The organism is Sphaerisporangium dianthi (assembly GCF_042654065.1).
In the GTDB taxonomy this organism is placed as follows: Bacteria; Actinomycetota; Actinomycetes; order Streptosporangiales; family Streptosporangiaceae; genus Sphaerisporangium; species Sphaerisporangium dianthi.
Map to the genome: position 1 here is coordinate 287,892 of NZ_JBHSFP010000003.1, position 115,343 is coordinate 403,234.

The window sequence follows — 115,343 nt, forward strand, 5'->3', positions numbered from 1 at the left end:
AGCTCGCCCTCACCCTGGGCCTGGCCAAACGCCCCGAACTGCTGATCCTGGACGAGCCCGTGGCCTCGCTCGACCCGCTCGCCCGCCGCGAGTTCCTGCAGGGACTGATGGAGGCCACGGTCGAGCACCAGTTCAGCGTCGTGCTCTCCTCCCACCTGGTCTCCGACCTGGAACGGGTCTGCGACTTCCTGGTCGTGCTCGTCGACTCGCGCGTGCAGGTGGCGGGAGAGGTCGACAAGCTGCTGGCCACCCATCACCGGCTGACCGGCCCGCGCCGCGATCCCGATCGGCTGCCCGCCGACCAGCACGTGATCTCGGCACGCCACACCGACCGGCAGAGCACGTACGTGATCCGTACCGAGGCTCCGATCCACGACCCCGCCTGGACGGTGACCCAGCTCAACCTGGAGGACCTCGTCCTGGCCTACATGGAGAAGCACGTCGCCGAGGACCGGCGAGTCGCCCTGGAGGTGCAGCGATGATCTGGCTGACCTGGCGCCAGCTGCGCGGCTCGGCCGCGATGATCGCCGCCCTGCTCGTCGTCCTCGCCGCCATCTTGGCCCTGACCGGCCCGAACCTGGCCTCTGACTACTCCGCCGGGATCGCCGGCTGTGTCCAGGACGACACCTGCGGCCGTTTCTACAACCGGTTCTTCCAGACGTATGAGCTCCCCTTCATCGCTGTCAGCCTCATCGTGCTGCTCCTGCCCGCTCTCGTCGGGCTCTTCTGGGGAGCGCCGTTGATCACCCGTGAGCTGGAGACGGGCACGCATCTGCTGGTGTGGAACCAGAGCGTCACCCGCGGCCGCTGGCTGCTGGTCAAGCTCGGGCTCACCGGCCTGGTCGCCATGGCCGCCGCCGGCCTGTGCGGCCTCGCGGTGACCTGGTGGTCCGATCCTCTGGACAAGTCGGCCCCCGGGGGCCTGGCCCTGATGGCCCCCCTGGTGTTCGGCGCGCGCGGCATCGCCCCGATGGGGTACGCGGCCTTCGCCTTCGTCCTCGGCGTGACCGTGGGCCTGATGGTGCGCCGCACACTGCCCGCCATGGCCCTCACCCTGGCCGTCTTCGTCGCGATCCAGATCGCCATGCCGCTGCTGGTCCGTCCCCACCTGATGACCCCGGTCACCTCGAGGTTCGAGCTCAGTGAGGTGAACGTGGACCAGTTCGGCATATCACGGGACGAAGGCGGAACCGTGCGCATCATGCTGGACTCGGCGGTCCCCGGCCACGCCGGCGCCTGGGTCATGTCCAGCGACCTGGTCGACTCGTCCGGGCGCATGGTCACCACAGGCGAGGGGGGAGCCGCCGTTCCGGTCTCCACCACGTCGGGGCCCTGCTCACCGACGGGAGCACAGGGCATGGACCTGTGCTCGGCCGAGATCAACCGGCTCGGTTATCGGCAGCAGGCGACCTTCCAGCCCCTTGAGCGCTTCTGGCCCTTCCAGTGGATCGAGACCGCGATCTACGCTGTTCTCACCCTCGGCCTCACGTGGTTCTGCTTCTGGTGGATCCGGCGGCGCCTGTCGTGACCGCCGTCAGGACCATGACCGCCGGGCTCGCCCTCCTCCTGGCGGCCGCCTGCACGGCGCCGGCGCCGCCGCGCAGCGAGGCGAACACGGAAGGATCGTCGGTATGCGCGCGGCCCCGGGGCGTCCCCGAGGCGGAGACGGCCACCACGATCGACGTCATCGAGCAGGCGTACTTCTGCATCCTCGGCAACTACTACAGCGGCGAAACGCTGGACGCCCGCGCGCTGCTGACGGCCGGATTCGCCGCCCTCACACAGGAGCTCGACCGCGACGGGCGCGACCTGCCCGAGGCGACCATGCCCGCGCTGACCGGCGACCGCGAAGCCGACTGGGCCGCGTTCGAGACCGCCTACCGCAGGGCCACCGACCAGGTCCCCGGCCTCCGCGATCGGCTGGCCGTCGTCACCCTCGAGGCCATCGTGGCCGCCCTCGGCGACGACCACGCCCGCTGGACGCACGACGTCGAGCGGCCGCCCGGCTACTACGACGGCGACGGCTACGGCCTCGGTCTCCTGGCGAACGTCAACGGCCCGCAGGTGAACGGCAACCCCGGCGTCGCCCTGCCGCCGCTGTTCGTCACCGCCGTGCAGGGTGGCGCGGCGCGGGCCGCCGCACTGCGCCCGGGAGACATCATCGAATCGATCAACGGATCGGCGCCGTTCATCGACGGCAAGGCCACTCCCGCGATCGCCGCCCTCTACCCGCAGTACCCGGAAGCCGGCCCGGTCCGGCTGCGGATCCTGCGGCAGACCACCGGCCGCCGCTGGACCGTCACGCTCAAGCCCGGCCTCCATCAGCGGGACCTGGCCGCCCTGCAGGTGGTGCAGTCGAAGCTGCTGGACGACGACGTCGCCTATGTGCTGTTGCGCGGGTTCGCTCCCGACTCCGCCGACAGGGTTCTCAAGGCGATCTCCAGGCTGCGCACCGGCCGGACGCTGTCCGGCGTCGTGCTGGACCTGCGCGGCAACGGCGGCGGCAGCCCCACGGAGGCGATCCGGCTGGTGAGCGCGTTCGTCCACGGCAAGGTCACCGCCTACCAGTGCACCGTGGAGGGCACGTGCGCGGCTTCGTGGACCGACGACACCGTCCAGTTGCTCGACCTGCCGCTGACGGTGCTCACCGACCGCGGCTGTGCCTCGGCCTGCGAGCATTTCAGCTCCGCGGTCAAGGACCTTCACGCCGGCCGGCTGGTCGGCGCCAGAACGGCCGGGGTCATCTCCGGCCCGGCTCAGCCGTACCTGCTCAACAACAACACCTCGCTGAGCTTTCCCGCAAGGCACCACCTGGGGCCCGATCGTGAGGTGATCGACCGGATCGGCGTGCCGCCCGACCACTACGTGCCCCTGACCCCGAAGGACGCGGCCGCAGGACGCGACCCCGCTCTGGCCAAGGCCCTGACCTTGCTGCACAGATGAGGACGGACCTCTTCATGAGACAGATCCTGGCAGTCGCCGCGGGACTGGCCGTCCTCGCCGTGTCCGCCTGCTCCGCGCCCACGCCGCCCCGCTCCGCCGCCGGCCCGTCGGCCACGCCCACCGGCCCCGCCGCCCTGCCCGTCCCCACCGGCGCCCACCGGGTCGGCACCACCGCCCTGCATCTGAAAGACGCCTCCCGCCCCGACCCTTGGAACCTCGACGCCGGCGCCAGAGAGCTCAAGGTCACCCTGTGGTATCCGACCGAGCAGCGGGACGGGCGGCGGGCGCCGTACATGACGCCCAAGGAGTCGGAGCTGCTGATCAAGGGCTTGCGGATCGCCCGCGTGCCGTACGACACGCTGAGCAAGACGCGCACGAACGCCATCGAGGACGCCGAACCGGCGGGGCGCGGGCTTCCGCTGGTGGTGCTGTCCCCGGGCTTCACCAAGCCGGTGAGCACGCTCACGTCCCTGGCCGAGGATCTGGCCAGCCGCGGGTACGTCGTGGCCGGGATCGACCACACCTACGAGAGCTACGCCACGACCTTGGCCGACGGGCGGGTCGCCGAATGCCTGGCGTGCGACAGCGACAGCGACCCGGGCTTCGGCACGGGAGTGGTCCAGGGACGGGCGGCGGACGTCTCCTTCGTGCTGGACCAGCTGACGTCGAAGTGGGACGGCTCCGGCCGGATCGACCGCTCCAGGATCGCGATGGCAGGCCAGTCGATCGGCGGGGCCGGCGCCGTGGCGGCCATGGTGAGGGACCCTCGGATCCGCGCCGGGATCGACATGGACGGCACGACCTACGCCCGGATCCCCAAAAGCGGGTTCTCCCGGCCGTTCATGTTCATGGGGTCGCCGTCGCACATCACCGGCGGGCGCGACAATTCGTGGGACCGCGACTGGAAGCTGCTGACCGGCTGGAAACGCTGGCTCGTGCTGACGGGCGCGGAACACCAGTCGTTCACCGACGGCCCGCTGATGGCGGGCGCGCTCGGCGTCAAGCCCGTCGACGGTGTCCTGCCCGCGGCGCGCTCCGCCGAGCTCACCCGCACGTACGTGGCCGCCTTCCTCGATCAGCATCTGAAGTCGAAGCGGCGGCCCATCCTGGACAAGCCGTCATCACGCTACCCCGAGGTCAGGTTCTGCCCCGGGACCTGTGGTCAATCCTGAGGCCCTGCGACCCCGAAGCCGTCGCGGACGCCGGAGACCGTCCGATCCCGCGAGGTGGGAGCGGACGGCCGTGCCCAGGCCGGGGGCGGGTGAGGAGCGGAGAGCCGTCCTCAGGAGAATCTGCGGCCCTCGTCGCGGCGGTAGGCCCAGACGGCCAGGCCGCCCGCGACGGCCGTCCACACCGCCATCATCACCAGCGCGAGGGGCTGCGGCGTGAAGTCCCCGGTCGCGGCCCACACCAGTTCGACCGCGCCGCGCGCCGGCAGATAGGGGGCGATGACCTCGATGAAGCCCGGCGCCTGCTCCGGGCCGGTGAGCAGCCCGCTGCCGAAAGCCATCGGCAGGAACACGACCTGCGCGACGGCGATCGCCGCCTTCGACGGCAGCGCATACCCGATCAGCAGGCCCAGCATGGTGAACGGGACGGCGGCGACGGCCAGCGCCCCAAGGCCCAGCAGCGCGCCGAGGGGCGTCACCGTCGCCTCGGTGAGCAGCGCGGCGATCAGGGCCACCGGCAGCAGTGCGAGTGCCAGGAACGCCAGGCCGGTGAGCAGCCGGCCCGCGAACCTCGGCCAGGCGCCGGCGGGCAGGGTGCGAATGTAGGGGTCCCAGGGCTGCGCGCGGTCCTCGGAGACGCCGACCCCGTAGGTGAACAGGCAGGTCCCCATCACCGCGAACGTCATCATCGAGCCGGTCGCGTAGGTCGCGGCCACGGGATCGCCGCCCGCGAACGGGACGACGAAGAACAGCATCGAGGCGGAGGGGAAGAACGTGTTGCCGATCACCGCGATGGGGATGCGGATCGTCTCCAGGAACTGGTATTTCACGTGCGTCATCACGAGTGACATGGGGGGCTCTTTCTGAAGGGGCTCGGCCGGAAACGGGGGGCGGTCAGACGGCGGCCGGTTCGGCCTCTCCGGCGGTGATCGCCAGGAAGGCCTCCTCCAGGGTGGTCGCCCGGATCTCCAGGTCGGAGAAGGGGACCTCGGACCTGACCAGCTCGCGGACCAGCAGGTCGGCGTCGGCCGTGACCAGGTGCGTCCGGCCGTCCTCGGTCGCGGAGCTGAGCACGCCCGGCAGTTCGGGCAGGTGGCCCGCGGTCAGGCTGACCCGGCGCACCCCGACCATGCCGCGCACCGACGCGAGGGTGCCGTCGGCGAGCACCCGTCCCTTGCCGAGGACGACGACCCGCTGGGCCAGTGCCTCGATCTCCTCCAGGTAGTGGCTGGTCAGCAGCACGGTGCCGCCGTCGGCGTGGAAGTCGCGGATCGCGTCCCACAGCGCGCGGCGCGCCTCGACGTCCAGCCCCGTGGTCGGCTCGTCGAGCAGGACGAGCCGCGGCCGCCCGGCGAAGGCCAGGGCGACCGCGATCCGCCTCTTCTGCCCGCCCGACAGGCCCCCGATCTGCCGGTCGCGCACCTCGGTGAGCCCGAAGCGTTCGAGAAGCTCGTCGCGGTCGGCCCGCGAAGAAAAGTGGGCGGCGACGAAGTCGACGCACTCGCGCACGCGCAGCGTCGGCGGAAGCCCCGTCTCCTGGGGGGTCATGCCGAGCTCGCGGCGGCGGGCCGGATCGGCGGGCGGGCCCCCGAACAGCGTGACCGAGCCCGACGAGGGCCGCCGCAGCCCCGCCAGCAGGTTGACCAGGGTCGACTTGCCGGCGCCGTTCGGGCCGAGCAGGCCGATGAGCTCTCCGGCCCGGATGTCCAGTGACGTCGGGTTCAGCGCCACCACCTCGCCGTAGCGGCGGCTCACCTCGACCGCGCTGGCCAGCGTCTCCGTCATGCTTTCTGCCCCGTCTCTTCCGGATCTGTGCCGGATGTAGGTGGAACTGCCGCGCCGCCGTCGGCGGTCGTGGGGGAACCCGGCGCGTGCGCCCGTGCCGGTTGGGCGCCGGCCATGTCGAGCAGCGCGCGGATGGCGGCCGTGTAGTCGTCGAAGGCGAGCCGGCCTCTGCGGGTGAGCGCCACGAACGTCACCGGGGTGCGTCCCCGGTGGGTCTTGCCGATCTCGACGTATCCCGCGTTCTCGAGTTTGCTGAGGTGGACCGAGAGGTTGCCCGCCGTCATGCCGAGGATGTCCTTCAGACCGGGGAAGCTGATCTGGTCCCCCTCGGCCAGGGTGGACAGCGCGGTGACGACGCGCAGGCGCGCCTGGGCGTGGATGACCGGATCGAGCTCGGGCAGCCCCGCTGACGGGGTCATGCCCTGCCCGGCCGGAGACGCGTGCTCAGGTGGACCATCGCGCCCGCGGCGACGAAGGCGCCGCCCACCCCCACGGCGGAGAACAGCGCGTGCAGCCCCGGCCCGGCCATCACGCCCGCGACGTTCACGACGGCGATCCAGCCGCCGATGTAGAACATCGGGCGCACGTTCCACACGGCCGCCCCCGCCATGAACAGCAGGCTGACGACCATCATGGAGGCGCAGCACCACAGGAGAGTGCGCTCGGCCTCCGGCAGGAGCGTGCCGAAGTGGCCGCACACGGCCCCTACCAGCATGTAGCCGAAGAACCACGTCAGGCCGTACATCGTGCCGCGCGCCTGGGACGTGCCGCGGACCTGGCTGCCCTGCTTCCACCCGAGGTATCCGCTGATGGCGAGGGCCACGCCGATGGTGCCGAACAGGATCGCCAGCGCCGCGCCGAGCGAGATGGGCCCGTCCGGCCGCCCTGACAGCCCGTAGCGGACGAAGAAGGCGCCGTACCCGAGGAACCACACCAGCCCCCAGACGACGTAGAAGATCGGCAGAGGGCTCGCGAAGTGCCGCGCGGCCGCGGCCCGCTGCGCCTCGATGATGCCGAGCATCTCCTGCGGGCCGAGCGCCCGCTCACCCTCGGCGTCCTCGGCCTCGTCCGATCGCATGACCCCTCCTCCGAACCCACCCGCAAACTGGTTTGAACTATAAACCCAACCAGTTTGCGATGTAAACCACCCTGCGCGGCAAATCAGAAAGGGCACGCTCAGGGCGTTCGAACCCCGCCGAGAAGGACGGCCTGATGGGCGGCTCCTCGGCGGGGAGGAGGGTGCGGGCCGGCCGGCCGGCGGGGCGGGGTGAGGACCCGCCGAGCGGGAGGCCGGGCCGGGGACCGGGAGGAGCGGGCGTCGGGCGCTCTGACCTCGTCAGGGGGTGACGGCGGTGAGGGCCTCGGACTCCCACAGGTCGCGGTAGTAGCCGGGGACGGCCGCCAGCTCGTCGTGGCGGCCGCGCTGGATGACGCGCCCGGCCTCCAGCACGACGATCTCGTCGACGCCTTCCAGGCCGTGCAGGCGGTGGGTGACCAGCAGCGTCGTGCGGCCGTGGGTGGCGTCGAGCAGGTCGGCCATCAGAGCGTCGGCCGTGGCCCCGTCGAGGGACTCCGCGGGCTCGTCGAGCAGCAGGATCTCCGGATCGTGCAGCAGGGCGCGGGCCAGGGCGAGCCGCTGGAGCTGGCCGCCGGAGACGGTGCGCCCGTCCTCGCCCAGCGTCACGTCCCAGCCGGTGCGCTCGACCCAGGCGTCCAGCCGCGCCCGGCGCACGGCCCCGGCCAGCTCGTCGTCGTCCGCCTCCGGCCCCGCCAGCCGCAGGTTGTCGCGCAGCGTGGCGCGGAACACGTACGGGTCCTGCGTCAGGCCGGTGATCTGGGACCGGACGTCGTCGGAGGAGAGCTCGCGGACGTCGACGCCGCCGACGCGGACGGTTCCGGCCTCGAAGCCGGCCGTGCGCATGAGGGCGGACAGCAGCGTGCTCTTGCCCGCGCCGCTCGGCCCGACCACGGCGACGCGCTTGCCCGGGGTCAGGGTCAGGGACACCCCGTCCAGAGCCGGCGCCCTGCCGGGGGCGTGGCGGACCACCAGGTCCTCCACCTCGACGGTCAGCGGCCCGGCCGGCATGGGAACGGGCGCGGCCGGCTCCGGCACGGCGGCGGGGGTGGCCTGGACCTCCCTCAGCCTGCGCAGCGCCGCGGTCACCCCGGCGAACCGCTCGCCCGCGGCGGCCAGCGGCAGGACCGGCTCGAACGAGACCAGGGCCGTCAGCGCCAGCACGGCCGTGGGCACCGTCCCGAGCCCCGCCCGCTGGGCGACCAGCACGATCGCGGCCACGGTGAGGCCCTGCACCAGGGTGCCGAGCATGAGAGCGGCGGCGTTCGCCCTGCTCTGACGCCGCTCGAGGGCCGCGAGCCTCGCGCCGGCCTCCGCGGCGGCGGCGAGCGCCCGATCGCCCGCCCCATAGGCGGCGAGGTCGGCGGCGCCGTGCACCAGGTCGGCGACCCGCGCAGCCAGGACGGCTCTCGCGGGGGCAAGGCGCGCCGACCAGCGCCGGGCCGCGGTCGCCGTGCCCGCGGGCAGCAGCACCCCCGCGACCAGCAGGCCCGCCAGCAGGACCAGCGCGGCCGCGGGCAGCAGGAAGGCCCCCAGCGTCACGGCGGCGACGGCGGTCACCAGGGCGGCCAGGGCGGGCAGCAGGCAGCGGACCAGCAGGTCCTGCACGGCGTCGGTGTCGTCCACCATGCGGCTCAGCAGGTCGGCGCCCCGGTCGCCGGGCGGCCTGGACGGGATGAGCGCCTGGTACAGCCGTTCGCGCGTGGTGGCCTGGGCGCGCAGGGCCACGTCGTGACCGGCCAGGCGCTCGGCGTACCGGAACACGCCCCGGCTCGTCGCGAACGCCCGCACCCCCACGATGGCCACGCTGAGGGCGGCCAGCGGCGGCTGCTCGGCCGCACGGGTGATCAGCCAGGCCGCCGAGCCGATGAGCGCCAGCGAGGCCAGCTCGGCGGCGGCGCCCGCCGCGACGGCGGTCAGCGTGCGGCCGCCCATGCCGGACAGCAGCCGCCCGGCGGCCGGAGCGCCTCCGGTGGCCGGAGTGCGGGGCAGGGTGCCGGTGGTCATCGCGAGCCTCCCCACGCCGCTCCGCCCCGCGCCTCCGGCGACGGGACCGGCGGCGGGTCGCCGTTCGTGCCGTCCGGGGATCGGACGGGACGGGGGTCGTCGTTCGTGCCGTCCGGGGGCCGGGCGGGTCGCTTGTCGTCGTTCTCGCCGTCCAGAGATCGGACGGGTCGCGGGTCGCCGTTCTCGCCGTCCGGGAATCGGGCGGGTCGCGGGTCGTCGTTCGTGCCGTCCAAGGGCCGGACGGGGTGTGGGGGGCCGACTGGGGCGCCAGGTCGCGCGGGTGCGGCGCCGGCCGGCGGGCGGGTCACCCTGTGGTCGGAGACGATCTTCCCGGCGTCCACCCGGACGACGCGGTCGGCGAGGTCGATCATGGCGGGCCGGTGCGCGACGATGACGGCGGTACGGCCCTCGGCCAGCGTACGGGTGGCCTCGACGATCGCGGCCTCGCTCCTTCCGTCCAGGCGCGCGGTCGGCTCGTCCAGCAGCAGCACCTGGGCGCCGGGGCGGCAGAAGGCGCGCGCCAGGGCGACGCGCTGCCGCTGGCCCGCCGACAGGTCGGCCCCGCGCTCGCCGACCACGGTCGCGTACCCCTCGGGAAGCGCCTCCGCGAACTCGTCCGCCCGCGCGGCGGCCGCCGCGGCGCGGACCTCCTCGCCGGAGGCGTCGGAGCCCAGCCGGATGTTCTCGGCGACGGAGGCGGCGAACAGGTGGGGGCGCTGCGGCACGAACGCCAGGCGGCGCCGCCACTGGTCGGCGTCCAGGGCCGAAAGGTCCACGCCGCCGACCAGCACGCGCCCCTCTGCGGGGGTGACGAAGCCGAGCAGCAGGTGGAGCAGAGTGCTCTTGCCGGCGCCGCTCTCGCCGACCAGCGCCAGGCGCTCGCCGGGGGCGACGGTCAGCGACACGCCGTCGAGCGCGGCGTCCCCGCGGCCCGGGTATCGGACCGTGACGTTCTCCAGCCGGATCTCCGGCACGCCCGGAGGCGGCGGAGACGTCCCGTCCGCGGCGGTGACCGGTTCGGGCGAGCTCTCGCCTCGCACCGCCTGCTCGGTGGTGGCCGAGGCGGTTCCGCGAGCGTCCGCCGTGTCCGGGGCGCCGTCCGCGAGGACGGCGAAGGCGTCGTCGGCGGCGGCGACGCCCTCCATGGCGGCGTGGAACCTCGTGCCCATCATGCGCAGCGGGATGTAGGCCTCGGGGGCGAGCAGCAGGACCAGCAGGGCCGTGCGCAGGTCGAGCGACCCCGACAGCAGCCGCAGGCCGACCGGGACGGCGACGAGCGCGAGGGAGAGCGAGGCGACCAGTTCGAGCACCAGCGAGGACAGGAAGGCCACGCGGAGCGTGCGCATGGTGGCCGAACGGTGGGCGTCCGCGACCTGGCGGATCACCGTGGCCTGGTAGTGCGCCCGCCCGAACGCGCGCAGCGTCGGCAGGCCGCGGACCACGTCCAGGAAGTGGCCGCCGAGGCGCGACAGCGCCCGCCACTGCCGCTCGGTGACCGCCTTGGTCTGCCACCCGACCAGCGCCCCGAAGACCGGGATCAGCGGCAGTGTGAGCAGGACGATGACGGCGGTGCCGAGGTCGGCGGCGAACAGCCGGACCAGCACGGCGACCGGCACCACCCCGGCCACGGCGACCGCGGGGAGGTAACCGGTGAGGTAGGGGTCGAGCGCGTCCAGCCCCCGTCCGGCGAGCGTGACCAGTTCGCCGGACCGGTGCGCGGTGAGCCGGGCCGGCCCGAGGCCGCGCAGCCGTGACAGCAGCCTGCCACGCAGCACCGATTTCAGCGCCGTCGCCGTGCGGCCGGCCGCGACGCCCTGGAGGCCGCCGAGCAGCGCCCGCGCCACCACCACGGCCGCCAGCGGCAGCAGGGCGGCCGTGGTGAACGCGCCGGACAGCACGCCCGACAGCAGCTCGGCCTGCGCCAGCACCAGCAGCCCGGCCACGACGGCCGCCGTCAGGCACACCGTGAGGTGGAGGCGGACCGCCGGCTCGGTGCGCGCCAGGCGCAGCAGATCCTTGTGCATCGGCTCCTCAGAAGAAGGAAGGGATGGCCGCCGCGGCGCCGGCGGACCTGGTCGGGCCGAACGTGCGCCATACCCATACTTGCGCCGCCACCAGGATGGGTGTGACGGGCAGGACGATGAGATTGAGCACACCGAGCGTCGCGGCGGAGGCGGTGTGATCGAGCAGCGCCGGGGCCAGCGCCGCCAGCGGCGCCGCCACGGGCAGGGCGGCGACGGCGGCCGAGCGCCGCAGTCGCCGGCCGGTGCGGCCCGACTCGCTCGGGCCCGACAGGCGCCACTCGGTGAAGGCGCGGCCGTGGAAGGCGAACGCGGCGGCCACGGCGGCGCCGTAGAGCAGCCCGATCAGGTCGAACGGCTGGTCCGGCAGCCCGCGTATCAGGGATGCCAGCGCGAATCCCCAGCTCAGGGCCAGGCCCCATGAACCGGCGCACAAGACGGCGTCCCAGAAGGCCCGCCAGGTGGCGCCGTCGAGCCTGCGCCGGAACCACAGTCCGGCGTCGCGCAGGATCCAGGACACCAGCAGCGTGACCACGACGGGGTACAGGCCGGTGATGACCTTGCCCTCCAGTGAGGGGAACGCGCCGAACAGGGTGCCCACGGCGGCGACCAGCCAGATCTCGTTGGCCAGGACGAATGGGGCGATGGCCGACACCAGGCGGTCGCGGTGCCGTTGCCGGGAGCCCGGCTCTCCGGCCCGCTCGCGCGCCCGGCTCAGCACGGGGAGCATCATGCCCACGCCGATGTCGAAGCCTTCCAGCGCGAAATAGCCGATCAGGAGCACGGCGAGGATCGCCGGCCAGATGATCTCCATAGGGGAACTCCTCGGTGGGGGAGGGTCCGTGGGCCGCGCGGGTCCGCGGACCCGAGGGCACAGGGGGACGAGAGGGACGGGGGCGTCCTACAGAGGGACGAGTGGGACGAGAGGGGCGGGGGTGCCGCGGGTCGGTCGGGAGGTCACAGGGCGAGGGCCGGGGCGGGGGAGGGTTCGGCGGGCTCGGCCACGCCGAGGTCGGCTCGTTCGGGACCCCGCCGGACGACGCGGGCGATCAGCAGGTAGTCGATGACGGCCAGCAGCGTCAGCACGCCGGCGAAGGCGGTGAAGGAGAAGGTCACCATCTGCTGGGTGAGGCCGGGCGACATGGCGTCGGCCACGGTGAGCTTTCCGTACACCAGCCAGGGCTGGCGGCCGACCTCGCGGGTGAGCCAGCCGAGGATCGCCGCGATGAACGGCAGGGGCGTCATGATCATGAGCACCGGGTGCAGCCACCGGGCGCGGGCGAGCAGGTTGCGGAACAGCAGGGGCAGCAGGACGAACATCACGATCGTGTGCACGAGCTGCCCGATGAGGAGCATGTTCTCGAGCGCCATCCTGGGGATCGCGCCGTTGAACTTGTCAGGCTGGATGTCGCCGACGAAGGCGAACTGCGCGTACCCGAACCCGACGGCGATGTTCGAGCCGATGAACGCCCACACCACCCCCGTGCGCAGCGACCGGCGGAAGAACTCCTGCTCGGGGGTGCGCCGGAACAGGTGGTAGGCGCTGGCCCCGATGATCAGGAAGCTGCCGGCGAACAGCCCGGCGCCGATGACGTGCGGGAAGGCCATCACCAGGCTCGGATTGGTCAGCAGCGCGCCGAAGTCGGTGAGGGCGAGGTGGTCGCCGCTCTGCCGGACGCCGACCGGATGCTGGAGGAAGGAGTTCGCCACCATGATCCAGAAGGCGCTGGCGTAGGCGGTGAGCACGACCAGCCAGATGCAGGCCAGGTGCAGCTTCTTGGGCAGGCGGTTCCAGCCGAAGATCCACAGGCCGAGGAAGGTGGACTCCAGGAAGAACGCCACGAGCGTCTCGATCGCCAGCGGTGCGCCGAACACGGCCCCCGCGTAGTGCGTCAGCCCGCTCCAGCTGAGCCCGAACTGGAACTCCATCACCAGCCCGGTGAACACGCCGAGCGCGTAGTTGATCACGTAGATCTGGCCCCAGAAGCGGGTCATGCGCTCGAAGACCGGCTTGCCGCTGATGGCATGGCGGGTCTGCATTATCGCGACAAGGGGGGCCAGGCCCAGCGTCAGCACGACGAACAGGAAGTGCAGGCTCCCCGTCACGGCGAACTGGAGCCGGGCCAGGTCGGTCACGTCCATGGCTCCTCTTTCATGTTGTGTCTGGCTACATATAGAGAGCCTACCTATAGACTGGGGCCATGACGCATCTGGATAGGCTTTAGCGGTGAATCCCGACGCGCTCCGCGGTCACATGGACGCCTTGCTGCTCTCCGTGCTGGAGGCCGGGCCCCTGCACGGTTACGCGATCATCGAAGCGTTGCAGGAGCGCAGCGGAGGCGCGCTCAGCGTCCCGACCGGCACGGTCTATCCCGCGCTGCGCAGGCTCGAGCGCGTGGGCCACCTCACGAGCGAGTGGGCGACGGTGGCCGGCCGCAAGCGCCGCACCTACCGGCTGACCTCCAGCGGGAGCGCGGCGCTGGCAGGCGAAAGGTCGTCGTGGCGGCAGTTCACCGATGTCATCGGCAGCGTCCTCGCCCCGCGCCTCCAGGACTGACGGCCGCCGGCCACCCGGTGGGAACGCCGCGTCGGCGCGGACGCCTCAGTTCAGGGCGCCGGGCCGGTACGCGGGGGAGGCCGGCGCGGGCTGGGTGGGGCGTGAGGCGATCAGGCAGCGCGCGGCGCTCCACAGCAGGGTCCCGCACATCAGATAGCTGAGCACGCTCGCCACCGTCCCGGGCGTGTAGTCGGTGAAGCCGCTGAACGACCGCCCGGCCCCCGCGGCCAGCGCCAGACCGATGAAGAAGACCACCGGGACCTGGATCCACACGAGGATGCCCAGTGCCCGCGTGAGGACACCCGGCCGCTTCAGCCGGCCGCGTCCCCGCCCGAAGGCGAACAGGGCGAAGGCGCCGAGAACGCCCATGCCGAACTGGAAGAAGTCGAGGAAGCGCGCGAGCGGCGTGAACCAGGCGGGCTTGCCCGCGATGAGGGTCGCCGCGGGCTCGGGGTACACGATCCAGATGCCGCTCCAGATGAGCGTCATGAGCGGCACGGTCAGGAACAGCACCGCCGCGGTCCTGCGGCCCTGCTGCGCGGCGAGTTCCTCCTGGTAGCCGGGGGCTATCTCGCCGACGGGCCCGAACTCGGCGACCGCCATGCGCTCTGCCTCGTCGCGGCCGACCCCCTCGGCGAGGTGGGCCTCGGTGGCGTCGGCGAGGCTGTCGCGCGCCTCGGTCACCAGGTCGCGCCGGACCCGCGCGGGGCCGCGCAGCGTGCGATCGAGTGTGGTCACGTAGTCGTCGATGACACTCGCGCTCGCCATGCTCTCCCCAGGTTCACCGCCCGCCGTGGGCCTTTGGTCTCCATTGTCTCCTGCGAGGCGGCAGATGGTAATCCGGGTAACCCCCGAGTTCTCCCTGAAAGAGCCCGGACCAGGGAGCCGGTCCGACCTGCGACGATCCGCCGGGCCGGCGGGGTCAGCCGATGCCGGTGGCGGTGGCGTGGACGGCCGGGGCCGGGCTGGGGGAGCGATGGCCGACCGGGCGCCGGCCCGGGTGGGCGCCGGCCGTCCACACCAGGGCCCCGGCGGCGACCGCCGCCGCCACGGCCAGCCAGCCGAGCGCCCGCCCCATGCGCAGGCCGTATCCGCAGGCCAGCCAGTAGGCCGCCAGGGCCATCCGCGCGTGCCGCCGACGAGTAGAAAGGCGGCGCATCTCCATGGCGCCGAACGCGAAGTCCGCCGAGGTCTCCTTGTCGTCCACGGCCCGCCGCACGCGCTCGTACAGGGCGGCCAGCCGGTCCGGGGCGAGCGGCTGCTCGGCGCGCGTGGACCAGCCGCGCCAGGCGTGCTCGTCGGCGAGGACGCGGCGGCTGCTCCACCACAGCACCGGCGGCCAGCGCAGGCCGACCCGCACGCCCTCGGGCGTGGCGGCGAAGTGGCAGCCCGACAGCCGCAGCGCCTCGGGCCGCCGCACCTGGGCCAGCCGGCAGCCGCTCAGGTCGGCGCCGCGCAGCGTCAGCGCGCAGGCGTCCAGCCGGTCCAGCGACAGCACCCGCAGCCTTCCCGCGTGCCCGGACACGGCCGCCGGGGCGCTGAGGATCGCCTCGCGCAGTTCGAGGTCGACGTCCGACAGTCGCGCGGTGAACCTGGCGGACACCCGGGCCGCCCGCAGGTCGACCGGGCACCCGGAGGCCTCCAGCTCCAGCGGCGCCGAGGCGTGGATGCCCGAGAGCACCAGGCGGCGGCCGGCGCGCAGCCCGGTGAGGAACGCGCCGCCATGGAAGCCGGCCCCCTCGAACCCGGCCGTGCCGCCGAAGACCGCCTTCCGAAACGACACCGCCCTGCGAAAGCGCGCCCCGCGGAACAGGGCGTCGTCATCGAACACGGCGCCGTCGAAGGCCGCGAACCCGTGGAACTCGGCTCCGCGGAACGAGGCGTCCCTGCCGAACCGGGTGTCGCCGAACAGCGCGTCGCTGCCGACGCGCACGCGGTCGAAGGTCCCGTGCCCGCGCAGGCGAGCACCGTGCATGGAGAACTCGCGGGAGAAGCGCGCCTCGCGGAATGAGGCGTTGCGGGTGAAGCGCGTGCCGAAGAACGAGGCCAGGTGGTCGAAGCGCGCGTGGTCGAAGGTCGCGTCCCCGGCGAAGACCACCTCGCCGAACCGGGCCGGCCCGGTGAACACGGCGCGGTCGAACCTGGCCCTGCCGAGGTGGCGCCCGGCGGCGGTCAGCACCCGGGTGAGCAGCTCCTCGTCCAGGGTGGTGCCGCGCAGGTCGACGCCGCCGCCCGGGGCCAGGCGGCCCAGGAACCGCCCCTGCTCGGCGGGCGTCAGGTGTGCCAGGCAGCGATCGTAGGGCCGGCACGCGATCCCGGCGCACCCGGCCGGCGCGTCGCAGGTCTGCCAGCCGACGTCGAGCGAGCGTGTCTTCAGCGGGGGCGTCATGCCCAAGACATACCCAATGTCAGGTAACGGGTCGCTAAATCGTGACGGAAAGCTGACAGAGTGTATCCGCGGCGTCGGGTTCTCCCGGCTCGCTACGTCTACAGCCGCCAAGGCTGCCGGGGGCTGCTCGACAGCAAGTGTCAAGCTTCGGTTATTTCACCTTCTATCTAGTTCTAGTACGAGATAGAAGGCTTTCCCGGGCCTACGCTCCCGGTCATGCGTGCTCTATCCCGGGCGCTCGCCGCCCTCACGGCCGCCGGCATGACCGTCGCCGGTCTCGCCGCCCTCACTTCGTCCCCGGCCTCGGCCGAGCCGGGGACGGTCGTGATCAGCCAGGTGTACGGCGGTGGCGGCAACACCGGAGCCCCGTTCACCAACGACTTCGTGGAACTGTTCAACCGGGGCGGCGCCGAGGTCTCCCTGGACGGGTGGTCCCTGCAGTACGCCAGCGCGACCGGCACCGGCAACTTCGCCGCCAACAAGGTCGACCTGTCCGGCACCGTCGCCCCGGGGCGCTACCACCTGGTCCAGCTCGCCGCCGGCGCGACGCCCAGCGCGCCCCTGCCCGCCCCCGACGCCACCGGCGGGCTCACCCTGAGCGGCACCGCCGGCAAGGTCGCCCTGGTCCGGTCGGCCGAGGGCCTGGCCTGCAACGGCGGATCCACGCCCTGCGCGGCCGAGCAGCTGGCGCTGCTGGGCGACCTGGTGGGATACGGCACGGCCAACTTCTCCGAGGGCGCGGCCGCCCCCGCCCTGACCAACGCCACCGCGGCCGTCCGCGGTGACCACGGCTGCGCCGACACCGACGCCAACGCGGCCGACTTCACCGCCGGGCCTCCCGCGCCCCGCAACTCGGCGACGCCGCCCGCCCCCTGCGGCACGGACGCGACCCCGACCCCCACCCCGACCGGCACCGCGGACCCGACCCCGACGCCGGACCCCACCGGCACCCCGACGCCCACGCCCACCCCCACGGAGACGCCGACGGCGAGCCCCACGCCGACCCGCACCGCGGAGCCGTGCACGCTCCCGGCGACCCACCAGATCGCCGAGGTGCAGGGCGGCGGCGAGACCAGCCCGCTCGCCGGGCAGAGCGTGCGCGTCGAGGGCGTCGTCACGGGCGATTACCAGGGGACCGGCTCGCTTGGCGGCCTCTACGTCCAAGACCCCACCCCGGACGCCGACCCCGCCACCTCCGACGCGGTGTTCGTCTTCACCGCACAGCCCGCGGCCGCGGGTGACCGCGTGCTGGTCAGCGGCACCGTCACCGAGTTCAACGGCCTGACCGAGCTGTCCCCGGTCACCTCCGTCGAGGTCTGCGGCACCGGCACGGTCAAGGCCGCGAAGGTCAAGCTCCCCTCGGCCGAGGGCACGAGCCTGGAGCCGCTCGAGAGCGTGCTCGTCACCTTTCCGCAGAAGCTGACCGTCTCGGAGGTCTACAACCTCGGCCGCTACGGCGAGATCACCCTCTCCGCCCACGGCAGGCTCTTCCAGCCGACCGACCGCGACAAGGTCGACCCGGCGCTCGACGCCCGGCGCCGGATCCTGCTCGACGACGCCTCCAACGTCCAGAACCCGCCCACGCTGCCGTACCACACGACCGGCGCCGACACCGTGCGCCTGGGCGACGGCACCACGGGGCTGACCGGAGTGCTGACCTACGGATTCGGCGTCTACCGGCTGGAGCCGACGCTGCCGGTCGCCTTCACGCCCGACAACCCGCGCCCGGCCGCGCCCGCCAAGGTCGGCGGCGACGTCAGGGTCGCCGGCCTCAACACCCTCAACTGGTTCACCACGCTCGGCTCGCGCGGCGCCAACACCGCGGAGGAGCGCGACCGCCAGCTCGCCAAGCTGGTCTCGACGCTGAAGGGCCTCAACCCCGACGTGGCAGGCCTGATGGAGGTCGAGAACAACGGCGCCACCGCCCTGAACACCCTGGTCGACGCGCTCAACGCCGCCGTCGGCGCGGGCACCTACAAGGGCGTGACCTCGCCGATCCCGGGCACCGACGCGATCCAGGTCGCGCTCATCTACAAGCCGGCGGCGGTCAAGCCGGTGGGCGCCCCCCGGTCCTCCGGCGACCCGGTCTTCCGCCGGCCGCCGCTCATCCAGGAGTTCCAGCGCGCCAAGGGCGGCGACGGCACCACGTTCACGATGATCGTCAACCACTTCAAGTCCAAGGGCTGCGACGGCGCCACCGGCGCCGACCTCGACCAGGGCGACGGGCAGAGCTGCTTCAACGCCGAGCGCGTCCGGCAGGCCGAGGCCGTCCTCGGGCTGATCGGCACTCTGCGCCTGCCCAACCCGGTCGTGCTCGGCGACCTCAACGCCTACGGCGAGGAGGACCCGATCCACGTCCTTGAGGCCGGCAAGCTGGTGAGCGTCAGCAAGAAGTTCATCGACAGGAAGGACCGCTACAGCTACGTCTTCGACAGCCTGTCCGGCGAGCTGGACCACATCCTGGTCGGCAAGCGGCTGCTCCAGCGGGTGACCGGGGCGACCATCTGGCACATCAACGCCGACGAGGGCCGGTTCATGGACTACAACACCGAGTTCAACCCGCCCTACCTGTACTCGCCGGGCGCCTTCCGCTCCTCCGACCACGACCCCCTGCTCTTCGGCCTGCGCCTGCGCCGCTGAGGCGACGGCGATCCACCCCGGCCACCCCTGCTCTTCCAGGGGTGGCCGGCCCCGTTTCCACCGGCCCCAGGCTCGCGAGGAGGCCGCCCCAGCACGCGATCCTGTGAGGAATTAGAGGAACGGGTAGATGGTTATGCCGATCGAAAACGACGAGACACGAGACGAGGAAACACTGTGGCGACCATCGCGGTGACCGAGAAGAACTTCAACGACATCGCCGACGAGGGCATCGTCCTCCTCGACTTCTGGGCGGCGTGGTGCGGGCCCTGCCGCACGTTCGGGCCCATCTTCGAGAAGGCTTCGAAGAAGCACGAGGACATCAAGTTCGGCAAGATCGACACCGAGGCCGAGCGCGGTCTGGCGGAAGGCTTCGAGATCACCTCCATCCCCACCGTCATGGCCATCCGCGACGGCATCGTCGTGTTCGCCCAGCCCGGCGCGCTGCCCGAGCCCGCCCTCGAAGACCTGATCAGGCAGGTGCGCGCGCTCGACATGGAGGCGATCCGCAAGGAGATCGCCTCCGACATCGACTCCGGCGCGGCCGAGGGTCCCGCCGACGGCACCCGTCCCTGAGCGCCGGGACGGCGCTCTGACCGGGCGACAGGGCGCCTCAGACGGTGAGAGCCGGTTCCGCCACCCCATGTGAGGGGCGGCCGAACCGGCTCTCGTCGTGTGCGGGGCCGCTCAGCTGGAGCGGTAGAGCTCGGCGAGCTGGAAGGCCAGGTCGAGCGACTGGCTGCGGTTGAGGCGCGGGTCGCAGGCCGTCTCGTAGCGCAGCGCCAGGTCCTCCTCGACGATCGGGTGGCCGCCGCCGACGCACTCGGTGACGTCGTCGCCGGTGAACTCGATGTGGATGCCGCCCGGGTGGGTGCCGAGCGCGTGGTGCACCTCGAAGAAGCCGGTGACCTCCTGGAGCACGTCGTCGAGCCTGCGGGTCTTGTGGCCGCTCGGCGCCTCGAAGGTGTTGCCGTGCATCGGGTCGCAGATCCACGCGACCTGCGCGCCGCTCGCGTGGACCTTCTCCACCAGCGTGGGCAGCGCGTCGCGGACCTTGGAAGCGCCCATACGGGTGATGAACGTCAGCCGGCCCGGCTCGTTGGCGGGGTTGAGCTTGTCGATGAGCGCGAGGGCGTCCTCGGGCGACGTCGTCGGCCCGAGCTTGACGCCGATCGGGTTGCGGATGCGGCTGAAGAACTCGACGTGGGCGCCGTCGAGCTGGCGGGTGCGCTCGCCGATCCAGACCATGTGGGCCGACACGTCGTAGGGCAGCCCGGTGCGCGAGTCGACGCGGGTCAGCGCGCGGTCGTAGTCGAGGATCAGCGCCTCGTGCGAGGAGTAGTACTCGACGGTGTGGAACTCTTCGGGGTCGGCGCGGCAGGCGCGCATGAACGCGAGCGCGTGGTCGATCTCGCGGGCGAGCTGCTCGTAACGGCGGCCCGCCGGCGACTCGGCCACGAAGTCCTGGTTCCAGGCGTGCACCTGCCGCAGGTCGGCGTAGCCGCCCTTGGTGAAGGCGCGGGCCAGGTTGAGGGTCACGGCCGAGGAGTGGTAGGCCCGCAGCAGCCGCGCGGGGTCGGGCGTGCGGGACTCGGGGGTGAAGTCGAAGCCGTTGACCATGTCGCCGCGGTAGGCGGGCAGCTCGACCCCGCCCCGCGTCTCGGTCCCCTTGGAGCGGGGCTTGGCGAACTGCCCGGCCAGCCGGCCGATCTTGACGACGGGCACGCGGCCGGCATAGGTGAGCACGATGGCCATCTGCAGCAGCGTCTTGAGCTTGTTGCGCACGTTGTCGGCCGTCGCGCCGGCGAAGGTCTCGGCGCAGTCGCCACCTTGCAGCACGAACGCCTCACCGCGCACCACCGCGGCGAGCCGGTCCTTCAGCTCGTCGCACTCGCCGGCGAACACCAGCGGCGGCAGCCCCTGAAGCTCGGTGACGGTGCGCTCCAGCGCGGCGGGATCGGGCCACTCGGGCTGCTGCGCGGCGGGCAACTGCCGCCAGGAATCCAGATTGATCGGTTCGGCGCTCACGCTAAAAGGCTATTGCACCTTCGCCCGTGCAACAGAGCCCATGTCCACAAGGTGAGAAACCTTTCTCCATATCGGGAAGGATCGGGCGAATCACAGCGTCCGCTTCCTGGCCGTTCCGCGCCTATCGCGCCCTGTCGCCCGTTTCACGCGATCATGAGCCGCCCGCGTGCGGGGCCTCCGGCGAGCGGACGTGCTCGGGGAGGACGCCAAGGCCGATGAAGCGGCGCGCGATGGCGCCGACGACCGGCAGGCGCGACAGGTCGCGCGGCAGCGGCGCCGGTCGGGACGAGCCGCGCAGCGCCGGCCCGACGACGCGGGCCTGCACCACGCGCTGCGCCAGCTGGGTGATCAACGTGGGCACGAGGCGGCGGCGCTGCAGCCGGCGCAGCAGCGTCTCGGGGACGGCTCCGGCGCGCAGCGGCCCGGCCAGCAGGTTGGCGGCGGCCACCGCGTCCTGCACGGCCAGGTTGATGCCGACGCCGAACACCGGCGACATGGCGTGCGCGGCATCCCCGATGAGCAGCAGCCCCGGGCGGTGCCAGCGGCGCAGGCGGTTCACGGCCACCCGCAGGACGCTGACCTCGTCCATGCTCGTCAGTTTGCCCGTGCGGCCGGCCAGGAAGGGCACCAGCTCGCCGACGGACGCGCGCAGCGCCTCGACGCCCTCGGCCTTGACCTGCTCGAACCGGCCCTTGGGGATCAGGTAGGCGAGCTGCCAGTAGGTCTGGCGGTTGATCGCGACCATCATGCGCCCGGCCGAGACGCGAAGGAAGGCGTCCTCGAGGTCGTCCGGCTCGCGAGGCAGCCGGAACCATACGACGTCCATGGGCGCGCCGTGCTCGACGGGGACCAGGCCCGCGGCGCGGCGCACGTCGGAGTGGCGCCCGTCGGCTCCCACGGTGAGGGTCGCGCGCAGTTCGTGCTCCCCGTCCCGGTCGCGGTAGCGAAGGCCTCGCACCGCGCCGCCTTCCCGGATCAGGCCCACCACCTCGGCCTCCATGATCAGACGGAAGGATGGGTAGCGCCGCGCCGCCGCCGTGACCAGGTTGAGGAAGTCCCACTGCGGCACGAACGCGATGTAGGGGAACCTGCTCTTCAGGCCCCGCAGGGAGGCCGCCTCGACGATGCGCTCGTCGGTCCACACCAGCACCTTGTCGGTCTTGCGGTGCGGCAGGGCGAGGAACTCCTCGGAGAGCCCGAGCTCGTCGAGCACCTGCAGGGTCGAGGGATGGATCGTGTCCCCGCGGAAGTCGCGCAGGAAGTCGGCGTGCTTCTCCAGCAACGTCACCTCCACCCCGGCGCGGGCGAGGAGCAGGGCCAGCACGGCCCCGGCGGGACCGCCTCCGGCGATCGCACATGTGGTCCGCATTTTCATCACCTGTTGAGATCATCGCACATCTCCCTCATCCGATGAAGCCCCGCCGCGGCACGCGCCGCACGGGCGCCCGCACGCCGTCCTGGCCGTCGCCGGCGAAGGGGCCGCGATCATCTCCGTGCGAGGGCTTTCGCCGCGTTCCCCGCCGCCTGCGGGGTCGCGGACACGGCGGAGGTCAGGAGGAGGAATAAACGAAGGTCTCAAGGGCAGTCGGGGGGTGCCCACGTAAGGGGCGACACAGAGGCGACTTGGAGTTGAGGTCACATGATAGTGCTCGGCCTGCTCTTGATCGTGCTCGCTGGCGCGGCCCTGGTCGCGGTGGCGAACGACGAGACCGGCAGCATCGCGGCATCCGTCACGGTGCTCGACCGGACGTTCCAGCTCAGCAAATTGGAACTCTTCCTCGCAGGGGCGGCCACCGCGGCCGTCTTCCTGATCGGCCTGATCGTCCTGACGGCCGGGATGCGCCACTCCGGCGCCAAGCGCAGGAAGCTGCGCGAGGCCCGGGTGGAGACGCGCGACCGCGTCGCCCGGCTCGAGGAGGAGAAGCGCCGCCTGGAGCGCCGCCTGGAGACGGAGGCCGCCGCTCCGGTCGCCGCCGACGGGTCCACGCCTCCGGGGCGGCACGCGCAGGTGCCCGACAGCGACGGTGACGGTGTCGACGACCGGGTGGAGGTTCCCGCGGCCCGGCCCTCCGACCGGCTCGCCTACGCGGGCGGCGACCGCGCCGACACCGGCACCCAGCCGACGCGCGCCCGGGACGTCCACGCGAGCGACCAGCTGGTCGCCGGCCCCCGGAGCAACCGGGACGCGGGCGCCTGACATGCGCGCGGACATCGTCGAGAACCGGCCGGCCGTCCGGGGACCCGGTCCCTGGGCGGCGCTGCCGATGCGCCGCCGCCTGTCGCGGCCGGTGGAGCACCGCTGCTCGGTCCGGCGCCCGCGCCTGCGGCGTCCGGGGCGGGTCCGCCCGCGCTGCCCACGGCCGGTGACGGTTACCCGGGGACCCGGGGGAACGGAACTTCAGCGCTGCCTGAGGAAGGCCAGGCAACTGGTCACACCCGCGGTCGCCGGCTCGCGGATGCGGGCGTAGTCCTCAGGCGGGTACTGGCGGGGGCCGTCCTCCACCAGCAGGATGAGATTGAGGTACAGCCGGTACAGCGCCTCGCGGACGCGGGCCTGCGGGGTCAGGTCGAGCCTGCCGCCCGCCTGCCGGTAGCCCGCCAGCATCGGGTCGTCCGCACTCAGCGTCCCGAAGATCGTCGGCGTGATGAAGTCGGCCAGCGGATCGCCCCAGAAGGCCCGCTCGTGGTCGATCAGCGCCTGGACGCGCGGCTGCCCTCCGGGCGCGGAGGTCACGAACACGTTGCCCGGCCAGATGTCGAAGTGGACCAGCGCGGGCACCGTCACCTCGTCCAGCGCGTGGGCGTTGGAGTGGATCGCCCCGGCGATCTCCACCAGGGAGCACGGCAGCGGCGTGGCATAGCGCACCGCGTCGTCCATGAGGGCGCCCATCATCACCACGAAGGCGTCGCGCCACGTCGTGCCGGTGAGCCCGGCGTACGGGTAGCCATAGACGCCCTGGCCCGGGATCGCGTGCAGCTTCGCCAGAAGACCCCCCACCTCATGCCGCAGCGCGCGGTGGTCGGCGTCGGTGAGAGACGAGGCCTGGCTCCAGGGGACGCCGTCCAGCGCGGCGAAGACCAGGTAGTCGCCGCCGAGCCCGGGGTCGTCGAAGCCTGAGTGCAGCAGCCGGGGGAGTGGCAGGCCCGTGGGTGCGGCCAGGTGGTGCACCAGCGCCTCGGTGCGCAGGAGGTGGCGCTCGTAGCTCAGCTGCCGCAGCTCGGGGGGCGGCGCGACCTTCACGACGACCTGGCGGCCGTCCTCGAGGGTGACCCGCCACACCGCGTTGGCGAAGCCGTCGGTGAGCTCTTCGGTGGACAGCGCCCCCGTTCCGAGTGCTCCGCGGATCAGCGCGTCCAACTGGGCGGCCGACAGCCGGCGCTTGGTCCTGCTCTCCATCGGTCACATCACTTCGACTGGTCGAGACGGTCAGGGCTCGGTGGATCGACTTGAGAAGACGACTTGAGAAACGATCGCCGGATCGACGGGGGAACGACCGGGAAAGGCCGGCGCCCCGGGCGTCCGGCGAAGGCCGGAGCCGGCGCCCGGCGGTCCGGCCGCGCGGCCGAGGGGGACGGACGCCTCACACGGCGGAGATGGTCCAGGTGACCTCGTGCTTGCCGCCCGGGTCGAGGACGACCAGGTCGGTGCCGGTGTTGAAGGCGTCGGGCGGGCAGGTCATCGGCTCGACGGCGATGCCCCGGTGGCCGAACCCGGTGCCCGTGCAGACCTGCACCCACGGCATGGCCGCCGCGTCCCAGGCGATCTGCACCGAGCCCCGCTCGCCGTCCAGCCGCGCGCGGCTGAGCCCGTCGGGACCTGCGGTGAGCCCGGTGAACGCCTCGTCGATCACGGTGTCGGCGAGAGGGCGGGGGGAGCGGAAGTCGAACGGCGTGCCGTCGACCGGCTCCAGCGTGGTGGGGATGAGGACGTCGTCGACGCGCAGCACCCGCTCGGCGGGCAGGTCGAGCCGCCAGCCGCCCTCGGGACCGCCGTCGGCGATGAGCCATGGGTGCGGGCCGCAGCCGTACGGCGCCCGGCGGACGCCGATGTTCTCGGCGGTGAGCGTCGTCGCCAGCCCGCCGGCGTTGAGGGTGTAGCGCACCTGCAGGGCCAGGCGGAACGGGTAGCCGGGGGTGGGCTCGATGGTGTGCGAGAGCCGGGCGAACCCGTGGTCGTCCTCGTCGATGAGCTCGACGAGCTCCCAGTCGGCGAAGGCCACGAGACCGTGCAGCGCGTGGCCGCGTTCGAGCTCGTTGACCGGGACCTCGAACGTCTCGCCGTCGAAGCCGTAGCGCCCTCGGGCGACGCGGTTGGGCCAGGGGGCGAGCAGAGTGCCGCTGTAGTGCGGGATGGGACCGTCCACGGGCCAGCTGGCCACGAGGTCGCGCTCACCGTGCCTGAGCACCCGAAGGGCCGCGCCCAACTTGGTCACCTCGGCGTGATAACCGCCACCGCGTAGAACGTACTGAGGCACGGGGGGAATCCTCTCATCGACGCACGAACACAAGAACCCGGGCGGCACCAGGGGTCACGCCTCCCATCTTCCCGGTCGCCCTCCAGCGACCCACACAGGGGGTCCAGTGTGGGAGCGCTCCCATAGCGACCTAAAGGTAGGGGCTTTGGCGCAAAGAGTCAACTAATGGAGTAAATACGGTCACCTTGGGTGGGTTTTCGGTCTCACCCTGATCCCGTAAGGGAAACCGCAGCTCAGAATGGTTTCGGGCAGCAGGCACCGAGCCCGTGGGTGACGCTGTATCGCTCCTTCACCGCGAGCCCCCGGCCTGCGAAAACATCCGCACGGGCGGTCAATGCCCGTTGTCAGATCACGCTGTGAACTACGTCAGGTTACCGGCGAAACGGTTTCATGTGGAGACCTCCGACGACATGAGTTGGCGGCCGCGGCCTCCGCGCCGCGCCCGGCGCGACGCCGGCGAGACGGTCGGCAGAGGAGGGGACGGCCACCTGCTAGCCTCGCCGCCCGTGATGGACAAGGTATACGTCGGGCACGCCGAGACGGACGCGGCCGGTGACATGGGCTGGCTGCTCGGGCACTTCAAGCCGCCCGGCGACCCGCGCCACAGCGACGAGGTCGAGATCAAGTGGGGCGTGCACGCCCGTGGCGACGAGCGGGCCGAGTGGGTCAGGGGAGAGAGGCGCACCGCGCTGCTCATCCTGATCAGCGGGAGGTTCCGGGTCGAACTGCCGGACCGCAGCGTGCTGCTGGCCGACCAGGGCGACTACGTCGTCTGGGGGCGCGGGGTCGACCATTCCTGGTACGCCGAGGAGGCGTCGGTGGTGATCACCGTCCGCTGGCCCTCCATCCCGGGGTACGCGGTCCGCTGACGCGACGTCCACGAGCGTGCGCCGGCCCACCCGCCCGCCTTGCGCCGGCGCCGTCGTCGCCGTGCCGCTCCCGCCGCCCCTGCGCCGATCACCATCCAGCCCGCGCCCGGCAGGGCGAGACCATCCGGCGGGAGAGGCGGTCACCCGCCGGTGTGTCCGAGGCCGCTCACGAGAACGCCGGCGGGCGGGACGGGCGGTCGCCGGGCCGGTGCGGTGAAGGGCTCAGGGGCAGGGACCAAAGTCCTGTTCTCGGGAGGGCGAAGTTCCGACCTGGCCGGGGCCGGTGGCTCTGTGGGGGTGTGCGCGCGTTCGGGAGGGTGGACCGCAGTGACCTGCGGATGGAGCGCGCATATGAATGTCTTGGACCTGTCTCGTTGGCAATTCGGAATAACGACGGTTTACCACTTTCTGTTCGTGCCGTTGACGCTCGGGCTGTCGATCATCGTCGCGGGCTTCCAGACCGCCTGGTACCGCACGCGCAACCCCGTCCACCTGCGCCAGACCAAGTTCTGGGGCCGGCTCTTCCTCATCAACTTCGCGATGGGGGTGGTGACCGGCATCGTGCAGGAGTTCCAGTTCGGCATGAACTGGAGTGAGTACTCCCGCTTCGTCGGGGACATCTTCGGCGCGCCGCTGGCCATGGAAGGGCTGATCGCCTTCTTCCTCGAGTCCACGTTCATCGGTCTGTGGATCTTCGGCTGGGACAAGCTCTCGCCCCGCCTCCATCTGGCCACGATCTGGCTCGCGGCCATCGGCACCAACCTCTCGGCGTACTTCATCCTGGCCGCCAACTCCTGGATGCAGCACCCGGTCGGCTACCGTCTCAACCCCGCCACCGGCCGCGCCGAGCTCACCGACATCTGGGCGGTGCTGACCAACTCCACCACGCTCGTCACCTTCCCGCACGTCCTGTTCGGAGCGTTCGTCACTGCGGGCGGCTTCGTCATCGGGGTGAGCGCCTGGAACCTGATGAGGCGCAAGGACGTCGAGTTGTTCCGCACCGCGACCCGCGTCGCCCTCGCCGTCACAGTGGCCGCCTCGATCGGCGTCGCCCTCAGCGGCCACGCGCAGGCGCAGATCATGACCCGGCAGCAGCCGATGAAGATGGCCGCCGCCGAGGCGCTGTGGGAGGACGAGACCTCCGCCGGGTTCTCGCTGTTCGCGGTCGGCGACGTGGAGCGCGGCCGCAACCACGTCAACCTGCAGATCCCTTACGGGCTCAGCATCCTGGCCACCGGCACCCCCGGCGGCAGGGTCGAGGGCGTCAACGACATCCAGGCCCGCTACCAGGCCCTGTACGGGCCCGGCGACTACCGGCCGGTGGTCGGCCTGGCCTACTGGTCCTTCCGGCTGATGATCGGCTTCGGAGTGCTGTCCGCGCTGCTCGCGCTCGCCGGCCTCTGGCTCACCAGGCGCGGGCGGCGACTGCCGGGCAACCCCTGGTTCTACCGCCTGGCCATGCTCGGGATCGGCCTGCCGTTCCTCGCCAACTCGCTGGGCTGGATCTTCACCGAGATGGGACGCCAGCCGTGGACGGTCTTCGGCATCATGCGCACCGCCGCGGCCGTGTCGCCCGGGGTGGACGTCGCCGAGGTCGCCATCACGCTCGTCGGCTTCACCCTGGTCTACGGGCTGCTCGCCCTCATCGAGGTCCGGCTGCTGCTGAAGGCCATCCGCTCCGGCCCGGAGACCGAGGAGGCGTCCGGCAAGACGCCCGATCCCGATCCCGCACCCGCTCTCTCGTACTAGGGGACGACCTGCCATGGAACTCACCACCGTCTGGTTCCTGCTCATCGCCGTCCTGTGGACCGGATACCTCCTCCTGGAGGGCTTCGACTTCGGCGTCGGCGTGCTGCTGCCGTTCGTCGGCCGGGACGAGGCCGGCCGCCGGATGGCGCTGCGCGCCATCGGCCCGCTGTGGGACGGCAACGAGGTGTGGCTGCTGGTCGCGGGCGGCGCGACCTTCGCCGCCTTCCCCGAGTGGTACGCCACCCTGTTCTCCGGCTTCTACCTGCCGCTGTTCCTCATCCTGCTCGCGCTCATCGCCCGGGGAGTGGCCCTTGAGTACCGCAACAGGAGCGAGGACCCCAGGGGATGGGACAGGGCCCTCTTCTGGGGGTCCGCGGTCCCGGCGTTCCTGTGGGGCGTGGCCTTCGCCAACATCGTGCGAGGCGTCCCCCTCGACGGCGACCACGAGTACACCGGGTCGTTGCTGACCCTGCTGAACCCCTACGCGCTGCTCGGCGGCGTGGCCACGCTCGCGCTGTTCACCCTGCACGGCGCGGTGTTCCTGGCGCTGAAGACCACCGGCGAGGTCCGGGGGCGTGCCCTCGTGGCCATCAGGTACGCCGGTCCGGCGGCGCTGGCGGCCGGAGGGGTGTTCCTGGTCGTCACCCAGTTCATGACCGGCAAGCCCGCCACGTGGATCAGCGTGACGGCCGCGGCCGCGGGCATCGCCGGCGCGCTCGTCGCGGCGGCGCGCGGCCGGGAGGGGTGGGCGTTCCTCGCGAACGCCGTGGCCATCGTCGCCGTGGTCGTCACCCTGTTCGGCGGCCTGTGGCCGAACGTGATGCCGGCCCTGGACCCGGCCAACAGCCTGACCGTCGCCAACGCCTCCTCCACGCCGTACACGCTGACGGTGATGACCTGGGTCGCGGTGATCTTCACGCCGATCGTGCTGATCTACCAGGGGTGGACGTACTGGATCTTCCGCGAGCGCCTGACCCGCACGGACGTGGCCGGCTCGCACTGACCCGCCGGCCGGGCGCCGCCCACGCGGTCAAGGAGGGGACGAGTGGGTGATCAACGGACCGCGTCGCCGGGCGTACGATCGCCGGGTACCGGGTTACCGGCTCGGCCACCGCCGCCCATCGGAGGACTGCCACTGTGACCCAGAACGACACGGCCGGCGGGGCGGCGGCGCCGTCCGGCGCGGTGCGCCCCGACCGGCTCGCCGGCAAGGTCGCCCTCATCACCGGCGGCGCGAACGGCATCGGCGCCGCGGTCGCCCGCAGGCTGGCGGCGGGCGGCGCCCGGGTGGTCGTCGCCGACGTCGACGACGAGGCCGCGCAGCAGGTCGCCCGCGACGCCGGCGGGACGGCCGTCCGCTGCGACGTGCGGCGCCCGGCCGACAGCGAGAAGGCCGTGGCCCTGGCGGTCGAGCGGTACGGGCGGCTCGACCTTGCCTTCCTCAACGCCGGCGTGGCCACCGGCTGCGGGCTGGGCGACGACTTCGATCTCGAACGCTACCGCCTGGCGATGGGGGTCAACCTCGACGGCGTCGTGTTCGGCGCGCGGGCCGCGATCCCCGCGCTGCGGGCGGCCGGCGGCGGCGCCATCGTCGCGACCGCCAGCATGGCCGGAATCGCCGGCATCCCCGCCGACCCGGTCTACGCCGCCAACAAGCACGCCGTCGTCGGGCTGGTGCGCTCGCTCGCCCCTGGCCTCGCACCGTCCGGCATCAAGGTGCAGGCCCTGTGCCCCTCCTTCGCCGACACCGCCATCCTCGGGGACGGCAGAGGCCTGCTCGAGGAGATGGGGTTCCCCATCCTGCCCGTCTCGGCCGTCGTCGACGCCTTCATGCGGCTGCTCGGCAGCGACGGCACGGGGGAGTGCTGGTTCGTGGTCCCCGGCCGCGAGAGCGCCCCCTTCGAGTTCCGCCGCGCCCCCGGCCCCCGCGCCTGAGCCGGCAGGGCACGGGCTCGCGCGCCGTACACGACCGGCCTCGCGGCCTCACGGGCTTCGGTCACCCGATCCGGGGGTCGTCCGCGCCGGCCGCGGGCCCCGGCCGGCCTCCGCGAGACCGCCCGAAGCGGCCGGCGACCAGGAGGAAGCGGGTCAGCCAGCGGTTCATGCCGGTCACCCGGCGGACGTTGCGCACGACCTCGGAGAAGGTCGCGTAGTCGACCTCCGGCGCGGCCGCCGCCCTGAGCAGCTCCGGCAGGTGGCCGGGAGCGCGCGCGTCGCCCTGGACGGCGAGCGCCTCGAAGGCGCAGAAGCGGGTCATCACATCGAGCGCCGGGTCGGAGAGCATGGACACCAGCAGGTCGGGGTCGTACATCGCGGCGATCTCGACCCGGGACTCCGTGTCCAGCGTGGAGTCGGCGATGAGGCCGAGGCCGAGCTCGTGGTCCTCCTGGGCGGAAAGGGGAGACTCGTCCAGATCGCGCAGCGCCACGGTGACGATGGCGCGCTTGCTCGGGCTCAGCGCCTGGTCGGCGGCGGTCGCCAGCAGGTCGGATCGGCAGCGCGGATCGCCGAGCTTCGCGATGGAGACGGCCGCGAACGACGTCAGGCCGAACGACGAGGCGGGGTCGGTGACGACGGCAAGCAGCAGGTCGTGGGCCTGGGCCGGCCGACGGTGCGCCAGGCGCAGGGCGGCCCTCACCCGCCAGTCGCCGAGGGCGGGATCACCGGCCGCCTCGGCCAGGTGGTCGTCGCCCAGCCCGGCCAGCCGGAAAAGGACGTGGGCGCGTCCGTCGTCGTCGAGCCCGTCGTCGGCGAGCAGAGTTCTGAGAACCCGGACATGGCGTGGATCTTCCAGCTCGCCCAGCAGGTCGGCGGCCTTCGTGCGCGCCTTCCAGTGGAGCTCGTCATCGGCGGCCATGGCGACGGCCGCGTCGGCCCGCAGTCCGCGCCCGCTCGGGCCGTCCATCCTCTCCAGCAACCGGGCGGCGTGGTCGCGCAGTCTGTGGTCGGGCTCGTCTCCCGCGGCCAGCCCCGCCATGTATCCGGCGCCGCGCGCGTCGCCCAGCTCGAACAGCAGCCAGGCCGCGTTCATCCGGTGCGTGAACCCGCGCGAGGGCTGGACGGCGACGCGGGCCGCGGTCGAGGCGGCCGCCTCGATGACGTCCGGGTCGGCGATCGTCCCTTCCTTGACCAGTTCGGCGACGAACTGGACTCCGTACAGGAACCGCTTGGTGGCCAGCGTGCGCAGCCGGGCGACCAGCCGGGCGCGCGCCTGCGGATCACCGTGCATGGAGGCGATGAGGAAGTGGACGAAGGGCTGGATCGGATGCGGGAAGACGGCGCCCATGCTCGGCAGGTCCAGGGCACGGAGGCGGGCGTCGGTCAGCGCGGCGTCGCCGGCGATGTGACGGGCCGCCAGGAACTCCTCGAAGGACTGGTGCAGGAAGACGAAGTCATGAGCGGTCTCGTACATCAGACCGGTGGCCCGCAGCCCTTCCTTGACCATGTCGGTGCGGATCCGGCTGGGAGTGCCGTCCGGTCGTCCGCCGGACGTCCACTGGACGATCAGGCTCGTGGCGGGCTCGGTGGCGCCGTCGCGCCGGGCCCAGGCCAGGCGCGGCAGCAGGTCGAAGACCTCGGAGTCAGGATCACGCGTCCTCATGAGGTGGACGAACTGCTCGTAGACGTCGTGGCGCCCGGCCGGCAGGCGCCCCCCGGGGCCGTCGAGGTACAGCTGGCAGGTCAGGCCGGCCATGAGCGGGAGGCGGACGAGTTCCCCCATCCCGGCCTGGTGGACCTGGGCGAAATAGTCATGGGCGGAGGCGAGGGGGTCGGGCCGTCCGGCCGCCTCGCACCAGCGCCGCGCGCAGTCGAGCACCTGCCCGGCGTCGAACGGCCGCAACTCGTAGGTGCGCATCCCGAGCTCGGCCCGTTCGGCGTCCGACAGAGGGCGCGTGGCGACCAGGAACCGGTACGGGCCCTCGCGGTGCACCCGCAGCAGGTCGACGACCCGGCGCCGGTCCTCGCGGCCGTCGATCTCGTCCAGCCCGTCCACCAGGACCAGCCAGCGGGCGCCCGGCATCGGCGGGCCGCCGAAGAACCCCTGCGGCAGCGCGTCGCGCAGGTGGCCGCCCAGACTCGCCTGGACGCCCGCCGCGAGCTGCGCCGCGAACGGCGCCGGCGGCAGCAGGTCGGCGGCGCGCACGCGCACCGGCACGTCGCCGCCCGTCCCGTCGAGCAGCCCGCGCGCCAGCTCCGCCACGCCCATCCGCAGCAGGCTGGACTTGCCCGCCCCCGAGACGCCGGTCAGCAGGACGTCCCGCTTCATGCGCAGCACGTCGTCCGCGGGACTTTCCCGCTTGCGCCGGCCGGTCGAGCTCTGCCGCACATAGACCTTCGAGAGCGGAGGCCTGCGCCCGTCGGTCGCGCCCACGTACGGATGCGCGTCGGCCGCCGCCATCGCGGCCCTCAGATACGCGCGAAGACGCGGCCCGGCGAAGCTCCATCCTCCGGCGGCCAGTTGCTCGTCGGTCAGCGTGGCCAGCCAGGGCCGGTTCTCCTGTGGCCGGACGGGGGAGTGCGCCAGGATGTCGGCGGCCGTGATCAGATGCGCGCTCCCGGCCAGGTCGGAGGTGGCGAGCATGCCGCACACCGCTCCGGTGCGCCGGTTGACCACCGGGCTGCCCGAGTAGCCGGGGCCGACGGGCACGCCGTAGGCGCGCACCAGGCCGGTGCCGGAGACGCCCTGGTAGACGAACGTGGCGGGTTGCCCGGCGCGCGCCGCGGCCGGATGGCCGTAGGTCCACAGCTCGTCGCCGATCGCCAGCTCCGGCGACAGCAGCACCGGCGCCCCGGCGTCCTGCGGCGCGGGCACGAACGCAAGGTCGAGGTCCGGCACGCCGGCCGACCCGGGCGCCACGTGCGCGCACGTGGCCAGCAGCCCCGGAGCGACGACGAACCCGGTGCCCTGGCTCAGCCGTACGGTGGCCTCGCGGAGCAGCCTCACCCAGCCGTCGGGTCGGTCCATTCCAGCGCCACCTTGAAGGTCGACTTGCCGCCCGCCTTACCGATGACGGCGACCAGCGAGCCGGACTCCATGGCGAACTCGCACCCGAACTCCACGCTCGCCTTCGCGGCGCCCGTCTCCCGCAGCCGGGCGCCCATCGCCTTGGCCACCCCCATCAGCCCGTCGAGCGCCTCCTCCAGCGCCGGGGTCCGGATACCGATCGGCCCCTCCTGGCCCGGGCCGTCCGAACCCCGCGCGCCGGTCGCGCGGACTTCCATGTGCACGCGAACGCCGTCCACCACGACGGGCACGGTTTCGACTCCGTCCAAGCGCCCTCCCCTGTTCCTCAAGGCACGCTAATGACCGCGGCCCCGGCTGGGAAGAGGGCTGCGCCGCGCATCCGCCCGCCTGGCGGGCGGGCGGCGGAGTGCCGGGAGGCCGGTGTCAGGTCAGGAGGCCGGTGGCGACGACGTCGCGGTACCACAGGGCGCTGTCCTTCAGCGTCCTTCGCTGGGTGGCGAAGTCGACGTGGACGATGCCGAAGCGCGCGGTGTAGCCCTCGGCCCATTCGAAGTTGTCCAGCAGCGACCAGACGTAGTAGCCCTCCACCGGCACGCCCTCGGCCAGGGCGTCGTGCACCGCCGCGAGGTGGTCGCGCAGGAAGGAGACGCGCCCGGCGTCGGCGACGCGGCCGTCCGCGCCCACCTCGTCCGGCGCGGGCACGCCGTTCTCGGTGATCACGATCGGCACCGCGGGGTAGTCGTACTTCAGCCGGGTCAGAGTGTCGTACAGGCCCCGCGGGTAGATCTCCAGCCAGTCGAGCTGCGCCGTCGGGTGCTTGCGCACCCGCTCGCCCTTGGCGTCCAGGAACTTCGGGTTGTAGTACTGCACGCCGAGCACGTCGACGGGCTCGCTGATCACCGCCAGGTCGCCGTTGAGGATGCGGTCGGGCATCGGGCTGCGCTCGGCGATCCACGCCAGCGTGTCCTCGGGGTAGGCGCCGGTGAAGATCGGATCGAGGTAGAGCCGGTTCTCCAGCCCGTCCTGGTGCCAGACGGCCTCGCCGGTCTCGGGCGAGGCGTCGGCGGCGTAGATCGGGGTCAGGTTCAGGGCCGGGCCGATGCGCCGGCCGGGGTGGGCCTGGTGCAGGACGCGGGAGGCACGCCCGTGGGCGAGCAGCAGGTGGTGCAGGGCGACGAAGGCCCGCCCGTCGTCCTGGACGCCGGGAGCGTGGATGCCCCAGCGGTAGCCGCAGTCGACGACGGTCTTGGGCTCGTTGACGGTGAGCCAGTCGCGGACGTCGAGGGCGTCGAACATGATCTCGGCGTAGTCGGCGAACCGCTCGGCGGTGTCCCTGTTCTCCCAGCCGCCGGCGTCCTGCAGCGCCTGGGGGAGGTCCCAGTGGAACAGCGTGGCCATGGGGTGGACGCCGCGCTCGTGCAGCCCGTCGACCAGGCGGCGGTAGAAGTCCAGGCCCCGCTGGTCGGGCTTGCCGGCGCCGTCGGGCTGGATGCGCGGCCAGGCGATGGAGAAGCGGTAGCCGCGCAGGCCGAGCGAGGCCATCACGTCGAGGTCCTCGCCGTAGCGGTGGTAGTGGTCGGCGGCCACGGCCCCGGTGTCGCCGTTCTTGACGTTGCCGGGCACCGCCGCGAAGGTGTCCCAGATGGACTCTCCCCGCCCGTCCTCCTTCACGGCGCCCTCGATCTGGTAGGCGGAGGTCGCCGCACCCCAGACGAACTCGCCGGGGAAACGCTGCTCAGGCACGGGGTTCTCCTTCGGGGGGTGGGAGGGCGCGCGGCGGCCCGGGCCCCGGCCGCACGGGTGCCCGGGTCGCGCCGGTGGCCGGGGCGGTCCGCGCCGGCGAGGCCGGACGGGGTCGCGCCGGTGGGTCAGGCCGAGCCGCGCTCGACCAGGTGGGTGTCCAATATGACGACGGGCTGCTCCAGCCGCTCGCCGTTGATGCGCGAGACCAGCAGCTGCGCCATCTGACGGCCCATGTCCTCGGTCGGCTGGTGGACGCTGGTGAGCGGCGGCATGGTGTGCGCGCCGATCACCGAGTCGTCGAAGCCGATCACCGCCACGTCGTCAGGGATGATCTTTCCGTGGTCCTTGAGCACGCGCATCGCGCCGAAGGCCATCGGGTCGGAGGCGGTGAACACCGCGTCCAGCGTCGGATGCTGCTGGAGCAGGCGCTCCATCGCCGTGACGCCGGCGGCCTCGCTGAAGTCGCCGTAGGCGACGATCTCGGGCATGCCGGTGGCCAGCAGCGCGTCGCGGTAGCCGGCCAGACGGTCGACGCCCACGCCCATGTCCTGCGGGCCGGCGATGGTGGCGATCCGCCGCCTGCCCCTGCCGAGCAGGTACTTGACCGCCTGCCGGGCGCCGGCCCGGTTGTCCATGTCCACGTAGCTGAACGGGGTGAACCCGACCGGGCGGCCGCCGAGGACGGTCGGCACGCCCATCTCCTCCAGCCGGCCGGGCAGCGGGTCGGCGCCGTGCAGAGAGATCAGCAGGACGCCGTCCACGTGCTGGCCGGTGAGGTACAGCTCAAGGCGCTCGTGCTCGTCGCGCGACTGAGCCATCGTCAAGATGAGCTGGAGCCCGGTCTCCGACAGCGACGAGCCGATGCCGCGGATGATGCCCGCGAAGAACGGCTCGTCGAAGATGCGCTGCTCGGACTCCGACACGACCAGGGCTATCGTGTCCGTGCGTCTGGTGACCAGGGTGCGCGCCGCGCGGTTCGGCACGTAGCCGAGCTCGTCGATCGCCTGCTGCACGGCCTCGCGCGCCTTCTCGCTCACCTTCGGCGAGCCGTTGATGACGCGCGACACCGTGCCGCGGCCGACCCCGGCACGAGCGGCGACGGCCTCAAGGGTCGGTCGCGCTCCCGAGCGGCGGTCCCCGTTCATCAAAATAGCCCCCTCCTGACAGTAGGCTTTATTCTGCCGGACCCAGCAGGCCGCCTCTTCTTATCGTGTCGGCGTACCAGAAGGCGCTGGATTTGGGGGTTCTGCGCTGAGACTCGTAGTCGACGTAGACCAGGCCGAACCGCTTGCCGTAGCCCCACGCCCACTCGAAGTTGTCCATCAGGGACCAGGCGAAGTACCCCTTGAGGGGGATGCCCGCCTCGATGGCGGCGTGGCAGGTGCGCAGGTGCGCCTCGATGTAGGCGAGGCGGTCCTGGTCGTCGACCGTCCCGTCCACAAGGGCGTCCTCGAACGCCGCGCCGTTCTCCGAGATGACCAGCGGGATGCTCGGGTACTCGGTGGCGACGCGCTGGAGCACCTCGTACAGGCCGAGGTCGTCGATCTCCCAGCCCATCGAGGTGACCGGCCGGCCGCCGTTGACGAAGGACACGTGCTCGCTGCCGGGCCACGGCGACCCGGCGCCGGTCGGGGCCGCGGCCGCCGAGGCGGCTCCGCCGGGCTTCCCCGACACGGTGAACCGGCTGTAGTAGTTCACCATGAGGGTGTCGAACGGTGTCGATATGGTGGCCAGGTCGCCGTCCTGGATGAAGTCGATCTCGGTGACCGCGCTCAGGTCCTCGAGGACGTCCTCGGGGTAGGAGCCCTTCAGCAGGGCGTCCAGGAAGAACCGGTTCTGCAGGCCGTCGATGCGCCGGGCGGCGTCCAGGTCGGCGGCGTCGTCGCTGGCCGGGCTGATCGCGTACAGGTTGACCGACCCGCCGATCCGCGCCTCCGCCCCCTGGGCTCGCAGGGCCTGGACGGCCATGCCGTGGGCGAGGTTAAGGTGGTGGGCTGCCCTGATCGAGGCGGCCGGCTCACGCCGTCCCGGCGCGTGCTCTCCGGAGGAGTAGCCGAGGAAGGCGGCGCACCAGGGCTCGTTGACGGTGCTCCACTGCTTGACGCGGTCGCCGAGTGCCTGGTGGACGCAGGCGGCGAAGTCGGCGAAGCGCTTCGACGTGTCGCGTACGGGCCAGCCGCCGAGATCCTCCAGCGCCTGGGGGAGGTCCCAGTGGTACAGGGTCAGCCAGGGCTCGATGCCGTTGGCCAGCAGCTCGTCCACCAGGCGCCGGTAGAAGTCCAGGCCGGCCTGGTTCACCGCGCCCGCCCCGTCCGGCTGGATCCGCGGCCAGGAGACCGAGAACCGGTAGGCGGTGAGCCCGAGCTCGGCCATCAGGGCCACGTCATCGCGGTAGCGGTTGTAGTGGTCGATGGCGGCATCGGCGTTCTCGCCGTTGAGGATGCGGCCGGGCTGCCGGACGAACGTGTCCCAGATCGAGGTCCCGCGTCCGTCCACGTCGGTGGAGCCTTCGATCTGGTACGCCGAGGTGGCGGCGCCCCAGACGAAGCCGGTGGGGAACGAGAGCGCGGGGATGCTGGTCTGGGGTTGAGTCTCCTGCGTGGTCACGCTTTGACCGCACCTTCCATGAGTCCGCCGACGATCTGCCGGCCGAACGCGACGAAAACGACAACTAGCGGTAGTACGGATAGAGCCGTTCCGGTGAAGATCAGGACGTAGTCGGTGCTGTGGGCCGCGGTGAGGAAGCTGATCGACACCTGGACCGTGGGGTTCTCCGGGCTCAGGACGATCAGCGGCCACATGAACTCGTTCCAGTTGAGCATGAACGCCTGCAGCGCCAGGACGGCCATGCCGGGCCGCACGGCGGGCAGGATCACGTTCCACCAGATGCGCATGGTGGACGCGCCGTCCACTCGTGCCGCCTCGACCAGCTCCTCGGGCACGGCCTGGTCGGTGTACTGCGTCATCATGAAGACGCCGAAGCCGTTGAGCAGGTAGGGCAGGATGACGGCCTTGAGCGTCCCGACCCAGCCGAGGGTCACCATGAGCTGGTAGAGCGGGACGATGCCCATCTGCTGGAGCGGCACCATCATCGTGATGAGGATGGAGCCGAGCAGCAGATTGCGGCCGCGGAAGTGGAGCCTGGCGAAGGCGAACCCCGCGAACGTCGAGATGAGCACGACGGACAACGTGACCGTCGTGGTGACGATCAGGGAGTTCACCAGGCCCGTGATGAAGTGCGCGTCCTCGGTGTTGAGCACGCGCTGGATGTTGGCGCCGAGGTTGCCGCCGGGGAGCAGCGGCGGCGGGACCTCGACCGCGTCGGTGTTGGTCCGCGACGCGATGATGATCATCCAGTAGATCGGGAAGATCGACAGCAGGACGGTGATGCCGAGGGCGATCTTCGTCAGCGGTGTGGCGCGGAACGGGTCCCGCTTGTTCCGCGCGCTTCCCGCTCGCGCCGGCCTGACCTGCGTGATCGCGGTCACTTGCTGCCTCCGATCCGGCGGACGAACATGTAGTTGATCCCGACGCCCATCAGGATCAGGACGAACAGCAGCCAGGCGGCCGCGGCCGCGTAGCCGTAGTCGAAGTTCCTGAAGCCCTGCTCGACGATGTACATCGCGATCGTCTGGAACTGGCCGGTGGCGCCGCCGTCCATCCGGTTGCTGGCGAACATGACGGGCTCGGCGAAGAGGGTGAGACCGCCGATCGTCGACACGAAGACCGTGAAGATGATCGTCGGGCGGATCATCGGCAGCGTGATCTGCCAGAACTGGCGGCGCGGCGAGGCGCCGTCGATCGAGGCGGCCTCGTAGAGATCACGAGGGATGGTCTGCATGCCGGCGAGGTAGATGATCGCGTTGTAGCCGGTCCATCGCCAGTCGACCATGGTGGCGATCGCCGTCCAGGACGACCACTTGGCGCTCTGCCAGTCGATGTTCTCGACGCCCAGGAAACCGAGCAGCCAGTTGAACAGGCCGAAGTCGCGGCCGTAGAGCTGGGTGAAGACGATGGCGACGGCGACGACCGAGGTCACCAGCGGCACCAGGACGCCCAGCCGGAAGAACAGGCGCGCGCGCAGGCGCTTGTTGAGCGCGTTGGCGAGCAGGAGGGCCAGGACGAGCTGCGGCACCGTGGCGAGGATGAAGATGCCGACGGTGTTGATCACCGCGTTCCAGAAGTCCGAGTCCGCGAGAAGCTTGGCGTAGTTCTCCAGACCGGTGAACTCGGCATCGCCGCCGGCGAGCCCGTAGTCCTGGAGCGAGACCCAGAAGGTGAACACCAGGGGGAAGAGGCCGAAGATCGCGAAGAGGATGAAGTACGGGGAGATCAGGAAGTACGGGGTCGCCTTGAGGTCGAGCTGCGACCAGAAACGGCGGCGGGAGCGCGAATGGTGGCGTCCCGGCCGCGGCGGCGGAGGCGCCGGATCCGCCCGCTGCGTGTGGAGGTTGACGCTCATCGGATTTCCGGGGCGCTTCCCGTGGCCGGCGGCCACGGGGTGGAAGCCCCATTCTCCTTCTTTCGTCGGTAACGGTCGATGGTGTGTCCGCTACCAAGCGATGACCAAGCTCGGCATCGGTACGACTGGAAGAGGGCCTGCGCGGAGCGAGGGCGGTGATGGGTCACATCACCGCCACGCCGCTCACGACGGCAGGTCACCGGCTCGCCGACAGGTGCCGCGGCGAGCCGGTGACGCTCGGGGACGATCAGCCCGCCGCCTTCTGGCCCGCCTCGACGAACTTCTGCCAGGCCTGGTCCACGGGCACGGAGCCCTGTTCCATGCCGTTGAGGACCTGCTCCACCTCGCGCTTGACCTGCGCGTGCTTCTCACCGAGGAAGATCGGCTGAAGCGACTTGATGGACGGCCCGAAGATCTTGCCGATGGGCGCGTTGTTGAAGTACTCGTTGGTCGCGCTCTGGAGCTCGGGGTTGTCCTGCGCCGGGATGGTGCTGGGCAGGTTGCCGCCCTCCTTGAACGCCAGGAGCTGGGCCTCGGGGCTGGTCAGGTAGCTGGCCAGCTCGGCGGCCTCCTTCGGGTGCTTGGACTGCTTGGGCACCGCGAGCCAGGAGCCGCCCCAGTTGCCGCCGCCGCCGGGCACCGTCGCGACGTCCCACTTGCCCTTGAACTTGTCACCAGCCGTGCCCGAGACGACGCCGAGCATCCAGCCGGGGCAGCCAAGGGTGGCGAACTGCGACTTGACGAAGCCGGTGTTCCACCCGTCGGTGAAGTTCTGCAGCTTGGCGGTCAGGCCGGTCTGGCTGATCTTCGTGGCGAGGTCGAACGAGGTCTTGACGGCCGGGTTCTTGTCCACGATGAGCTGCTGGTTCTTGTCGAAGTAGCTGACGTTGCCGTTCTTCGCGGCCTCCTGCGCCAGCACCACGTTGTAGATGGTGTTGATGCTGTCGACGAACTTGGCGTCCTTCACCTTGGCCTGGAAGTCCTGCCCGGCCTTGATGAAGTTGTCCCAGCCGCCGCTCCAGAGCTTGCCGACCTCTTCGCGGTCGGTGGGCAGGCCGGCCTTCTTGAACAGGTCGGAGCGGTAGCAGATGCTCATGCCGCCGACGTCGGTGCCGAGAGCGAACAGCTTGCCCTCGGTGTTGACGCCGTTCTCCCACTTCCAGGCGGGGAAGTCGGCCTGGCGGCTCTGCAGGCCGTACTGGCCGAGGTCGGCGAAGAACTGCGGACGGGCCTTGGCCAGACCCATGCCGCCCTCGTCGATGCCGACCACGTCACCGGCGCCGGTCCCCGACTGCAGCCACTGCAGCATCTGGGGCCAGTAGACGTTCTCGAAGCTGTCGGTCAGGTTGTTGTACTTGACCTGAACGTTGGGGTGCTCGCTGTTCCACTTCTCAACGGCGGCCTTGTAGCCGAAGTTGGTGCCGCCACCGAAGGTCTGCAGCGTAAGGGTGATCTTCTCGGCGGGCGCGGCCGAGGACGAGCCGCCGGCGGCGCCGCCGGTGTCGCCGGAGGAGCAAGCGGTGGTGATGCCAAGCGCGGCCGTCATCACCGATGCGACCGCGAGTAGCCTCCCGCGGCGCATTTTCTTCATCATTTTCCGGACCCCTCTCAGGTGGTTGCCCGATCATTGGGAGGTGCATCGAGGGCCGGCCCCGACAGTCGGGCCCACGATGTGCTGGATCCCTCAAGTCGTGATCTCGCGGGGGTGAACCTGCGAGCGATATTTGGGAGCGCTCCCACGAAGGGTCCCCGACAGGCAATGCTGGCGTCAATATGCTGAAACCTAACTGTTACTCCTGGGGCGATTAGGAGCTCGAAAACCGTCGACGCACTCCCATATACCCCTTTGGCAGCATTGGGAGCGCTCCCATCGCATGCGGCACAGTCGGGCGCAAATCATCCATGCGCCACGGGCGGAGGCGTCCGAGGGCCTCCGGAGGCCCGGCCCGGACCGTGCGGGAGCCGGACGGGCGCCGGCGCCGCAGGGCCGGCGGAGAGGACCGGCCGTGCGGCGTCGGCGGGGCGCCCTCTTGCGGGGAGGCGGCGAGGACGCCATGGGATGAGGCACCGGAGGGGGGAGAAGAGGCTTAGGCGGCGTAGCTGGGGTAGCCGTATCCCACGATCTGCGAGGCCGGCCGGGTGCGGATCTCGACCTTGCCGCCGTCGGTGTTCCCCTCGACGGTCTTGATGGTGCCGTCGCCGTTGTCCTTGATGACGAAGCCGACGTGCTCGATGTCGTCGAAGCTCTTGCCGCCGTTGAAGGAGAAGAACACCACGGCGCCGGGCTTCGGGGTGGTGCCCCAGCGGTCGTGGCCGGCGAACCACTTGGCGTGGGCGACGGTGTAGGCGTCGGTGCCGACGGTGTCCTGCAGGCCGAGCTGGGTGCCGACCCAGGAGACGAACATGTCGCACCAGGCGGCGTCGGCGTACCCGGCGATCGTGCCGGTGTCGCGGGCCACCGTCTCTTTGGCGCGCGGGGAGCTCATGTACCAGGCGTGGAACTTGGTGCCGCCGCCCGAGCCGTTCTCGGAGATGCCGACCTGCTTCTCCGCCAGTGCCAGCAGCTGCTCGGCGGAGACCTGCCGGGACGGCATCTTCGCCGTCTTGGCCGCCTCTTCGCGCGCGGCGGCGATGACGTTGTCCTTGGCGGGAGAGGTGTCGGCGTGCGCGGCGAGCGCGGTGCCGGTGACGACCTGGGCGAGCACCAGGCTGCCCAACGTGAAAGCCTTCAGCTGATTCTTCGGGGCATCCAGAAGCCGATGTGTGAACATGGACAAGCTGAAACTCCTTCGTCCAGCCGCCTACCGGGTTAGCTGACGGGTTCGGGCGTGAAGGTTCGCCCTACGGTCGCGTCCGTGGGCGGGCGCGATCGATTCACCCCAAGGGAGGTGGGTCCCCGGCTCCGCGTGGGAGCGGACTCGGCGGTGGCGCGTGACGGCGGGAGAGGGCTCTCCGCAGAGGACCGGCCGCGCCGGGCAATCTCATCGGCACGGGGTTTTCGCCCTGATGGGCGGTTCCCTTGCCGGGATTCCTACGAGAGTAATACATCGGACAAACATGATGCAAGTAGGACAAATCTCTTAAGGCTGTCCGGGCTTGCGGTGGCAAAAAGGCGCGCACCGGCCGGGCGCCTGACATGGTCGCGTGGTTGACCTGCGGCGACATGGGTAGGGTACCGCGGTCGTCGCTCCGGGCTCCCGGTGCCGGGCCCCGCTGGGGCGGCGCTGCGCGAGTGATACTTGAAACGCCCGTGCCCTTGCGTGTCAAATGGGGCGAAAGTTACGGGCGTGACGCGGGCGGCGAGGCACGCGACCGGACAACGGCCCGGCCGTCGTCGGCCGCCGTTCATCGTCTGTTCCCTCCTTCGTAGGGTCGCCGGGCTAGGTTGCATGCGTCGTGAACGTGTCAATGCCCGGCGTGGAGAGGAACGGTCGAAGCCGCGTGCGGGAGCAGGGGTCGGCCGTCGCCTGGGTGGAGTCTCCCCTCCAGTTGCTGTGCGCGGTCGAGGCGCGGCACGCCGGCGTGATCGGGCCTGACACGCGCGTGGTGACCCGTGGCAGGCTGCCGGGCCTGGGCGTGACCCGGGCCGAGCTGGACGCGCTCGACCTTCCCCCCGGACTGCGCATCGAGGCCGCCGAAGCGGGCATGCCCCGCCCAGGGCGGCACGCCGCCTGGGTGCTCGGCGACGCCTTCTCCGGCAGGCTCCAGCTCACGTCGCTGACCGCCTTTCCCTCGCGCATGGTCCTCGTCGACGACGGCCTGGCCACGATCCGCCTGCTCGAACTGCTGACCGCCGGCCTCGGTGCCCCGCTGCTGCGCGCCCGCGCCGAGGCGAGGCCGACCCGGCGGGCCCTCGGCGTCGCGGCGGGGATCCGCCTGCGCGCGGCGGCCAGGGCGGGACGGCTCACCGTGTTCACCGCGCTGCCCGTCCCCGCCGGGCTGGCCGCCGCCGTGCGCGGGCTCGGCGCCGAGCTGATCACCCACGATTTCGCCTGGCTGCGCTCCCAGCCCGCGCGCTCCCATCCGCGCCCGCCCGAGAGCACCGTGGTCCTCGGCACCTCCCTGGTGCGCAACGGGCTGATCCACCGCGACCGCTACCTCGCCTGGCTCTTCGCCCTCGAAGGGCCGCTGGCCTACTACCCGCACCGCCGCGAGGACCCGGGCGACCTCGCGGCCGTCCGCGACCACCCGGGCGTCACCGTGTACGACGCCGGGGTCCCGGTCGAGATGACCCTGCGTGACCTGCGCCCCGGCCAGCGCGTGCTGAGCCTGCCGTCCACGGCCGTCACCTCGCTGCGCGTGCTGCTCGGCGCGCGCGGCGTGCCGGTCGAGACCGTGGACGTGCCCGATGACTGGTGGACTCCCTCCGCGTCGGTGTCCCTCCGATCGCATCTCCAAATGTTCGCGCACGAAAGGGCTTCTCCTTGAGCCGGGTTCTCGCTGTGGCCGATTCGGACTCGTATCTGAAATGGGCGGCGGGTCTTCTCGACCAGCTTCCGGGCGGTTGGACCTCGACGCTGGCCGTCGTGCGCACTCCGATCGCGCCGTCCGAGGCCCAGATCGCCGCCGCCGTCAGCGGCACCCGGTCGGGCGCCGCCGAGCCGCCCGCCGTGGTGTCGGCGCGGGCGCTGCGCCGCATCGCCGAGCGCGACCGGCCCGACGCCATCCTGCTGGCCTGCACGGGGCCCGTGGTCGACGTGCTGGTCAGCGACGTGCTCGACGGGCTTTCGCCCAGGCCGGTCCTGGTGTCGGGCCTGCCGGGCATCTCGATCCCCGCCACCGAGAAGGCATGGCTCTACCGGGGCGGCTGCGACCTGTTCGTCGTGCACAGCGGCAGGGAGGTCGAGGAGTTCGGGCGCATCGGCAGGGAACTGGGCGCCGCGGGCTCGATGGCCCTGGCCCGCCTGCCCTATCTCGACCACCGCGCCGCCGGCGCCGGCTCGCGCAAGCGGGTGGTGTTCGCCACCCAGGCCAAGGTGCCCAAGCGGCGCGAGGACCGCGAGAGCATCCTGCTGGCCCTCGCCCGGCTCGCCGAGGCGCGTCCCGAGCTGGACGTCGTGGTCAAGCTGCGCGCCCTTGAGAACGAGCGCCAGACCCACAACGAGCGCTACCACTACGAGCGCCTGTGGCGGTCGCTGGCGGACTCCGGCGCCGTACGGCCCGGCGCCGTCCGGTTCGCCGCCGGCGCCATGCACGAGCACCTGGCCGAGGCGGCGGGCTTCGTGACGGTCAGCTCCACCGCGGCGCTGGAGGCGATCGCCGGCCGCGTCCCGCTGCTGGTCCTCTCGGACTTCGGGGTCAGCGCCGAGATGATCAATCTGGTGTTCGAGGACAGCGGCTGCCTGGGCACCCTCGACGACCTGGCGCGCGGCGAACTGCGGCATCCCACCGCGGCCTGGTGCGAGGCCAACTACTTCCACGACCCGGTCACCAGCGACTGGGTCACCCGGCTTTCGGCGCTGGCCGCCGAGGCGCGCGCCGGCGGGCTCGCGCCGGTGCGGCCCCTGCTCACCGGACCCGAGCACGCCGCGGCGCGGCGCCGGGCCCGCCTGCGGGTGGAGATCCCGCCGAACGTGCTGCGCGCCGGGTACCGCGCGCGCCGCCGGATGCGCCGCTACCTGAAGGCGCTGGGCTGAGCACGGCCGGGCGGCGTGAAGGTCCGGCGCCGCCCCGATCGCCGTGAAACTTTCGCGCCCTCCGGATCGCATCGGCGAAGGCATCGGCGTTGCCGCCGTGTCCCGCCGGGTGGAACCGTGCGATGGCGCTTTGACAAGTTCGGGCGCGCGCTCACAATGAGTCCCGATGACCTCCGGGCGACGGGAGAGAGAGCGATGGCCGACACCTCTGAGCCCGCGGCCGGCGGTCACCGGCGGCGACCCGCCCGGCGGGTGACGCTGCTCGCCGCCGCGCTCCTCGGCGCCGGCCTCGCCGTCCCGCAGCGCCCGGCCGTGGCGGGCGCCGCCGCCCCGGCCGATGCCGCCGCCCCGGCGGGCGCCGCCGCCACCACGCTGGGAGGCGCGGCCGCGGTCACCGGCCGCTACTTCGGTGCCGCCGTCGCCGCGTCCCACCTCGGCGAGGCGCCCTACGCCACCGTTCTCGACCGGGAGTTCACCTCTCTCACCCCCGAGACCGAGATGGCCTTCGACTCGGTCGAGCCCGCGCGCGGGACTTTCGTCTTCACCCGCGCCGACAGCATCGTCGCCCACGCGCAGAGCGCGGGGCTGCGGGTGCGCGGGCACAGCCTCATCTCGGACTCCCACCTGGTCTGGGTGAGCGCGCTGTCGTCCGCCACCGACGCCGCGAGGGCGCTCACCGACCATGTCGGCGCCGTGGCGGGCCACTTCAGGGGCAAGATCCACTCCTGGGACGTGGTGACCGAGGCGTTCGACCCCCGGGGTGTCCTGCGCCGGAACGTGTTCCAGCAGCGCATCGGCAGCGGCTACATCGAGCTGGCGTTCCGGACCGCCCGCGCCGCCGATCCGGGCGCGCGGCTGTGCTACAACGAATACGGCATCGAGGACGCCGCCTCCGCCAAGACCCAGGCCGTCATGGCGTTGGTGAAGGACTTCAAGACCCGCGGCGTGCCCATCGACTGCGTCGGCATCGAGTCGCACTTCGGGCCCTCGTCGCCGATGCCGGCGAGCTACGGCCAGACCATACGGCAGTTCGCCGCGCTCGGCGTGGACGTGCAGATCACCGAACTGGACATCGCGGGTTCCGGCGCGGCCCAGGCCGCGGCCTACCGCACGGCGGTCACCGCCTGCGTGTCGACCCCGCGCTGCACCGGCATCACCGTGTGGGGGGTCACCGACAAGTACTCCTGGCGCTCCGGAGAGACCCCGTTGCTCTTCGACGGCGTCTACAACAAGAAGCAGGCCTACTTCGGCGCGATGTCGGGCATGGTCATCTGCGAGGTCGCCGCTCCGGCCCCGCCGCCGGCCTCGGGCGAGGCCCGGTCGCGGGCCGCCTGCTGAGACCCGGCCGGACGCCGCCGCTCAGCGCGACAGCGCGCGGCGCAGACGCGAGAGCGGGCGGGGCCTGGCGGGCTCCGGAGCCGGCACGAGGCCGACGGAGGCCAGCCGCCGGTTCTTGAAATAGCGGGCCTGCGGGCCGTGGGTCTCGATGTAGCGGGCCGCGGCCTCGCGCAGCGCCGGATAGTGCTCGCTCTGCATGCAGAAGCCGACCGCCTCCACGAGCGCCCGCAGGTCGGCCTCGGGCGGCTCGGCGATCGAGCCGTCCGGCGCCAGGCGCGGCACGGTGGCGTCGACGATGGTCACCGGGACGCGGTTGCTGTTCTCGTAGGGCGCCAGCCGTTCGAGGACGACGTCGCAGCCCATGGTCGCGATCGGGATGCCGAAAAGCCGGTGTGCGGTCATCAGCGCGGTGGAGAAGCAGCCGACGACCAGCTCGGGGCGCAGCGCCAGGAAGCAGACCTCCGCCGGGACGGCGTCGCCGGCCACGCACAGGTCCACGCCCAGCTCGCGGGCGACCCCGCGCAGCAGGCGGGCGTGCCCGCCGCCGGCCGCCGGGTGCGGCTTGAACAGCACGCTGCGGTGGCCGCGCGCGGCGAGGGCGCGCAGCATCCCGGCGTGCAGCTCGGCCTCCTCCTCCGCGGTGACGATGTCCAGCGCCGACAGGTACTGCCCGAGGATCACCGCCTCGCCGTACAGGCCCTCCACGGCGGGCATGTCCTCCAGCACCCGCCGGAACGCCGCGTCCGGCAGCGGGTCGGGCGCGACGCCCACCTCGCGCAGCAGCAGCGGGGTGAGGCCGGGCAGCAGGTCCAGGTGGAGCAGCCGGGTGATCCGGCCGGAGATCTCCAGCGGCAGCGGGTCGCGCGTCGGCCCGTAGCTCATCAGCCCGTCGGAGTACACGGTGATCGGGCAGTCGCGGATCAGCGCCGCCACCGTCCTGGCCGGGGGGACCGCCACCGACTCCAGCACCAGCTCGCCGGCCCCCTCGCCCAGCGAGAGATGGGAGCGGAGCAGGCGCTCCAGCATGGGGACCTCGATGACGCGGGCCTTCCAGTCGGAAGGGTGCAGCGGCGCCACGATGTCGTTCCACGACCAGACCTCGTCGAACCGCGGCCGCAGCGCCGCGAACCCGGGAGCCTCGTCCAGCGACGGGGTGACCTCGGGGATCGCCGCGTTGTTGGACACCAGCAGGACGCGGCGGCCGTCGTGCGGGCCGAACCTGCCCGCGTCCATGGCCGCCGCCAGCGTCATCGTCCCGAACAGCGTGGAGCTGTAGAAGACCTGCGTCATGTCGAACGCTCCTCGGTCTGTCTGCGGGGTCGGGGGAGCAGGTGACCGATCAGGGCCTCGCGCTCCTCGTCCAGGCCCGTCTCGCCGAGCAGGTCCGCCGGAAGCCCGGCGAGGACGTCGCGCGCCCTGGCCTCGAAGCGGGCCCGCAGCGCGGGGGAGAAGCGGCCGCCGAGCTCCAGGTGGTGGGCCAGCAGGGCGCAGAAGGTGCGCACCGCCTTGGGCCGCAGGTGCGGCTCGCCCTCGATCTGCTTGAACACCAGGTCGAAGGCGTCGAAGAAGTGCAGTTGCCGCTCGTCGCCGATCTGGGTGAGCGACGTGGACACCATCCGGCGGTAGAACACGCCCGCGAGGGACGCCACGGCGTACGAGCGCGCCTCGCGGTGCAGCCGCCAGATCCATGGGCGGTCCTCGGCGGTGTGCAGGTGCCCGGGGAAGGCGAGCAGGTCGCCCAGCGAGCGCCGGTACACCCCGGCCCAGGCGTAGGGATAGTCGACCATCGTCTTCGCGCCGGCGGGCAGGATGCCGTCCCGCGGGTCGAGCGCCACCCCGCGCCTGGCCTGCGGCGCGCGGTGCACGACCCGCTTGCGTCCCTCCACCTGGACGTGGTCCACCCGGACGAAGTCGCAGCCGAGCCCGTCGATCGCCTCCACGAGCCGGGGCAGGTACCCCCGCGCCAGCCAGTCGTCACCGTCCAGGAAGGTGACGTACCGGCCGGAGGCGAGGGACAGGCCGGCGTTGCGGGCGTCGGCCAGTCCCACCGGCGCCGCGTTGCGCAGCACCGACAGCCCCGGCAGGTCATCGCGGAAGTCGTCGATGACCTGCGGGGTCGCGTCCACCGATCCGTCGTCGACGACGATGAACTCGAAGTCGGGCCGCGCGTTGTGCCGCAGCGAGGCCAGCGTGTCGGCGATGAACGGGCCCGCGTCCCGCACCGGCACGACGACCGACAGCGTGATCACCGCCGCCCCCCGTCCCGTGCCGCGGAGCCGGCCCCGCTCGCCCGCCGCCGGCGCGCGTGCATTCCGTGGTCCTTTCCTAAGAGTTACGACAGGTCGTCGCGGCGCCGCCTCAGACGGTGACGCGGCGCAGGCGGGACTTCGGGGCCTCCTCGCCCGGGAAGACCCGCTTGACCCCGTCGCCGAGGGCCTGCTCGATGATCCGGATGTCGCGCACCAGGTGCTCCAGGCCGCTCGGCTCCAGCGAGGCCGCGTGGTCCGAGCCCCACATCGTGCGGTCCAGGGTGATGTGCCGCTCGACGGTGACCGCGCCCAGCGTCACCGCGGCCAGCGAGATCTGCAGGCCGCGCTCGTGGCCGGAGTAGCCGACCGGGACGCCGTACCGGTCCTGCAGGGTCATGATCGTGCGCAGGTTGGCCTCCTCCGGCGGCAGCGGGTAGGTGGAGGTGGCGTGCATCATCACGAGCTTGGACGTGCCGAGGATCTCCACGGCCTCGTCGATCTCCTCGAGCGTCGACATGCCGGTGGACAGGATGATCGGCTTGCCGGTGGCGGCCAGCCGGCGGAGCAGCTCGTGGTCGGTCACGCTGGCCGAGGCGACCTTGTGCGTGACGACGTTCATCTCCTCCAGGAAGTCGACCGAGGGGACGTCCCAGGGGGAGGCGAACCAGTCGAGGCCGCGCTCGGCGCAGTACTTGGCGATCTGGGTGTACTCGTCCTGCCCGAACTCCACCCGGTACTTGTACTCCAGGTAGGTCATCTCGCCCCACGGCGTCTGGCGCATCTGGTCGCGCTGGTGCGCCGGCACGGCGATCTCCGGCGTGCGCTTCTGGAACTTCACCGCCTGGCAGCCGGCGTCGGCGGCCACGTCGATGAGGCGGCGGGCGATGTCCAGGTCGCCGTTGTGGTTGATGCCGATCTCGCCGATGACGTACACCGGCTGCCCGGGGCCGACCAGCGACTCGCCGATCTGGACCGGGGCGCCCTTGACCCGCAGCGTCGCGCGGGGGCCGGCGGCGGCCGGCTCGGCGTCCACGGGGCGGGCGGCGAGCACGCGGTCGCACAGCTCGCGCACGGCCCCGGCGCCGCCCTGGTGGCTCAGCACGATGCGCGCGGCGGCCCGCACGCGGGGGTGGGCGTCGGGCACGGCGACCGGCCAGCCGACGAGCTCCATGCAGCCGAGGTCGTTGAGGTCGTTGCCGACGTAGGCCACCCGCGCCGGGTCGAGCCCCTCGATGCTGAGCCAGTCGCGCAGGGCGGTCTGCTTGGAGGCCAGGCCCTGCAGGACCGGGACGCCCAGCTTGCGGGCGCGGGCCGTCACGACCGGGTTCCGCTCCGTGGACAGCACGAGGATCTTGACGCCGGAGCGCTTGAGCAGGGAGACGCCGAGGCCGTCCGAGCGGCTGACGGCGACCGTCTCGCGGCCGTCCTGGTCGAGGTAGACCAGGTCGTCGGTGTGCACGCCGTCGAAGTCGGTGATCACCGCGTCCACGTCGAGCGGCCCGGGACGGTCGACGAACGGGGCCAGCGCGCGGACGATCTCCAGGTCCTCGGGGGTGTCGACCTCCACGGCGTGCCGGGAGGGCACGGGCTGGACGGCGACGGTGCCGAAGAACCGGTGCCCGTGCTCGCGCAGCCCGGTGGTGCGGATGGCGTAGAAGGCGCCGGTCTCGCGGTATTCCGGCTCCCGGTCCTGGCGGCGCGGGCGGTGTGCCGGGTCGTGGTTGACCCCGCTCACCCCGCCGTCGCCGGCCGCCCACACGAACTCGTGGGTGGGCAGCCCGGAGAACACCACGTCGGCGGTCCCGTCCAGCACCTTGGCGACGGCGGCGTCCAGGTCGGCGGGGTCGATGAAGGCGCTGGTGCACTGGACGAGCACGACGACCTCGGGGTCGGCGCCGAGCTGGTCGAGCGCGTGCAGCAGGGCCGACTCGCTGGAGGCCGTCGCGCCGCTCAGCTCGGCGGGGCGCCTGATCACCTGGGCGCCGGCGGCGCGGGCCGCGGCGGCGATGCCGTCGTGGTCGGTGCTGACGGCCACCTGGTCGATGAGCCCGGCTTCGGTGCAGGAGGAGACCGCGCGGACGACCAGGGGCGTGCCGCCCACCTTGGCCAGGTTCTTCAGCGGGACGCCCGCAGAACCTCCACGGGCGGGGACGACGGCCAGGACTCGCAAGGTTGACTCCCTGATATGCGGCGTGCGAGCGCGCCGCAGCGGGGCGACGCTCGTAAGGTGTCACGCACGCTAACCACCCGCGCCGTCCAGGAAGGAGAGGGAGAGCTGAACGTCCAGCGTCACTCCTGTTAACACTTGGAGAGTCGCGTCGCCGCGGGGGTGCGGCCCGGCGACGTCCGGTTCACCCGGAGAGCGGCAGCCGCAGGACGAACCGCGTGCCCTCGGGGACGTTCACGACGTGCAGCGTCCCGCCGTGGGCGATGGCGACGTCGCGGGCGATGGCGAGCCCGAGCCCGGTCCCTCCCTTGTTCCTGCTGCGGGCGGCGTCCAGCCGGGTGAAGCGGTGGAAGACCCGCTCGTGGTCCTCCTCGGCGATGCGGTCGCCGTCGTTGGTGACGGCGAGCACGGCCGAGCCGTGCTCGGCGCGCACCTCGACCCTGACCATGTCCGCGGCGTGCCGTCCGGCGTTGTCGAGCAGGTTGTCGATCACCCGGTACAGGTGGGTGCGCACACCCGTCACGATGACGTGCTCCCCGATGTCGGCGATGATCGGCACGCGGCCGGGCCGGTTGGCGATCTCGCCGGCGGCGAGCCGGCCGAGGTCGACCTCCTCCTGGGCCGCGGGGCCGCCCGAGCCGAGCCTGGCCATGAACAGCAGGTCGGTGACGATGGTCTCCAGCCGGTCGGTGTCGCGCAGGGCGCCCCGCACCAGCGTGCCGAGGTCGCTCTCCTCGGGATGCAGCAGCGCGCCCTCGAGCTGGGCGCGCAGCCCCGCGATGGGCGTGCGCAGCTCGTGGGAGGCGTCCGCGGCGAACCTGCGCTGCTGCTCGACCGAGTGCTCGAGACGCGCCAGGGTGCTGTTGACGGCCCGCGCCAGGTGGGAGATCTCGTCCTCTCCGGGAGGCTCCTTGACGCGCAGGGACAGATCGCTGGCGGTGATGTGGGCCAGCTGGGCCCGGATGTGGTCGATCGTGCCGAGACCGCGGTCGGCGGTCTTGGAGGCGACCCAGGCCACCAGGCCGGCGATGGCGGCGATCTGCAGGCCGACGGCCACGTCCAGGACGCGGGTGGAGAGCACCACCGGGGTGGGCGCGGCGGCGTAGACCACCGGGGCGGCGGGGTCGCCGCCGGCGAGCGTCGCGGTCACGTGGAAGCAGTCGGTGGAGTGGCGCCGGCAGGTCGTGAAGTCCAGGAGGTCGTGGGGGAGCACGGGACGCACGTCGCTGAGCGGCGGCAGCTTCTGGCCCTGGGCCGTCGAGGCCAGCAGGTGGTTCCCCGGGCCGATCACCTGGATGACGTCGACGTCGCCGGGGCCGGGGGTGATGGGGTTGCGCAGGGACGACTCCCGGTAGGCCGACACGACCCGCGTGGCGGCCTCCCTGGTCTCGTGCCAGATCGCGTTGGCGACCGTGGCCCTGATGACCAGGTCGGCGGCGACGCCGAGGGGGATCAAGAACAGGGCGGCCAGGACGAGGGAGAGGAGGGTGACCCGCCCTCTGATCGACCGTGGCCAGATGGCGGCCCGTGGGAGGGGCATTGGCAAAGGCTATCCGCGCTGATCTCCGCCAAGATCCGTGAACTGGGAAAGACGTGGCCAAGGGATGGCAAACTCCCCGGGCGAACGGCCCGGGCGGCGCGCCGCCGGAGCCTAGCGTCCGGCGTGCCGGATCACCGGGTCCGGCTGCCGGCGGGGTTGGGGTCTCCCGTAAGGGATCACGGACCGCTACCGTATGGGCAGCAAATCCTATTAATGCTGAGTGTGGGGTTATGGCGCCGAAAGCTTGGCGGGCCTGTCTGTCTTTACCGTTGACGTCCGTGCTGCTCGCCACCCCGGCGGCCGCGGCCGGTGTCCCTCCCGAGGGGCGCGCCCGGCACTCCTCTCCATCTCTATCTCTGGCCGCTCCACCGCGGGCTCCTCAGCCGCGGATCGCCCAGCCGCGGGCCGGCCTCTGGACTTCCCCGGCGGGGGCGGAGGGCCTTGCGACCGTTCTGGAACGCTCCGCGGCCGGCAGGGCCTACTACGTGGACCCCCGCGAGGGCGACGACGAGGCGCCGGGCACCACCCCCGGCAAGGCATGGCGGTCGCTGGGACGGGCGGGCGAGGCCCGGCTGCGCCCGGGGGACACCCTGCTGCTCAAGCGGGGCGGCAAGTGGAAGGGCTCGCTGACGCTGGGCCGCGACGGCACCGCCGGGCACCCCATCACGCTCGGTGCCTACGGCAAGGGCGCACGGCCGAAGATCAGCGGGCGCGACGACGACTGCGTGGTCGTCACCGGCTCCTACTGGCGGATCTCGGAGGTGCGGGCGAGCGACTGCGGATGGGCGGGCTTCCGCGTGGACGGCCGCCACAACGACCTGTGGGACGTGTACGCCGACCGCAACGTCACCGGGGTGTGGATGACCGCGCGCGGCGGGCGCAACGTCGTCCGCAACAGCCAGATCGTGGACAACGACCGGATGAGCGTCGACGACGCGGAGCCGGACAACGACTCCGGCGCGTTCGGCGTGCTGCTGAACGGGGACGACAACCGGGTGATCGGCAACCTGATCACCGGCAGCTACGCCCGCAGCCAGGACTACGTGACCGACGGCGCGGCCGTGGAGGTGTTCGACGGAGACCGCAACCTGATCGCGCACAATGTGGCCAGGGACAACGAGACCTTCACCGAGCTCGGCCACGGGCCCGGCGCGTCCGCCTCGGGGAACCTGTTCGCCAACAACGTGGTGACCTCCTCCCGCCCTCGCGGGTCGTTCCTCATCACGCGCGGCCCCGGGCACATCGTCGGGCCGGTCAGGGGCACGGTGGCGGTCAACAACTCGGTGTACCTGCCCGCGCGCAAGACCATCGGCTTCTCCTGCGCCGACGGCTGCACCAAGAAGATCCTGATCCTGCGCAACAACGCGATCAAGGTCGGCGGCCTCGTCGGGTACGAGGACGCCTCGGGCATCGACGACGCGGGCGGCGTGTACGACGGGAAGGTGAAGGACTTCAAGCCCGGGCGCCGGTCGATCCGCGCGGACCCGCGCTTCAACGGGCGCCATGACCTGCGGCTCCGTTCAGGGTCACCCGCCATCGGGCGGGGGGTACCGCTCAAGGCATCCTGGTACGGCGGGGCGCCCATGGCCCACGACGCGGCGGGACGCACCATCCGGCGTTCGAAGAACCCGGACGCGGGCGCCTATCAACACTGAATCGGATTTATTCCGTACATATCTCCGGAACCTCGGTGAAACCTACATCCGCGAACCTGTGTGGCGGGGCGCTGTGGATGAAATGAAACAGGAGGTCGGCCCGTACGCGTGGTTCGGCTGGACATGAAGAGGCGGTGGTGAAGGTGCTGAGAGTTCGGGTGTCGCTTCCTGACCGGCCGGGGGTCCTGGGGCAGGTCGCCCGGTCGTTCGGGGTGCTCGGCGCGGACATCCTCCAGGTCACGGTCCTGGAGCGCGAGGCCGGCCGGGCGGTCGACGACTTCACCTTGTCCTGGCCGGGCGGGTTCGCCGCGGACGACCTGCGCGAGCGCCTGTCGGTGGTGCCGGGAGTGCGCATCGAGGGCGTGTGGCCGACCCGGGAGGTGCCCGGAGCGAGCCCCGACTACGACCTGCTCGGGCACGTGGTCTCCGACGCCGAGCGGGCCTTCGTCACGCTCGTCGACGCGGTGCCCGACCTGGTCAGCGCCGAGTGGGCCGTCGCGGTGGACTCCGACACCGGCACCGTCGTGCACGGCAGCTGGCAGGCCCCCGGCGTGGAGGAGATGCCCGACCTCACGCCGCTGCGGCCGTCGGCGTTCAGCGAAGGGCCGTTGCACCTGCTCAGCCTGCCGGTCAAGACCGCGGGCCTGCACCTGGTCGTTGCACGCACGGAGGGGCCGGCCTTCCACCAGGTGGAGCTGGACAAGGTCGTCCGGGTGGTCGAGATCATCGCACTGCTCGCCGGAGCGGTGCCCCACCAGCGGCCCGAGACGGCCGCCTGAACCCGGCGCCCCGCTACCGGCGGGGCGGGTCGATGCGGTTGCCCTGCGCCGTGAACAGCATCAGCCTGCTGAGGTCCACGGCGACGTGGCCCACCTCGCCGGCGCGCCAGACCGGCCGCGAGCCGAGCCGGACGATGATGTCGGCGCGGCGGTGGTGCCCGCTGCCGGGGGTGGGCGTGGTCTCCTCGGCCGGGTGGACGTTGTCCCCGCCGGAGATGAAGCGCCGCATCATCGTGCGCACCCGGCTCGGCGTCCCGTGCGCCGCGTGCCCGTTGCCGTTGGCGTGGCCGTTGACCGTCGACGGGGTGGGCTCGGGCGCGGCCACGGCCGGGATGCCCACCTCCAGATAGGCGAGCCACTCGTGGCCGTGGTACTCCAGCGCCCGGACCCTGCCGGTGAAGTGCGGGCCTTCGGTGCCGTCGGGGACGGGCGTCAGCCCGTCCGGGCGGATGCCCACGATGATCTGGCTGCCGGTGTGCTGGGAGACGGCGTACGCCCGGGGGTCGGTCCAGGGCATGGTGATGTGGTGCAGCCCGAAGTCCAGGGAGATGTACTGGTTCTGCGGGGTGCGCACCGCCGCAGACAGCAGGTTCAGCTGCTGTGAGCTGAGGAAGGCCGCCACGAAGGCGGTGGCCGGGTCGTTGTAGATCTGCCCCGGGGTGCCCACGTCCTGCAGGACGCCGCGGTTCATGATGGCGATGCGGTCGGCCAGCGTGAGCGCCTCGACCTGGTCGTGCGTGACGTAGATCGTCGTCACGCCGAGCGCGCGGACCAGCGAGGAGATCTCCATGCGCAGTTCGGTGCGCATGCCGGCGTCGAGGTTCGACAGCGGCTCGTCCATCAGGAACAGCGAGGGCTGGCGCACGATCGCCCTGCCCATCGCCACGCGCTGGCGCTGCCCGCCCGAGAGCGTTCCAGGCCGGCGGTCCAGCGTCTCGTCGATGTGCAGGGCCCGGGAGAGCTCGACCACGCGCTCCCTGACCATGTTCGGATCGGCCTTGGCGATCTCCAGAGGGAAGGAGATGTTGCCCCGGACGGTGCGGTGAGGATAGAGGGCGCCGTTCTGGAAGACCATGGCCACGTCGCGGTCGCGAGGGGCGAGGTCGTTCGCGTGCTTCCCGTCGAGGTAGAGATCGCCGGCGGTGATCTCCTCCAGGCCGGCGATCATGCGCAACAGCGTGGACTTCCCGCATCCGGACGGTCCGAGCAGGACGAGTAGCTCGCCCTCCTCCGCTCGCAGACTCATGCGATCGACCGCGAGATGCCCCCCGGGGTACACCTTTGTCACGCTGTCGAGAACGACGGTACTCATCGTCACTCGTTCCTCCCGGGCATGAGAGCCCGGATCCCAGCCGTCATTGTGATTGATGAGGTAGTACATCGCGTCCCGGGCCACCGTGTCCATACGTGTCGTAATAAATCGCTCATCCACCGGTTACTTGACCGTTGCCTGCTCGATTACGTCAGGACAGGCGCAAACACAGAGCGCCACCGGGGTCACGGGAAGGCCGTCTCGATGGTGACGGTGTGTGCCGCTCGCCCGGTCCGGAGGAGGTAATGCCGATGCAATGACGGACGTGTCACAATTTGCAGCAACTTTCCGAAAGGTCTTTCATGTCAGTTCACACGCCTGTTACGTTCCGCGTACCCGGTCGACGTGGCCCCCCAACAGGGACGGCCCGCGACCACCGGGCCTCATCAATGGAGCTGAGCAAGGAGTGCACACAATGCGGCGAGGCATCTCGGCCGCGGCGGCAGCCGCGGCGCTCGCGCTGGCGGTTTCCGCCTGCGGCGGCCAGGACACCCCCACCTCGTCGGCCGCCCCGGCCGCGAGCGGCGGCGCCTCGGCCGTCTCCGGAGAGGTGACATGGTGGGACACCTCGGACGCCACCAACGAGGGGCCCGTCTTCCAGGAGCTGATCAAGGACTTCCAGGCGAAGTACCCCAAGGTCAAGGTGAACTACGTCAACGTGCCGTTCGCCGACGCGCAGAACAAGTTCAAGACGGCGGCGCAGAGCGGCTCGGGCGCCCCTGACGTGCTGCGCGCCGAGGTCGGCTGGGTCGCCGAGTTCGCCTCCCTTGGGTACCTGGCCCCGCTGGACGGCACCCCCGCCGTCGACAAGCCGGACGACTTCCTCGCCAGCCCCGCGAGCAGCGGCAAGTACAACGGCAAGATCTACGCCGTGCCGCAGGTCACCGACACCCTCGGCCTGCTCTACAACAAGGAGCTGCTCAAGAAGGCCGGCCACGACGCGCCGCCGAAGACCTTCGAGGAGCTCAAGCAGGTGGCGCTGGACGTGAAGTCCAAGGCCGGAGCCGACGGCCTCGCCCTGAACGTGGACGCCTACTTCCTGCTCCCGTTCATCTACGGCGAGGGCGGCGACCTGCTCGACGTCGCGAGCAAGAAGATCACCGTGGCGTCTCCGCAGGCCACCGCCGGCGTGAAGATCGTCGAAGACCTGATCACCTCAGGTGCCGCGGCCAAGCCCGCCATCCAGGACAGCTACACCAACGCCGAGACCGCCTTCAAGGAAGGCAAGGCCGCGATGATCTTCAACGGGCCGTGGTCGAACACCGACAACCTCGGCGGCAAGGTCTTCAAGGACAAGCCTGACAACTTCGGCATCGCGCCGGTGCCGTCCGGCTCGGCCAAGGCCGGCGCCCCGACCGGCGGCCACGACTACGCGGTGTACGCGGGCTCCAAGAACCTGGACGCCTCCTACCTGTTCGTGCAGTTCATGGACTCCGCCGAGAGCCAGGCCAAGGTCGCGGGCAAGCTCGGCCTGCTGCCGGCCCGCCAGTCGGCCTACTCCATGCCCGACGCCCAGGCCAACGACATGATCGCCAAGTGGAAGGACCCCATGGCCGCCGCGGTCGAGCGGCCGTGGATCCCCGAGGGCGGCCAGCTGTTCCAGCCGCTGCTGGAGGGCTACCAGAAGATCGCCGCGGGCCAGAAGGGCACCGAGGCGGCGCTGCAGGACGTGGCCAAGGCCTACCAGGGCATCCTCAAGGGCTGGAGCCTGTGACCGATGACGACTCAGGTCGTTGACGGCACGGCCGCGGGCGCGTCCGCCCGCGGCCGTGACCGCCGTCCCCGTCCCCAGGGCGGGGCGGGCCGGTTCCTCGCGCGCCACTGGTACGCCTGGGCGATGTGCGCGCCGGTCGTGGTCGTCACGCTCGTGCTGATCGGCTACCCGCTGGTGCGCGGCGTCTACCTGTCGCTCACCGACGCGACCGAGGCCAACATGGGCCGCACGATCGGGATGAACGTCATCCCTTCGACCTACGAGTTCGTCGGCCTGTCCAACTACACCGCCATCGTCACCTCCAGCGAGTTCCTGTCCCGGCTCGGCTGGACGGTGACCTGGACCCTGGTGTGCGTCGCGCTGCACTACGGCATCGGCCTCGGCCTGGCGCTGCTGCTGAACCGGCCGATGCGGTTCCGCTCGCTCTACCGCATGATGCTCGTGCTGCCGTGGGCGGTGCCGGCGTTCGTGTCGGCCTTCATCTGGCGCTACCTGCTCAACGGCGAGTTCGGCGTCGTCAACGCGATGCTGCGGGCGGCGGGATTCGCCGGCGTCGACTGGCTGGACGACCCGCTGTGGGCCAAGGCCTCGGTCATCGCCGTCAACGTCTGGCTCGGCGTGCCGTTCATGATGCTCGCCCTGCTGGGCGGGCTGCAGGCCATCCCGCGCGAGCTGTACGAGGCGGCCGAGGTCGACGGCGCGACGCCGTGGCAGCGCTTCAGGAACATCACCCTGCCGGGGCTGCGGCCGGTGTCCAGCACGGTCGTGCTGCTCGGCACGATCTGGACCTTCAACCAGTTCCCCGTCATCTTCCTGGTCACGCGGGGCGGTCCAGGCGGGTCCAGCGAGATCCTCGTCACCTACGCCTACCGGCAGGCGTTCGAGGGCATCCGCAACTACTCCGGTTCGGCGGCGTGGGGCGTGCTCATCCTCGTCCTGCTCGTCGTCATGGCCGTGGTCTACCGCCGGGCGCTGCGCCGGCAGGGGGAGGCATGGTGAGCACGGTCACCAGCGCGCGCGTCCCGCGCTCCCGGGGGCGCGAGAGCCGAGGGCCCGGCAGGTCGCTGGCCCTGCACGCGACACTGGTCGTCGCGAGCGCCGTCGCGGTCTTCCCGGTCCTGTGGCTGGTGCTGACCTCGATCAAACCGAGGGACGCCTGGCAGTCCTCCACGGTGGAGCTGTTCAACAACCCGAACCTGGACAATTACGCCCAGGTGCTCGGCCAGACCGCCTTCCCGCGCTGGCTGTTCAACTCGCTGCTGGTCGCGGCGATGACCACGGTGCTCGGCGTGGTGCTGGCGGCCACCACCGGCTACGCGGTCAGCCGCTTCCGCTTCCCCGGCTACCGGTCGATCATGTGGATGCTGCTGGTCACGCAGATGTTCCCCGTGGCGATCCTGATCGTGCCGATCTACAACCTGCTGGCGGGCCTCGGGCTGATCAACCAGTTCCCCGGCCTGGTCATCGCCTACCTGACCTCGACCGTGCCGTTCTGCGCCTGGATGATGAAGGGCTACTTCGACACCGTCCCACAAGAGATCGACGAGGCGGGGCGGGTGGACGGGCTGACCCCGTTCGGCACCTTCTGGCGGCTCATCCTGCCGCTGTCCAAGCCGGGGCTGGCCGTCGCGGCGTTCTACTCCTTCATCACCGCCTGGGCGGAGGTCGCCTACGCGACCGCGTTCATGACCGGGGACGACAAGTACACCCTGGCGGTCGGGATCGGGCAGTTCGTCGGCCAGCACAAGGCCGAGTGGGGCCTGCTCACCGCGTCCTCGGTGCTGATCGCCGTGCCCGCCGCGGTGGTCTTCCTTCTCGTCCAGCGCCACCTGGTCACCGGCCTCACCGCCGGGGCGACCAAAGCCTGACCTCATCGTGGTATCGGTTCTGAAATTTCAGAGAATCGGGGGATCCCAATGACCGACGTCGTCGGCGAAGCCGTTCCCGTCCAGGCGCTCACCCGCTGGTGGCGGGACGCGGTGATCTACCAGGTGTACGTGCGCAGCTTCGCCGACGGCGACGGCGACGGCGTCGGCGACCTGCTGGGCGTGCGCAGCCGGCTGGACTACCTGGCCGAGCTGGGCGTGGACGCCCTGTGGCTGACGCCCTTCTACACCTCTCCCATGGCCGACTTCGGCTACGACGTCGCCGACTACCGGGACGTCGACCCGATCTTCGGCACGCTCGCCGACGCCCGCGCCCTCATCGAGGACGCCCACCGGCACGGGATGCGCGTCATCATCGACGTGGTGCCCAACCACAGCTCGGACCGGCACGCCTGGTTCCTGTCGGCCGTCCAGGCGGGGCCGGGCAGTCCCGAGCGCGACCGGTACATCTTCCGGCCGGGCAAGGGGGAGGCGGGCGAGCTGCCGCCCAACGACTGGGAGTCGGTGTTCGGCGGCCCGGCGTGGACACGGCTGCCCGACGGCGAGTGGTACCTGCACCTGTTCGCCGCCGAGCAGCCCGACCTCAACTGGGACAACCCCGAGGTCCACGCCGAGTTCGAGGCCATCCTGCGCTTCTGGCTGGACCTCGGCGTCGACGGCTTCCGCGTCGACGTCGCCCACGGCATGGTCAAGGCGCCGGGGCTGCCCGACATCGGGTCCGCCGGGCAGATCGAGCTGCTCGGCACCGCCGTCCTGCCCTACTTCGACCAGGACGGCGTCCACGAGATCCACCGGGCCTGGCGCCGCGTGCTGGACTCCTACGACGGCGAGCGCATCGGCGTGGCCGAGGCGTGGGCGCCCTCGCAGGAGCGCCTGGCCCGCTACATCCGCCCGGACGAGCTGCACCAGGCCTTCAACTTCCACTTCCTGAAGACGCCGTGGGACGCAGGGATGCTGCGCGCGGTGATCGACGAGTCGGTGGCCACCGCCGCCCTCGTCGGCGCCCCGCCCACGTGGGTGCTGTCCAACCACGACGTCAAGCGGCACGTCACCCGGTACGGAGACGGCGACCTCGGCCTGCGCCGCGCCCGCGCTGCGGCGCTGATGATGTTCGCGCTCCCCGGGTCCGCCTACGTCTACCAGGGCGAGGAACTGGGCCTGCCCGAGGTGCTCGACCTGCCGGAGGAGGTCTGCCAGGACCCGCAGCGGCTGCGCCATCCCGACGACGGCCGCGACGGCTGCCGCGTCCCCATCCCCTGGGCGCACTCCGAGCCGCCGTTCGGGTTCAGCCCGCCGGGGATCGAGGACACCTGGCTGCCGGTCCCGGCGTCCTGGGGGCCGCTCAGCGTGGAGGCCCAGCTCGGCGACCCCGCCTCCACGCTCTCGCTGTACCGGGAGGCGCTGCGGCTGCGGCGCGAGCACCCCGCGCTCGGCGACGGCGGTCTCGCCTGGCGGGAGTCGCCCGCGGGGACGCTGATGTTCACCAGGGGGGACGGCTTCGCCTGCACGCTCAACGCCACGGACGAGATCGTGGAGCTGCCCAGGCCCGGCGCCCTGCTGCTGTCGAGCGGCCCGGTGACCGTCGAGGGCGACATGGTCAGGCTCGCGCCGGATTCCGCGGCGTGGTGGACACTCGGCGATGCGTGAAGTAACGGCCTTGACTTCCTCTCCACGGCTAGAGCCGGGGATTCCAACCCTCACGGGTCGGGTGTCCTGCTTCACCGCCGGCCGCCTGCCGGGCTTGCGCCCTTGGGGTCTCATGCCGGCTCCACAGGCGTTTCACCTCTCGGCCAGCCCGGCCGCGAGGATGTTCCCGGCCGCGTTCACGTCCCGGTCGTGGGAGATGCCACAGGCGCATTCCCACGTCCGGACGTCCAACGGCATGGCGTCTTGGACGGTGCCGCACGCGCTGCACAGCTTGCTCGAAGGGAAGCAGCGGTCCACGACCAGAAGTTCCCTGCCGTACCACCGCGACTTGTACTCCAGCATGGACCGCAACTCGCGCCAGGAGGCATCACAGATCGCGCGGGCCAGGCCGTGATTGCGAACCATGTTGCGCACGGCCAGGTCTTCCACGGCGATCACGTGGTTCTCGCGAACAAGCCGTGTGGTGACCTTGTGCAGCAGATCGCGGCGGCGATCGCTGATCCGCGCGTACACCTTGGCGACCTTCAGGCGTGCCTTGGCCCGGTTGTTGCCGTCCCTGGCCTTGCGGACGAGTGCTCGCTGGGCCTTGGCAAGGCGCTTGCGGTCGGCCCGCTCGTGCCTGGGATCGGCGATCTTCTCCCCGGTGGAGAGCGTCAGCAGGGCATTGATTCCCGCGTCCACCCCGACCGTGTTCCGGCTGGGGTCCAGAGGGCGGATCTTCTCCTCGACCAGGATGGAGACGAACCAGCGCCCCACCGCGTCCCGGCTCACCGTCACCGTGGACGGCTCCGCTCCGTCGGGCAGCGGACGCGACCAGCGGATGTCCAGCGGCTCATCCATCTTCGCCAGCGTCAGTTGCCCGGCCCGCCAGCGGAACGCCGACCGCGTGTATTCCGCCGACCCCCCGGACTTCTTGCGGGACTTGAACGTCGGGTACTTCGCCCGTTCAGCGAAGAAGTTCGCGAACGCCGCCTGAAGATGTCTCAGCGCCTGCTGGAGGGGGACCGAGGAAACCTCGTTCGGAAAGCCCAGTTCTTCGGTGCGTTTCCACACGGTGAGTGTGGCCGGGGACTGCACGTAGGAGACCCGCCGGCGTTCCAGCGTGTAGGCGCGGGTCCGCTGTTCGAGGGCCTTGTTGTAGACCAGGCGCACGCATCCGAACGTCGGGGCCAGCTCTTCGGCCTGCCCGAGGGTCGGATAGAAGCGGTACTTGTAGGACCGCTTGACGATCTGCGCCATGTCTCACTTTTGTCGCACGCTCGGGAGAGCATGATGTGTGTTCCCGCATCTCCGCGGCACCGTTCCGCGTGTCCCTCCCAGGGCTGAAGCCCGGAGTCCCCATGCTTAAGGAGTTTCAATGAACGGCAACGCGCGGCTCGCCGACATCGCGGCCCAGGCGGGGGTCAGCGAGGCCACGGTCAGCCGCGTCCTGAACGGCAAGTCCGGGGTGTCGGCGAGCACCCGCCAGCTCGTGCTCACGGCGCTCGACCTCATCGGGTACGAGCGCCCGCAGCGGCTGCGCCAGCGCAGCAACGGCCTCATCGGGCTCGTCACCCCCGAGCTCGACAACCCGATCTTCCCGGCGTTCGCCCAGGCCATCGAGAAGTCGCTGACACAGCACGGGTACACCCCCGTGCTGTGCACCCAGAGCCCGGGCGGCGCCCCCGAGGACGAGTACACCGAGCTGCTGCTCGAGCGCGACGTCAGCGGCATCATCTTCGTCTCGGGCCTGCACGCCGACACCACCGCGCGCATGGACCGATACACAAGGCTCACCGACCGCGGGCTGCCCATCGTGCTGGTCGACGGCTACAGCGAGCACATCGAGGCGCCGTTCATCTCGCCGGACGACCGCATGGCCGCCCGGCTGGCCGTGCAGCACCTGGTCGACCTCGGTCACGAGCGCATCGGCCTGGCGCTCGGCCAGCGGCGTTTCGTCCCGGTCATCCGCAAGATCGAGGGTTACACGCAGGCGATGACGCAGCTGCTCGGCGTCTCCGGCTGCGAAGAGCTGATCCAGCACTCGCTGTTCTCGGTGGAGGGCGGCCAGGCCGCCGCCTCCGCGCTGATCGGGCGGGGCTGCACCGGCATCGTCTGCGCCAGCGACCTCATGGCGCTCGGCGCGATCCGCGCCGCCCGCGAGCACGGCCTGTCGGTGCCGGGCGACGTCTCGGTCGTCGGGTTCGACGACTCGCCGCTGATCGCCTTCACCGACCCGCCGCTCACCACCGTGCGCAAGCCCATAGGGCCGATGGCCTCGGCGGCCGTGCAGACCCTGCTGGAGGAGATCGGCGGGGCCCCGCCCAAGAACATCGAGCTGGTCTTCCAGCCCGAACTGGTCGTCCGCGGCTCCACCGGCTCCGGCCCCCTCGTCAACCGCTGACGGCCGATGCCGCGGGCCTCCGGCGTGGAGTGAGGCGGCGCTTCATCCAGCCGCCGGCCACCGCCGCCGGCCACAGGCGGGTGGCGAGGTTGCGGGCCAGGAGGCCGGCCGCGGTCGCGGGGATCATCACGGCGGCGGCCTGGGCGACGCCCCGTTGCCTGGGCTCGACCAGCACCCGGTGCCGGGCCTCGTACCGGCGCAGGGCCGCGCGGTGGCCGGCGGGGTCGGCGGCCAGTTCCTCGGCGAGGGTGAAGGCTCCGGCGATGGCAAGGGTCGAGCCGTCCCCGAACAGCGACACGCACGACGCCGCGTCCCCCAGCACCGCGACCCGGCCGCTGGACCAGCGGGGGAGGTCCACCCGGCTGACGGAGTCGAAATAGAGGTCGCCGGAGGTCCGCACCTGCTCCAGCAGCTCGGGCACCCGCCAGGAGCCGCCCTCGAAGGCCGCGGCCACCATCCGCTTGTGCTGCTCGGTGTCGCGGTGGTCGAACCCCGGCGCCCGCGGCGAGCGGAACATGAACGCCGCCAGCGCCGGACCGCCCATGGAGGGATGGACGGCGACCATCGTGCCGGGGGTGTTGTACATGACGACGTGGTGGCGGTCCTCGGCCGGGCGGTCCAGGGGCAGCGTCGCGACGTAGACGCCCATGTGGCGCACGTGATCCGGCTCAGGTCCGAACGCCAGCCGCCGCACCGTCGAGTGCAGCCCGTCGGCCCCGATCACGAAGTCGAAGCGGCGGGGCGCGGCGCGCTCGAAGGTCACCTCCACCCCGTGCTCGTCCTGGTCCAAGGTGGCGATCGAGTCGCCCCACAGCGGCTCCACGTGGTCGCGGCTCGCCTCGAACAGGATCGAGGCGAGGTCGCCGCGCGGCACCTCGACCTCGCGGCTGCCCACGGCGCGCTGCACGGCGCGCATGTTCACCCCGCCGACGCGCCTGCCCTCGCCGTTGACGAGGGTCAGGCCGGTGACCTCCGTGGCGGCCCGTCGAAGGCGCGGCATGACGCCCATGCGCTCGGCCACCTCCACGGCCGGTCCCCTGACGTCCACCGGGCTCCCGCTGGACCGGATCGCCGCCGCCCGCTCGACCATCGTGACCTGGAAGCCGTGGCGCGCCAGCCAGTACGCCAGCACCGGCCCGGCGATGCCGGCCCCTGAGATCAACACCGTCCGCCCGGACATCGCAGACATCCAAGGCCTCCTCTGCTCCGTCCCCGGCCGGTCTCGCCATCCGGGAGCTCACGGTTCCGTGCCGGGCCCGGCGCGTCTCCGGCCGGTCTCCCGGCCGCGGGGACACGCCGGCCACCGCCTGACCGTTGGTCAGCTCTGACGCTACAGTCCTGTCCGCCGGACAGTCAACCGCTAGGCTCGTCCCGTGGTCGAGACCCCGCCGGACACCCGGGCCCGCATCCTCCAGGTCGCGCAGGAGGAGTTCGCCGCGCGCGGCTACCATGCCACGTCGGTGCGTGAGATCGCCGGACGCGTCGGCGTCACCAAGACCGCGGTGCTGTACCACTTCCCCGGCAAGGCCGACATCGTCGGCGCGCTGGCCGCTCCCATGCTGGACGACCTGGACGCGGCCGTGGCCGCCGCCGCCGGCCTGGCCGACCCGGTGGCGGCGAGGTGGGCCGTCATCGAAGGCCTCGTCGAGGTGTGGCTGGCCCATCGGTACCTGCTGCGCATGAACCTGTACGACCTGGCGCTGGCCGTGGAGAACACCATCTTCCACCGCTTCCGCGACGCCATGATGCGAGCGAACGCGCTGGTGGCGGGGTCGCGGCCGGCATTCGAGCGCCAGGTGCGCGCCGCACAGGCGATCGCGATGCTCTCCGATCCGGTGATCTTGTTCGCCGACGCCCCCGCCGGGGACCTGCGCGCCGCCGTGCTGCGCGGCGTGCACCGGCTCCTGGACGACGCGCCGGACGACGACGCGCCGCCTCCGGCGCGGGACGCCGTCGCGGGCCAGGAGGCGACGGCGGGGACGGACGGGGAGGCGGGGCGGACGGGGGAGGGCGGCGCCGCGAGCGCGGGAGCCGCCTCCGCGCCCGCGGCAGGGCGCGCCCGGGGGCGGCGCGGCAGGCCGGGCGTGATGAGCCCGGCCATGGCGCGGACCGCCCGGCGCATGCACGCCGCCGGGAGCACCGCCACAGAGATCGCCGCCGCGCTCGGCGTCTCCCGCGCCACCGTGTACCGCCACCTCGGCGGTCCCGCACAATAATGAGACTTCAGTGAGACGCTTTTTTGAGACAGGAAGTGATGTCACGTGAGCCCTGCGGAAGCGCCGGAGGTCACGCCCGGCGGCACGGCGCCGGAGTACGACGTCGTGGTGATCGGCGGGGCCGGTGTCGACACGACGGTGTACGTGCCGGCCCTGCCCCTGCCGTACGCCGACACCTACGGCGTGCCGCCGGTGGTCGACCGCATCGGCAACACCGGCAGCGGCGTCGTGCTCGGCTGCCACGCGCTGGGGCTGCGGTCCCTGCTGGTGGACCTGATCGGCGACGACCCGCAGGGCGCGCTGATCCGCGCTCACCTGGCCGCGCGCGGCGCCGGGTTCGCCTGGGCGGCCGTTCCCGAGGGCACCCGGCGCAGCGTGCTCCTCGTCGGCCCGGACGGGCGCCGCACCTCCCTGCACGACCCCCGGGCCGCCGCCGGGCAGCGCCTGCCCGCCGGCCTCTACCGGCCGGCGATCCGCCGGGCGCGGCACGTCCACGTGTCGATCACCGACTTCTCCCGCCACCTGTACCCCGAGCTGCGCGAGATCGGCGTGCCCGTCTCCACCGACCTGCACGACTGGGACGGCGAGAACGACTACCACAAGGACTTCGCCTACTCCTCCGACCTGGTCTTCCTGTCGGCGGCCAAGCTCTCCGACCCGGTCGCCGTCATGCGCGGCATCCTCCGGCGCGGCCGGGCCTCCGTCGTCGTGTGCACCGCCGGCGCCTCAGGCGCCTACCTCCTCGAAGCGGGCCCCGGCCACGTGCGCTCCTCCGCCTCGGGCCCCGGCGGGCCGTCCGGCGGCGGCGCGGCGGGGCAGGGCGCCTCCGGCGAGGTGCGGCACTTCCCGGCCGGCCCCCTGCCCGGGCCCATGGTGGACGGCAACGGCGCCGGCGACGCGTTCGTGTCCGGCTTCCTCTACGGCCGCCTGCGCGGCCTGCCCGCCGACAGGTGCGTCCGCCTCGGCGCCATCGCCGGCGCCCATGCCTGCACCACCGAAGGCACCCACGAGAACCCGATAGGCGAGCAAGCCCTCAATGTGGCCGATCGGCCGGCCTGAGCGGCGGCCGATCGGCCGGCCTGAGCGATCGATCCCCGCGCCCCCCTCGGATTCACGCCCCCGCGCCGCCCTTCAGGTTCACGCCCCCCCGCGTCGCCCCTCGGGATCACGATCTCCTCGCGCCGTTCCTCAGGTGCGGGGTCTCCGCTCCGTTCCGGGGGCCGTCGCCGGTCCTTCCCCCGGGTGTCCGCGGTCCGGGTGCCGGTTGAATCGGAGGGATGCCTCCGCTATTGTGGAGGGACGCCTCCGGTCATCTGGGCGAGTGCCGCGAGCTGCGGGAACGTACCCGAGTTCGCGTACGCCGGCGGAGATGCCAGGCACGGCATCGGGCGGCCGACGCGCGTCGCCGCTCCGCGTCCGCGTGCGGGGATGCCGTCGCGGTGACGGTGACCGGCCATGGGCGCGAACACGAACACGACGGGGGACGAACGATCATGGACTATGGACTTGCGGGCAGGCGGGCTCTGGTGACGGGGTCCAGTTCGGGACTGGGAGAGGCGACGGTCAGGCTGCTCGCCGCCGAGGGCGCGGCGGTGGTGGTGCACGGCCGCGACGAGGCCCGGGCGGAGGCGGTGGCCGAGGCGGTCCGCGCGGGCGGCGGCCGGGCGGACGTCGCGATCGGCGATCTGGCGACCGACGCCGGCGCCGACGCGGTGGCCGCCGCGGCGCTGGCCGCGGGACCGGTGGACATCCTGGTCAACAACGCCGGCTCCTACCGGGACCTGTCCTGGGCCGACGCCACCCCCGGCGAATGGCGCGACGCCTACGAGGTCAACGTGATCTCCGCTGTGCGGATGATCGGCCGCCTGGTGCCGGCGATGCGCGAACGCGGCTGGGGAAGGGTGATCCAGATCGGGGGAGGGCTGGCCGTCCAGCCGATGCCCGGTCACCCGCACTACAACGCGACGCTCGCCGCGCGGCACAACCTCGCGGTGTCGCTGGCCCGTGAACTGGCCGGCACGGGAGTGACGTCGAACGTCGTCTCGCCGGGAGCGATCCTCGTCGACGCGGTGAAGGATTTCATCACCGGCCTGGCGCCCGGCCGCGGATGGGGTGAGACCTGGGAGGAGATCGAGCGCGAGGCGATCGCGCGGCTCATGCCGAACGACCGGGGCCGCCTCGGACGTCCCCAGGAGATCGCGGGCGCGGTGCTGTACCTGACCAGCCCGCTCGCCGATTACGTGAGCGGGGCGACGATCCGCGTCGACGGCGGCCTGATCCGCTCGGTCTGAGATCGGCGAGACGCGGGCCGGGACGCGGAGGGACGCGACGCCGGAAACCGAACAACCTTCCTTGCGCGCGTCAACCGTTCCATGTTGATTTCCTAGCATGCGCACTCGCATGAGGAAGCTGCTGGGCCCGGCTCGTCCCGCAGACGGTTCCGTGGTGCGAAATCGGGGGTTCCGCCAGCTGTGGCTGAGCTTCACGATGTCGGTGGCGGCCGACCAGATCTTCCCGGTCACGGTGACCATCGCGGCGCTCGACGCGGGAGGCACCGCCTCCACCGTAGGCGCGATCCTCACCGGGCGATGGCTCGCGCTGATCGTGTTCGCGCTGCTCGGCGGGCTCTGGGCGGATCGGCTGCCGCGCAGGACGGTCATGGTCGCCTCCTTGGGCTTCCAGTGCTGCGTGGTCGCCACGGGGTTGCGCGGCGGCGCCTCCACCGCGCTCCTCACCCTCCTGGTCTTCCTGGTCGGAGCCGCGGAGGCCTTCCACCGGCCCGCGTACCAGGCCTGCATGGCCTCCGTCCTCACCCCCGACCAGCGCCCGGCGGCCGCGGCGCTGGCGTCGGTGTCCTGGCGGCTCGGCGCCGTCATCGGGCCGGGCGTCGGCGCGTCCGTGGTGACGGCCTGGTCTCCCCGGATCGGCTTCATCGCCGTCCTGGCGGCCTATCTGACCGGCCTGGTCCTGTTGCTGCCGTTGCGCGAGCCCGTGGTCACCCCGGAGCGGCGGGCGTCGGCGGTCCGCGAGATCGCCGACGGCCTCTCCGAGGTGTCACGACGGCCGTGGGTCATGGGAGGCATCATCGCCATCGCGCTCCAGCAGATGCTCACGATCGCGCCGGGGCTGGTCATGCTGCCTCTCGTCTCCCGCGACGTCTTCGGCGACGACGCGGTGTACGGGACCGCCCTCGCCCTGCTCTCGGTCGGCGGCCTGGCCGGCGCGCTGATCAGCATGAGGTGGAGGCCCGTCCGGCCCGGCCTGGCCGGGATCATCGGGGTCGCGCTCTACGGCGCCGTGCCGCTCACGCTGGCCTGGCCGGTGTCACCGGCGTTCCTGTACGCGTGCTACATCCTCGCCGGTCTGGGGCTGGAGATCTACGGCGTGCAATGGGCGGTGAACCTCCAGCGGGAGATCCCGCCTGAACGCCTCGCCCGGGTCACCTCCGTGGACTGGCTGGCCTCCTCGATCATGACACCCCTGGGTCTCACGCTGACCGGCCCCGCCAGCGCGGCGCTCGGCCGGTCGACGTTGCTGGCGCTCAGCGCGATCGCCGGATTCGCCGTGCCGCTCGCGACCCTGTTCCTCCGCGGCATGCCGCGCTTCCGCAGCGACCTCCCCCCGGCCGGCGGGGACCGCGCCGTTGACGCGACACCCGCCGGCCCGGCACGCCGCGGCCGTCACGGAGTCGCTCTCACGCATCGGCGGCGGCCGGCGCAGTCCCGGCCGGGCGGAGGAAACGGCGACGACTCCCATCCTGAGATGTCACAACGCCGGCCGTCCGGCTCTCACGGGCGCAAGTCTTCCTGAAATATTGCAGGCTGGGTGACGGACAAGTTGCGATCGCCGGATCATGCTTCGAATCGGCTCATAGTAAGAAATTGCGCAGAGATGGCCTTCGCGCCGATGTGTCTGGCATAATTATCGGACACTGGATCACATTGGATGCAGAGTGCAAGGACTTGAGCCGTGACTGTGCCTCCCAGCCTTGGACCCCCGCCGGCTTTTCATCCGTCCAAAGTCAAAGACTTGAGCATCATTGATTGGCCGTTATGCCGTGAGCCGAGATGCATAGGCAGAGATCAGGGCTGGGGGCATTGTCTAGATCATCTGCCGGGCGATCTTCACGATGAATGGGTTTCATCCGTGCGGCAGAGCAGAGAACTGGATTTGCGTGGCACTCGGATCTCCGGTGTCTCGCTGGCTGGGGTGATCGAGAGTCTTCGCTACAAGAGCGGAAAAATAGAGCTTAATTCAGTGGATTTACGTCGGGCCACTGTTGCGGGCCGCTGGTACTCAAGGAGCTTGCCGTAAGGAAGTCCATAGATTTCTCGCTGGCCCACTTCGATGACAAAGTCGACGTGCGAGACGTTGCGTGCGGCACGGCTCTGCGCAGTGTTCAAGCAGTTTTTTCCGGTGAGTTCGTCATGGCGGATTTTGTTGCAGAGTCTTTGGATTTCGACGCTGCGTCGTTCGGTCTCCTGTGCATCGCCTTTCGGGTGAAGGTGGGATCGCTGCATATGAACCAGGCCAAATTTGAAGAGAGCCTGTCTTGTGTGGATTTAGATGTGACCAGCGTCCTCTGGGGGGATGGACTGACCGTCGCGGGACGAGCAAGCTTGACTCTTCGATGTCCCCAGGTCCACCTCCATGACACCAATTTCGGCGCCGGTTTGAGCTTGGACGAATCGGAAATAGAGCTTCTCTTGATGAGTCCCACGTGTAAGACGCTCAGTCTTCGCGGGGTACGCTCTAGATCTATTCATGCGAGCGACACCGTCATAACAGATCAAAGCGGCTTGATCGGGCCGGTGATGAGCGACTATGTCTCTTTCGATCGCAGCTCCTTCTCGGGGCGAACGGAACTCGAGGTCCTTGCCAATAGCCTCTCCCTGGAGCAGATCGCAATATTGGACGAAACCACCTTCAAGATTCGCTACGCCGACGTGTCCCTTGATGGCGCGGATCTCGGTGCGGCGGTGACCGTTGTGACGGGTCAGGATTTCTCCTGGGTACATTATGAGGGCATCCAGGGCGAATTCCGTCGTTTTGATGAATCCGTATTCCGGCAACGACATGGCAGTGAGACGGCTAGAATAGTCTCGCTCCGCGGCGTGGACGCCTCGCACTTGCTGCTGGTGAGTGTTGATCTGAAACGATGCATGTTCGCCAATGCGCTCAATCTTGACAGCATCCAGATCGAGGCGGCTGCGCCGTTCTCGAACACTCCGCGTGGGTTGCGCGGAATCTGGTGGTGGACGCCGCGCCAGTCCCTGTTTGAAGAGCACCTTTGGCGGGCGAAACAGCCGAGATCTTCCGGATGGTTGACGGAGGCCGGCCTTCCGGAAATGCTGAGGTCCCCTTATAGCTATCGGCCAGGCGATTATGGGATCGGCCCTGAGCGCTTGACGCGCATTTACAGAGCAGTCCGCAAGTCCTACGAGGACTCCAAGGACGAGCCGGGCGCCGCGGACTTTTACTATGGGGAGATGGAAATGCGGCGGCGTTCGACAGGAACGCCTGCGGTCGAGAGAGGTATCCTCTTCGCTTACTGGCTCACGTCTGGCTACTCATTGCGGGGTCTACGATCTTTGGCCTCACTCTGCGTTACGTTGCTGGCTCTCTCCATCCTGTTCGCTCAATACGGATTCGCACAGGCGATGCCTCTGTGGCGTGCCCTGATATACAGCGCTTCCTTCAGTCTTTCGCTTCCATACGACGACGCGCCGAACATCACGGACTTCGGAATGGTATTACAGGTGATTCTGAGGCTGACGGGGCCTTTGTTCTTAGGGCTGACCCTGCTTTCGGTCCGCAACCGTGTGAAGAGATGAACCTTTTCAAGCTCGCGAGGGACAAGCTGGGGAGTTCAAGGGCTGAGGCCAGTACTCCGGCCGCATTCCGATCGGTGGCCGCATCGGGGCAGGTGGGAGCGGGGGTGCCGCCGAGGGGGCACCCCCGGCCACGGCGCGGTGCTCCGGGCGCGGTCGGGACACCGCGTCGTTCGCTCACCGGGCGGGGACGGGTCCGTTAGGTCCGTTAGGAGGCGTTCCGCATGGGTAGCGAGGGCTGCCGTAGTCGCTGCCGGCGCGGTCGATCATGGCGGCCGTCCGTCCGGGCAGTGTGGACGCTAGGGCGGGTTGAACATGTCAGATGTCGTGCGAACGCTGGTCCCGGCGCGCCTGGACCGGTTGCCGTGGTCGCGGTTCCACACGCGGCTGGTCGCCGCGCTCGGGGTCGCGTGGGTGCTGGACGGCATGGAGATCACGATCGCCAGCGCGATCGGCTCCGTCCTGCAGGACAGGCAGACGCTCGGGCTGTCGGCGGTCGAGGTCGGGTTCACCGCCACGGTCTACCTCGTCGGCCAGGTGGCGGGCGCGCTGGTCTTCGGGCGGCTGTCGGACCGGTTCGGCAGGCGCAGGCTGTTCATCCTGACGCTCGCCCTCTACCTCGCCGCCAACGGCATCACCGCGTTCTCGCCGAACCTCGCCTTCCTGCTGATCTTCCGGTTCTTCGCCGGCGCGGGCATCGGCGGCGAGTACGCCGCCATCCACTCGGCCATCGACGAGCTGATTCCGTCGCGTTACCGTGGCCGGGTCGACCTCGCGGTGAGCGGCACGTACTGGCTCGGCGCCATCGTCGGCACCGCGAGCACCTACATCCTGCTCAACCCCGACATCCTCCCGATCGACCTGGGCTGGCGCCTCGGCCTGCTGATCGGGCCGGTGCTCGGCGCGATGATCTGGCTGCTGCGCCGCCACCTGCCCGAGAGCCCCCGGTGGCTGCTCATGCACGGCAGGCACGAGGAGGCCGAGCGGGCCGTCGAGTCGGTGGAGAAGGCGGTCGCCGACAGCGGGCACCGGCCGCCGCCGGTCGACGAGAGCAAGGCGATGGAGCTGCGCCCGCACGGATCCCCGACCTACCGGGAGATCATGCGCGTCGTCCTGAAGGAGTACCCGAGCCGCACCTTCCTCGGCGTGACCATGATGATCAGCCAGTCCTTCCTGTACAACGCGATCTTCTTCACCTATGTGCTGGTGCTGAACACCTTCTACGGCGTGTCCCCGGCCGACGCCTCCAAGTACCTGCTGGTCTTCGCCGTGGGCAACCTGGCCGGGCCGTTCATCCTCGGGCCGCTGTTCGACACCGTCGGCCGCCGGCCGATGATCTCCAGCACGTACATCGTTTCGGGCCTGCTGCTGGCGTTCACCGGCTGGCTGTTCAAGCAGGGGGCGCTGACGGCGACCACGCAGACGGTGCTGTGGTCGGTGATCTTCTTCGTGGCCTCGGCGGCGGCCAGTTCGGGGTACCTGACGGTCAGCGAGCTGTTCCCGCTGGAGATCAGGGCGCTGGCCATCGCGTTGTTCTTCTCGGTCGCCCAGGGCTTCGGCGCCCTCGGCCCCACGGTCTTCGGCGCGCTCATCGGCGACCAGGCGCACCCCGACCCGACCCGCCTGTTCTACGGCTACCTGTTCGCCTCGGCGCTGATGATCGGAGCCGGGGTGGTGGCGTGGTTCTTCGCGGTCAAGGCCGAGCGCCGGTCGCTGGAGGACCTCGCGCCCTCGCTGTCGATGCGGGACGCCAGGCCGGCAACGGTGGCGCCCGGCGGCTGAACCGGCCGGGCCGGCTCACGCCGCGCGGGCGCTCGCGAGGGTGGTTCGGTCACAATAGGTGATCGATCGATACGATCGGTGACCATGGAGCGTGTCGTCCGCAGTCTGGTGCCCGCACGGCTCGACCGGTTGCCGTGGTCGCGGTTCCACACGCGGCTGGTCGCCGCGCTCGGGGTCGCGTGGGTGCTGGACGGCATGGAGATCACGATCGCCAGCGCCGTCGGCTCCGTCCTGCAGGACAGGCGGACGCTCGGGCTGTCGGCGGTCGAGGTCGGGTTCACCGCCACGGTCTACCTGATCGGCGAGGTCGCGGGCGCGCTGGTCTTCGGGCGGCTCTCGGACCGGTTCGGCAGGCGCAAGCTGTTCATCCTGACCCTCGGGCTCTACCTGGTGGCCAACGGCATCACCGCGTTCTCGCCGAACCTCGCCTTCCTGCTGTTCTTCCGCTTCCTGGCGGGCGCGGGCATCGGCGGCGAGTACTCCGCGATCCACTCGGCCATCGACGAGCTCATCCCCTCCTACTACCGGGGCCGTATCGACCTGGCGGTCAGCGGGACGTACTGGCTGGGGGCGATGCTCGGGACGGCGAGCACGTATGTGCTGCTCGATCCGGACATTCTGCCGGTCAACGTGGGCTGGCGGCTCGGGCTGCTCATCGGGCCGGCCCTCGGCGTGGCCGTCTGGGTGCTGCGCCGCCAGTTGCCCGAGAGCCCACGGTGGCTGCTCATGCACGGCAGGGAGGAGGAGGCCGAGCGCGCCACCGCGGGCATCGAGGAGGCCGTCCGCCGAGGCGGCGGCGCCGTGCCGCCCGTCGACCCCGGCAAGGCCATGGACTACCGCCCGCGCGGCGCGCCCTCCTACCGCGAGATCCTGCGGGTGATCCTGCGCCAGTACCCCCGGCGGACCATCCTCGGCGCGACGCTGATGATGAGCCAGTCCTTCTTCTACAACGCGATCTTCTTCACCTACGTGCTGGTGCTGAGCACCTTCTACGACATCGCCCCGCACGACGCCTCCAAGTTCCTGTTCGCTTTCGCGGTCGGCAACCTGGCCGGGCCGATCCTGCTGGGACGCTTCTTCGACACCCTCGGCCGCCGGGTGATGATCTCCAGCACCTACCTCGTCTCCGGAGCGCTGCTCGGCGTGACGGCATGGCTGTTCAAGCAGGGGGTGCTGACGGCGACCACGCAGACGGTGCTGTGGTCGGTGATCTTCTTCGTGGCCTCGGCGGCGGCCAGTTCGGGGTACCTGACGGTCAGCGAGCTGTTCCCGCTGGAGATCAGGGCGCTGGCCATCGCGTTGTTCTTCTCGGTCGCCCAGGGTTTCGGCGCCCTCGGCCCCACGGTCTTCGGCGCGCTCATCGGCGACCAGGCGCACCCCGACCCGGTCCGCCTGTTCTACGGCTACTGCTTCGCCGCGGCGATGATGCTGGCCGCGGGGGTGGTCGCGCTGTTCCTCGCGGTCGACGCCGAGCGCAGGCCTCTGGAGGAGGTCACCCGGCCGTTGTCGACCGTCTGAGCCGCGCATCGACGGCGATCGTGCCGGAACCGAGCACGAACGGGCCCGTTCCCGGACGGCGCCGTGAAGGGCGAGTGCGGCCTTTCAAAGCCGCCGTGCCGGCTCTCGGCGGGCACGCGTGCCCGGCACCTTCGTGGTGCCGGGCACGCGTGCGCCGGTCGTCAGCTCCCTGTGCAGCTGAGCGCCGGCCTGCCGGGAGTCCCCGTGGCCGACCCGAGGAACCCGAACGTGGTGCCGGCGCCGGCCGCGACCGAGCCGTTGTAGGAGAGGTTGCGGGCGGTGATCGCCGCCCCCTGGTTCGTGACGGTCGCGTTCCATGCCTGGGAGATCGTCTCACCGCCGGCGAACGTCCAGGACACGGTCCAGTTGCTGATCGCCGAGGCGCCCGCCGTGACCCGGACCTCACCCTGGAACCCGCCGGTCCACTGGTTGGTCACCGTGTACGTCGCGGTGCACCGCGCCGTCCCGGGCGTGGGTGTCGGTGTCGGTGTGGGAGTTGGCGTGGGGGTCGGCGTGGGAGTTGGCGTGGGTGTCGGGGTCGGAGTGGGGGTCGGGGTCGGTGTGGGAGTTGGCGTGGGTGTGGGTGTGGGAGTCGGCGTGGGGACCGCGCCGCCCCATCCCGAGGTCGAGTCCAGCCAGGCCGCGCGGCGCACCATCCAGTCGCGCATGGACTGCACCTGGCCCTGCCACGTGGACGCGGTCGGAGTGACGAAGGGGCCGACCATCCGGGTCGAGAGGTTAGGCCAGCGCTGGAAGTTGCGCTGGGCGGCATTGGTCAGCGGCCTGGTGAGAGCGTCGATCCTGGTCTGCAGAGCGGTGTCGGAGAGTGGGCCCCGGCGCAGCGACTGCCAGCGCGACCTGACCTGGTCGACGAAGGCCGGATCCCGCATGAGCTGGGGGAACCAGTCGTTCGCCACGGGTTGCCTGGTCTGCTGGTACTGCCAGCCCGCGGCCTGGTCGTTCTGGAAGAACCCGCCCACGCCGAACGTGAGGTCGTAGTCCCACAGCGGGCCGGCGAAGATCTTGGCGCCCCGGTCCTTGTAGAAGTGGGCACTGCGGATGTACGCGTCCATGTTCCGGCTGAACTCGTTGACGATCAGCTGGTCGACGAAGGAGCCGACGTCGATGTACGCCCGGTAGCCGGTGACCGGGTCGGCGAAGTTCGAAGCCCGCAGCACATTGTGGAACTCCTGGATGTGGTTGCGCAGCCAGTCCCGTTGTGCGGACTGCAGCGGCGACGGATCGACCACCTCGAGGTAGTTCCAGCAGGTGGCCGCCGCGCCGGTGCACGGCAACGTCGGCTCCTCGGCGGCCAGCCACTCGAATTTGAAGATGTATCCGCCCGTGATCTTCGGCAGGGTCGTGTCGTCCTCGTCCAGCTGCTTGAGGTCGAGGCGGTCCTTGCTGTTCTTGATCGTCTCGACGATCATGTAGACGCCCATGTAGTCGGCGCTGCCCACGGCAGTGGCGTCGGTGTTGAGGTAGAGCTCCGCGAACGCGTACCGCGGCACCTTGAGCCCCATCTCCCTGCCGAGGTCGTAGGTGAGGGCCTCCCTGATCAGCGACTTGTCCGGGAACGGCCCGCGCAGCACCCAGTCGGAGTCGGCGGGCATGCCCAGCACCGGGTAGTCGGCGTCGTCGTTGTCGTTGCCCCGGAACTCGACGCGGTAGGGCGCCTTCTCGAACGTGGCCGACGACTGCCCCCGCAGATGGAATCCGGCGCGGGTGGCGACCGCGGGAGCCGCGGCCAGCGAGGTCGTCCCGCCGCTCGCCGGCTGGAAGATCATGGCGGCGGCGTCGATGTACTCCCGGCCGGGCTTTCCCGCGCCGTAGGAGTCGAGCACGATCAACGGCAGGTCGTGCGCCGTGGTGGTCTCGCGAGCGACGTACATCGCCGTGCCGGGAGCCCCGGACGCGGTCTGCCCGACGAAGGCCTGTGCCCGCAACTGGGTGGTGCGGGTGAACTGCAGCGGTGATCCCTGGTAGAGGGTCGACTGCGCGGTGGGAAGCTGCCCGTTGGTGGTGTAGCGGATCTGGGCTCCGCTGATCGCGGTGCTCAGCGACACCGCCACCTGACTCTGGAAGGTGCCGCTCGGCACGGAGAAGGTGATGTCGCCGGTCAGGTCCGCCGCCGCCGCGGCGGCGGCTTCGGCTTCGGCGGAGGCGGCGCCGGTGGCCGCGGTGCTCGCGACGCGGCCGGCGGGCCGGGCGCCGGCACTCGGTTCGGCGCCGGCCGGCGACGGGAACGGTATGAGAAGTCCGGTGAGAAGCGCCGCCGCGACCGCGACCCCCCTGATGCGGCGGGTCGCCGTGGCTCCGGTGCTTCGGAGGGTCAGACGCACGATGCCTCCTGTTCGGATCGATGGGAGATGTTCGGGGCAGGGTCGGCCAGCGGTGCGGCGCCACGGAAGTGGCGGCGCAGCGTCCGCCGCCACGGCACGTCGGGCAGGTCCACGCGCAGAGCGGCCAGACCGGTGGCGTACTTGGAGATGCGGGAGGGTCTGATCCCCAGTTGCCACAGCATGCGGTCGACCGGTGTGGCGGCCGAGGTGGTCTTGGTCTCGACCACGGCGAGCCCGGGCAGTCGCAGCGTGGAGCCGGCGGCCTGCCAGGCGAGCCCGGTGTCGATGGTGACCCGGCTCGCGGCGCCCGGCAGCAGCAGGGTGGCGCGGTGGTATTCGGTGATCAGGACCGGATCGAGGGAGTTCCTGGTCGCGGGGCCGAGCGATTCGCGGGCGAGCGCTTCGTCGACGAAGTCGCGCCCCGGGTGCACGGTGTCGCAGTCCTGCGGGTGGTAGGGCAGCCGGTGCTTGGTGACGCTCTCCCGTGCGCCGCTGACCTTGACCTCCAGCCAGCATTGGGCGGAGTCGACGTAGCTGCGGGTGCGCACCTTGAAACGCCGGCGCCTGCGATACGCCGCCCCGTAATAGCTGTCCAGCCCCGGAGTGTCGAAGTACACCGACTTGTACCGGAAGGAGCGCGCACCGTCGATGTCCAGCGCCTGGGCGTACGGCGTGAGCTGCTCCAGCAGGCGTGGCAGCGCCTCCGCCGGGACGAGATACTTGCGGTCCACCCTGGTCTGCAACGCGGCGCGGTCGATCAGCTCGGCGAGCCCGACGGGGGCGAGCCGCTCCAGGGCCGCCATCATGGGCGTCACGGTCATCGGTGCGCTCCGGAATGCGCGGGCGCGCCGGGTTCGGCGATCAGGGCGCGTCCGGTCTCGGCGTACCGGACGTCGACCACGGTGGTCTCGTTGACCAGGTCGAGCCGCTGGACGGTGACGGAGTGCACCCGGGCGTCGAGCAGTTGCTCCAGGTGGGCGACGAGCACGACGTGGTTGATGATGGCCGAGTCGAGCACCAGGATCTGGTGCCGGTAGTTCCGGAACAGCCGCCGATGGTCGCCGAGGGACATCACCAGGAGGATGAGCATCATCAGGCCGCCGCTGAGCCATACCGAGGTGGTGCTCAGCGCGCCGAGGATGCCCAGGGCGAGGGCGGAGAAGTAGTACGCGACCTCGTGCTGGTCGAGTTCCGTCGAGCGCAGGCGAATGATGGACAGCACGCCGAACAACGCGAGCCCCAGCCCGAGCCCTGCGCCGACGTTGCTGGCGCTCAGCGCGCTCGCCACCGCGAGGACGCCGACGTTGACCCCCAGATAGGCGACGACCAGGTCGCGGCGGCGGTGCCGTGGGAAGTAGAGCCCGAAGACGAGGAACGTCACCGCGCAGATGTCGATCGCGAACAGGACGAGCTGTGGGATCACGTTCGTTCCTCCTGAGCCGCTGCCGGGGGGTTCGGGGCACCGCCCGCTGCCTTCGGAGGGGGCCGCAGGACGGGCGGCGAAAGATTTCAAACTTCTAAGTAAACTTTCGGGAATCCGAGAAAAACGATAGATGTATGGCAGATGGCGCGTCAATGAACGACAATCACGCCACTGGGTGCGAACCATTACGGCTAATGTGTCAGACGAAGGATCGCCCCTGGTTGAAGCGCACAAATGGGAGCGTCGGCGTCATGTGGTGTGAGTAAATCGCGATGCGGACCGCTGCGCGCTCGCGCCTCTCCGACTGAAACTTTCGTAAATGCATGATCGCGTGTGGTCATTCGTGTGATGAATGACGGTGCTCTTGCCCCGCGTCCGCTCGCCGTCGCCGCGCGCCGGGTGATCCTTTTCGGCGGGGTCCGGCGCCGGCCGATCGCGGCCGGGTGGGCGACCGCACAGTGCCGCCGGGGACGGCGGGAGGAGCGCACGGCAGTACCCGCCCGGCAACCGGAGGCCGATCCTCCCGCGAGGTCAGGGCAGGGCGGGCGAGGGCGGGGCGGTCCGGCCCCCATGGGGGCCGGACTCGGCTCAGGGGCTCAGGGGCTCAGGGATGATCAGGCGCGGAGCGCGGCGGCCTCGGCGGCGAGCTTCTCCACGCGCGCGTAGTCGCCGGAGGCGAGCGCGTCGGCGGGGGTGAGCCAGGTGCCGCCGACACAGCCGACGTTCGGCAGCGCGAGGAAGCCGGGCGCGGTCTCCGGCCGGATGCCGCCCGTCGGGCAGAAACGCACCTCGGGGAGCGGCCCGGCCAGCGCCTTCAGGTAGGACAGGCCGCCGGCGGGCACCGCGGGGAAGAACTTCAGCTCGGTCAGGCCGCGCTCGGCCAGGGCCATGACCTCCGAGGCGGTGGCCGCGCCCGGCAGGAACGGCACGCCGCTGCCGAGCATCGCCTCCAGCAGGGTGGGCGTGCCGCCAGGGCTCACCAGGAAGCGCGCGCCCGCCTCGACGGAGGCCGACACGTCGGCGGCGGTGCGCACGGTGCCGGCGCCGATGACGGCGCCGGGGACCTCCGCGGCGATGCGGGCGATCGCCTCCAGGGCGCACGGGGTGCGCAGCGTCACCTCGATGGCCGGCAGGCCGCCCGCCACGAGCGCCCGCGCGAGGGGGACCGCCGTCTCCACCCGGTCGATCACGACGACCGGGACGACGGGGGCGAGGTCGAGGATGCTCACTGCGTGCTGCTCCTTGCTGCGGGGGACGCCTCGGGGTGGGCGTCCTCGGGGACGGAAAGGGCGGGCTGGGGCGGGGTGGGCCGGTGCCGGGGAGGCGCGGGGGAGCCGGCGGCGTCCAGGCCGGCCACGCGATGGGCGAGCCAGGCCGCGGCGCCGGTCAGCGCGGGCTGTTCGGCCACGATCACGGTGGTCGCGATGCCCGTCAGGTAGCCCGACAGGACGAGGTTGGCCTCGAAGCGGCGGCGGAAGTCGCTGCCGTTCACGCGGCTCACCATGCGCGGCACGATGCCACCCCCGAGATACACCCCGCCGTGCGCCCCGAGCGTCAGGGCGACGTTGGCCGCGAAGCTTCCCAGCAGCCCGCAGAACACCTCAACGGTACGCGCGCACAGCGAGTCGTCCAGCCGGGCCACGATCTCCGAGGCGGGAAGCGGCGCGGCCCGCGTGCCCTCCACGAGCGCGAGCCCGTGACGCAGGCGCGCCAGGCCGGGGCCGGACAGCAGGTGCTCGGCGTCCACGGACGGCATGCCGTCGGCGCGCAGCGCCCGCACGATCTCGAACTCGAGGTCGGTGACGACGGGGGCCGAGACGTGGCCGCCCTCGCCGGGCACCGGCACCCACCCGTTGCGCGAGGGCACGAGGCCGGCGACGCCGAGCCCGGTGCCGGGGCCGAGCACGGCCTTGACCATGTACGGGGCCGGCTCGGGGCCGCCCAGCGACGCCAGCTCGCCGGAGCCCAGCTGGGGCAGGGCCAGAGCGAGGGCCTCGAAGTCGTTGAGCACCTCCACGTGCGCGATGCCGAGCGCGGTGGACGAGCCGGCCCAGGAGGCGTTGGTGAGCTGGTAGCGGTCGGCGTTGACCGGGCCGGCGATGGCCAGGGACGCCGCCGCCGCCCGCGCGCCGCCGGCATGGTGGGTCAGGTAGTGCTCCACCGCCGCCGGCAGGCCGTCGAACTCGGCCACGGGGAGCACGGCGACCGTCCCCGGACGCCCGCCGGGCCGCGTGACCAGCCCGAAGCGGGCGTTGGTGCCGCCGATGTCGGCGACCAGCCAGGGACGCTCCGGTGACGGCGCGGCGCTCATGCCCGCCCCGCCGCCCCGCCGGCGCCCGACGGCGCCGCGGCCGAAGGCGCGGCACTCGCAAGCGCGGCTCCCGAAGGCGCGGCGCCGGCCGGGACGGGTGTGCCGGTCCCCTCCGCGCCGCTCATGGCGAAGATGCCGGCGCCCCGGTCGGCGGGCGCGGCGGCGCGGCGGAAGGCGGCGAACAGCTCCCGCCCGGTGCCCACCCATTCGTCGTCCCGCAGCGGCCGCCCCTGCGGCGCGCGGGCGGCCAGCTCCTGGGCGGGGATCAGCAGGTCCAGCGTCCCGGCGGCGGAGTCGAGCCTGACCGGATCGCCGTCGCGCACCAGCGCGATCGGCCCGCCGTCGGCCGCCTCGGGCGACAGGTGGATGGCGGCGGGCACCTTGCCCGACGCCCCGGACATGCGGCCGTCGGTGACCAGCGCGACGCGCTGCCCCCGGTCGAGCAGCACCGCCAGCGGCGGCGTCAGCTTGTGCAGCTCGGGCATGCCGTTCGCACTCGGCCCCTGGTACCGGATGACGGCCACGAAGTCCTGGCCGTCCAGTTCGCCGGCCTGGAAGGCCGCCATCAGCTCGGCCTGGTCGTCGAAGACCTTCGCCGGCGCCTCGATCACCAGGTGCTCGGGCTTGACCGCCGACACCTTGCTGACCGCGCGGCCGAGGTTGCCGCTGACCATGTGGATGCCGCCGTCGGCGGAGAAGGGCTCGGCCACCGGGCGCAGCACGTCCAGGTCGGTGCTCTGCGCCGGGCGCTCCGCCCAGACGACCTCGTCCTGCTTAAGCTCCGGCCCGCTGCGGTACAGGCCGAGCCCGCGGCCGGCGACGGTCAGCACGTCCTCGTGCAGCAGCCCGTTGTCCAGCAGGTCGCCGATGAGCGCCTGCATGCCGCCCGCCGCGTGGAAGTGGTTCACGTCGGCCTGCCCGTTGGGGTACATGCGGGTCAGCAGGGGGACGACCTTGGACAGGGCCGCCAGGTCGTCCCAGAGCATCTCGACGCCGGCCGCCGCCGCGATGGCGACCAGGTGCATGGTGTGGTTGGTGGAGCCGCCGGTGGCCAGCAGCGCGACGGCCGCGTTGACCAGCGCCTTCTCGTCGACGACATGCGCCACCGGCGTGTACTCGTCTCCGTGCGCGGTGATCTCGACGGCGCGCCGGGCGGCGGCGCGGGTGAGGCCGTCGCGCAGCTCGGTGCCGGGGTTGACGAAGGTGGCCCCGGGCAGGTGCAGGCCCATGACCTCCATGAGCACCTGGTTGGAGTTGGCGGTGCCGTAGAAGGTGCAGGTCCCGGGGGAGTGGTAGGACTTCGCCTCGGCGTCGAGCATCTCGCCGCGCCCGATCTTCCCTTCGGCGAACGCCTGCCGGGCGCGCGCCTTGACCTTGTTCGGCAGGCCGGACGGCATGGGGCCGGCCGGGACGAAGAGAGCGGGCAGGTGCCCGAAGTGCAGCGCGCCGATCAGCAGGCCGGGGACGATCTTGTCGCACACGCCGAGCAGCAGCGACGCGTCGAACATGTCGTGCGACAGCGCGATCGCCGTGGCCATCGCGATGACCTCGCGGCTGTAGAGCGACAGCTCCATGCCCGCGCGGCCCTGGGTGACGCCGTCGCACATCGCGGGCACCCCGCCGGCGACCTGGGCGACGCCGCCCGCCTCGCGCACGGCGTCCTTGAGCGCCGCCGGGTAGGTCTCGTACGGCTGGTGCGCCGAGAGCATGTCGTTGTAGGAGGTCACGATCGCCACGCCGGGCCGCTCGGCGCCGCGCAGGATCAGCTTGTCGGCGGGGGAGCAGGCGGCGAAGCCGTGGGCGAGGTTGGCGCAGCCGAGGCTCGCGCGCGCGGGGCCGCGTCCCCTCGCCTCCTCGAAGGCGGCTCCGACGCGGCGCAGGTAGGCGGCGCGGGTGCGGGCGCTGCGCTCGGCGATCCGCTCGGTGACCTCCTGGACGGTGCGGTGCACGGCAGGTGACACGGGCACTGGCTCGGACACGGAGCGGCTCCATAGATCGACCAACAGGGGACAGACCGGACACTAGCCAGATCTTTGGTCTCACACAACCGTAGTTCTGCCATTTGAGATGATGAACTTAGGAATTTCAGATTACAAAAGAGCTGTGATTGACTTGCCCGATGGGTCGACGACCAGCTTCCACGCTTGCCAGCAGCGGTGAGGTGCTCCACCTCATCCGCACCGGCGAGGCCGTGACCAGGGCCGACATCGGCAGGATCACCGGCCTCTCCCGCCCCGCCGTGGCGCTGCGGGTGGCGGGCCTGCTCGACCACGGCCTGGTCGTGGAGCACACCGACGGTCCCTCCACCGGAGGCCGCCCGCCGGCCCGGCTCGCCTTCGACGCCTCCGGAGGCGTCGTCCTGGTCGCCTCGCTCGGCGCCAGCCGCACGCAGATCGCCCTTTGCGACCTGGCAGGCCGCGAGCTGGCCCGCACCGACCTGCGGATCGACGTCGAGCGCGGCCCCGATGTCGTGCTGCCCCTGCTGATGGACGTGTGGGCCGACCTGCTCGAAGGCCGCCCGATGTCGGCGGTCAAAGGCGCCGGCCTCGGCGTCCCGGCCACCGTCGAGTTCGCGGCGGGACGCACCGAGAGCGCCCGCGTCATGGCCGGCTGGACCGGCGTGGTGATCCCCCCGCTGATCTCCGCGCGCTTTCCCGTGCCGGTCTTCGTGGACAACGACGTCAACGTCATCGCGATGGGCGAGTACCGCGAGGCGTACGCCCGCGAGGTCTCCGACCTGCTGTTCGTCAAGGTCTCGACCCGCATCGGCGCCGGGGTGATCGCCGGGGGGCAGATCCTGCGCGGGGCGCTCGGCGCGGCGGGGGAGATCGGCCACATCCCCGTCCGCGACGGCGGCGGAGTGCTGTGCCGGTGCGGCAACGTCGACTGCGTCGACTCGGTGGCCAGCGGCACCGCGATCCTGCGCGATCTGCGGGCGTGCGGCCGCGACGTCCACTCGCTGTCCGACGTCGTCGCGCTGGTTCGCACGGGGGACGCCGAGACGATGACCGTGGTGCGCAGGGCGGGGCGGCTGCTCGGCGAGGTGGTCGCGAGCGCGGTCAACCTGCTCAACCCGGCGGTGGTGGTGCTCGGCGGCGACGTCGCCGAGCGCTTCCAGCCGCTGGTGTCGGGGGTGCGCGAGGTCGTCTACCGGCGCTCGACGGCGCTGTCCACCCGCAGCCTGCGCATAGAGCGCAGCCGGCTCGGCCCGAGCGCGGGCATCACCGGCTGCGCCCTCATGGTGATCGACCACATCCTGGCGCCCGAGGCGGTCGACGCCGCCATCGACGCCGCGGCCGGAGCGGCCGGCGTGGCGGGCGGCGCGATCAGCGCGGGCACAGCAGCCGGCTCAGAGCTCGCTCCAGCGCCGGCGGGCCGTCGACCGGCGACGGCCACGGGAAGCGGATGAGCGTCGGGTCGGCGAGGCCCGAGCGCACCGTGGCGCCATAGCGGTCCAGCTCCCACAGCCACGGCTCGGGCGCCGGTTCGCCCACCAGTGACTCGACGGCCCGGCCGAGCTGCTCGCGGTGCGCCTCGTTGACGTGGCGCAGCATGCGCTCGGCGGCGTCGTGGACCGGGTCGGGCCCGGCGGCGAGATACTGCTCGGCGTCGAGCATCCCCGACTCCTGGCCGGTCAGGTAGATCACGTAGCCGACGTCGACGCGGAACAGGCGCGGCCCGGCGGGGTCGCCTTCCACGGCCGCGAACAGCGCCTCGTCTGGGCACCGGCCGGCCACGGCCACGGCGGCCTCCCGCAGGTCCGCGGGCGGCACCGCCTGAGCCCACCCCTGGACCTTCAGCAGCCCGCGCGGGTGCTCGACGCCGGCCAGCGTCCGGGACGCTGACAGGTCGACGGTCACCACGACGTCGTCCGCGGCGGGGAGTCCGTGCAAGGGCTCGCCGGGCCTGACCAGCAGCAGCGGCCGGCCGGTGCCGTCGACACCGCCCCTGGCCGGGCCCGCCGAGCCGTCGATGGAGACGTGGGTCGGCGCGGCGGCGTGGGCGAGACCGCGGACGCGTTCGGAGATCGGGGGCACCTTCACATGCATGACATCGGCTCCTGAGGTCGGGCGGGCGGCGTCGAGCGGGAGTGGCGCCGGCGCCACCCGTCTGGCTAAGGTTAGGCTTCCCTTAGTAAGGCTTACCTAACCACAGCGAGGTCCACGTGCGCTACACCGGTCCCAAAGTGCGGCTGTCCCGCCGCGCCGGCGTCCCCCTCACCAGGAAGGCGGTGCGTTATCTGGAGGCGCGGCCGTACCCGCCGGGCGAGCACGGCCGCAAGACCAGCCGCCGCGCCGCGGGCGACTACAGCCTGCGCCGGATGGAGAAGCAGAAGCTCCGCTGGTACTACGACGTCTCCGAACGGCAGATGCGCAGATACTGGAGCCTCGCGCTGCGCCGCCCCGGGCGCTCGGGCGCCGAGCTGGTCACGCTGCTGGAGACCCGCCTCGCCTCCCTCGTCCTGCGGGCCGGCCTCGCCCCGTCGATCTACGCGGCCCGCCAGTACGTCAACCACGGCCACATCACCGTCGACGGGCGCAAGGTCGACATCCCCAGCTACCTGGTGCGGCCCGGCCAGACCGTCGCCGTGCGGGCGAGGTCACGCGCCATGCAGCCGTTCGTGGCCGCGGCCGAGGGTCTGTACGCCGAGGAGGTCACCGCGCCGTACCTCGCGGTCGACCTGAACGAGCTGAGTTTCACGCTGCTCGCCGCGCCGGAGCGCGCGCAGATCCGCGTCCCGGTCGACGAGCAGCTCGTCGTCGAGCACTACTCCCGCTGACCCCGCCCCCGGGCGGGTTCCTAACGCAGGGTGGCCGCGTCCTCGCGGGCGGGGAGCACCTCGTCCGCCGGGACGGCCACGACGCCGGGAAGGGCCTCGCGGAGCGCCGCGATCTCGGCGCGCAGCGCGGCCAGCTCGGCGGCCACATCCGCGCCGCCGTCGCCCGCGCCCGGGCCATGCCCCGTGCCCGTGCCGGGGCCCGCCTCGCCGGAGCGGACGGCGACGGCGGGGCCGGCCGCCTCGCCGTCCTGCTCCCGCTCCCGCTGGTGTTCCTCCTCCATCGCGCTCACCACCACCGCGATGAACAGGTTCAGCACGACGAACGTGCAGATCAGCACGAACACCACGAAGAACACCCATGACGACGGATGCTGCTCCATGATCCGCCGGTTGATGTCCGACCAGCCGTCGCCGGTCATCGTCTGGAACAGCGTGAACAGCGACGTCGGCAGGTCGCCGAAATACTCGGGGGCGGTCGCGCCGTACAACTTCGTGGCCATCACCGACGCCACGTAGAGCACGAGCCCCAGCAGCACGGCGATCGACGTCATGCCCGGGACGGCGGTGAGCAGGGCCGCCACCACGCGCCGCAGGCTCGGCACCACCGAGATCAGCCGCAGCGCCCGCATGATGCGCAGTGCGCGCAGCACCGACAGCCCGCCCGCCGTGGGCAGGAACGACACGACCACGATCACCGTGTCGAACAGGTTCCACGGGTCGAGCACGAACCGCGCCCGGTAGACGTACACCTTCGCCAGCAGCTCGGCGACGAACACGTACAGCGCGGCGTGGTCGACCACGTGCAGCAGGGCGCCGTAGGACGCCGTCGCCTCGGCGGAGGTCTCCACCCCCAGGGTCGCCGCGTTGACCACGATGACGCTGATGATCGCGCGCTGGAACCACGTGGATTCGAGGACATGACGGACACGATCCCGCATGAGGGTGAGCACTCCAGGAGCCGGGCGACGAGGATGCGCAAGATCCTAGAGTCTGCGCGGACACTCCCGTGCCCGGGTCGCCGTCCACGTCCGGAATCACGGCGCGCCCCGCTTCGCCGCTTCTTGGAATGATCTGGGAACCGTGGCGTTGGCCCCGCGGAGAACGGCACGTGGCGGGCGGCGGCGGCGCGGCCGGCCCCCGCGGCGCGCGCCCGCCTCACAGAGACCTCCCAGAACCTCCCCGGACCCCTTCAGGCGGATGGCCCAGGCTCTCCGCCATGAGGTGCCACCACGCGAAGGGAGATCGATGATCGAGGTAACGGGACTCAGCAAGCGCTACGGCCCCGTGACGGCGGTGGACGGGCTGACGTTCGACGTCAGGCCGGGCGCCGTCACCGGCTTCCTCGGCCCGAACGGGGCGGGCAAGACGACCACGATGCGCATGATCCTGGGGCTCGACACGCCGAGCGGCGGCCACGCCCGGGTGCTCGGCGCCCGGTACGCCGACCTGCCGGAGCCGATGCGCGCGGTAGGCGCGCTGCTCGACGCCGGAGCCGTGCACCCGCGCAGGAGCGCCCGCGACCATCTGACGTGCCTCGCGCTGAACGCCCGGATATCCCGGGGGCGCGTCGAGGAGGTGCTCCGGCTCACCGGGCTGGCGCCGGTGGCGCGGCGCGCGGCCGGGACGTTCTCCCTCGGCATGAGCCAGCGCCTGGGGATCGCCGCCGCGCTGCTCGGCGACCCGGCCGTGCTCGTCTTCGACGAGCCGGTGAACGGACTCGACCCCGAGGGCATCGTGTGGATCCGCACGCTGATGCGCGAGCTGGCCGCCGAGGGGCGCACGGTCCTGGTGTCCAGCCACCTGATGGCCGAGATGGCGCTCACCGCCGACCACCTGATCGTCATCGGGCGCGGCCGGCTGATCGCCGACGTCGCCGCCGACGCCTTTGTGCGGTCCGGCGAGGTCCGCGTCCGCACCCCCGGCGCCGAGGAGTTCGCCCGTGCTCTGAGCGCGTCCGGGGCCGCCGTGCGGCCGGACGCCCCCGACGGCCTGCTCGTGAGCGGGATGGCGGCCGAGGACATCGGCCGGATGGCGGCGGCCGCGAGCGTGACCCTGTACGAGCTCACGCCGCTGCGGACCTCACTGGAGGAGGCGTTCATGGAGCTGACACGCGACGACGTCGAGTACGGGGCGGCACGGTGAGCGGGCCGCTGCGGGACGGCGCGGTGACCGTGGGAGGCGCGATGGGCGGGCGCCGGGATCCCGGTGCGGCGGCCGGAGGAGGTGCGGTGGGAGGCGGTGCGGCGGGAGGGCGGCAGCGATTCGGTGACGTGCTGAGGTCGGAGTGGGCCAAGGCGCGCACCATGCGGTCCACCTGGTACACCATGCTCGCCATCGTGGTGGTCGGCGCGCTGTTCGGCGCCCTGTTCGCGGGCGCGGGGGCCCGGGAGTACGCGACGGCGACGGCGGCCGGACGCGCGGAGTTCGATCCCTTCGGCATGACCTTCCGCGCCCTGTTCTTCCTGCAGCTCATCGTCGGATACCTGGGGATGCGCACCGTGACGGGCGAATACGGGGTGCGGACCCTGCCTGCGGGTCTCGTCGCCGTGCCGCGGCGCGGCCGCATGCTGGCCGCGAAGGCGGTGGTCTGCTCGGCCATGGCCTTCGTCGCCGGCGAGGCGGCGGCGCTGGCGGTCTACCTCACCGGCAGGGCGGTGCTGACGGCCCAGGCGGTGCCCGCCTACGACGTGGGGCAGCCGGGCGTGGCGCGGGCGATGGTGGGTGTGGGGATCCTCATGGCGACGATGAGCCTGTTCGGGCTCGCGCTCGGGTTCCTCCTGCGGGCCACCTCCGCCGGGCTCACGGTCCTGGTCGTCGTCACCGCGCTGATACCGGCGATGGCGCCCGTCTTCCCCGCCTGGCTGGCGTCCTTCGTGGTGAAGTACTGGCCGGCGCAGGCGGGAGGGCGGCTGGTGAGCGTGCGCGAACAGCCCGGCCTCCTGGCACCCTGGACCGGGTATGCGGTGTTCTGCGGGTACGTCGCCGTCGCCCTGCTCGCCGCCTTCGCCGCCTTCCGGAGGCGGGACGCCTGACGCCCGCCGCCACCGGCGAGCGGCGCGGTGGCGGCGCGGCGGCCGGTCCGTGGAGACAGGAGGCGGAGATGGAGCGGGATGGGCGGGCGCCGGGCGACCGGCGGCGAGAGCGGCTGCTGGTCGTCGACGACGAGCCCACGGTGCGCGAGCTGCTGTCGGCGACCCTGCGCTTCGCGGGCTTCGCCGTCACCTCGGCCGCCACCGGGGCCGAGGCCCTCGACGCGGCGCGGGACCAGCCGCCCGATCTGGTGCTCCTCGATGTGATGTTGCCCGATCTGGATGGGTTCGAGGTCGTGCGGCGGCTGCGCGACCTCGTCCGGCCGCCGGTCCCCGTCCTGTTCCTCACCGCCCGCGACTCCCCGGCCGACAAGGTGACCGGTCTGACGCTCGGCGGGGACGACTACGTCACCAAGCCGTTCGACCTGGAGGAGCTGATCGCGCGCATCAGGGCGATACTGCGCCGCACCGGTTCGCCCGGCGCCCACACGCTGGTCATCGGCGACCTGGAGGTCGACCCGGAGGGGCACCACGTCACGCGGGCGGGGCGGCCCGTACGGCTGTCGCCCACCGAGTTCCGGCTGCTGTGCTACCTGGCGGCGAACGCGGGGAGGGTCGTGTCCAAGGCACGCATCCTGGACCACGTGTGGCAGTACGACTTCGCCGGAGACGCGAGCATCGTCGACACCTATGTCAGCTACCTGCGCCGCAAGCTCGACTCCGCCGGCCCCAAGCTGCTCCACACCATCCACGGGGTGGGCTACGTGCTCCGCGAGCCCCGATGACGCCCGCACGCGTGCGCCGCGGCCGCCGCCCCTCCGCCGCGCGGGCGGCGGAGGCCCTGTGAGCGCGCCGGGCCGGCTCGGGCGGATGTCGCTGCGCGCCCGGCTGCTGCTCATCACCAGCGCCCTGCTCGCGGTCGGGCTCGTGCTCGGAGGGTCCATCGTGATCGGCCTGCTCCGCGCCAACCTGGTCGACCGCGTCGACCGCCAGTTGCGCGCGCTCGCCGGCCTGGCCGCGATCCTGCCGGCGGGTCTCCCCGCGGGACTTCCAGGCGCGGGCACGGGCCAGGGCGGGTCCGGGGCCGTGGGCGGGCGGGCGCTCGCCGCCGGCTTCGACCTGATCACCGAGATCTACGTCGCCGACCTCGCCGGCGACGGCACGGTCAGGAGCGGCACCCGTGTTCCGGGCGGCCCGGCGGCCGGCGGGCCCGTTCTGCCGGTTCTGGACGCCGCGGCGGTCGCGCGGCACGGACGGCGTCCGTTCGAGGCCGGCAGCCTGGACGGCACCCGGCGATGGCGCGTGGTCGCCGTGCCGCGCGCGGCGGCGCGGACACCCGGGGGAGCCGTGCCGTCCGGGGGAGCGGCGCCGCCGGGGGGCGGCGCCGTCGTCGTGGCCGCGTCGCTCGACGCCGTCTCGGCCACCGTCGGGCGGCTGCGCGCGGCCTTCCTCCTGACCGGGGCGGCATTGCTGGCCCTGCTCACGTTGTGCGGCTGGTTCGCGATCCGGGCGGGGCTCCGCCCGCTGCGCCGCATCGAGGACACCGCGGCCGCCATCGCCTCGGGAGACCTGACCCGGCGGGTTCCCGACGCCGCCGGGCCGGCCACCGAGATCGGCCGCCTCTCCGCCTCTCTCAACGGCATGCTCGCCCAGATCGAGCGGGCCTTCGCCGCGCGGGCCGACTCCGAGGCGCGCCTGCGGCGGCTCGTCGCCGACGTCGGCCACGAGCTGCGCACCCCGCTGTTCGGCATCAAAGGGTTCTCCGAGCTGTACCGGATGGGAGGCCTCAGCGACGTCGGGCCGGCGATGGCCCGCATCGAGAGCGAGGCCGGACGCCTGGCCGGCCTCGTCGACGACCTGCTGCTGCTCGCACGGCTGGACGAGGGCGGGGATGCGCTGCCCCTCGACCTGGCGCCGATGGACCTGCGGACCCTGGCCGCCGACGCGCGCCTGGACCTCAGGGCGCTCGCCCCCGACCGGCCCGTCGAACTGACCGGTCCCGGGGGCGGCGCGCCCGCCTCGGCGCCGGTGCTCGGCGACGAGGCGCGCCTGCGCCAGGTGGTGAGCAACCTGGTCGGCAACGTCGTCGCGCACACGCCGGCCGGCAGCCGCGTGCGCGTCGGCGTGGGAACCGCCGGCGCCGAGGCGGTGCTGGTGATCGAGGACGACGGGCCGGGCCTGACCCCCGAACAGGCCGTCCGGGCGTTCGACCGGTTCTACCGCGCGGACGCCTCGCGGAGCAGGTCGGGTAGCGGAGGGGCGGGCCTCGGCCTCGCCATCGCGCGGTCGCTGGCGGCGGCGCACGGCGGCCGCGTCACCCTGCGCACCACCCCCGGCCACGGTGCGGCGTTCACGCTTGCGTTGCCCCTCGCCCGCTGAGGCGCGGCGCGTTCACGCTTGCGTTGCCCCTCGCCCGCTGAGGCGCGGCGTTCACGCTTGCGCTGCCTGCTCGCCCGCCGAAGCGCCGCGCTCGGTCACCTTGCGGCCGCGCCCTCGGCATGAGCGCGCCCGTCATCGGCGCCCCGGAGACGGGCTCAGTGCGGCGGGCCGTACGGCTCGATCGGCGGGTCGGAGAACGGGCCGCCGCCCGGCGGGCCGACGCGCTGCCCGGCGTCCTCGGTCACCCTGAGCGCGTACAGGCCCTGCTCGGGATCGAGGGGCACCAGGCCGTAGGCGGTGTCGACCTCGTCCTCACTCAGCCCGAGCCGGCGCATGGCGCCCTCCAGGGTCGCCTCGGCCGGCGGCAGCTCCACGGTGACCAGGACCATGCCCTCACGCTACGCGTCTCGCCCGCTCCGGCGCACGTGACCCCCTCACGCCCGGTGGTGCTCGGCGCGGCGCCGGAGCGCCGAGATGAGCGCCCCGGTGTCGGCGATGCCGTACCCGTAGTCGTAGTCGAAGCCCACGGCGCTGCGGTCGTCGGCGGTGCGGTGCAGGAGCGTGCGCAGCTGGCTCGGGGAGATCTGCGAAGCGGGCCAGCGGGTGCGGATCGCCGCCACCAGCCCCGCCGCCACCGGGCAGGCCGCCGAGGTGCCCGAGTCGGGCACGTCGTCGCCGAACGCCTTCGACCCGGCGAAGTGCGTGTAGGTGCAGACGTCCGGCTTGCGGTCGCTGAGCCGCCCGGGGCCCTGGGAGGAGTACCCCACCCTCTCGCCGTTGGTGTCGACCCCGCCGACCGACAGGACCTGCGGGTGGGAGTTGGCGCCGACGATCGGACGGCCGGGGAAGGCGCACCTGCGGTCCTTGCATTCGGCGCCGCAGTTGCCCGCCGCGAACAGGATGTCGGCGCCCGCCTGCTCCAGGCTGCCGACGATGATGTTGAACGGGTGCGCCGCGTTGTCGGAGTAGTTGCCGGGCAGCCCCGGCGGCAGGTCCCACAGCGGGGAGAACGAGCCCCAGCTGTTGGTGACCACCAGGGCGCGGGAGGACGCGGGCTGGGCGTCCAGGAGCGTCCGCAGGTGGGCGAACGCCGCCACGGCGTCGGACAGCAGGCCGTCCATGACCGTGCCGCCCTGGCGCCGCGACAGCAGGACGGGCACGTCGATCAGCGTGGCGCGCGGCGCGGCGATGAGCGTGTCGAAGGCGCACATCGTGCCGTGGTCCACCGCGAACCCGCCCGGTCGGCCGGTGACCCCCGAAGGGTTCCAGCTGCGCTCGTGGTCGATGGCGACGTCCCTGCCGAGGTGGCCGGCCACATGGGGGACGTTGACGCCGGTGTCGCAGACGGCGAGCGCCACCCCCTCGCCGTCGTACCCCTCGGACTGCAACTCGGGCACCCGCAGCAGGCGCGCGACGTCCTGCCAGGTGCCGACGGGCGGGCTGCCGCCGCAGGTGAGGCTGGTCTCGATCAGCGGGTCGGCGTAGACGGCGACCACGTCGCGGCCCCGGCCCGGCAACAGCGCCAGGCGGGCGGAGCTCTCGTCATCGGAGATCTCGCCCCTCACCAGCACGGACGCCTCCTCCGGGGCCATGGAGAACACCAGCCGCTGGTGGAGCGACAGCGGGTCGCCGCCCGCGGAGGCGGGCAGCGCGCGGGGGAAGGCGACCGGAGTGAAGGAGTGGTCCAGCGCGACCCCCGGCAGGCCGTCGGTGACGTCCGCGGTGGTGGCGACGAGGTCGGGCGCCGCCACGGCGGCGACGACGTCGGGAGAGGGACGGAGCTGGATCAGGACCCGCATGAGGACACCACCCTGAGATCGCGAAGTGAACTCCCACCACGTTGCTGCATCCGCCACGACCCCGTCTACCAGCAGAAATACCGTGTCCTCCCGCATTAACCCCCATTTCCCCTCAACCACTTTTCCAATTTCTCCTCTCCGGACCCCGTCTCTCCCTCCGTCCCCGCTCGTCGATCCGCCGTCGCGGCCGCCGGGCGACGCGGCGGTTCGTCCCGAGGTGCAGGGGTGTGCTGGAACTGATCGCGATGGGCTGGCGCGTAAGGGTTTCGCGGAAGGGCGGGGGTTGACTACGTTGAGACCCGTGATCGCCGAGGTGGATACCCCTTCCCGTCCCGAGTCCGGGCCCGCGGGAGAGCACTGGATTCCCGTCCGTGCCAGGCTGGTGGTGGCCAGCGCCTTCATGTTGTTCCTCGAGCTGGCGCTGATCCGCTGGACCGGGTCCAACATCGTCCATCTCAGCTACTTCACCAACTTCGTGCTGCTCGGCTCGTTCCTCGGCATCGGGCTGGGCTTCCTGCGCGTCGGGCGCACCACCCGGCAGCCGTACTACTCGCCGATCGTCCTCGCGGCGCTCGTGCTGATCGTCTTCTACTTCCCGGTCACCGTGGACCGCCAGACCGAGGGCGTGCTGTACTTCACCAGCCTGTCCACCACCGGCCCCCCGGCGTGGGCGATCCTGCCGGTGGTGTTCGCGGCGGCGGCGCTGGTGCTCATGGGGCCGGCCGAGCTGGTCGGCCGGTGCTTCCCCGAGCTGCCCAGGCTGGAGGCCTACCGCTACGACCTGATCGGCAGCCTCACCGGCATCGGCATGTTCTCGCTGCTGTCGCTGGCGAGCGCGCCGCCGGTCGCGTGGGGCCTGATCGCCGCCTGCGCGTACGGCGTCCTGCTCCAGCCGCGCTCCCTGGGCCGCTACCTCGGGTTCGTCACGTTCCCCTCCCTGGTCGTCATCGCCGCCCTCGCGGTGGAGACCTTCACCGCGGGTGCGCTGTGGTCGCCGTACTACAAGGTCACCTCCCAGCAGCACTTCCTCGGCGACGTGCCCATCCTGGACATCGCGGTCAACGGCATCCCGCACCAGCAGGCCATCCCGGCCGCCGCCCGGCTGCAGTGGGAGCGCCAGTACGCGCTGCCCTACGAGCGCGCCGTGGCGGCGGGGAACCTGGACGACGTGCTCATCGTCGGCGCCGGCAGCGGCACCGACGTTGCCATCGCGCTGTCCAAGGGGGCCAAGCGGGTGGACGCGGTCGAGATCGACCCCAAGCTGAGGGAACTGGGCGGCAGGTACCACCCCGACCGGCCCTACGACGACCCGCGCGTCACCACCCACATCACCGACGGGCGCGCCTTCCTCGAGCGCATCGGCAAGAAGTACGACCTCATCCTGTTTGCCCTGCCCGACTCGCTCACCCTGGTGTCGGGCGCGAGCTCGCTGCGCCTGGAGAGCTACCTGTTCACCCAGGAGGCCATGCGCGCCGCGCACGACCACCTCAAGCCGGGCGGCGCGTTCTCGATGTACAACTACTACCGCGAGCAGTGGCTGGTCGACCGGCTCGCCTCCACGGCCCAGGCGGCCTTCGGCCACAAGCCGTGCGTCGACGAGGTCGGCTCGGGGCAGCAGGCGGTGATCACCGCGGGCGTCACCGCGGACGCCCAGCGCTGCGCCGCCGAGTGGGCCGGCGCCAAGGCCGACACCCCGCCCCCGGCCGTGGACGACCGCCCGTTCCTCTACCTGCACGGGCGCGACATCCCGTCCATCTACCTCATCGCGCTCGGCCTGATCCTGCTGGTGAGCATCGTCGCGGTGCGCGCGGTCGCCGGCCCGTTCCGCAGGATGCGCCCCTACGCCGACCTGTTCCTGCTCGGGGTGTCGTTCCTGCTGCTGGAGACCAAGAACGTCACGGGTTTCGCGCTGCTGTTCGGCACCACCTGGGTGGTCAACGCCATCGTGTTCGCCGGGGTGCTCGTGGCGGTGCTGGCCGCGGTCGAGGTGACGCGGCGCTTCCGCATGCCTCCACTGCCGGTCATGTACGCGATCCTGCTCGGCGGCCTCGTGCTGGCCGCCCTGGTGCCGAACTCCTGGCTGCTCGGCCTGCCGGTGCCGCTGCGCGTGGTGTGCGCGGTGGTGGTCGCGTTCCTGCCGATCTTCGCGGCCAACGTCGTGTTCGCCAAGCGGTTCGCCGAAACCGCGGACGCGACCGTGGCCTTCGGCGCCAACCTGCTCGGGGCCATCCTCGGCGGCTGCCTCGAGTACCTCTCTCTCGTGATCGGGTACGAGGGCCTGCTGGTCGTCGCCGGCCTGCTCTACCTGGGCGCCTTCGCCCTGCTGCCTCGGACGGCACGGGCTCTTTGACGTTCTCCCCGGCCTGAGGCGAAGGCCGGATCTGCCGCGCCGGGATCGCGCGGTGCGGGGTTGACGCCTCGCGGGCCGGGCGGTCCCGAGGGTCCTCTCTGGACCGGTGCCCGTGCCCGCCGATCATCTCTTTACCGGCGGTGGCCGGCGCGGGGTCAGGGCGGCGCGGGCCGCGCCGTCGCGGCCCGGTTCCGGGAGGTTCGCCCGGAGGCCGCTCGCGGGTTCCCGGGGAGGGCTCAGAGCCGCCTGGGAGGTGCGGAGTCCCCAGGAGCCGGGTGGGAGAGCCCCCGGGGACGTCGCGTGATGTGAGGTGCGCGCTGCAGCGCGGTCAGAAGCCGCAGGCTTCCTGGAGGGTCTTGGCGGCGGCCCTGCTCTGCCGGTTGGGGGTCGGGGTTCTGACGGGGGTGGACGCCGTCGCGGAACGCGAGGGCGCGGGCGTCGCCGAGGATCCTCCGCCGCTCGGCGACGACGCCGGAGAGCCCGGAGAGCTCGCGGAGCTCGCGGAGCTCGCGTCGAGGCTTCCCGACGGGGTCGCGCCGGCGGCCAGGCTGCCGGCGCCGGAGGAGCGCTCGGACTCCCTGATCGCCTGGAGGGCGAGCCTGCGGATCTTCACCCAGTCGGCCGCGCCGGGCCAGACGGTGGGCGGCACGAACTGCAGGCTGGTGGTCTTGGCGTCCTTGACCTTCAGTGCGAGCGGCACCAGGTGCTCCAGCAGGTCGCGCGGGATGTCGGTGCGGAACAGGTGCCGCGTCGCCGTGGCGATCTTGCCGAAGTTGGCGAGCACCACGCTGGGCGTCGCCTGGTTCAGCAGGGCGCCCATCACGCACCGCTGCCGCGACATGCGGGAGAAGTCGTCGCTGTCGACGCGCGAGCGGCCGTACCAGAGCACGTGCTCGCCGTCCAGCCGCTGGTAACCGGCCTTGATGGTGCCCGCGGTGCCGAAGTGGCCGCCCCACCTGATGTCCCGCTCGACGCGGATCTTGAGGCCGCCGATCGCGTCGATGAGCGCGGCGAAGCCGTACATGTCGACGATCGCGTAGTAGTCGACCCTGAGCCCGAGGGTGTAGCCGATGGCGCTCTTGAGCTCGCGCGGTCCCCTGCCCTTGCCGAGGTGGTCCTCGGCGTACTGCCAGACCTCGTTGAGCAGGCCCTGGCCGGAGTCGCCGGTGAACCCGTTCGGGAACCTCGCGGCGAGCGGATCGCCCTTGGGGAAGCGCACGAACTGCAGGTTGCGCGGCAGGCTGAACATGACCGAGTTGCCGGTCCTGACGTCGACGCTGGCGACGGTCATGCTGTCGGTGCGCACTCCCGCCCGGTTGCCCGCGGCGTCACCGCCGACGAGCAGGAAGTTGACCCGGTGCCGGCCGTTCCACGGGTCTTCCTGCTTGACGGGCGCCACGCTCGTGCCCGGCTCGGGCTGGAAGATCTCGTTGGTCGTCGTCCGCACCGTCATCATGCTGGTCGCGGTCAGCGCGAAGGGCGCCATCACGCTCACGCAGAGCACGCCGACCACGACGCCGGAGATCACCTGACCCGCCTGCGGGAGCCGGTCGGGGCCGAGGGCGATGTAGGAGGTGATGACGAGCGAGAACCACGCCAGCGCGCCGATCGTCGCGGCTATGACGATCGAGACCCACGTGCTGTCCTTGACGGCGAGGCCGAGGTTGGCGCCGATGACCACCCCGAAGATCACGCCGGCCAGCAGGACGGCGCCGAAGACGCCGAGCAGGATGAAGCCGGCGCGCCGCTGCCCCGCCCGCAGGTGCGCCGCGCCGGGGACGATCGTGGACAGGAGCGTCCACCCGATGATCGAGCCGGTCGTGGGGACCTTGGCGAAGCGGGGGGCGTCGGCCCTCCGCTTCCTGCCGGGCCTTGCGGAACCGCCCGGGGAGGCCGGGGTCCCGGACGCGTCCATGGCGGTCGCGCGTGCGGGGGAGTCCACGGCCGGGTGGCCGGCCGGGCCGCCGTGGGAGGCGGAGTCCGGCGTGGGGTGGCCGGCCCGGCCGCCGTGTGCGGGGGAGTCCGGGGTGGGGTGGCCGGCCGGGCCTCCATGGGCGGCGGAGTCCACGGCCGGGTGGCCGGCCGGGCCGCCGTGGGAGGCGGAGTCCATGGGGGGGCGGCGGTCCGCCGGGCCGCCTTCCCGGCCGGGCCTCGCGCCGCCCTCGGTGGGGACGCGGCCGCGCGGGTCCTCGCCGGGCGCGGCTCCGCGGGCGCGGTCGCCGGGTGCGGGCCTTCTGCGCCCGTCCTGAGGAGCACGCCTGCGCGGGCCGTCTCCGGCCGCGGGCCTCGCGCGGCCGTCTCCGGCCGCGGGCCTCGCGCGGCCGTCCGCGGGAACGGGTCTCGTCCGGCCCTCGCGGGAACCCGCCCGGCCTGCTCCGGAACCCGCCCGGCCCTCTGGGGAGGCGGGTCGGGCAGGGTCGTCCCCGGACGCGGGGGGGCGCGCGCGGCCGTCGCCAGGGGCGGGCGCTGCGCGGCCGTCTCCGGCGGCGGGCGCCGCGCGGTCCGCTTCAGGAGCGGGCTTCGCGGAGCCGTTCTCCGGCGCGGGTTGGCCAGGGCCTTCCCCGCCCGCCTCTCCCGCGGGACGGCCAAGAGGCGTGGTCACACGTGCTCCCTCATGACGGGTCGGAATCCAGCCGCCAACCAGGAGAAACCCATCGCTGGCCCCCCACCGGTTCACGGATTTCCAGGATTCTAACCCCCATACCTGGACATCACTGACGCAAAGCCAATATTGAGGAATCGGTCGGTAACAAGCGTCTGAAGCCACGGCCACCGTCTGACAGCCGTGGTCAAGACGCCGGTCGCCTTGTCAAGCCACCGGCGGGCGGTTCGCGCACCGTTCGCCACGTCCGCCGTGTGCGCCTCCCCGCGCCCGCGACGGGGCCGCGCGCGCCGGGAGGCGGCGGATCTCACGAGGTCGAGGACGCCGGGGCCAGCCAGGTGTTGCACTGGAAGGCCTTCGTCCGCTCGTACCCCTGCCGGAACCACCGTCCGCTGTTCGGCGGGCTGCCGTGGTCGCGCGGATATCCCGGCCAGTCGCCGACGTTGGAGAAGAAGTAGAACAGGTTGCCGCGCCGGGCCGCCGGGATCGGATAGCTGGCCGCCACCGACCGCATCCACATGCCGCTGAAGCAGTTCGCCTGCAACTCGTACCGCCGGCTCAGCGCCAGCCTGCCGCTCTGCGACCGCGACGACAGCGTCTTGCTCCACCAGGAGTTGGCCAGCCCGGAGAGTTGCTGCACGTGGTGGCCGTACTCGTGGGCCATCATCCCGATGATCGCGCCGTGCCAGCTCGACAGGGAACCGTACCCCCGCTGGTTGCCCCTTCCCCGCGACATCGCCGACGTCGAGGCGTAGATGGTCGTGTTGCGCGGGCAGTAATAGGGGACGATGCTGCCCCGCTGCGGGAAGTCGCCGCACGCCCCCCGGCCGCCGCGCGCCGTGACCGCGTAGCGCGGCGGCGCGAAGCCGATGCCGACGCGCCGCAGCGCGGCGGACCACGTGCGGTTCATGCACTGTCCCGTCTTCAGGATCAGCGACCTCAGCTGGGCGTCGTTGAAGACGTTGGTCGGCGCGGCGCGGCAGGCGGTCCGCGGCAGGCTGCCCGCGCGGTAGACCGAGTTCCCGGTCAGGCTGGTGTTCAGCCGGGGCCGCGTGGTCGTGGTGCTGGTGTCGGTGGACCTCGAGGTGTCGGTGGACGTCGAGGTGTCGCTGGACGACCTGGTCGGCCGGGGGACGGAGGTGGAGGTCGGGAACGGCTCGGGCGTGTAGACGGGCGACGAGAACGTCGGGATCGCCACAGGGGATGGCGGGTCGGGGTGCCTGGCGTTCTTCAGCGCCGCCGAGCCGATCGCCAGCAGCACGAACACGGCGGCGATCACCCCGAGGAGGCCGCCGATGACGGCCGCGCCGCTGGACTTGCGCTTGGGCGGCCGCCGGTTCGGACCGTACGGCCCGTACGGGCCCTGCGGCGGGCCGGGCGGCGGCGCCCACCCGGGCGAGGGCGACGGATACGGTCCCTGACCGCCGGGGTACGGCGCCTGGCCACCCGGATACGGTCCCTGACCGCCGGGGTGCGGCCGGCCGCCCGGGTAGGGCCGGCCGTCGCTGTACGGAGGCCGGCCGGCCGGCTGCGGCTGCCCGCCCGGCGGGTACGGCGCCTGCCCGCCCGGCGGGGGCGGGCCTCCACCGGGGTATGGCCCTGTTCCCGGGTGCGGCGGTCCCTGGGGAGGCGGCGCGGCCGGGCCCTGCGGCGGGTACGGCTGCCGGTACGGCTGCTGCGGGCCACGCGGCGGTGGCGGCTGCGCCGGGCCCGGCGCGCGATGGGAGCCGGGCGCGGGAGGAGCCCCCTGCGGCGGATGGCCCTGCGGCGGGCGTGCGTGGGGGTGGTCCTGCGGACGGCCCTGGGGCGGGTAGCCGGGAGGCGGCCGGTGGGGGTCGCGCGGCGGCTGGGCGCCCGGCGGAGGGGGCGGCGGCGCGGTGGGGGAGCCGCCGGAAGGCACTCCCCACGCGGGGTCCGGCGGAGGGGGATAGGGGTGGCGTCCGCCGGAAGACGATTCATTTGGATGCTGACCGTTACCCGCCATTTCCGCCTGCCCCCTTCACGGCCCCACCAGACCGAGCGTTCTCCCCTGTCACAAGATCCACATTCTGGACCATTTTGGGCAGAACTGTACTCAATTCCCAGTAGTCACGGATGTCGCGGTATCTGGTTACATTCTGAAATCATCCAAGGTGATCTCTGCGATAGTCCGGAATCGCCGGACCCCTCTGCCCTAGCTTCAATGCCATGAATCTGCAGCAGCTGCGTTATGTGGTCGCCACTGCGGAGCACCGCACCATGACCGACGCGGCACGATCGCTTTACATCGCGCAGCCCGCGCTTTCCCGCGCGATTCGCGACCTGGAACGCGAGCTCGGCATGACGCTTTTCGCGCGTTCGGGCCGGGGGGTGGTCGTGACGGCGCAGGGACGCCGCGTCGTCAAACTCGCCAAGGAAGCGCTGGACGCCGTACACGAAATCGAGGCGCTGGCCACGCACACCCATTCGGGCACGAGCGAGCTGCGCGTCGCCTCGCCGCCGAGCCTCGAGCCGGCGCTGGCCGGACGGCTGCTCCCCGCCTACGTCTCCGAGCATCCGGGGGTGCGGGTGCAGATCGTCCGGTGCGACGGCCGCGACGGCGTGGTCAACGCGGTCAGAGAGCAGCGCGCCGACCTCGGGCTGACCGACCTGCCCGTGCCGGCCGACCTGGTGAGCCACCCGCTCGAACGGCAGGAGATCGTGCTCATCTCCCCGCCGGGCCTCGACCTTCCCGGCTCGGTCGCGATGAGCCGCCTCAACGGCATGCGCATCGTCCTGCCGCCGCAGGGCAGCGCGCGGCGCCGCGAGTTCGAGCAGCTGTTCGCCACCCACGGCGTCCGGCCGGTCGTGGTCGCCGAGACCGACGAGCGCGGCGGCTGGCCGGTCACCGTCCGCACCGCCTCGGCGTCCCTGCTCGGCTACCGCACGATGGCCGACCAGGCCTTGCGGGCAGGGCTGGTGGTCCGCTCCCTCGACCCGCCGCTGCGCCGGATCATCGCCCTGGTGCACGTCCGCAAACGCATCCCCACGATGGCGCAGGACTTCCTCGTCGTCGCGGAGAGCGGCTCGGCGGGCTCGCCCGTCTGAGCCGTTTTGGAGCGTTCCCGAGCGAGCGGGACCGCCCCGCGGCGGCGCGGGCGCACCCCGCGCCGTGCTGGCGTACGCTTGCGGCGATGCCTACTCTGCGCCTGCGCGACCGCGAGTTCCGGCCGGGCGAACACGCCGTCATGGCCGTCGTGAACCGCACCCCCGATTCCTTCTACGACAGGGGCAGGACGTTCGGCTTCGACGCCGCCCTGACCGCCGTCGGCGAGGCGGTCGCGGCCGGCGCCGACATCGTGGACATCGGCGGTGTGAAGGCCGGCCCCGGCGACGACGTGGACGCCGCGGAGGAGATCCGCAGGGTCGCCGACCTGGTGGCCGCCGTGCGCCGCGCCCATCCCGCACTGGTGATCAGCGTGGACACCTGGCGCGCCGAGGTCGGCGAGGTGGTGGCCCGAGCCGGCGCCGACCTGCTCAACGACACCTGGGGCGGGCCCGATCCCGGTCTCGCCGAGGTCGCCGCCAAGTACGGCATCGGGCTGGTGTGCGCCCACGCCGGCGGCGTCACACCGAGGACCCGGCCGCACCGCATCGCCTACGACGACGTGGTGGCGGACGTCGTCGCCCGCACCGTCGCGCTGGCCGAGCGGGCCGTGCGCGCCGGAGTGCGCGAGGACGCCATCATGATCGACCCGGCCCACGACTTCGGCAAGAACACCTGGCACTCCCTGGAGGTCGGCCGCCGGCTCGGCGAGCTGGTGGACACCGGCTGGCCGGTGCTGGTCGCGGTCTCCAACAAGGACTTCGTGGGCGAGACGCTCGGCGGGCTCCCCGTGGACGAGCGCCACGCGGGCACGATCGCCACGCTCGCCGTGTCGGCCTGGCAGGGGGCGCGGGTCTTCCGCGTCCACGACGCCGCCTCGGCCCGCGCCGCGCTCGCCACCGTCGGCCGCCTGCGGCGTCAGCCGTAGATCACCGACAGGAACCTCGTCAAGATCGCCTCGCGGGTCGTGGCGGGCAGCGCGTCGAGCACCGCGTTGACCACCGCCATCCGCGGCTGGCCCTCGCCGCCGAGCTCCACGCCGACCGAGGCGGCCAGCTCGGTGAACGTCGCGTCGTCGAGCGCGTCCAGGTCGAGGCCGGCCAGGATCTCGGCCAGTCCTTCGGGCACCCGCGCCGGCCCCGCCGCCCGCGCCGCCCGCGCCGACGCGGCGATCACCTCCAGCATCGCCTCCACCCCCGCGAGGGTGACCCCGGTGACCGTCACGTGCAGGTTGGCGGGGATGCCCGCGTACGACAGCTGCGGCTGCAGGAACCAGCCGAGCTCGCGCGCCTCGTCCGACAGGACGAACACGTCCACGTCGTCACCGGCGAACGCCACCAGCGAGGAGTCCGGCTCGCCGAGCACCCGCAGTCCGGGGATCGCGCCGATGCCCTCGATCAGCCGGCGGGTCGCCGTGAGAGTGTCGCGGGCCAGGGCGAGGTAGCCCTCGCGGCCCAGGGCGTTCAAGGTCGCCCACGCGCCGCCGAGCGGTCCCGCCGACTTCGAGCTCTGCACGGTCGCGTTGATCACCGTGTACCCGGGCCAGGCGGCCGAGGCGAAGTAGGCGGCCCGGCGCAACGCGGGGTCGGCGAACAGCACCACCGAGGCGCCCTTCGGGGCGTATCCGAACTTGTGCAGGTCGCAGGAGATCGAGGTGACGCCCGGCACCGACAGGTCGAACGGGGGGACGCTCGCCCCTGCCTGCGCCAGCCAGGGCAGCAGCCAGCCGCCGACGCACGCGTCCACGTGGCAGAGCACCCCGCGCCCGGCGGCGATCGCCGCGATCTCGGCGACCGGGTCGACGACGCCCTGGGGGTAGGACGGGGCCGAGGCCACCACCAGCACCGTGTCCGGGCCGATCGCCTCGGCCACGGCCTCGGGGACGGCGCGGAAGGTGGCCGGGTCCACCGGCACGGGCGTCACCTCCAGGCCGAGGTAGTGCGCCGCCTTGTGGAACGCCGGGTGCGCGGTGACCGGCACCACCATGCGAGGACGCCCCGCGACCGGACGGGCGTCCCTCGCGGCCTTCACCGCCAGCATGATCGACTCGGTGCCGCCGCTGGTGAAGATGCCCGGCGTGCCGGGGCCGCCGCCGAGCAGCCCGGCCACCGCGCCGACGACCTGGCGCTCCATGGCGACCGCGCTCGGGAACGCCGTCGGGTCCAGGGTGTTGACCTCGAGCATCTCGAAGTAGGCGCGGGCCGCGGTGTCGTGCACCTCGGGGCGGCCGGTGTCGTAGACGTAGGCGGTGACCTTGCCGCCGCGCACCTGCAGGTCGTGCCGCTTCAGCAGAGAGATCTCCGCCAGCAGCTCGCCGGCGGACCGGCCGTTCTCGGGAAGCACGTGGTTCTCCCTCGCCAGGTGGTACGGCGTCGCCGCACGTGATCGGCGAGGGACGCTATCACGACGTTCCGGGCAGACGGAACAGGCGGTCGACGACCATGTGCAAATGGCGCTCGAACCGTTCCACGAGGAAGGCGTCGGGCGGGCCGGGGATGTGGCCCATCACCGTGCCGGCGGTCGTGATGCCCTGCACCATCCAGATGATCGTCCACATCGCGAGCTCCAGGTCGACCTCGGGGTCCATGTAACCCGCCTCGATCGCGGGTGCGACCCCTTCGAGCACCGCCGCGAGGATCGGCTGGATGAACTGCTGCTCCAGCTCCACGACGTCGGCCGCGTCCAGCAGCGACCGGTGCACCCACAGCAGCGTCCGTTCAGGATGGCTGACGGTGTACTCGACGTAGTCGTCCACTATGCGGTGGATCGAGGCGGCCGTCTCCTCGGGCGTCCGGGTGGAGAACCCCTTCATGGCCTCCACCCGCGCGGCCTGCTCCTGCTCGAAGAGCCGCCGCATGACGGCGAGGTACAGATCGCGCTTGCACCCCACGTGCTGCTCCACGGTGACGATCCCGATGCCGGCGGTGTCGGCGATCTGCCGGAGAGAGGTCCCGTCGTAGCCGAACGCGGCGAACAACTTGATGGCGACCTGCATCAGGCGTTCCCGCTCGCTTTCCCGCTCGGAGGTCATAGACCCGACGCTATGCTCACCATCCGTACCGGAGCGATCGCTTGATGGAACCCTGTCATGGTTTTGCGTGCCCTGGAACGGGCCGCGGCAGGGGCAGGCGGACGACCGCCCGCACCCCTGGCCCGGCGTCCGCGAGGCCCACCGAGCCGCCGTGCGCGCGCACGGTCTCACGGACGATGGCCAGCCCCAGCCCGGCCCCGCCGTCGTTGCTGCTGCGGGCGCTGTCGAGCCGGGTGAACCGGTTGAACACCCGCTCGCGGTCGGCCTCGGGGATGCCCGGGCCGTCGTCGGTCACCGTGACCACCGCCTCGCCGCCGGAGGCCCGCAGCTCGACGCCGACCCTGGCCGCCGCGTGGCGGACGGCGTTGTCCAGCAGGTTCACGAGCACGCGGCCGAGGTCCATGGCGTCGCCCTCGACGACCGCGGGCTCCAGCCCCATGATCTTCACGACGGCCTGGTCGTAGCGGTCGGCCGTCGCGCCGATGAGCTCGGCCAGGTCGACCGGGTGCCGGCGGGCCGGGCGGCGGTGCTCGTCCAGCCTGGCCAGGGTGAGCAGCCCCTCGGCGAGCCTGCTCAGCCGCAGGGTGTCCTCCAGCACGCCCTCGGCGGTCTCGCGCCACTCCTGCTCGTCGGGAGGGTGACCGAGGGCGACCTCCAGCTGGAGGCGAATGCTGGCGAGAGGGCTGCGCAGCTCGTGGGCCGCGTCGGAGATGAGGGCGCGCTGCGAGGTCTCCGCGGCCTCCAGCCGGGCGAGCATGTCGTTCAGCGTGGTCGCCAGCTCCTGCACCTCGTCGCGCGCCTCGGGGACCGGGAGCCGGTGCGCCCGGGCGGTGCCGGTGATCTCGGCGGCGCCCCGGCGCAGCTCGGTGATCGGGCGCAGCGTGCGGCCGATGATCACCCAGCTCGCGGCGCCGAGCAGCACCAGCAGCATCGGCGTCCCGACGACCAGCATGTGCACGGTCGTGGTGAGGCTGTCGGCGACGTCCTTGAACGACCGCGCGGCGATCACCGTGCGGCCGTCGTCGGCGCGCACGACCACCACGCGCAGCGGCCCGGGGATGCCGTACGGGTCGCCGTCCACGAACAGACCCCCGCCGTTTCGCGGGGTCCGGCCGCGCGCGCGGGCGTTCACCAGCGGCACGAGCCGGTCGGCGCCCGGGGTCACGTGGGTGATGCGGCCCTGCGCGTCGAGCACCTGGATGATCGTGCCGTCCGAGACGGCGACCGGGTCGTACAGCCGTCCGTCGTCGGCGAGGGCGGCCACCTCCCTGGCCCGCTGATGGGCGATCTCGTCGGTGGAGTCGGTCAGCGCCCGTCCCAGCACGCCGACCAGCAGCCAGGCCGCCGCCCCCAGCGCCACAGCCAGGACGGCGGAGGCCGTCGCGGTCAGCCGGAGCCGCAGGCTCCTGCGCCGCCACCACGCCAGCGGGTCAGCCGCCATCGCCCACCAGCCGGTAACCCACCCCGCGCACGGTCTGCAGGGCGTTGCGCCCGAACGGGACGTCGATCTTCCTGCGCAGGTAGCCGACGTAGACCTCGACCACGTTGGGGTCGGTGTCGTAGGTGTCCCAGACGTGTTCGAGGATCTCGGCCTTGGACACCACCTCGCCGGGGTGGCGCAGCAGGTACTCCAGCAGCCCGAACTCGCGGGGCGTCAGCTCGATGGGGATGCCGCCGCGCGCCACGGCCCGCCCGGCCGGGTCGAGGGTGAGGTCGCCCGAGCGCAGCACCGACGGACGACGGCGGGCGCCGCGCCGCAGCAGGGCGCGCAGCCGCGCCACCAGCACCACGTAGGAGAACGGCTTGGTCAGGTAGTCGTCGGCGCCCAGGTCGAGGCCGTCCGCCAGGTCGTACTCGCCGTCCTTGGCCGACAGCATCAGGATCGGCACCCAGTTCTCATCGGCGCGCAGCCGCTTGCACACGTTGTAGCCGGACAGCCGGGGCAGCATGATGTCCAGCACGACGACGTCGTAGTCGCCCTCGCGCGCCAGATGCAGGCCCTCCTCACCGTCGTAGGCCAGGTCGACCGCGAAGCCCTCGGCCTGCAGGCCGCGCCGCAGCGCGGCGGCCATCCGCCTCTCGTCCTCCACGACGAGCACGCGCATACGACCCCTCCTGACGGGATTTGTGTCCCCCCATCTTGGCCTCTCCCGGCTGAGATCCCGCTGAGAGAACCCGGCAGGGGGCTGCGGCGCCCCGCGAGCTCCGCGAGCTGCGGCGACCTGCGGCGAGCTGCGGCGAAGATCGTGGCGGGGGCACTGCCTGAGAGAACTCTCAGGCCGTCTCAGCTTGGGCACAGGGCCCGCGCGGCACTCTGCCCATATCGGATCGCGGCGGTCCGCCCCGGTCCGCCGACATACCGTTGAGGAGTGACATGCCGTCCCAGTCGAAAAGATCCCGTGCGGTGAGGTGGGGCATCCCCGTCGCCGCCGTCGCCGTGGTGGGCGCCGTGGTGGGCACCGCGCCGGTGATCGCCGCCGTCCAGGGCGACCCGTCCTTGCCCGGCCGCACCGCCCAGCAACTGCTCGCCGGCGTCGCCGAGAACGCGCGCCGCGCCGAGCCGCCGGCCATGTCGGGCACCGTCGTCGAGACCGCCTCCCTCGGGCTCCCGGCGCTGCCGCTGACCGCGGCCGCCGGCAGCTCCCCGCTGGCCCTGCTGTCCGGCTCCCACACCCTGAAGGTCTGGTACGGGGGCGGCGACCGCATGCGGCTCGCCCTGCCCGGCCCGATGAGCGAGACCGACCTGATCTCCACCGGCCATGGCGAGGCGTGGCTGTGGCAGAGCGACACCAACACCGCCACCCGCTACAAGCTCGGCGATCAGCCGGCCGCCGGGGCCCGTCCCACGCCCTCGGCGCTGACGGGCGCCACCACGCCCGCCGACATGGCCGCCGGCCTGCTCAAGGCGGCCGACGAAAGCACGGGCGTCAGCGTCGAGAACGGCCAGCACGTCGCCGGGCGCGCCGCCTACCAGCTCGTCCTCACCCCCAAGGCGGCCACGTCCCTGGTCGCCAAGGTCAAGATCGCCCTCGACGGTGAGAACTACATCCCGCTGCGCGTGCAGATCTTCGCCAAGGGCACCGCAGAGCCCGCGTTCGAGGTGGGGTTCACACAGGTGACGTTCTCCACGCCCGCGCCGGAGAACTTCGCCTTCACCCCGCCCGCCGGGGCCAAGGTCAAGGAGAGCACGCTCGGCGCCGGGCACGGAGGCCCCGGCGACGAGCACGCGCCCGCCGCGAAGGCCCGTGCGGAGGCCGCGTCCGGGACGCGCACCCACGGCAAGGGCTGGGGCACCGTCGCCGAGGTGCCGTTCTCGCTCGATGCGCTCACCGCGTCCGTCCCCGCCGGCCGTTCCGGCGGCGGGAAGTTCGCTCCGGCCGATCCGGCCAAGATGGTCGACTCGCTGCTGAAGTCCGCCAAGCCGGTCTCCGGCCCGTGGGGCAGCGGCAGGGTGATCCAGACCAAGCTGGTCTCGGCGCTGCTGACCGACGACGGCCGGTTGCTGTTCGGAGCGGTCACGCCCGAGGCGCTGACCGAGGCGGCCGGGCGCGAGTGACCGCCGTGACGACGGGCGAGGGGGCGCACGAGGCGGCGCCCCCTCGGGCGGCCCGGCAGCCGGCCTCCCCTGGCGAGTCCGCGATCGTCGCACGCGGGCTGACCAAGCGCTTCCGCGGCGGGCAGGTCGCCGTCGACGACCTTCACCTCGCCGTGCCGCGCGGCTCGATCTTCGGCTTCCTCGGCCCGAACGGGTCGGGCAAGACGACGACGATCCGCATGCTGCTCGGCCTGATCCAGCCCACCAGCGGCGGGTGCGAGGTGCTCGGCCGGCCGATGCCCGCCGGGCTCGCCGACACGCTGCCCAAGGTCGGCGCCCTGGTCGAGGGGCCCGCCTTCTACCCGTATCTGTCCGGCGAGGCGAACCTGCGCCGGTACGACGCCGCCGACCCGGCCGCCGACCCGCGCACGGTGTCCGCCCGCGTCGGCGCGGCGCTCGCCCGCGTCGGGCTCGGCGCGGCGGCCGGCAAACGCTACCGCGCCTACTCCCTGGGCATGCGCCAGCGCCTGGCCATCGCCGCGACCCTCCTCGGCCCGCGCGAGCTGCTCGTCCTGGACGAGCCGACCAACGGGCTCGACCCGCAGGGCACCAGGGAGGTGCGGTCCCTGATCAAGGACATCGCCGCCGCCGGCACCACCGTGTTCGTCTCCTCCCACCTGCTGGCGGAGGTGGAGCACATGTGCACCCACGTCGGCGTCATGCGCTCGGGCCGGCTGGTCGCGCAGGGGCCCACCGCCGAGCTGCGGGCAGGCCACGCGCCCCGGGTGCGCGTGGAGACCCCGCACGCCGCCCAGGCCGCCGCCCTGCTCGGGCGCCTCGGGCTCGCCGAGGTGCGCACCACGATGGAGGAGGCGGACGCCGTCCAGGTCACGGCGCTGCTCGGCGAGCACGCCGCCGAGTGGGTCTGCGCCCAGCTCGTCGCCGACGGCGTGGCCGTACGCGGCTTCGCCGTCGAGCGGCCGAGCCTCGAAGAGGTCTTCGTCAGCCTCACAGGAGAGGGTTTCGATGTCGACGCCTAGCACCGCCACCCCCGGCACCGCCACCCCCGGCACCGCCACCCCCGCGCCCGCCGCTCGGGCGCGGACACGCGACGACGCCGCCACTGGCGCGCCGGCCCCCGGCGCCCCCAAAGCCCGCACGGCGTCCGGCGATCCCGCCGGCACAGCGAGCGCTCCGGCGTCCAGGGTTGCGACCGGCGCTCCTGCGTCCGGGGCTCTCGCCGGCCCGGCGGGCGCTCCGGCGTCCGGCGATCCCACCGGCACAGCGGGCGCTCCGGAGTCCGGGGATGCCGCCGGCGCGGCGGGGGCACCGGAGGGCGCGCGGCCCGCACGGCCCTCGCGCGCGCGGGCGGCGCTGCGGCTGCTCGGCTCTGAGCTGGGGCTGACCTTCCGCAAGCCCCGCAACATCGCGATGCTCGCCGTCCTCGCCTGCGTCCCCGCGGTGCTCGGCGTCGTGCTGCGCGCCTTCGGCGGCGAGCTCGACGGCGAGGCCCCTTCGCTGATCACCCAGGTCGCCGGCAACGGGCTCATGCTGACCTTCGCGGCGCTGTCGCTGCTGCTGGTGATGCTGCTGCCGCTGGCGATCGCGGTGGTCGCGGGGGACGCGATCGCCGGGGAGGCAGGAGGCGGCACCCTGCGCTACCTGCTCACCGCCCCCGCCGGGCGCACCCGTCTGCTGGCCGTCAAGTTCGCGAACATCACCGTCTTCGCGCTCGTCGCCACCTCGGTCGTCGCCGCCGGAGCGCTGATCACCGGCTTCGTGCTGTTCCCGGTGGGCCCGATCACGCTGCTGTCCGGATCGACGATCTCCATCGGGGAAGGGCTGCTGCGCGTCCTGATCGTCACGGGGTACACCGCCGCCGGCTTGGCGGCGCTGGGAGCCGTCGCCCTGGCCGTCTCGACGTTGACCGAGGTGCCGATCGGCGCGATCGCCGCGACCGTGGTGGCGGTGGTGTTCTCGCACGTGCTCGGCGCGATCCCGCAGCTCGCGCCGGCGCAGCCGTACTTCCTGACCTCCTGGTGGGCCTCCTTCGACGGCGCCCTGCGCGACCCGGTGGCGACCGACGTGATGACCCAGGGGCTGCTGGTCTACGCCGCCTACATCCTGGTGGCGCTCTCGATCGCCTGGGCGCGCTTCACCAGCCGCGACATCACCAGCTGAACCGTGCGCGCCGATCGTCCCCGGCGCGCCCCGGCGTGCCGGGATCACCGTCCGGGACCGGACTCACCTACCAGCCCGGGAGCCCCGATCCCGGCGTGCCGGATCACCGACCCGGTGATCCGGCACGCCGGGACGTGACGTCAGGTGTTCCGGGGCCGGGTTTCGGGCCGCGGAGACGAGGCGCCGGTGTCTTCGGACGCGCCGTCAGTCCGCGGTCCGGCGGCGGCGCAGGCCGATGACACCGGCGGCCAGCCCCGCGAGGCCGGCGACGAGGCCGGCGCCGCCCAGCAGCCGGGCCGTCCCGTCGGAACTCGCGCCGTCCCGCTCGTGCGCGCCGGGGGCCGTCACCGCCACGGCCGGCGCGGTGGAGGCCGTGTTGCCCGCCGGCGCCGCATGGCCGGCGTCGCCGCCCTCCTTGGCGCCCGCGGCGACCAGCTTGAGCGCCGGCACCGGGTGTTCGGCCTCCGAGCCGTCGGCCTTCGGCTCGTCGGCCCACTTCACGACCTCGCCGTTGGAGTAGGTCTGGGTCGCGGGGAACAGCAACTGGTCGGTGTCCTCGGGCAGGAAGCCCATGGAGACCTCGAACTCCTGGAACTGGTGCGGGTCGATCTTCCCGCCACTCCAGGTGATCTTCGTGACGGCCTCGGTGATCTCGCCGTACTTGGAGGGGACCGGCTTGGCGAGCTTGGTCTCGGTGACCTCGACCTTCCAGCCGGGGACCGGGCGCACCGACACGAACGGCAGCGGGTGGTCGACCGGCAGATCGATCACCAGCTTGGTGGTGGACGCCTTGTCGCGCTCGTTGGGGACGCGGAAGGCGACCTTGGTGAAACCGCCCTTCTCGGCCGTGCCCGGGTTGATCGTGACGTGGGCGAGGGCGGGCAGCGCGAGGGCGGTGACGAGCGCGAGGGCGCCGGCCGTGACGACGGCGCCGCGGCGCGCGACAGCGGTGAACGACATGCGAAGACTCCACTTCATTGGAAAGGAAATGTCAGAGGGCGCGGGTCACGCCGGCGCGGACGGCGCCGCCGTGACACGCGGCAAGGCGTGCCTGAACGGCCGGAACGGCCGAACGCACCGGAAGAGCCGGGCGGACCGGACAGGCCGGACGCACCAGAAGGGCCGGACGCACCAGAAGAGCCCGACGTACCGGCCGGGCTGGACGTACCGGACAGACTGGACGTACCGGACAGGCCGGGCGGCCGTTGGACGGGCGTCGCGTCCGGCGGGGGAGTGGCCCGCGCGGGGGTCAGGAGGCGGCGGGAAGCGGAGGACCGCGCCTGCTGACCGTGTGGCGGAGATCGTGCCGCGCGCGAGAGGGCGTGAGGCGCAGCGGCGCGCGACCGGCCGGTGGCGGCAGGTGGGCGGCGTCCGCGCCGAGCAACGCGAGCAGGCGCGACAGCCGGCGCACGGCGCGCGTGCCCACTCTGCGCAGCACCGACCACAGGAGCGACTCGCCCTGGGCCAGCCACCAGCCGGTGATCAGCGTGGCGGTCAGGTGGGCGATGACCATGCCGAGGCCGGCGCCGAGCCCTTGGCCGTGCGAGATGTGCAGGCTCAAGGGGGAACCCGCGCCGCCGGAGGCGCCGAACAGCTGGTGCAGGACCACCTGGGCGGCGAGGAGAAGGCCGATGACCGTGCGCGGCGAGCGCTCGCGCCCGGCGGCCAGGACGGCGGCGAGCACCACGCCGGCGCACCCGGCGACCACCGCCCACGAGGCCGGCCCGGACCCGCCGGCGGCCCGGTGGCCGAGCACGGCGAGGCCCACGCAGACGACCGTGAAGGCGATCGACCGCACCAGGCGCAGAGGGAGGCGGGCACGCATGACGCCCCACATGGTGTCATGACGGCGGTCCGGTTGTCGCCGCCCGGCCGGGGAAGCGGGGTTCCCCCAGGGTCTCGCTCCGGTCGGCGCTCTGTTGTCGTGTGCCCGATGCCTGGGAACGGGGGTCCTCGCGGGGTCTCGCTCCGGTCGGCGCTCTGTTGTCGTGTGCCCGATGCCTGGGAACCGGGGTCCTTCCGGGAGTCTGTCTGGTCGGTGCTCTCCTGCCGTGTGCGCCTGATGTCTGCCGCTTGGGGTGTTTTGTCGCTACTGTTGCCCGCGTTCGCTGGTTCTGTGAGGGGCGAGGTGGTGGCCATGCGGCACTTCCTGGGACTACTGCTCGGCGTCATCGTGACGGCGGTTCTGCTGGCCGGCACCGGTTGGGCCTCCCAGGACGCGGCGCGGGGCCTGGTGGCCGGCGCGGCCGCCGCGGTCGATCCGGTGCGCGACACCACGGCCCTCGTCGGGCTGGGCGCGATGCTGGTGGCCGGGCTCGTGCTCGGTCTCGTCGTGGCGGGCAGGGTCTCGCCGCTGGCGACGTTCGTCCCGTCCATGGCGCTGCTGGCGTGGACGGTGATCTACACCCTGGACGTGCACCGCGCGCTCGGGCTGGCTCCGACCGACCCCTCGATGAACCCGATGATCGTCCAGGCGGGCAAGGGCATGCAGGACCTGCTCGGCAAGGGCGTCTTCGCGATGCTGGGCATCGCGCTGTTCATCCCCGTGCTGATGCCCTCGCGCTGGGCCGGCCGCCGGCGCGACCTGGACGACGGCTACGAGGAGGAGAGCCCGCAGCCCGCCGGCGGTTACTACTGACCGTCAGGGCCGCACGCCCGTCGGCCGGGCGTGTCTCCCTGGACGAGGCGCCGGGCGGGATGAGCGCGGCGGCCTGGCGGGGTGCCCACGTGCTTCCTCGCGGGTGAGGCGCCGGGATCCGCGCCGTCCGATCCTCCGAGCGCCGCGCGGCGGTGGTCACAGGGGCAGGCGGCGGGTGTACAGGCGGGTGACGACGTCCTCGATGGAGGACTCGCCCGGGGCCGTCGCCTTCAGCTCGTCCACGGTGCCGTCGAAGGCGAGGCTGCCGTGGTCGATCAGCATGACGCGGCGGCACAGCCGCTCGATGTCCCCCAGGTCGTGGGTGGTCAGCAGCACGGTGGTCCCGCGTTCGGCGTTGAGGTCGCGCAGGAAGTCGCGGACCGCGGCCTTGCTCACCACGTCCAGCCCGATGGTCGGCTCGTCCAGCACCAGCACGGCCGGGTCGTGCAGCAGCGCCGCGGCGATGTCGCCCCGCATGCGCTGGCCGAGGCTGAGTTGGCGGACGGGCTTGTCCAGGAAGCCGCCCAGTTCGAGCACCTCGGACAGCCGGGCCAGCCGCTTCCGGTGCTCGTCGCGATCTACTTTGTAAAGGTGCCGGATCAGCGTGAAACTGTCCCGGAGCGGCAGATCCCACCACAAGGTCGTCCGCTGCCCGAAGACCACGCCGATGCGCCGGGCCAGCGCCGTGCGGCGGCGCGAGGGGTCCAGCCCGGCGACCTGGATGTGCCCGCTGGTGGGCGCCAGGATGCCGGTCAGCATCTTGATCGTGGTGGACTTGCCCGCGCCGTTCGGGCCGAGGTAGCCGACGAACTCGCCGGCGGCCACCTGGAAGGACAGGTCGCGCACGGCGTGCACCACGCGCGTCTCCCCGCGCAGCAGCCCGCGCCTGCGCCGGACGGTGAAGGAACGGCCGACGCCGTCGAGTGTGATCAAGCGGTCAACTCCCCGTGGAACGGTAGCGGCGGAGCCCTGCCCGCCAGGCCAGGCCGGCCACGCAGGCCAGCGTGAGGGCGGCGGCCGGGCCGAGGAAGCGCAGCCAGTACGGCAGGCCGAGCGGGTCGGCGCGGTCGAGCACGAAGAGCCCGGGCTGCCAGTTGACGAAGGCCAGCGGCACGATGAAGGTGACCGCGCGCACCAGATCGGCCCCGTACACCGAAAGCGGGTACTGGATGAGCGTGCCGCCGCCGTAGGTGAAGGCGTTGGCGACCTCCGGCGCGTCGGTCAGCAGGAACTGGACCGCGCCGCCGAGGGCCCAGATGGCGGTGAACAGCACCACGCCGCACAGCACCATGAGGGGGATCATCCAGGCACGCTGCCAGGGCACGTGGAGCTGGGCGAGGGCGATGCCGAGCACGGTGGCCGCCTGGACGACGCGGCCGACGCGCTGGAAGCTGAACCGGTCCACCGCCATCTGGACGAAGGGACTGGCCGGCCGGATCAGCATCGCGTCGAACGTCCCGGCCTTGATGTGCTGGCTCAGCCTGTCGACGTTGCCGAACAGCATGTCGGCGACCGAGAAGGACATGCCCGCGGTGCCGTACAAGAACATCACCTCGGGCAGGGTGAAGCCGCCGAGCGAGGTGGTGTGCGCGAAGATCAGCACGATCGCCGCCACGTCGAGCCCCGTGACGGTGAACGAGCCCACGGTGAGCAGGGCCATCGACAGCGGATACTGGGCCGCGGCGCGGATCCAGGTGGCGGCGAGCAGCATGTACGTCCTGGTCATATCCAGCACGCCGCCTCACCCGCCCTGGATGACGACTTTGCGGCGGGCGGTGCGGGTGACCGCGGCGCCCAGGGCGAGGAGCGCCGCGACCCACGCGGCCTGGAAGGCGAGCGCGCCGAGCACGTCGCGCTTGCCGAGGAAGACGTCGGCCGGCACCTGCACCATGGCCGCCCACGGCAGCGCCTGGGCCAGCGTGCCGAGCCAGCCGGGGAACAGCACCAGAGGCAGGATCATGCCGCTGAAGAACATCGTCATGACCAGGGACAGCGACTGGACGCCCCGGTCGTCCAGGATCCAGCAGGACGACAGCGCCACGAGGTAACGCAGGCCGAAGCTGACCACGACGCCGAGGATCGCCGACGCCAGGAAGGCCGCCCACGTGGCCGCGTGGCCGGGGAAGCGCACGCCGAACAGCGCCGCGCCGAACAGCGTCGGCAGGAGGCTGCGGCCGATGAACATGAACGCGGCCCGGCCGAGGTCGTCGGCGAGGGTCCACATCTGGAGCGACGCGGGGCGCACGAGATCCAGGGCGATGTCGCCGGTGCGCACGCGCTGCCCGAGCTGGATGCCGCCGCCGAACACCTCCATCGGCCCGATCAAGGCCTGGGTGAGGAAGCAGAAGGTGACCGCGTCGACGACGTCGTAGCCGGCCAGGCCCGGCCGGGCCTCCCACAGGGCGATCAGCACGTAGGCGCGCAGGACACCGAAGATCGTGTTGGTGAAGGCTCCGGCCAGCGCGGCGGTCAGGTAGGCGGAGTGGCGGCGGAAACCGTATCTGAAGATCGTCCAATAGAGCGGGAAGGTGGCGCACCTCCGGTGACGGGTCGGACTGGCATTCTAGCCAGCCGCGCCGTCCGGATCACCGGGATTTCCCCGGGGCGCGGGCGCCCGGCGCACCCCCGGCACGGCCGGGCGCGAGCGGGTTTCCCATCTGAGGGGCAAGATTCGGCAGACCCTCGGCCAAGTCCCTTACCGCCCCCTACCAGGTCAAATGTTCCGGTTTCCTCTCGACGTACTGTGTAAACGTAATGTAAACCGGGGTATAAGCACCGACATAGAACGACGTTCGGCTTGGTAATGGCGTGTGGAGGTTCACGATGGCAGGGGAGCTCGACGTGGACATCCGTCCCGCTTACCCGATCAGCTGGAGGGCCAGTGTGCTCAACGGCCTGATGCGGGGAACCGCCAAGCCCCTGTCGGCTCTTCTGATCAGGCACGACATGGGCATCAGCTGCGTCTCGCGGGTCGTCTCGCTCGGCGGGCGCCTGCCGCTCCCCGTGCCTCGCCACGTGGCGATCGACAAGACCGACGGCAAGCCCTGCGGCTCCGAGTGGGTGCGCGCTGGTGACGATCTGGACGAGAGCAAGGTGCTGCTCTACTTTCACGGCGGCGCCTACTTCCTGTGCTCCCCGGCGACGCACCGCCCGATCACCTGGCGCCTGTCGGAGGTCGCGCGGCGGCCCGTCTTCGCCCTCGACTACCGCCAGGGGCCGATCCACTCGCTGAAGGAGTCGCTGGCCGACGCCATGGAGGCCTACCAGGGCCTGCTCGACCGCGGCTTCGCCCCGAAGGACGTCATCATCGCCGGGGACTCCGCCGGCGGGCACCTCACGCTGGCCACGCTG

93 protein-coding genes, 1 pseudogene and 1 riboswitch (2 of these 95 cut by a window edge) are annotated in these 115,343 nt (G+C 72.1%); of the genes and pseudogenes, 43 read left to right on the forward strand and 51 right to left on the reverse strand.

Annotated elements, in window-relative coordinates; all coding sequences use genetic code 11:
• The 4 genes in view from ACFO60_RS07325 to ACFO60_RS07340 are tightly spaced (at most 14 nt apart) and all read left to right on the forward strand, a layout consistent with a single transcriptional unit that may run on beyond the window.
• Nucleotides 1-482, forward strand: the 3' portion of a protein-coding gene (locus ACFO60_RS07325; RefSeq protein ID WP_380838468.1) for an ABC transporter ATP-binding protein. It extends 409 nt beyond the left edge of the window; the window shows 482 of its 891 coding nt (coding positions 410-891); the start codon falls outside the window, past its left edge; it ends in the stop codon at nt 480-482.
• Entirely contained in the window at nt 479-1,528 is a 1,050-nt protein-coding gene (locus ACFO60_RS07330; protein WP_380838470.1) for an ABC-2 transporter permease, read from the forward strand. The genes ACFO60_RS07325 and ACFO60_RS07330 overlap by 4 nt, the downstream gene beginning before the upstream one ends.
• Nucleotides 1,525-2,943, forward strand: coding sequence for a S41 family peptidase (locus tag ACFO60_RS07335; RefSeq protein WP_380838472.1), 1,419 nt, complete (start codon nt 1,525-1,527; stop codon nt 2,941-2,943). The genes ACFO60_RS07330 and ACFO60_RS07335 overlap by 4 nt, the downstream gene beginning before the upstream one ends.
• A 14-nt stretch (nt 2,944-2,957) precedes the next feature.
• Nucleotides 2,958-4,115: an alpha/beta hydrolase family protein gene (locus ACFO60_RS07340; protein ID WP_380838474.1), complete on the forward strand. Its 1,158-nt coding sequence runs from the start codon at nt 2,958-2,960 to the stop codon at nt 4,113-4,115.
• A 110-nt stretch (nt 4,116-4,225) separates the two neighbouring features.
• Here ACFO60_RS07340 and ACFO60_RS07345 read toward each other — a convergent pair whose 3' ends face one another.
• The 8 genes from ACFO60_RS07345 to ACFO60_RS07380 all read right to left on the reverse strand — a co-directional run bounded on the left by ACFO60_RS07345 (nt 4,226) and on the right by ACFO60_RS07380 (nt 13,142).
• The gene (locus ACFO60_RS07345; RefSeq protein WP_380838476.1) at nt 4,226-4,963 is read right to left on the reverse strand and encodes an ABC transporter permease; all 738 of its coding nucleotides are present in this window, start codon (nt 4,961-4,963) and stop codon (nt 4,226-4,228) included.
• 43 nt (nt 4,964-5,006) lie between these two features.
• On the reverse strand, nt 5,007-5,897 hold the full coding sequence (locus ACFO60_RS07350) for an ABC transporter ATP-binding protein (RefSeq protein WP_380838478.1): 891 nt from the start codon (nt 5,895-5,897) through the stop codon (nt 5,007-5,009).
• Complete coding sequence (locus ACFO60_RS07355; protein WP_380838480.1) at nt 5,894-6,316, reverse strand: winged helix-turn-helix domain-containing protein; 423 nt, start codon at nt 6,314-6,316, stop codon at nt 5,894-5,896. Before ACFO60_RS07355 ends, ACFO60_RS07350 begins: the two co-directional genes overlap by 4 nt.
• Nucleotides 6,313-6,975, reverse strand: coding sequence for a hypothetical protein (locus ACFO60_RS07360; protein ID WP_380838482.1), 663 nt, complete (start codon nt 6,973-6,975; stop codon nt 6,313-6,315). The genes ACFO60_RS07355 and ACFO60_RS07360 overlap by 4 nt, the downstream gene beginning before the upstream one ends.
• A 258-nt stretch (nt 6,976-7,233) precedes the next feature.
• Entirely contained in the window at nt 7,234-8,979 is a 1,746-nt protein-coding gene (gene cydC / locus ACFO60_RS07365) for a thiol reductant ABC exporter subunit CydC (RefSeq protein WP_380838484.1), read from the reverse strand.
• Nucleotides 8,976-11,003 carry a thiol reductant ABC exporter subunit CydD gene (cydD, locus tag ACFO60_RS07370; protein WP_380838486.1) on the reverse strand — a complete coding sequence of 676 codons (2,028 nt, stop codon included), beginning with the start codon at nt 11,001-11,003 and terminating at the stop codon, nt 8,976-8,978. The genes cydC and cydD overlap by 4 nt, the downstream gene beginning before the upstream one ends.
• A 7-nt stretch (nt 11,004-11,010) precedes the next feature.
• Nucleotides 11,011-11,814 carry a cytochrome d ubiquinol oxidase subunit II gene (locus tag ACFO60_RS07375; protein WP_380838488.1) on the reverse strand — a complete coding sequence of 268 codons (804 nt, stop codon included), beginning with the start codon at nt 11,812-11,814 and terminating at the stop codon, nt 11,011-11,013.
• A gap of 143 nt (nt 11,815-11,957) precedes the next feature.
• On the reverse strand, nt 11,958-13,142 hold the full coding sequence (locus tag ACFO60_RS07380; RefSeq protein ID WP_380838490.1) for a cytochrome ubiquinol oxidase subunit I: 1,185 nt from the start codon (nt 13,140-13,142) through the stop codon (nt 11,958-11,960).
• A gap of 85 nt (nt 13,143-13,227) precedes the next feature.
• Here ACFO60_RS07380 and ACFO60_RS07385 point away from each other — a divergent pair, with 85 nt between their 5' ends.
• The gene (locus tag ACFO60_RS07385) at nt 13,228-13,557 is read left to right on the forward strand and encodes a PadR family transcriptional regulator (RefSeq protein WP_380838492.1); all 330 of its coding nucleotides are present in this window, start codon (nt 13,228-13,230) and stop codon (nt 13,555-13,557) included.
• A 45-nt stretch (nt 13,558-13,602) separates the two neighbouring features.
• Here ACFO60_RS07385 and ACFO60_RS07390 read toward each other — a convergent pair whose 3' ends face one another.
• Nucleotides 13,603-14,325: a permease prefix domain 1-containing protein gene (locus tag ACFO60_RS07390; protein ID WP_380838494.1), complete on the reverse strand. Its 723-nt coding sequence runs from the start codon at nt 14,323-14,325 to the stop codon at nt 13,603-13,605.
• 154 nt (nt 14,326-14,479) lie between these two features.
• Complete coding sequence (locus ACFO60_RS07395; protein WP_380838496.1) at nt 14,480-15,946, reverse strand: pentapeptide repeat-containing protein; 1,467 nt, start codon at nt 15,944-15,946, stop codon at nt 14,480-14,482.
• Nucleotides 15,947-16,162: 216 nt separating this feature from the next.
• Here ACFO60_RS07395 and ACFO60_RS07400 point away from each other — a divergent pair, with 216 nt between their 5' ends.
• Nucleotides 16,163-18,586 (forward strand): ExeM/NucH family extracellular endonuclease, encoded by a 2,424-nt coding sequence (locus ACFO60_RS07400; protein WP_380838498.1) that lies wholly within the window; start codon nt 16,163-16,165, stop codon nt 18,584-18,586.
• Between the two features lie 174 nt (nt 18,587-18,760).
• Nucleotides 18,761-19,159, forward strand: coding sequence for a thioredoxin family protein (locus ACFO60_RS07405; protein ID WP_465269875.1), 399 nt, complete (start codon nt 18,761-18,763; stop codon nt 19,157-19,159).
• A 111-nt stretch (nt 19,160-19,270) separates the two neighbouring features.
• Here the strand turns inward: ACFO60_RS07405 and ACFO60_RS07410 are convergent, their stop codons facing one another.
• Together ACFO60_RS07410 and ACFO60_RS07415 are read right to left on the reverse strand one after the other, a co-directional pair.
• Complete coding sequence (locus tag ACFO60_RS07410; protein WP_380838500.1) at nt 19,271-20,611, reverse strand: class II 3-deoxy-7-phosphoheptulonate synthase; 1,341 nt, start codon at nt 20,609-20,611, stop codon at nt 19,271-19,273.
• Between the two features lie 151 nt (nt 20,612-20,762).
• Nucleotides 20,763-21,980: an FAD-dependent oxidoreductase gene (locus ACFO60_RS07415; protein WP_380838502.1), complete on the reverse strand. Its 1,218-nt coding sequence runs from the start codon at nt 21,978-21,980 to the stop codon at nt 20,763-20,765.
• 270 nt (nt 21,981-22,250) lie between these two features.
• Between ACFO60_RS07415 and ACFO60_RS07420 the strand changes: the two genes are divergently transcribed.
• Nucleotides 22,251-22,808 carry a hypothetical protein gene (locus ACFO60_RS07420; protein ID WP_380838504.1) on the forward strand — a complete coding sequence of 186 codons (558 nt, stop codon included), beginning with the start codon at nt 22,251-22,253 and terminating at the stop codon, nt 22,806-22,808.
• 201 nt (nt 22,809-23,009) lie between these two features.
• Here the strand turns inward: ACFO60_RS07420 and ACFO60_RS07425 are convergent, their stop codons facing one another.
• A complete protein-coding gene (locus ACFO60_RS07425; protein WP_380838506.1) occupies nt 23,010-24,008 on the reverse strand; it encodes a phosphotransferase family protein in 999 nt (332 codons plus the stop codon).
• 184 nt (nt 24,009-24,192) lie between these two features.
• The gene (locus ACFO60_RS07430; protein WP_380838508.1) at nt 24,193-25,134 is read right to left on the reverse strand and encodes an aldose 1-epimerase family protein; all 942 of its coding nucleotides are present in this window, start codon (nt 25,132-25,134) and stop codon (nt 24,193-24,195) included.
• 461 nt (nt 25,135-25,595) lie between these two features.
• On the opposite strand from ACFO60_RS07430, the gene ACFO60_RS07435 reads away from it, so the two are divergent.
• The 4 genes from ACFO60_RS07435 (at nt 25,596) to ACFO60_RS07450 (ending at nt 29,639) form a co-directional block, all read left to right on the forward strand.
• Nucleotides 25,596-25,955, forward strand: a complete 360-nt coding sequence (locus ACFO60_RS07435) for a cupin domain-containing protein (RefSeq protein ID WP_380838664.1) — start codon at nt 25,596-25,598, stop codon at nt 25,953-25,955.
• 351 nt (nt 25,956-26,306) lie between these two features.
• Nucleotides 26,307-27,704: a cytochrome ubiquinol oxidase subunit I gene (locus tag ACFO60_RS07440; RefSeq protein ID WP_380838510.1), complete on the forward strand. Its 1,398-nt coding sequence runs from the start codon at nt 26,307-26,309 to the stop codon at nt 27,702-27,704.
• Nucleotides 27,705-27,717: 13 nt separating this feature from the next.
• Nucleotides 27,718-28,707 (forward strand): cytochrome d ubiquinol oxidase subunit II, encoded by a 990-nt coding sequence (gene cydB, locus ACFO60_RS07445; protein ID WP_380838511.1) that lies wholly within the window; start codon nt 27,718-27,720, stop codon nt 28,705-28,707.
• A 134-nt stretch (nt 28,708-28,841) separates the two neighbouring features.
• The gene (locus tag ACFO60_RS07450; protein ID WP_380838512.1) at nt 28,842-29,639 is read left to right on the forward strand and encodes an SDR family NAD(P)-dependent oxidoreductase; all 798 of its coding nucleotides are present in this window, start codon (nt 28,842-28,844) and stop codon (nt 29,637-29,639) included.
• Between the two features lie 61 nt (nt 29,640-29,700).
• Here ACFO60_RS07450 and ACFO60_RS07455 read toward each other — a convergent pair whose 3' ends face one another.
• From ACFO60_RS07455 to ACFO60_RS07495, 9 genes are all read right to left on the reverse strand, one after another.
• Nucleotides 29,701-32,670, reverse strand: a complete 2,970-nt coding sequence (locus ACFO60_RS07455; RefSeq protein WP_380838513.1) for a hypothetical protein — start codon at nt 32,668-32,670, stop codon at nt 29,701-29,703.
• On the reverse strand, nt 32,646-32,978 hold the full coding sequence (locus ACFO60_RS07460; RefSeq protein WP_380838514.1) for a CU044_2847 family protein: 333 nt from the start codon (nt 32,976-32,978) through the stop codon (nt 32,646-32,648). Before ACFO60_RS07460 ends, ACFO60_RS07455 begins: the two co-directional genes overlap by 25 nt.
• 115 nt (nt 32,979-33,093) lie before the next feature.
• Nucleotides 33,094-34,413: a GH1 family beta-glucosidase gene (locus ACFO60_RS07465; protein WP_380838516.1), complete on the reverse strand. Its 1,320-nt coding sequence runs from the start codon at nt 34,411-34,413 to the stop codon at nt 33,094-33,096.
• Nucleotides 34,414-34,538: 125 nt separating this feature from the next.
• Entirely contained in the window at nt 34,539-35,558 is a 1,020-nt protein-coding gene (locus ACFO60_RS07470; RefSeq protein ID WP_380838518.1) for a LacI family DNA-binding transcriptional regulator, read from the reverse strand.
• Between the two features lie 28 nt (nt 35,559-35,586).
• Entirely contained in the window at nt 35,587-37,020 is a 1,434-nt protein-coding gene (locus ACFO60_RS07475) for a GH1 family beta-glucosidase (protein WP_380838520.1), read from the reverse strand.
• Nucleotides 37,017-37,901 carry a carbohydrate ABC transporter permease gene (locus tag ACFO60_RS07480; RefSeq protein WP_380838521.1) on the reverse strand — a complete coding sequence of 295 codons (885 nt, stop codon included), beginning with the start codon at nt 37,899-37,901 and terminating at the stop codon, nt 37,017-37,019. The genes ACFO60_RS07475 and ACFO60_RS07480 overlap by 4 nt, the downstream gene beginning before the upstream one ends.
• Nucleotides 37,898-38,875: a carbohydrate ABC transporter permease gene (locus ACFO60_RS07485; RefSeq protein WP_380838523.1), complete on the reverse strand. Its 978-nt coding sequence runs from the start codon at nt 38,873-38,875 to the stop codon at nt 37,898-37,900. The genes ACFO60_RS07480 and ACFO60_RS07485 overlap by 4 nt, the downstream gene beginning before the upstream one ends.
• 247 nt (nt 38,876-39,122) lie before the next feature.
• A complete protein-coding gene (locus ACFO60_RS07490; RefSeq protein WP_380838525.1) occupies nt 39,123-40,421 on the reverse strand; it encodes an ABC transporter substrate-binding protein in 1,299 nt (432 codons plus the stop codon).
• 541 nt (nt 40,422-40,962) lie between these two features.
• Nucleotides 40,963-41,592, reverse strand: coding sequence for a CHAP domain-containing protein (locus ACFO60_RS07495; RefSeq protein ID WP_380838527.1), 630 nt, complete (start codon nt 41,590-41,592; stop codon nt 40,963-40,965).
• Nucleotides 41,593-41,657: 65 nt separating this feature from the next.
• A riboswitch (cyclic di-AMP (ydaO/yuaA leader) is annotated at nt 41,658-41,809 on the reverse strand.
• A gap of 507 nt (nt 41,810-42,316) precedes the next feature.
• Between ACFO60_RS07495 and ACFO60_RS07500 the strand changes: the two genes are divergently transcribed.
• The 3 genes from ACFO60_RS07500 (at nt 42,317) to ACFO60_RS07510 (ending at nt 45,849) form a co-directional block, all read left to right on the forward strand.
• Nucleotides 42,317-43,303, forward strand: coding sequence for a hypothetical protein (locus ACFO60_RS07500; RefSeq protein WP_380838529.1), 987 nt, complete (start codon nt 42,317-42,319; stop codon nt 43,301-43,303).
• Between the two features lie 14 nt (nt 43,304-43,317).
• A complete protein-coding gene (locus tag ACFO60_RS07505) occupies nt 43,318-44,511 on the forward strand; it encodes a DUF6716 putative glycosyltransferase (RefSeq protein WP_380838531.1) in 1,194 nt (397 codons plus the stop codon).
• 195 nt (nt 44,512-44,706) lie between these two features.
• The gene (locus ACFO60_RS07510; RefSeq protein WP_380838533.1) at nt 44,707-45,849 is read left to right on the forward strand and encodes a glycoside hydrolase family 10 protein; all 1,143 of its coding nucleotides are present in this window, start codon (nt 44,707-44,709) and stop codon (nt 45,847-45,849) included.
• 21 nt (nt 45,850-45,870) lie between these two features.
• On the opposite strand, the gene ACFO60_RS07515 is transcribed toward ACFO60_RS07510, so the two are convergent.
• From ACFO60_RS07515 to ACFO60_RS07530, 4 genes are all read right to left on the reverse strand, one after another.
• Complete coding sequence (locus ACFO60_RS07515; protein ID WP_380838535.1) at nt 45,871-47,139, reverse strand: polysialyltransferase family glycosyltransferase; 1,269 nt, start codon at nt 47,137-47,139, stop codon at nt 45,871-45,873.
• A complete protein-coding gene (locus tag ACFO60_RS07520; protein ID WP_380838537.1) occupies nt 47,136-48,098 on the reverse strand; it encodes a glycosyltransferase family 2 protein in 963 nt (320 codons plus the stop codon). The genes ACFO60_RS07515 and ACFO60_RS07520 overlap by 4 nt, the downstream gene beginning before the upstream one ends.
• A 109-nt stretch (nt 48,099-48,207) precedes the next feature.
• The gene (locus tag ACFO60_RS07525) at nt 48,208-50,268 is read right to left on the reverse strand and encodes an N-acetylneuraminate synthase family protein (protein ID WP_380838539.1); all 2,061 of its coding nucleotides are present in this window, start codon (nt 50,266-50,268) and stop codon (nt 48,208-48,210) included.
• A gap of 181 nt (nt 50,269-50,449) precedes the next feature.
• Entirely contained in the window at nt 50,450-51,805 is a 1,356-nt protein-coding gene (locus ACFO60_RS07530) for a sensor histidine kinase (protein ID WP_380838541.1), read from the reverse strand.
• A gap of 278 nt (nt 51,806-52,083) precedes the next feature.
• Between ACFO60_RS07530 and ACFO60_RS07535 the strand changes: the two genes are divergently transcribed.
• Both ACFO60_RS07535 and ACFO60_RS07540 read left to right on the forward strand, forming a co-directional pair.
• A complete protein-coding gene (locus ACFO60_RS07535) occupies nt 52,084-53,460 on the forward strand; it encodes a right-handed parallel beta-helix repeat-containing protein (protein ID WP_380838542.1) in 1,377 nt (458 codons plus the stop codon).
• A 158-nt stretch (nt 53,461-53,618) separates the two neighbouring features.
• A complete protein-coding gene (locus ACFO60_RS07540; RefSeq protein ID WP_380838544.1) occupies nt 53,619-54,239 on the forward strand; it encodes an ACT domain-containing protein in 621 nt (206 codons plus the stop codon).
• Nucleotides 54,240-54,252: 13 nt separating this feature from the next.
• On the opposite strand, the gene ACFO60_RS07545 is transcribed toward ACFO60_RS07540, so the two are convergent.
• On the reverse strand, nt 54,253-55,551 hold the full coding sequence (locus tag ACFO60_RS07545; protein WP_380838546.1) for an ABC transporter ATP-binding protein: 1,299 nt from the start codon (nt 55,549-55,551) through the stop codon (nt 54,253-54,255).
• Nucleotides 55,552-55,966: 415 nt separating this feature from the next.
• On the opposite strand from ACFO60_RS07545, the gene ACFO60_RS07550 reads away from it, so the two are divergent.
• Genes ACFO60_RS07550 through ACFO60_RS07565 form a run of 4 tightly spaced genes read left to right on the forward strand, consistent with a single transcriptional unit; the run spans nt 55,967 to nt 60,798 of the window.
• The gene (locus ACFO60_RS07550) at nt 55,967-57,265 is read left to right on the forward strand and encodes an extracellular solute-binding protein (RefSeq protein ID WP_380838547.1); all 1,299 of its coding nucleotides are present in this window, start codon (nt 55,967-55,969) and stop codon (nt 57,263-57,265) included.
• Between the two features lie 3 nt (nt 57,266-57,268).
• Nucleotides 57,269-58,264: a carbohydrate ABC transporter permease gene (locus ACFO60_RS07555; RefSeq protein ID WP_380838549.1), complete on the forward strand. Its 996-nt coding sequence runs from the start codon at nt 57,269-57,271 to the stop codon at nt 58,262-58,264.
• Nucleotides 58,258-59,133, forward strand: a complete 876-nt coding sequence (locus ACFO60_RS07560; RefSeq protein WP_380838551.1) for a sugar ABC transporter permease — start codon at nt 58,258-58,260, stop codon at nt 59,131-59,133. The genes ACFO60_RS07555 and ACFO60_RS07560 overlap by 7 nt, the downstream gene beginning before the upstream one ends.
• A 48-nt stretch (nt 59,134-59,181) precedes the next feature.
• The gene (locus ACFO60_RS07565; protein WP_380838553.1) at nt 59,182-60,798 is read left to right on the forward strand and encodes a glycoside hydrolase family 13 protein; all 1,617 of its coding nucleotides are present in this window, start codon (nt 59,182-59,184) and stop codon (nt 60,796-60,798) included.
• Between the two features lie 63 nt (nt 60,799-60,861).
• Here the strand turns inward: ACFO60_RS07565 and ACFO60_RS07570 are convergent.
• Nucleotides 60,862-62,037, reverse strand: a pseudogene (locus ACFO60_RS07570) (RNA-guided endonuclease InsQ/TnpB family protein); the annotation flags it as partial.
• Between the two features lie 118 nt (nt 62,038-62,155).
• Between ACFO60_RS07570 and ACFO60_RS07575 the strand changes: the two are divergent.
• On the forward strand, nt 62,156-63,181 hold the full coding sequence (locus ACFO60_RS07575; RefSeq protein ID WP_380838555.1) for a LacI family DNA-binding transcriptional regulator: 1,026 nt from the start codon (nt 62,156-62,158) through the stop codon (nt 63,179-63,181).
• Here ACFO60_RS07575 and ACFO60_RS07580 read toward each other — a convergent pair.
• Nucleotides 63,171-64,370 (reverse strand): FAD-dependent monooxygenase, encoded by a 1,200-nt coding sequence (locus ACFO60_RS07580; protein WP_380838557.1) that lies wholly within the window; start codon nt 64,368-64,370, stop codon nt 63,171-63,173. The two genes, ACFO60_RS07575 and ACFO60_RS07580, sit on opposite strands and share 11 nt — an antisense overlap.
• A gap of 184 nt (nt 64,371-64,554) precedes the next feature.
• On the opposite strand from ACFO60_RS07580, the gene ACFO60_RS07585 reads away from it, so the two are divergent.
• The 7 genes from ACFO60_RS07585 (at nt 64,555) to ACFO60_RS07615 (ending at nt 74,528) form a co-directional block, all read left to right on the forward strand.
• Nucleotides 64,555-65,397 carry a TetR family transcriptional regulator gene (locus ACFO60_RS07585; protein ID WP_380838559.1) on the forward strand — a complete coding sequence of 281 codons (843 nt, stop codon included), beginning with the start codon at nt 64,555-64,557 and terminating at the stop codon, nt 65,395-65,397.
• A gap of 45 nt (nt 65,398-65,442) precedes the next feature.
• Nucleotides 65,443-66,456: a carbohydrate kinase family protein gene (locus ACFO60_RS07590; protein WP_380838561.1), complete on the forward strand. Its 1,014-nt coding sequence runs from the start codon at nt 65,443-65,445 to the stop codon at nt 66,454-66,456.
• Between the two features lie 434 nt (nt 66,457-66,890).
• Nucleotides 66,891-67,688, forward strand: a complete 798-nt coding sequence (locus ACFO60_RS07595) for an SDR family NAD(P)-dependent oxidoreductase (protein WP_380838563.1) — start codon at nt 66,891-66,893, stop codon at nt 67,686-67,688.
• 109 nt (nt 67,689-67,797) lie between these two features.
• On the forward strand, nt 67,798-69,207 hold the full coding sequence (locus ACFO60_RS07600) for an MFS transporter (RefSeq protein ID WP_380838564.1): 1,410 nt from the start codon (nt 67,798-67,800) through the stop codon (nt 69,205-69,207).
• A 551-nt stretch (nt 69,208-69,758) separates the two neighbouring features.
• Nucleotides 69,759-71,231 carry a hypothetical protein gene (locus ACFO60_RS07605; protein WP_380838566.1) on the forward strand — a complete coding sequence of 491 codons (1,473 nt, stop codon included), beginning with the start codon at nt 69,759-69,761 and terminating at the stop codon, nt 71,229-71,231.
• Nucleotides 71,232-71,555: 324 nt separating this feature from the next.
• A complete protein-coding gene (locus tag ACFO60_RS07610) occupies nt 71,556-73,010 on the forward strand; it encodes an MFS transporter (RefSeq protein ID WP_380838568.1) in 1,455 nt (484 codons plus the stop codon).
• A gap of 84 nt (nt 73,011-73,094) precedes the next feature.
• The gene (locus tag ACFO60_RS07615; protein WP_380838570.1) at nt 73,095-74,528 is read left to right on the forward strand and encodes an MFS transporter; all 1,434 of its coding nucleotides are present in this window, start codon (nt 73,095-73,097) and stop codon (nt 74,526-74,528) included.
• A 161-nt stretch (nt 74,529-74,689) separates the two neighbouring features.
• Here ACFO60_RS07615 and ACFO60_RS07620 read toward each other — a convergent pair whose 3' ends face one another.
• The 6 genes from ACFO60_RS07620 to edd all read right to left on the reverse strand — a co-directional run bounded on the left by ACFO60_RS07620 (nt 74,690) and on the right by edd (nt 82,583).
• Nucleotides 74,690-76,870 (reverse strand): CotH kinase family protein, encoded by a 2,181-nt coding sequence (locus tag ACFO60_RS07620; protein WP_380838572.1) that lies wholly within the window; start codon nt 76,868-76,870, stop codon nt 74,690-74,692.
• On the reverse strand, nt 76,861-77,691 hold the full coding sequence (locus tag ACFO60_RS07625) for a polyphosphate polymerase domain-containing protein (RefSeq protein ID WP_380838574.1): 831 nt from the start codon (nt 77,689-77,691) through the stop codon (nt 76,861-76,863). Before ACFO60_RS07625 ends, ACFO60_RS07620 begins: the two co-directional genes overlap by 10 nt.
• Nucleotides 77,688-78,293 (reverse strand): DUF4956 domain-containing protein, encoded by a 606-nt coding sequence (locus tag ACFO60_RS07630; RefSeq protein ID WP_380838575.1) that lies wholly within the window; start codon nt 78,291-78,293, stop codon nt 77,688-77,690. The genes ACFO60_RS07625 and ACFO60_RS07630 overlap by 4 nt, the downstream gene beginning before the upstream one ends.
• Nucleotides 78,294-78,907: 614 nt before the next feature.
• On the reverse strand, nt 78,908-79,522 hold the full coding sequence (gene eda / locus ACFO60_RS07635) for a bifunctional 4-hydroxy-2-oxoglutarate aldolase/2-dehydro-3-deoxy-phosphogluconate aldolase (RefSeq protein WP_380838577.1): 615 nt from the start codon (nt 79,520-79,522) through the stop codon (nt 78,908-78,910).
• Nucleotides 79,519-80,604: a glucokinase gene (locus ACFO60_RS07640; protein WP_380838579.1), complete on the reverse strand. Its 1,086-nt coding sequence runs from the start codon at nt 80,602-80,604 to the stop codon at nt 79,519-79,521. Before ACFO60_RS07640 ends, eda begins: the two co-directional genes overlap by 4 nt.
• The gene (gene edd, locus ACFO60_RS07645; RefSeq protein WP_380838581.1) at nt 80,601-82,583 is read right to left on the reverse strand and encodes a phosphogluconate dehydratase; all 1,983 of its coding nucleotides are present in this window, start codon (nt 82,581-82,583) and stop codon (nt 80,601-80,603) included. Before edd ends, ACFO60_RS07640 begins: the two co-directional genes overlap by 4 nt.
• A 140-nt stretch (nt 82,584-82,723) precedes the next feature.
• Here edd and ACFO60_RS07650 point away from each other — a divergent pair, with 140 nt between their 5' ends.
• Nucleotides 82,724-84,013, forward strand: a complete 1,290-nt coding sequence (locus ACFO60_RS07650; RefSeq protein WP_380838583.1) for an ROK family transcriptional regulator — start codon at nt 82,724-82,726, stop codon at nt 84,011-84,013.
• Here the strand turns inward: ACFO60_RS07650 and ACFO60_RS07655 are convergent.
• Complete coding sequence (locus ACFO60_RS07655; protein WP_380838584.1) at nt 83,931-84,653, reverse strand: DUF2470 domain-containing protein; 723 nt, start codon at nt 84,651-84,653, stop codon at nt 83,931-83,933. The two genes, ACFO60_RS07650 and ACFO60_RS07655, sit on opposite strands and share 83 nt — an antisense overlap.
• 116 nt (nt 84,654-84,769) lie before the next feature.
• Here ACFO60_RS07655 and rpsD point away from each other — a divergent pair, with 116 nt between their 5' ends.
• Nucleotides 84,770-85,384: a 30S ribosomal protein S4 gene (rpsD, locus tag ACFO60_RS07660; protein WP_380838586.1), complete on the forward strand. Its 615-nt coding sequence runs from the start codon at nt 84,770-84,772 to the stop codon at nt 85,382-85,384.
• 20 nt (nt 85,385-85,404) lie between these two features.
• On the opposite strand, the gene ACFO60_RS07665 is transcribed toward rpsD, so the two are convergent.
• Nucleotides 85,405-86,322: an ion transporter gene (locus ACFO60_RS07665; RefSeq protein ID WP_380838588.1), complete on the reverse strand. Its 918-nt coding sequence runs from the start codon at nt 86,320-86,322 to the stop codon at nt 85,405-85,407.
• A 307-nt stretch (nt 86,323-86,629) separates the two neighbouring features.
• Here ACFO60_RS07665 and ACFO60_RS07670 point away from each other — a divergent pair, with 307 nt between their 5' ends.
• The 4 genes from ACFO60_RS07670 (at nt 86,630) to ACFO60_RS07685 (ending at nt 90,792) form a co-directional block, all read left to right on the forward strand.
• Nucleotides 86,630-87,526, forward strand: a complete 897-nt coding sequence (locus tag ACFO60_RS07670) for an ABC transporter ATP-binding protein (RefSeq protein WP_380838590.1) — start codon at nt 86,630-86,632, stop codon at nt 87,524-87,526.
• 86 nt (nt 87,527-87,612) lie between these two features.
• On the forward strand, nt 87,613-88,416 hold the full coding sequence (locus tag ACFO60_RS07675) for an ABC transporter permease (RefSeq protein WP_380838591.1): 804 nt from the start codon (nt 87,613-87,615) through the stop codon (nt 88,414-88,416).
• Nucleotides 88,417-88,484: 68 nt separating this feature from the next.
• On the forward strand, nt 88,485-89,198 hold the full coding sequence (locus ACFO60_RS07680) for a response regulator transcription factor (RefSeq protein ID WP_380838593.1): 714 nt from the start codon (nt 88,485-88,487) through the stop codon (nt 89,196-89,198).
• 58 nt (nt 89,199-89,256) lie between these two features.
• A complete protein-coding gene (locus ACFO60_RS07685; protein ID WP_380838595.1) occupies nt 89,257-90,792 on the forward strand; it encodes a sensor histidine kinase in 1,536 nt (511 codons plus the stop codon).
• A 155-nt stretch (nt 90,793-90,947) separates the two neighbouring features.
• Here the strand turns inward: ACFO60_RS07685 and ACFO60_RS07690 are convergent, their stop codons facing one another.
• Together ACFO60_RS07690 and ACFO60_RS07695 are read right to left on the reverse strand one after the other, a co-directional pair.
• Nucleotides 90,948-91,181: a hypothetical protein gene (locus ACFO60_RS07690; RefSeq protein WP_380838596.1), complete on the reverse strand. Its 234-nt coding sequence runs from the start codon at nt 91,179-91,181 to the stop codon at nt 90,948-90,950.
• A 45-nt stretch (nt 91,182-91,226) separates the two neighbouring features.
• Nucleotides 91,227-92,591, reverse strand: a complete 1,365-nt coding sequence (locus tag ACFO60_RS07695) for a S8 family peptidase (RefSeq protein WP_380838598.1) — start codon at nt 92,589-92,591, stop codon at nt 91,227-91,229.
• 301 nt (nt 92,592-92,892) lie between these two features.
• Here ACFO60_RS07695 and ACFO60_RS07700 point away from each other — a divergent pair, with 301 nt between their 5' ends.
• A complete protein-coding gene (locus tag ACFO60_RS07700; protein ID WP_380838600.1) occupies nt 92,893-94,941 on the forward strand; it encodes a spermidine synthase in 2,049 nt (682 codons plus the stop codon).
• 328 nt (nt 94,942-95,269) lie between these two features.
• Here the strand turns inward: ACFO60_RS07700 and ACFO60_RS07705 are convergent, their stop codons facing one another.
• Complete coding sequence (locus ACFO60_RS07705) at nt 95,270-97,051, reverse strand: LCP family protein (protein WP_380838602.1); 1,782 nt, start codon at nt 97,049-97,051, stop codon at nt 95,270-95,272.
• A 799-nt stretch (nt 97,052-97,850) separates the two neighbouring features.
• On the reverse strand, nt 97,851-98,822 hold the full coding sequence (locus tag ACFO60_RS07710) for a neutral zinc metallopeptidase (RefSeq protein WP_380838603.1): 972 nt from the start codon (nt 98,820-98,822) through the stop codon (nt 97,851-97,853).
• A 908-nt stretch (nt 98,823-99,730) separates the two neighbouring features.
• Here ACFO60_RS07710 and ACFO60_RS07715 point away from each other — a divergent pair.
• Entirely contained in the window at nt 99,731-100,609 is an 879-nt protein-coding gene (locus tag ACFO60_RS07715) for a LysR family transcriptional regulator (RefSeq protein WP_380838605.1), read from the forward strand.
• A gap of 86 nt (nt 100,610-100,695) precedes the next feature.
• A complete protein-coding gene (folP, locus tag ACFO60_RS07720; RefSeq protein WP_380838606.1) occupies nt 100,696-101,535 on the forward strand; it encodes a dihydropteroate synthase in 840 nt (279 codons plus the stop codon).
• Here the strand turns inward: folP and ACFO60_RS07725 are convergent.
• The 4 genes from ACFO60_RS07725 to ACFO60_RS07740 are packed head-to-tail and all read right to left on the reverse strand — an operon-like array spanning nt 101,526 to nt 105,743.
• The gene (locus tag ACFO60_RS07725) at nt 101,526-102,950 is read right to left on the reverse strand and encodes a pyridoxal phosphate-dependent decarboxylase family protein (RefSeq protein ID WP_380838607.1); all 1,425 of its coding nucleotides are present in this window, start codon (nt 102,948-102,950) and stop codon (nt 101,526-101,528) included. The genes folP and ACFO60_RS07725 overlap by 10 nt on opposite strands.
• Nucleotides 102,951-103,008: 58 nt before the next feature.
• On the reverse strand, nt 103,009-103,638 hold the full coding sequence (locus tag ACFO60_RS07730) for a TetR/AcrR family transcriptional regulator (RefSeq protein WP_380838608.1): 630 nt from the start codon (nt 103,636-103,638) through the stop codon (nt 103,009-103,011).
• Between the two features lie 55 nt (nt 103,639-103,693).
• Nucleotides 103,694-105,079, reverse strand: a complete 1,386-nt coding sequence (locus tag ACFO60_RS07735) for a sensor histidine kinase (protein WP_380838610.1) — start codon at nt 105,077-105,079, stop codon at nt 103,694-103,696.
• Nucleotides 105,069-105,743 carry a response regulator transcription factor gene (locus tag ACFO60_RS07740; protein ID WP_380838612.1) on the reverse strand — a complete coding sequence of 225 codons (675 nt, stop codon included), beginning with the start codon at nt 105,741-105,743 and terminating at the stop codon, nt 105,069-105,071. The genes ACFO60_RS07735 and ACFO60_RS07740 overlap by 11 nt, the downstream gene beginning before the upstream one ends.
• A gap of 299 nt (nt 105,744-106,042) precedes the next feature.
• Here ACFO60_RS07740 and ACFO60_RS07745 point away from each other — a divergent pair, with 299 nt between their 5' ends.
• From ACFO60_RS07745 to ACFO60_RS07755, 3 genes are read left to right on the forward strand one after another with little or no spacing between them, the layout of a single operon-like run.
• The gene (locus ACFO60_RS07745; RefSeq protein WP_380838614.1) at nt 106,043-107,194 is read left to right on the forward strand and encodes a LolA family protein; all 1,152 of its coding nucleotides are present in this window, start codon (nt 106,043-106,045) and stop codon (nt 107,192-107,194) included.
• Nucleotides 107,191-108,213, forward strand: a complete 1,023-nt coding sequence (locus tag ACFO60_RS07750) for an ABC transporter ATP-binding protein (RefSeq protein WP_380838616.1) — start codon at nt 107,191-107,193, stop codon at nt 108,211-108,213. The genes ACFO60_RS07745 and ACFO60_RS07750 overlap by 4 nt, the downstream gene beginning before the upstream one ends.
• Nucleotides 108,200-109,354 (forward strand): ABC transporter permease, encoded by a 1,155-nt coding sequence (locus ACFO60_RS07755; RefSeq protein WP_380838617.1) that lies wholly within the window; start codon nt 108,200-108,202, stop codon nt 109,352-109,354. Before ACFO60_RS07750 ends, ACFO60_RS07755 begins: the two co-directional genes overlap by 14 nt.
• 204 nt (nt 109,355-109,558) lie before the next feature.
• Here the strand turns inward: ACFO60_RS07755 and ACFO60_RS07760 are convergent, their stop codons facing one another.
• Nucleotides 109,559-110,314, reverse strand: a complete 756-nt coding sequence (locus ACFO60_RS07760; RefSeq protein WP_380838619.1) for a DUF1775 domain-containing protein — start codon at nt 110,312-110,314, stop codon at nt 109,559-109,561.
• A 289-nt stretch (nt 110,315-110,603) separates the two neighbouring features.
• Entirely contained in the window at nt 110,604-111,179 is a 576-nt protein-coding gene (locus ACFO60_RS07765) for an MFS transporter (protein WP_380838620.1), read from the reverse strand.
• Nucleotides 111,180-111,491: 312 nt separating this feature from the next.
• Here ACFO60_RS07765 and ACFO60_RS07770 point away from each other — a divergent pair, with 312 nt between their 5' ends.
• A complete protein-coding gene (locus ACFO60_RS07770; protein ID WP_380838622.1) occupies nt 111,492-111,992 on the forward strand; it encodes a hypothetical protein in 501 nt (166 codons plus the stop codon).
• Nucleotides 111,993-112,148: 156 nt separating this feature from the next.
• Here the strand turns inward: ACFO60_RS07770 and ACFO60_RS07775 are convergent, their stop codons facing one another.
• Genes ACFO60_RS07775 through ACFO60_RS07785 form a run of 3 tightly spaced genes read right to left on the reverse strand, consistent with a single transcriptional unit; the run spans nt 112,149 to nt 114,405 of the window.
• Nucleotides 112,149-112,925 carry an ABC transporter ATP-binding protein gene (locus ACFO60_RS07775; RefSeq protein WP_380838624.1) on the reverse strand — a complete coding sequence of 259 codons (777 nt, stop codon included), beginning with the start codon at nt 112,923-112,925 and terminating at the stop codon, nt 112,149-112,151.
• 4 nt (nt 112,926-112,929) lie between these two features.
• The gene (locus ACFO60_RS07780; protein WP_380838626.1) at nt 112,930-113,718 is read right to left on the reverse strand and encodes an ABC transporter permease; all 789 of its coding nucleotides are present in this window, start codon (nt 113,716-113,718) and stop codon (nt 112,930-112,932) included.
• Between the two features lie 15 nt (nt 113,719-113,733).
• On the reverse strand, nt 113,734-114,405 hold the full coding sequence (locus ACFO60_RS07785; RefSeq protein WP_380838628.1) for an ABC transporter permease: 672 nt from the start codon (nt 114,403-114,405) through the stop codon (nt 113,734-113,736).
• 410 nt (nt 114,406-114,815) lie between these two features.
• Here ACFO60_RS07785 and ACFO60_RS07790 point away from each other — a divergent pair, with 410 nt between their 5' ends.
• A protein-coding gene (locus ACFO60_RS07790) for an alpha/beta hydrolase (protein ID WP_380838630.1) crosses the window boundary here: on the forward strand, nt 114,816-115,343 show its 5' portion. The gene runs 459 nt beyond the window's last position; 528 of the gene's 987 nt are visible here — the first part of the coding sequence; it begins with the start codon at nt 114,816-114,818; the stop codon falls past the right edge of the window.

Excerpts from the sequence above, each read along its gene's own strand:
- ACFO60_RS07695 (WP_380838598.1), bottom strand. The coding sequence starts at position 92,591 with ATGCGGGTCCTGATCCAGCTCCGTCCCTCTCCCGACGTCGTCGCCGCC.
- ACFO60_RS07600 (WP_380838564.1), top strand. The coding sequence starts at position 67,798 with ATGAGGAAGCTGCTGGGCCCGGCTCGTCCCGCAGACGGTTCCGTGGTG.
- ACFO60_RS07625 (WP_380838574.1), bottom strand. The coding sequence starts at position 77,691 with ATGACCGTGACGCCCATGATGGCGGCCCTGGAGCGGCTCGCCCCCGTC.
- ACFO60_RS07740 (WP_380838612.1), bottom strand. The coding sequence starts at position 105,743 with ATGCGCGTGCTCGTCGTGGAGGACGAGAGGCGGATGGCCGCCGCGCTG.
- ACFO60_RS07390 (WP_380838494.1), bottom strand. The coding sequence starts at position 14,325 with ATGGCGAGCGCGAGTGTCATCGACGACTACGTGACCACACTCGATCGC.
- ACFO60_RS07640 (WP_380838579.1), bottom strand. The coding sequence starts at position 80,604 with ATGAGCGCCGCGCCGTCACCGGAGCGTCCCTGGCTGGTCGCCGACATC.
- ACFO60_RS07510 (WP_380838533.1), top strand. The coding sequence starts at position 44,707 with ATGGCCGACACCTCTGAGCCCGCGGCCGGCGGTCACCGGCGGCGACCC.
- ACFO60_RS07395 (WP_380838496.1), bottom strand. The coding sequence starts at position 15,946 with ATGACGCCCCCGCTGAAGACACGCTCGCTCGACGTCGGCTGGCAGACC.
- ACFO60_RS07680 (WP_380838593.1), top strand. The coding sequence starts at position 88,485 with ATGGAGCGGGATGGGCGGGCGCCGGGCGACCGGCGGCGAGAGCGGCTG.
- ACFO60_RS07360 (WP_380838482.1), bottom strand. The coding sequence starts at position 6,975 with ATGCGATCGGACGAGGCCGAGGACGCCGAGGGTGAGCGGGCGCTCGGC.
- ACFO60_RS07765 (WP_380838620.1), bottom strand. The coding sequence starts at position 111,179 with ATGCGTGCCCGCCTCCCTCTGCGCCTGGTGCGGTCGATCGCCTTCACG.
- cydD (WP_380838486.1), bottom strand. The coding sequence starts at position 11,003 with ATGCACAAGGATCTGCTGCGCCTGGCGCGCACCGAGCCGGCGGTCCGC.
- cydC (WP_380838484.1), bottom strand. The coding sequence starts at position 8,979 with ATGACCACCGGCACCCTGCCCCGCACTCCGGCCACCGGAGGCGCTCCG.
- ACFO60_RS07690 (WP_380838596.1), bottom strand. The coding sequence starts at position 91,181 with ATGGTCCTGGTCACCGTGGAGCTGCCGCCGGCCGAGGCGACCCTGGAG.
- ACFO60_RS07350 (WP_380838478.1), bottom strand. The coding sequence starts at position 5,897 with ATGACGGAGACGCTGGCCAGCGCGGTCGAGGTGAGCCGCCGCTACGGC.
- ACFO60_RS07715 (WP_380838605.1), top strand. The coding sequence starts at position 99,731 with ATGAATCTGCAGCAGCTGCGTTATGTGGTCGCCACTGCGGAGCACCGC.
- ACFO60_RS07730 (WP_380838608.1), bottom strand. The coding sequence starts at position 103,638 with ATGACCTCCGAGCGGGAAAGCGAGCGGGAACGCCTGATGCAGGTCGCC.
- ACFO60_RS07355 (WP_380838480.1), bottom strand. The coding sequence starts at position 6,316 with ATGACCCCGTCAGCGGGGCTGCCCGAGCTCGATCCGGTCATCCACGCC.
- ACFO60_RS07575 (WP_380838555.1), top strand. The coding sequence starts at position 62,156 with ATGAACGGCAACGCGCGGCTCGCCGACATCGCGGCCCAGGCGGGGGTC.
- ACFO60_RS07435 (WP_380838664.1), top strand. The coding sequence starts at position 25,596 with ATGGACAAGGTATACGTCGGGCACGCCGAGACGGACGCGGCCGGTGAC.
- ACFO60_RS07760 (WP_380838619.1), bottom strand. The coding sequence starts at position 110,314 with ATGTCGTTCACCGCTGTCGCGCGCCGCGGCGCCGTCGTCACGGCCGGC.
- ACFO60_RS07380 (WP_380838490.1), bottom strand. The coding sequence starts at position 13,142 with ATGGACGTGACCGACCTGGCCCGGCTCCAGTTCGCCGTGACGGGGAGC.
- ACFO60_RS07455 (WP_380838513.1), bottom strand. The coding sequence starts at position 32,670 with ATGGACCGACCCGACGGCTGGGTGAGGCTGCTCCGCGAGGCCACCGTA.
- folP (WP_380838606.1), top strand. The coding sequence starts at position 100,696 with ATGCCTACTCTGCGCCTGCGCGACCGCGAGTTCCGGCCGGGCGAACAC.
- ACFO60_RS07490 (WP_380838525.1), bottom strand. The coding sequence starts at position 40,421 with ATGACGGCCGCGCTTGGCATCACCACCGCTTGCTCCTCCGGCGACACC.
- ACFO60_RS07650 (WP_380838583.1), top strand. The coding sequence starts at position 82,724 with ATGGGTCGACGACCAGCTTCCACGCTTGCCAGCAGCGGTGAGGTGCTC.
- ACFO60_RS07770 (WP_380838622.1), top strand. The coding sequence starts at position 111,492 with ATGCGGCACTTCCTGGGACTACTGCTCGGCGTCATCGTGACGGCGGTT.
- ACFO60_RS07440 (WP_380838510.1), top strand. The coding sequence starts at position 26,307 with ATGAATGTCTTGGACCTGTCTCGTTGGCAATTCGGAATAACGACGGTT.
- ACFO60_RS07595 (WP_380838563.1), top strand. The coding sequence starts at position 66,891 with ATGGACTATGGACTTGCGGGCAGGCGGGCTCTGGTGACGGGGTCCAGT.
- ACFO60_RS07425 (WP_380838506.1), bottom strand. The coding sequence starts at position 24,008 with ATGGAGAGCAGGACCAAGCGCCGGCTGTCGGCCGCCCAGTTGGACGCG.
- ACFO60_RS07560 (WP_380838551.1), top strand. The coding sequence starts at position 58,258 with ATGGTGAGCACGGTCACCAGCGCGCGCGTCCCGCGCTCCCGGGGGCGC.
- ACFO60_RS07665 (WP_380838588.1), bottom strand. The coding sequence starts at position 86,322 with ATGCGGGATCGTGTCCGTCATGTCCTCGAATCCACGTGGTTCCAGCGC.
- ACFO60_RS07530 (WP_380838541.1), bottom strand. The coding sequence starts at position 51,805 with ATGCCCCTCCCACGGGCCGCCATCTGGCCACGGTCGATCAGAGGGCGG.
- ACFO60_RS07670 (WP_380838590.1), top strand. The coding sequence starts at position 86,630 with ATGATCGAGGTAACGGGACTCAGCAAGCGCTACGGCCCCGTGACGGCG.
- ACFO60_RS07755 (WP_380838617.1), top strand. The coding sequence starts at position 108,200 with ATGTCGACGCCTAGCACCGCCACCCCCGGCACCGCCACCCCCGGCACC.
- ACFO60_RS07615 (WP_380838570.1), top strand. The coding sequence starts at position 73,095 with ATGGAGCGTGTCGTCCGCAGTCTGGTGCCCGCACGGCTCGACCGGTTG.
- ACFO60_RS07550 (WP_380838547.1), top strand. The coding sequence starts at position 55,967 with ATGCGGCGAGGCATCTCGGCCGCGGCGGCAGCCGCGGCGCTCGCGCTG.
- ACFO60_RS07470 (WP_380838518.1), bottom strand. The coding sequence starts at position 35,558 with ATGAACGGGGACCGCCGCTCGGGAGCGCGACCGACCCTTGAGGCCGTC.
- ACFO60_RS07545 (WP_380838546.1), bottom strand. The coding sequence starts at position 55,551 with ATGAGTACCGTCGTTCTCGACAGCGTGACAAAGGTGTACCCCGGGGGG.
- ACFO60_RS07705 (WP_380838602.1), bottom strand. The coding sequence starts at position 97,051 with ATGGACTCCGCCTCCCACGGCGGCCCGGCCGGCCACCCGGCCGTGGAC.
- ACFO60_RS07565 (WP_380838553.1), top strand. The coding sequence starts at position 59,182 with ATGACCGACGTCGTCGGCGAAGCCGTTCCCGTCCAGGCGCTCACCCGC.
- ACFO60_RS07555 (WP_380838549.1), top strand. The coding sequence starts at position 57,269 with ATGACGACTCAGGTCGTTGACGGCACGGCCGCGGGCGCGTCCGCCCGC.
- ACFO60_RS07485 (WP_380838523.1), bottom strand. The coding sequence starts at position 38,875 with ATGAGCGTCAACCTCCACACGCAGCGGGCGGATCCGGCGCCTCCGCCG.
- ACFO60_RS07655 (WP_380838584.1), bottom strand. The coding sequence starts at position 84,653 with ATGCATGTGAAGGTGCCCCCGATCTCCGAACGCGTCCGCGGTCTCGCC.
- ACFO60_RS07735 (WP_380838610.1), bottom strand. The coding sequence starts at position 105,079 with ATGGCGGCTGACCCGCTGGCGTGGTGGCGGCGCAGGAGCCTGCGGCTC.
- ACFO60_RS07330 (WP_380838470.1), top strand. The coding sequence starts at position 479 with ATGATCTGGCTGACCTGGCGCCAGCTGCGCGGCTCGGCCGCGATGATC.
- ACFO60_RS07375 (WP_380838488.1), bottom strand. The coding sequence starts at position 11,814 with ATGGAGATCATCTGGCCGGCGATCCTCGCCGTGCTCCTGATCGGCTAT.
- ACFO60_RS07415 (WP_380838502.1), bottom strand. The coding sequence starts at position 21,980 with ATGCGGACCACATGTGCGATCGCCGGAGGCGGTCCCGCCGGGGCCGTG.
- ACFO60_RS07420 (WP_380838504.1), top strand. The coding sequence starts at position 22,251 with ATGATAGTGCTCGGCCTGCTCTTGATCGTGCTCGCTGGCGCGGCCCTG.
- cydB (WP_380838511.1), top strand. The coding sequence starts at position 27,718 with ATGGAACTCACCACCGTCTGGTTCCTGCTCATCGCCGTCCTGTGGACC.
- ACFO60_RS07345 (WP_380838476.1), bottom strand. The coding sequence starts at position 4,963 with ATGTCACTCGTGATGACGCACGTGAAATACCAGTTCCTGGAGACGATC.
- ACFO60_RS07340 (WP_380838474.1), top strand. The coding sequence starts at position 2,958 with ATGAGACAGATCCTGGCAGTCGCCGCGGGACTGGCCGTCCTCGCCGTG.
- ACFO60_RS07580 (WP_380838557.1), bottom strand. The coding sequence starts at position 64,370 with ATGTCTGCGATGTCCGGGCGGACGGTGTTGATCTCAGGGGCCGGCATC.
- ACFO60_RS07780 (WP_380838626.1), bottom strand. The coding sequence starts at position 113,718 with ATGACCAGGACGTACATGCTGCTCGCCGCCACCTGGATCCGCGCCGCG.
- ACFO60_RS07515 (WP_380838535.1), bottom strand. The coding sequence starts at position 47,139 with ATGACGCAGGTCTTCTACAGCTCCACGCTGTTCGGGACGATGACGCTG.
- ACFO60_RS07400 (WP_380838498.1), top strand. The coding sequence starts at position 16,163 with ATGCGTGCTCTATCCCGGGCGCTCGCCGCCCTCACGGCCGCCGGCATG.